The sequence below is a fragment of the Sphaerimonospora mesophila genome (genome assembly GCF_001417795.1).
GTDB classification, from domain to species: Bacteria; Actinomycetota; Actinomycetes; order Streptosporangiales; family Streptosporangiaceae; genus Sphaerimonospora; species Sphaerimonospora mesophila.
The window spans coordinates 55644-146755 of record NZ_BCBX01000048.1 but is presented as its reverse complement, the minus strand read 5'-3'; the positions used below and the strand labels follow the sequence as shown (position 1 = coordinate 146755).

Here is a 91112-nt window from a genome sequence, read left to right as displayed (position 1 = left end):
TGGGCTTGTCCGCCATGGGATTTCCTCCGCTTATCTTCTCCCGAAGTCTACCCGTGAGCAGACAAATCGCCCATGACTGGTCCAGACCAGCGACAAGAATGATTCTGCTCCTCGTAAAGGAGATTCCCCACCGCCACGGGTGGGTAAGCCGGACGTGTAGCGAAAGTAACGGCGGGCTACCTGGGGAGGAACTGCCGTGGAGGGGCCGTTCATTCGGATCGAGGACAGCGGCGAGATCATACCGCTGCGCCCCGACATCACCACGGTCGGTCGTGGGCGAGGCGTGGACATCCGGCTGACCGATCCGAGCGTGTCGCGGCTGCACGCCGAATTCGTCCGTCGCGGACCCTATCTGTACGTCGTGGATCTGGGTCTGTCCCGCAACGGCACCCGTGTGAACGGCAGGCCGATCGCCCGGAGGGTGCTCGACGACGGCGACGTCGTCTCGTTCGGGGCCGCCCGCGCCCGCGTCGGCGGGATTCCCAGAGAGGACCTCGCCCCCGAGGTCGAGCTGCGGCGGGCCGCCGCACCCGAGCTGACCCGCCGCGAGGTCGACGTGCTCACGTCGCTGTGCCGGCCCGCCCTGTCGGACGAGGCCTTCGTGGCCCCGGCGACGGCCAGGGAGATCGCCGACGACCTGGTCGTGACGGAGGCGGCCGTCAAGCAGCACCTGCTGCGGCTTTACCAGAAGTTCCGCATCCCGGAGGGGAGCAACCGGCGGACCCGGCTGGCCAACGAGGTCGTGGCCCTGGGCCTGGTGCGGCCCACCCCCGTCGTGCCGCCACAGCGGGCCACCGGGCCGGTCGACCCGGAGCACCAGCGAGCCGCCGCCGGCCGACGCGCCAGCTGACTGGAACGTGCCCTGAGCGCACCCGTGATCTCGGGGTCAGCCGCGCTCGGCGGCCTCGACCACGTTGGCGAGCAGCATCGCCCGGGTCATCGGTCCGACCCCGCCCGGGTTCGGAGCGACGAATCCCGCCACATCGGCCACGTCCGGCGCCACGTCGCCGGCGAGCTTCCCGTCGACCCGGGAGACGCCCACGTCGAGCACGGCCGCGCCCGGCTTGACCATCTCCGCGGTCACCAGGCCGGGCACACCGGCGGCCGCCACGACGATGTCGGCCTTCCTGACGTGGTCCGCCAGGTCACGGGTCCCGGTGTGGCAGAGGGTCACCGTCGCGTTCTCGGTACGCCGGGTGAGCAGCAGCCCGAGCGGACGGCCCACCGTGATCCCCCGGCCGATCACCGCGACCTCGGCCCCCTTGATCGGCACGCCGTACTCCTGCAGGAGCGCCACGATGCCGCGCGGCGTACACGGCAGCGGCGCGTCGACCATGTGCACGAGGCGGCCGAGGTTGACCGGGTGCAGGCCGTCGGCATCCTTGCCGGGGTCCATCCGCTCGATGAGCGCCTGCGTGTCCAGTTGCCGGGGCAGCGGGAGTTGGATGATGTAACCGGTGCAGGCCGGGTCGGCGTTGAGCTCGTCGACGGCGGCCATCACGTCCGCCTGGCTCGCGTCGGCCGGCAGGTCCTTACGGATGGAGGCGATGCCGACCTCGGCGCAGTCACGGTGCTTGCCCGCCACATATATCTGACTGCCCGGATCCTCGCCCACCAGGATCGTGCCGAGGCCCGGGACGATGCCCCTGGCCGCCAGCGCCTTGACCCGATCCGCGAGATCGGCCTTGATCTTGGCCGCCGTCGCCTTGCCGTCCAGAATCCGCGCGCTCATGCCGCCATCCTCCCACGGCCCTCGTTCCGCCTCGCATCCATCTGTGTCAGCCTCAGTCAGCGCTGTTCACGCCTCTCGATGATGCGGCGGGTGAAGGGGATGAACTCCACGACCCGCCAGCCGAAGTAGCCGGCGGCGATGGCGACGAAGATCAGGACGATCGGGCTGCTCCCCAGCTCGTTCATCAGGATCAGAGAGTTCGCCACGACGTCGAGCAGAGGCATGAGGACTCCAGGGCAGAGGAAGGGGCAGGAAAACCGCGCCCAAGAGTATCCGACCCCTTGACCCGTTTATCCCTTTTTCCCCAAAAACTGCCCACGGTTCGGTACGGCGAGAGCCGTACCGAACCGAACCGAGCCGAGCCGGTCAGTGGAAGAAGTGGCGGGTGCCGGTGAAGTAGAGCGTGATGCCCGCCTCGGCGGCGGCCGCGACGACCTCCTCGTCCCGGATCGAGCCGCCGGGCTCGACGATCGCCTTCACCCCGGCCTCGGCCAGCACCTGGAGACCGTCGGGGAAGGGGAAGTAGGCGTCGGAGGCCCCGACGGAGCCCGCAGCGCGCTCTCCCGCGCGCGCCACCGCGAGACGCGCCGAGTCGACCCGGTTGACCTGGCCCATGCCGACGCCCACGGTGGCGCCGCCCGACGCCAGCAGGATGGCGTTCGACTTCACGGAACGGCAGGCCCGCCACGCGAACGCCAGGTCGGCCAGCACCTCGGGCGAGGCCGCCTCGCCCGTCTTGAGCTCCCAGGTGGCCGGGTCGTCGCCCGGCGCGTCCACCCGGTCGGCCGTCTGCACGAGCAGCCCGCCGTCGATCCGGCGGAACTCCGACGGGTTGTCCGGGCCGGTCGGGCAGGCGAGCAGCCGGATGTTCTTCTTCCCGCGCAGCACCTCGAGCGCGTCGGCCGCGAACGACGGCGCGACGACCACCTCCGTGAAGATCTGCGCGATCTGCTCGGCGAGCTCGCGGGTGACCTCGCGGTTGACCGCGATCACGCCGCCGTACGCCGACACGGGGTCGCACTCGTGGGCCTTGCGGTGGGCCTCGGCCACGTCGGCGCCCACCGCGATGCCGCAGGGGTTGGCATGCTTGATGATCGCCACGCACGGGCGGTCGAAGTCCCACGCCGCGCGCCACGCCGCGTCGGCGTCCACGTAGTTGTTGTAGGACATCTCCTTGCCGTGCAGCTGTTCGGCGTTGGCCAGGCCGTCCTGCTGTCCGGAGTAAAGCGCGGCGCCCTGGTGGGGGTTCTCGCCGTAGCGCAGGACCGCCCGGCGCCGCCAGGCCGCGCCCATGAACGCCGGCCACTCCCCGACGCCGTCGGGGGCGTACACGCCGGCGAACCACGACGCCACCGCGACGTCGTAGGCGGCCGTGTGCGCGTAGGCCGTCGCGGCCAGCCGCCGCCGCTCGGTCAGCGTGAACCCGCCCTCGGCCACCGCCGCGAGCGCCTCGCCGTACGCCGAGGGATCCACGACGACGGCGACCGTGCCGTGGTTCTTCGCCGCCGCGCGGATCATCGCCGGGCCGCCGATGTCGATCTGCTCGACGCACTCCGCGTCGGACGCGCCCGAGGCGACCGTCTCCGCGAACGGATAGAGGTTGATCACCGCGAGCTGGAACGGCTCGATCTCCAGCTCCTCCAGCTGCTTGACGTGCGAGGCCTTCGCCCCGTCGGCGAGCAGACCGGCGTGCACCCGGGGATGCAGGGTCTTGACCCGCCCGTCCAGGCACTCGGGGAAGCCGGTGAGCGACTCCACCTTGGTCACCGGGACGCCGAAGGACGCGATCGCGGCGGCGGTGCCACCGGTCGAGACGATCTCTACGCCCGCGGCGTCGAGCCCCCGGGCCAGTTCCTCCAGCCCTGTCTTGTCGTATACCGCGATCAGCGCGCGCCTAATGGCGATGCGGGTCACCTCGTCGTCCCTCCTGGTTCCTGACATTGCTGGAAGCTCTCCTCCGGGCCCGTACGGCCCGCGCCGCCTGACTCGTCCGTACGGCCGATGCGCACGGTGCGGCCGGTCACGGCCCAGCCCTCCCGGGCCATCCGGCCCACGACCTCGACGAGCAGCCCGCGCTCGACGGTCTTGATCCGCTCGTGCAGGGTCTGTTCGTCGTCACCCTCCCGTACGGCCACCGCCTCCTGGGCGATCACCGGGCCGGTGTCCACGCCCGCGTCGACGAGGTGGACCGTACAGCCGGTGAGCCGGACGCCGTAGGCGAGGGCGTCGCGGACCGCGTGCGCGCCCGGAAACGCGGGCAGCAGCGCGGGATGGGTGTTGACCACGGGAAACGCCGCCAGCACGCGCGGGCCGAGGATCTTCATGAACCCGGCCGAGACCACCAGATCCGGCCTGTGCTCGGCGATGCGGGCGGCGAGGGCGGCGTCCCATTCATCGCGGTTCGCGTAGTCGCTCACCTGCTCCACGAAGGTCTGCACACCCGCGCGTTCGGCCCGGGCCAGGCCTTCGATGCCGTGGCGGTCCGCGCCGACGGCGACCACACGCGCGCCGAACGCGGCACTGGCCGTGGCATCCAGCAGGGCTTGTAGATTGGTCCCCGAACCGGAGACGAGGACCACGAGCCGGAAGGACAGGGCGGAACTCCTTCGTGAGCAGGCTTCGTTTTGCAGGTGACCATCGTGAGATGGTTCCTTGGAAGACGATCGGTGAGACCGTCCCCGCGCGGCGAACGGGATGGCCCCGGCACGAAAAGCGTATCGGGCGCCGACCACCACGATCCACGACGGTCCACCCCCAGACGACGCGAGGCGAGGCGAGGAGAACGTGACAGCACCCCTCCAGATGTCGGCCCCCGAGACGGGCGGCCGAAGGGCGCTCGCGCTGGCGATCATGGCGCTGGTGTTCACGGTGATGCTGCCCGCCGCCGGGCTAGCGCTGTCGATCTTCGGCGTCATACTGGCCATCCGCGACCTGCGCGCGCTTCAGGCGGCGAAGCAGCGGATCGGGATGGCGACCGGCGCCATCGTGATCTCGTCCATCGCATTCATGCTGGGCCTGATGATGACCGTGTTCCAGTTCTACTTCTCCGCCGAGCTCGCCGCCTACACCGAGTGCCGCAAGGGCGCGGGAACGGTCGAGGCCCAGCAGCACTGCTCCGACCAGCTCATGCGGTCGCTGGAAAAGAAGCTCGGCGTCACCCTCCCGGCCGACTTCCCCGCCCCCGCCTGAACGAGTCCCGTGGCCTGGTCGGCGGTCATCCGCCCAGGCCACGCAGCAGTACGGCCAGCCCCTCGTAGAACTCCCGCTCGACATCGACGTTCCGTGCCGCGCGGTCTCGGCCAGGTGGGGCGGTCGATCTCCCGTTCGCCGTCGTCGCCGGCCGTCGACGAGCTGCTGGAACTGGCCGCTCGCAGGCGAGAGCACGCACCGACCGTCGTCTCAGGGGAACCCGATGGATTTCCACACGGTGTCCACGGGGGAGGGGTCAGTCGCGGTCCCAGGCGTAGGGATCCATGTAGATCACGTGGCCGCCGCGGTCGTCGGACTCGTCGACGATGCCCTTCCTGTCGTGCTCGCGGTCGTCCTCGCGATCTGCTCGGGGGTCGTCCTTGCGACCATCCCTACGGCCATCTCTGCGGTCGTCCCTCCTGTCGTCCTTCCTGTCGTTCTTCCTTCCGTCCTTGCGGCCGTCCCTCTGGCTGTCCTTCCGGCCGTCCTTCCGGTTGTCCCTCCGGCGGCCGAACGTCGCCGCCGCTGCGGCCGCGTGCTCGTCGGGCCAGTCATCCTTGATCACGGGGATCGGCTGGGTGTCCGCCTCGGTGGCGTCCAGCCAGTGACCCGGAAGAACCCGGGCGCCGCGGTCGTGCGGCCGGACGCGGCGGGCCGCCTTGGTGATCACCGCCCCGGCCTTCCGTACCGGCTCCGGCGCGGCGACCGGACGGCGCGAGATCAGCCACCAGTTGGCGAGCCCGGCCGAGATGCCCGCGGCGACGCCGACCTCCAGCGTGACCGACAGCGCCACCTCCCAGGGGGAGGGACCGACGGCCGACAGCCGCCCCCCGCCCAGCGGGCCGCCCGACAGCGCCGCGAGCACCCCCGCCATCGCGCCGGTCGACAGACCGCAGACGAAACCCCACAGCGGCGCGGCCTCGATCATCGGTGTCGGCGCGACACGGGCCATCACGACGCCCGCGACCGCACCCGCCGCGAACGGCACCGCGATCACGGCCATCACCCAGGCGGGAGCCGTACCCGGCGTGGGCAGCGCCCCGAGCAGCGGCAGCGTGGGGACGACGCTCAGCTTCACCCCGGTCGGTGCGATCAGTGTCCCGGTGCCGATGGCGAAACCCGGCCCGGCGATGTACGCCAGACCCCAGATCACGGCGTTGAACAGGTAGAGGCCCTCGAGAAGAAGCAGCAGCAGGCCGCCGACGAACCCCGGACTGAGCATTTCGGAGCGGGCGTGGATCTCCCCGAAGTTCATCACGATCGCCACGACCACCAGCACGGCGGCGGCGGCGAGCTGCAACGTCAGCGCGACGGCCGTACCGGCCACGAGCGAGCGTGGCCGCTCGGGCAGCAGGCGCAGCATCGACCGCCACGGGCCGATCGTGCGCGCGGTGGCCACCGATCCGGTGAGGAACGCCAGCGCGAAGTGGCTGACGAGTGCCTCCCCCAGGAACGGCTGGGTCACCTCGTTGCGCGCGACCAGGGCGATGACGCCCGCCAGCAGGGCGTACGGCGCGGCCAGCGAGATGCCGGCCTGCGCGACGAGCACGAGCTGCGCGCGCCTGCGGGCGTTCTCGACATCGCGGGGCGTGCCCTTGGGCAGCCGGGCGGGCATGCGCAGCCGCAGGTCGGCGTCCCGGGCCATCCACAGACCGGCGCGGTAGAGCAGCGCGCCGGGCAGGATCATCAGTCCGAGCGGCAGCAGGCCGATCCGGCCGCCGGGAATGGCGAACCCCGCGTGGTGGGCGGCGAGCCAGAGCTGGCAGGCCGCACGGAACACCCCGGGCAGTCCCTCGCCGAAGGCGCCGCGCGGTGCGGCCATCCAGCCGATGAGCGTGAGCGTGGTCAGTACGGCAAGGCCGACGCCGAGCGTCCAGACGGCGGCGAGCATACCGGAGACCGGCAGCGGGCGACGGGTCTCCTCATCGTCCCCGAGGCGGTTGAGGACGGCGCGGGGGGCGGTCCGAAGCTGGTCGAAAAGGGCCGTCACGCTACCCCATGATCCCAGCAGAACCCCGCGAATCCGCGGAGCCACGCCGCCCGGCTGTCCCCGACACCGTCGCTCTCCGCCGACCGGCTCAGCTCGACCGCATGACCTCGCGCATGAGGCGGGCGGTCTCGCTGGGAGTCCGGCCGACACGGACGCCGACCTTCTCCAGCGCCTCCTTCTTGGCCTGGGCCGTACCACTGGAGCCCGAGACGATCGCGCCCGCGTGCCCCATGGTCTTGCCCTCCGGGGCGGTGAACCCGGCGACGTAGGCCACGACCGGCTTGGTCACGTGCTCCTCGATGTAGGCGGCGGCCCGCTCCTCGGCGTCGCCGCCGATCTCGCCGATCATCACGATCGCGTCGGTGTTCGGGTCGTCCTGGAACGCCTGGAGGGCGTCGATGTGCGTGGTGCCGATGACGGGGTCGCCGCCGATGCCGACGCAGGTGGAGAAGCCGATGTCCCGCAGCTCGTACATGAGCTGGTAGGTCAGCGTGCCGGACTTCGAGACCAGGCCGACGCGACCGGGCGTGGTGATGTCGGCCGGGATGATGCCCGCGTTGGACGCGCCGGGCGAGGCGATGCCGGGGCAGTTGGGCCCGATGATGCGGGTCTTGCCGCCCTTGGCGACCGCGTACGCCCAGAACTCGGTCGTGTCGTGGACCGGCACGCCCTCGGTGATGACCACGCAGAGCGGAATCTCGGCGTCGATGGCCTCCTTGACGGCGGCCTTGGTGGCGGCCGGCGGCACGAAGACGACGGACACGTCGGCGCCGGTCTGCTCCACGGCCTCCTTGACCGTGCCGAAGACGGGCAGGCCCTCGTGCACGATGCCGGCCTTGCGGGCGTTCACGCCTCCGACGACCCTGGCGCCGGCGGCGAGCATGCGGCGGGTGTGCTTGGTGCCCTCCGAGCCGGTCATGCCCTGAACGATGATCTTGCTGTTCTCCGTGAGCCAGATGGCCATTACGCACCTACCGTGGCAAGCTCGGCGGCACGCTTGGCCGCTTCGTCCATCGTGTCGACCAGCTCGACGCGCGGGAGCGCGGCGTCGGCCAGGATCTGCCGCCCGAGTTCGGCGTTGTTTCCGTCCAGCCGGACGACCAGCGGGTGCGTCACCGCCTCGCCTCGGCTCTCGAGCAGGTTGAAGGCCGCGACGATGCCGTTGGCGACCGCGTCGCAGGCGGTGATGCCGCCGAAGACGTTGACGAAGACCGACTTCACCGACGGGTCGGACAGGATGATCTCCAGGCCGTTCGCCATGACCTCGGCCGAGGCGCCGCCGCCGATGTCGAGGAAGTTGGCCGGCCTCGGCCGGCCGGGGAACGCCTCACCCGCGTAGGCGACCACGTCGAGCGTGGACATGACCAGGCCGGCGCCGTTGCCGATGATGCCGACCGTGCCGTCGAGCTTGACGTAGTTGAGGTGCTTCTCCTTGGCCCGCGCCTCGAGCGGGTCCTCGGCCGCCTTGTCGACGTACTGCACGTGCTCGGGCTGGCGGAAGCTCGCGTTGTCGTCGAGGGTGACCTTGCCGTCGAGGGCCTTCACCTGGCCGTCGGCCGCGAGGATCATCGGGTTGACCTCGACGAGCGAGGCGTCCTCGTCGAGGAACACGGCCCAGAGTTTCTCGATGAGGTCGGCTGCGCCGTCCAGCGCCTTCTCGGGCAGGCCGCCGGCCTGGGCGATCTCCCGGGCCGTGGCCCGGTCGACGCCGGTGAGCGGGCTGACCGGCACCTTGGCGACCTTCTCCGGCGCGGTGTGCGCCACCTCTTCGATGTCCATTCCGCCGGACGCCGAGCAGATGGCGAGGAACGTGCGGTTGGCCCGGTCGAGAAGGAAGGAAAAGTAGTATTCCTCCGCGATCTGGCTGGCCTCCTCGACCAGAACCTTGTGGACCGTGTGGCCCTTGATGTCCATGCCGAGGATCTGAGTCGCCTTCGCATGCGCGTCGGCCGCGTCGTCGGCCACCTTCACACCGCCGGCCTTACCGCGTCCACCGGTCTTGACCTGCGCCTTGACCACAACGCGGCCGGTCAGCTGCTCAGCGGCCGCACGCGCCTCCGCCGCGGTCTGCGCGACGATTCCGCGCGGCACCGGGATGCCGTATTCCGCGAAGAGTTCCTTCGCTTGATGTTCGAACAGGTCCACGAGGGTCCGTCCCCTTTGACGTCGATGGCCGGGCACCGTCGTTCCGCCCGGCATTTTCCGCCCATGAAGCCTAGCCTCCGTCCGGCGGTGGCTTCGTCATCGGGTCCATGCGAAACCGCGCCGTTGATCTGCACAATGTTGGGACATGTCCGATGATGCTGGCACTAGTGCCCCTCCCGCCAACCTTTGCCCCGTCGCGTCGCCCAGGGCAGCACCTCGCCGCGTTGTCGTCGTCGCTCTTAGCTCCGCTACTCAGCTCCTCCTCCGCCTTGCGATGCACCGCCCTGGACACCGCGCCGTCCGGGCAAACCTTGGCAGTCGCGGCACTAGACGGTCGCGGGCACTGCGGCGCGGACCCACTCGACGATCTCCCGCGTCGAGGCGCCGGGTGTGAAGATCCTGGCCACCCCCAAACGTCGCAGTTCGGGGATGTCGGCCTCCGGAATGATCCCGCCGCCGAACACCACGATGTCGCCGGCATCCTGCTCGCGGAGGATCTCGAGCACCCGGGCGAAGAGCGTCATGTGGGCCCCGGACAGAATCGACAGCCCGATGGCCGCCGCGTCCTCCTGGATCGCGGTCCGCACGATCTGCTCGGGCGTCTGGTGCAGCCCGGTGTAGACGACCTCCATGCCCGCGTCGCGCAGCGCCCTCGCCACGATCTTCACGCCGCGATCGTGCCCGTCCAGTCCGGGCTTGGCGACGACGACCCGGATTCTGCCCGCCATGGGGACCCCTCCCCCGCCTCGTCCATCCTCCGCTGCCCGCAGGCTGATTCCCGCCCGCGCCCCCTTCACGCCCCCCCGCGGCACCGTCACGTCCCGCGGATCGGCGACGTGCGCGCCACCTCCTCCTCGACCCGTCGGCCGGACCCGCCACCCCTCCGGCGACATATTCCGTACGGCCCGCGCGAACAGAGCGTCCTCTCCAACCGGCCGGTACGGCGCGCGGCGACCGCGCATCCTCCACCCGTCGGGTGGACGAACACCCGGCGGCGGTCACGCGTCGCTCAAAATTTCCTTTCAAGCAAAAATATTCGTGCGCGAAATGATAACCAAAAGGCATCAGATAATCCACGGTAAATCCACAGCAAATCCCAACCTTTGTGACTTTACTGTGATCATTACCCGCCAGAATGTCCCGGTCACCCCCGATAGATGGGGTGTATTACGGGAGGAATGACTCATGAGGCGATTAATCGCCACTTTGGCATGTACGGCTACCGTCGGCGTGGTGACTCCCGCGCTGGCCGCGCCCGCATATGCGCAAGCTCCCGCCGCCAAGCCGGTCACCGCGCTGAAGAAGCAGTTCGTCACCGGCCGCGGCGTGCATTTCACGTCGGTCAGCAAAATCGATGTGGGCGGCCTGACCTCGGTCAAGCTGCGGAGCAAGGGCACCGTCGGATTCGGCCGCACCGGTGTCACCGCGTCCGACATCACCCTCAAGGCCGACTGGGGCGATCTCTTCGGCGACGAGGAGGAGATGGAGGGCCTGAACAAGCCGATCCACACGATCACGGTCAACAAGACGACCTACTCGTCCGGCCACCTGTTCGACTCCCTCCTGCCCGAGGGGAAGACCTGGCTGCGCTCACCGGGCGGCGACCCGGCCCGTGAGCTCTCCGGCAGCTTCCTCATCAACCCCCTCGACCCGAACACGCTCCAGACGGTCCTCTCGACCACGAAGGCGAGGGGCAGGGGCGGCGTCATCGGCGGCGCCAAGACCACGCTCTACCGTGGCACGATCACGGTGAAGCAGCTCCTGTCGGCATCGCCGGCGACGAGAAAGCAGCTGAACGGCATGAGCGCCAAGGAGAAGGCGTCGCGGATCAGCTGGAAGGTCTGGCTGGGCACGGACAACCTCGTCCGCCGCGTCACCACCTCGACCCGCGAGACGGTGAAGATCAAGAAGACGAGCATCCAGATGGCGCTCACCAGCGACGCCAGGTTCACCGGCTGGGGCAAGAAGATCAAGGTCACCCCGCCGCCGGCAGACCAGGTGGCCGACCTTTCCGACATCGACGGCGAGGTCCCGCAGACGCCGCAGCTCCTCGACCTGAACCGGGGACTCGGCCGCTGAGAGGCAGAGAGCGATCCGGTCTCAACGCGTCCGGCGGACGGCCACGCCGCCGCCGGACGCCGCTTCCATGCTCTAGAGCTTCTCGATCGGGGCGTAGGCGAGGAGCAGCGTCTTCTCACCCGAGCCACCGAAATCGATCTTCGCCTGGGCGCGGGGGCCCACGCCGTCGACGCTGATCACCGTGCCCAGGCCGAACGCGTCGTGGGTGACCCGATCCCCCGGGGCCAGGTTCGGTACGTTGCCCGCGCCCTTCTTCCCCGGAGCGGGAGCCGTACGAGACGCGCGTGATCCCACGCCGTCCCGGGACACCGCCGCCGACCTGGCGTCCTTGGCCGGGTCCGTACGCCACTCGACGAGATCGCCGGGGACCTCCGTCAGGAACCGCGAAGCGGGGTTGAACGAGGGCGCGCCCCAGGAGGACCGGACCGCGGCCCGGGACAGGTAGAGCCGCTGCTCCGCCCGGGTGATGCCGACATAGGCCAGGCGACGCTCCTCCTCCAGCTCCTTCAGGTCGCCCATCGAGCGCATGTGGGGGAAGACCCCGTCCTCCATCCCGGTGAGGAACACCACGGGGAACTCCAGGCCCTTCGCGGTGTGCAGGGTCATCAGGGTCACGACACCGCCGTGGTCGTCCCGGTCCGGGCCTTGCTCGCTCGGGGGGACGACTCCCCCGGACCCCTCCGGACCGCCCGGAATCTGGTCGGCGTCGGAGACCAGCGCGACCTGCTCCAGGAAGTCGACCAGCGTGCCGTCCGGGTTCGCCTCCCCGAACTCTGCCGCCACCGAGATCAGCTCGTTGAGGTTCTCCAGGCGGCTCTCGTCCTGCGGATCGCGGGAGCCCTCCAGTTCGGCGCGGTAGCCGGTGGCGTTCAGCACCTCCTCGGCCAGCTCGGCCGGCGACAGCTCCCGGCTGCGCAGGTGATCGAGCAGCGCCGTGAACTCCTTGATCGCGTTGATCGACCGGGTGGCCAGGCCGGGTGCCTCGTCCACCCGCTGCAGCCCCGCCCAGAAGCTGATCCGCTCCCGGTTCGCGAACGCCTCGACCATCGCCTCGGCCCGCTCCCCGATGCCGCGCTTGGGCACGTTGAGAATGCGCCGCAGCGACACCGTGTCGTTCGGGTTGGCCAGGACCCGCAGATAGGCCAGCAGGTCCTTGACCTCCTTGCGCTCATAGAACCGCACCCCGCCGACGACCTTGTACGGCAGGCCGGTGCGGATGAAGATCTCCTCGAACACCCGGGAGGCGGCGTTCGTCCGGTAGAAGATCGCGACCTGGCCGGGCGTGATCCCATGCTCGTCGGTGAGCCTGTCGACCTCCTGGGCGACGAACATCGCCTCGTCGTGCTCGTTGTCCGCCACATAACCGATGATCTTCGGTCCGGCGCCCTGGTCGGACCACAGGTTCTTGGGCTTGCGGCTCTCGTTGCGTGAGATCACCGCGTTCGCCGCGTTGAGGATCGTCTGCGTGGACCGGTAGTTCTGCTCCAGCAGGATCGTCCGCGCGGCCGGATAGTCACGCTCGAACTCGAGGATGTTGCGAATCGTCGCCCCGCGGAAGGCGTAGATCGACTGGTCGGCGTCGCCGACCACCACCAGCTCGGCCGGCTCGACGCCGGTGCCCTCCCGGACCACGTCGCCGTCGGCCGTCTTCAGCTCCGGCCGCCCCACCAGCTCGCGGACCAGCTCGTACTGCGCGTGGTTGGTGTCCTGGTACTCGTCGACCAGCACGTGCCGGAACCGCCGCCGGTAGTGCTCCGCCACCTCGGGGAAGAGCTGGAACAGGGTGACCGTCAGCATGATCAGGTCGTCGAAGTCCATCGCGCCGGCCTCGGTCAGCCGCCGCTGGTAGGTCCGGTACGCCTCGGCCAGCGTGCGCTCCAGATGCGTCCCGGCGCGCTCGGCCGCCGTCTCGTAGTCGATCAGCTCGTTCTTGAAGTTGCTGACCTGGGCGGAGAACGAACGCGGCGGGTAACGCTTGGGATCGAGGTCGAGCTCGCGGCAGACCATCGCCATGAGCCGCTGGGAGTCGGCCTGATCGTAGATCGAGAAGCTCGAGGCGAACCCCAGCCGCTTGGCCTCACGCCGCAGGATGCGCACGCAGGCGCTGTGGAAGGTCATCACCCACATGGCCCGCGAGCGCGGCCCCACCAGCCGCTCGACCCGGTCCTTCATCTCCCGGGCCGCCTTGTTCGTGAAGGTGATCGCGAGGATCTCCCCCGGCCGGACGTCTCGCTCGGCCAGCAAATACGCGATGCGGTGGGTCAGCACCCGCGTCTTGCCGGATCCGGCTCCGGCGACGATCAACAGGGGACTGCCCCGATGGAGGACGGCCTCGCGCTGCTGCTCGTTGAGGCCGTCGAGCAAGGGGTGGGTGGTGGCATCGGCTCCGGTGGACACGTCAACAGCGTAAGGCGGTTCACCGACATCCGGTGCCCGCCGGTCCGCCCGATCCCTTTGTTTCCCGTTTAAGGTGAATGGCCGAGACGAGGAGGACGGCAGATGCTGGACGAGGCTGGGCTCAAGCGGGTGCTCGTGGTCATGGCGCACCCCGACGACATCGATTTCGGCGGTGCCGGTACGGTCGCCAAGCTGATCGACGCCGGCAAGGAGGTCGTCTACTGCCTGGTCACCGATGGCGACGCGGGTGGTTTCGACCGGGAGTTCGACAACGGCGGCATGGCCGCGCTCCGCCGCGCCGAGCAGACGGCCGCGGCCAAATGCGTCGGCGTCACCGATCTCCGCTTCCTCGGCCACCGGGACGGGATGGTCGAGCAGACCCTCGGCCTGCGCCGCGACATCGCCCGGGTGATCCGGCAGGTGCGGCCCGACCTCGTCATCACCTCCACGCCCGAGCGCAACTACGTCCGCCTCGGCCCGAGCCACCCCGACCACCGGGCGGTCGGCGGCGCCACCCTCGACGCGGTCTACCCCGACGCACGCAATCCGTACGCCTTCCCCGAACTGCTGGCGGACGAGGGCCTGGCGGCGTGGACCGTGCGGGAGGTGTGGCTGTCCGGCACGATGACCCCAGATCACTTCGTGGACGTCACAGCGACGGTCGACCGCAAGATCGCCGCACTGCGCGCGCACGAGAGCCAGACGGGGCACATGGACGACCTGGAGGGCATGGTGAAGGGATGGCTCGCCGAGAACGCGGCCGCCGCCGGCCTCCCCGAGGGCACCTACGCCGAGGCGTTCCACCGCGTGGTCACCGCCTGATCTCGTACGGATCCGACCGCACCGTAATCGTGGTTCCACGTGAACCGGTGCCTGCCGACGAGGTGATGATCGTCACTTCGCTGCGGCTGCCGAAGGCGGTCATGGATCAGGTACGGGAGCGGGCAAAGGATCGCGGGGTCAAGCCCACTGCGCTCATCCGTGAATGGGTGGAGGCGGCTCTGGCTCGAGAGGACGCCGTGGTGCCCATCAGTGTGATCATGGCTGCGGTCGGCGAATATCAGCACAGGCGCGCCTCGTAGCAACGGCGCCGCATCTTCGTCGCCTAGCCGTCACGGGAGCTCGGATGCTCCGTGCCGAGCCTTCTGGCCAGCCGGGCGGCGAGGTAGCCGAGCGAGTTCGTGGCGAGGTGGAGCAGCGACGGCGCGAGCAGCCCGCCACGGCGGCGCAGTTCGTGGAGGAGCGATCCGGCGGCCCCCGTCGACAGGACCGTCCCTGCGACCAGCCGTACCGTCCCCTGCGCCGATCCCGGCTCGGCCGGCGGCTCCGCCGAGGCGACGCGGCCCAGCGCCGGGTTGGCGCGAGCCATGTCCATCGCGGGCAGCACGTGCCACAGCCCGAAGAGCGCGGCCGAGGCGGCGGCGGCCGTACGCGACGGCAGCGGGCGGCAGAACGGCCCGCGCGACGCCAGCAGCGCGGGCAGGACGCCGCGGAAGGCGACCTCTTCGAGCAGGACCGTTCCCACGGGCACCTGGAGCAGGATCTCCTCGGCCAGGCGCCCGCGCGAGAGCGCGAGTGCCCTCTCGTCGAGGAACAGCGGCCGGGTCCGGGGCAGGGCGACGCCGGCCGCGTAGACCGCCGCCACCGCCGCGGCGAGCGCGCCGCCGAGGCGGGCACCACGCCCCCATGAACCGAGATCCCCGGCTCCGAGACCCCCAGTCTCGAGATCCCCGGCCCCGATGCCCAGTTCCCGGAGGCTCAGGCCCTCGCGCCGGGCCAGGCCGATCAGCGCGGCGGTCGTGACGGCCGACGTCAGCGGCGCCCAGCGTCTGGCGATCCGGTTGTTCAGCACGTTGGCGGCCGCGAGCAGCCCCACGGAGCACACGACCGGGTCCGTACGTCCCACGTGTCCTCCTCCGCGGCCCCGCCGCCGTTCCCTCGCCAGTGTTCCCTCGCCGCCGGGACCCCGGCCGGGAGTCAGACGAGACGCCGCGCCGTGGCCCAGCGTGACAGCTCGTGCCGGTTGGAGAGCTGCAACTTGCGCAGCACGCTCGACACGTGGGTCTCGACCGTCTTCACCGAGATGAACAGCTCCTTGGCGATCTCCTTGTACGCGTAGCCGCGCGCGATGAGCCGCAGCACCTCGCGTTCCCGCTGGGTGAGCGAGTCGAGCTCGGGATCGATGGGCGGCGCCTCGGTCGAGGCGAACGCGTCGAGCACGAAGCCGGCCAGCCGCGGGGAGAAGACCGCGTCGCCCTCGGAGACCCGGATGATCGCGTCGGTCAGCTCGGCGCCGCTGATGGTCTTCGTGACATAACCCCTGGCCCCGCCCCGGATGACCCCGATCACGTCCTCGGCGGCGTCCGAGACCGACAGCGCGAGGAAGCGTACCTGGGAGCCGGAGCCGAGCACCCGCCGCAGCACCTCCTGGCCGCCACCGCCCGGCATGTGCACGTCCAGCAGCACCACGTCGGGCGCCAACTCGGCGATCGCCGGCACCGCCGAATCCACGTCCTCCGCCTCGCCGACCACCTGGATCGACGGCCCCAACTCGGCGCGCACCCCGGACCGGAACAGCCGGTGATCGTCGACGATCAGCACTCGAATGGTCTTCATTACTCCCTCATCGTCACCGCGACTCGTCACCGTGACGCCGAGGTCACGGGTTCCTCTTCATGGTCAGCATGACCTCGGTCCCGTCGCCGGGCTCGGTCCTGATCCGGGCGCTGCCGCCGTTCCGCTCCATCCTGCCGATGATCGACTGCCGGATGCCCATCCGGTCCTCCGGCACGTCGTCGAGCACGAAGCCCTTGCCGCGGTCCCTGATGAACACCGTCACCTCCTCGGGCTCTACTTCGGCGTAGACGGATATGACCGAAGCCTCACTGTATTTCGCCGCGTTCACCATCGCCTGCCGCGCCGCGTGGAGCAAGGCCACCAGGCCCTCGGTCAGCTCGCAGTCGCCCACGCAGACCACCTCGATGTGCACGCCGTGTGCGTCCTCCTCCTCCGCCGCGACTCTCCGTACGGCGGCGGCGAGCGTGGCGTCGGCGTCCTGCTTGGGCTGGTAGAGCCAGTTGCGCAGCTCACGCTCCTGCGACCGGGCGAGCCGCGTCACCTCGCGCGCGTCGTGCGCGTTGCGCTGGATCAGCGTCAGCGTGTGGAGGACGGAGTCGTGCACGTGGGCGGCCATCTCGGCCCGTTCCTCCTGTCTGATGCGCTCGGTGCGCTCCCGCTGGAGCTCCTGGATGAGGGAGGCGAGCCACGGTGCGGCGATCATCAGAATGCCGCCGACGACGACGGCGGTGAAGACGAGGCCGGTGCTGGCCTTGGCCAGCTCGCCGCTCGCGGCGAGGAAGCCGATCGCCCCCACGACGACCAGCAGCGCCCCGATGCCCGTACGGACCCAGGTCGCGTTGACCTGCTTGACCGCGCCGCTCATCCACCGCTGCCGTCGGTCCGGATCGGCCTGCTGCCACAGGATCAACGCGCCGACGCCGCCGATGGCCAGCGGCCAGGTGCCGTACCCCCCGCTGGGCGCGCCGGTCAGCCAGCCGAAGGCCGCCAGCACCAGCCACAGCACGGCGTACGCCGCGAGCTGCCCCCAGTCCCGGCCGGGCACGCGTCCCTTGAGCTGCTCCTTCGGCGTGAACATCCACAGCGCGGCGTAGGCCACGAAGCCGAGCCCGTCGACGATGGTGAGCAGCACGAAAGCCAGCCGCATGACCACCGGGTCGAGCCGGAGCTGGGCCGCGGCGCCCTGGGCCACCCCGGCGATCACCCGGCCCGTCATGGGCCGGACCAGCCGGGGGCGGTGCGCCTCCGGGGCGCTGGGCATCGTGTTAGGCATCTCAGACATCTCGGCAAGCATCGTCACACGTCACGGCCCCGCCTCGCATCAGGGGCCGCCCTGGTCCGCCCCCGGAGAGGTCGGGGATGAGTCAGGGGTTACCCCGATGGCACGCAGGTGGCGGACGCGGCCAGGATGGGAGCATGACCGAAGCGCCGACCACCCCTGCCCCCGATCCCCGGCCGGATCCAGCCGCCGGGCCGGAGCCGGAGCAGGTGCTGAGCCGTGACGGCTCCGGCCGCATGCTCACCGGGGTGTGCGCGGGCCTCGGCAGGTTCACCGGGATGGACCCGGTGCTGTTCCGAGTCGGGTTCGCCGTGCTGGTCCTCGCCTCCGGCACCGGCATCCTGCTGTACGTCGCCGCGTTCCTGCTGATGCGACGGCCCGGCGGGCAGCCCGGCCATCTGGAGCAGTGGACCCACCGGCTGTTCGACGCCGAGACCGTGCTCGCGCTGATGGCGGCGGTCTTCGCGCTCGGCCTGATCATCAACGTCGGGTCCGGCGGGGTCAACAGGGGCACCATCGTGATCGGCACGCTGCTGGCCATCGTGCTGCTGGCCGCGCACGCACGCGGCGTCGACCTGCGAACCCTGGTCAAGTCGATGCCGGAGCGGGCGACCGGGCGGCGCGGCATGCGGCCCTCCGGGGCCCCGGCCCCCGCGATGCCGGCGACCGCGACGTTCCCCCGGCCGTTCCAGGAGCAGCCGTACGGCACGGTGCCTCCCGAGCAGCCGTACGACGCGGTGCCCCGACACCAACCGGACGGAACGGCCCGCTTCCAGGCCCCCGGCATCCACGTCCCGGGGAGCCCGCACGTCTCCGAAGGGGTTTCCGGCGGCACCGGGTCCGACGACACGAGGACCGAAGGAACCGGGGCCGACGCACCCCCGACCGACGCAACCCTGACCGACGCACCCCCGACCGGCGCAACCCCGACCGGCGCAACCCCGACCGGCCGAACCGGCGCCGACGACGCGGGCGTCTCGCCACTACGGGAAGCGGCATCCGCCGACGCGGTCTCGGCCTCCGTCGGCGAGCCGACCACCCGGACTCCGCCGACCCCCGGCGGCCCCGCACCGAATCACCCCGCCCCGGATCACCCTGTGTCCCTTGGGCCTGGTCGTGCCGGGCCGAGGCACCCCGGCGCAGGTCCCCAGAGCACGGCGCCTCCCGGCTACCGGCGGCTGTCGGATCTGGCGCGGGAGGCACGCGCCGGCACGTACGGCTACGCCTCCGGGGAACCGTACGCCCCGCACGGCCCCTACGCCCCGCGACGGCCGCACCCGCCGGTGACGCCCGGGCCGTACCGGCCGGTCACGCCGCCCCCCGCCCGGGTGAAGGTCAAGCGGCCCAAGTCTTTCATCGGCGGACTCACCATCTGCCTCGCCCTGGTCATTGGAGGGATCATGGTTACGGTGCAGCAGTCGGGCACCGGTTCGGTCAGTCTGCCGGTGATCGGCGGGGCGGTCCTCGTCACGATCGGCGCGGGCCTGCTCATCGCGACATGGTTCGGCCGGGGCGCGGCGCTCGTCACCGCCGGCACGATCGTGGCCCTCGTCCTCATCGCGGGATCGACGATGAACGGGGTCCCCAAGAAGGTCGGCAGCTTCGCCTGGCACCCCGTGAAGGTCACCCAGGCCACGACGGACTACACGATCGGGATCGGCGAGGGCCGTCTCGACCTGAGCGACCTCGCTCTCCGATCCGGCACCCGGGTCAGGTTCAACGCGTCGGTGTCGATCGGGCAGCTCACCGTGATCGTGCCCCCGGCCGCGCGAGTGGAGGTGCACGGATACACCCGGGTGGGCGAGGTGAAGATCGACCACAAGGTGGAGGACGGTACGGACGTCCGGTTCGAGCAGGTCCTGGAGCCCGAGGCGACCGGCAGGTCGGACGCGCCCACGATCGAACTCCACGTGAAGGCCGGGGTCGGGGATGTGGAGGTGCGCCGTGCCGCCTGACCTGCCCATGACGCATGACCGGTCCGCGCTGCCCGACCGGAAGGCCGAGCGCCCCCGCCGGGTCCACCGGACCGACTGGATGGCGCTGCTCAGCGGCCTGCTGTTCATCGGCATCGGCATCCGCTACCTGACCGGCCCCGCCCCCGATCCCGTCGTCATGGCACCCGTGCTCATCGGCGGGCTGGGGTTCGCCGCGTTCGTCGCCATCATCGTCAAGATAGTGCGGCACTGATCACCGACCACTGACCATGGGTCAGCGCCGCCGAACTCGTGTATCCGCCTCACAGGAAATCCCGCCTCACGGGAAACTCGCCCAGATCACGTTAGACTGACCCGGTGTCCGCCCTTCTGGCTCTGGAGTTCGTCAGCACGATCGGCATGCTGCGGACCGGACCGGTCGACAGGCTGGCGGACGTCGCGGAAACGACCACCTGGTGCCGGGAGCACGCCGCCGCACTGAGAGTCGATCCAGACTCGTTCACGGCCACGGAGACCCTGCGGGATGAGATCGTCGAGCTTCGGCAGGCCATCCGCGCGCTGTTCGCGCGAGCCGTCTCCCCGGGTCCCGCCAGCGCCGCGGACGCCGACCGACTGCCGCCGTTCCGCCCGTCACTCGACCTGGTGAACGCGACGGCGATGGCGGTTCCGGTGGCGCCGATGCTGGACTGGCCGGACGATGACGTTCCCGTCGCCCATGTCGTCCCCGCGGTGCCGGCCGGGGAGTCCGAGCGGATCAGAGCCGTGCTCGCCGCTTCGGCGGTGGAACTGCTCGCCGGGCCGTACCGCGAGAAGCTGCGGACCTGCCCCGCACCCCGCTGCGTGCTCTATTTCGTCAAGGAGCATCCGCGACAGGAGTGGTGCTCGGTGGCCTGCGGCAATCGTGCTCGCGCGGCCCGGCACTACCGCCAGCACAGTGCCGACCGCTGAATCCTCGGCCTGGCTTCTCCGCATTCCCGCCCGAGCCGTAAGACCACCTTCGGCGGTACGGCTCGACGCGGCCGAACCCACCGCACCGGCACGTCGCATCCGTGCCCCGGCTCACCGCAACCCTCTTCTAATGGACTTTTTGCCTTCCATCCGTTAGATTGCTCCTCGTGTCTAACGGATGGTTCCGTTAGAACTGTGCGAACAGGAGTTGCTGTGAGCTTGAGAACCGGACACGTAGGGCTCAACGTCACCGACCTCAGCAGGTCGGTGGACTTCTACCGGAAGGTCCTCGACTTCGAGGTGCTCGGCGAGTCACACGAGGAGGGCCGCCGGTACGCGTTCCTCGGCCGCGAAGGGAAACTGATGCTGACGCTCTGGCAGCAGAGCGAGGGCGCTTTCTCCCCCGCCCGGCCCGGTCTGCACCACCTGGCCTTCGAGGTACCGGACATCGAGACCGTCCGCCGGGCGGAGGCCGTGATCCGCGAGAGTGGGGCCAGGCTCCACCATGACGGGATCGTGCCGCACGGCGAGGGCGCCTCCTCCGGTGGCGTGTTCTTCGAGGACCCCGACGGCATTCGCTTGGAGATCTACGCGCCGAGCGGGGCCGACGTCCGCCCTGCCCCGACCGCCGCCGCCCCCACCTGCGGTTTCTTCTGATCGAGTCCGGTACGGCAGAGCCGTAAGAGAAAGGAGGACCCGTGCGGCATCCCGGCGAGGTCGCGATCCAGCGCGGGGCCGGCGTGCGACTGGCGGAGCACGGCTCGGCCCGCGTACGCGCGGAGATCCCCGCCAGGGCGGCGGAGTTCCTGCGCGACCAGCGCATGATCGTCATCGGCGCCCCCGACGGGGACGGTCGCGTCTGGGCGGCGGCGCTGACCGGCCCGCCGGGCTTCGTCACGGCCGTCGGCGAGCGCGCCATCGTGATCGACGCACTGCCCGACGCGCCGCTGGCCGGGCTCTTCGACACCGAGCACGATCTCGGGACACTGGCGATCGAGCCGATGACCCGGCGGCGGATGCGGGCCAACGGCCGAGCCCGCAGAGACGGTCACCGGCTGCTGCTGCGGACCGATCAGGTGTACGCGAACTGCCCGAAGTATCTGCAGCGCCGCGAGCTGACCGAGGAGGCGCCGACCACGGCACGGACGGCGTACGACGGCACCGCCCTGACCGTGGGGCAGCAGGCGATGATCCGCGACGCCGACACGTTCTTCATCGCCACCCACGCCGACGGGTTCGGCTCGGACGTGTCGCACCGGGGTGGCAACCCCGGATTCGTCCAGGTCGTGGATGAACGACGGCTGCTCTTCCCGGACTACGCGGGAAACCTGATGTACATGACCCTCGGCAACCTGGAGCTCAATCCGGCGGCAGGACTGCTCTTCCTCGACTGGACGACCGGGGACGCACTCCATTTGACCGGCCGGGCACGGGTGGAGTGGGATCCCGGACGCGTGCCGGATGCCCAGCGGTTCGTCGAGTTCGAGGTGGACTCGGTCCTGCAGGTGATCGGCGCGACCCCGTTCCGATGGACATTCGTGGATCACTCCAGGTTCAACCCGCCCGTACCGGTTCCGCGCTCCACTCCATCCGTTTTCCGGCCAGAACTTCCCGTTTGACGTTTCCCGCCTATACCTTTCCGCCCAGAACTCGAAAAGAGGTATGTCGATATGAAGCCACCCGTGCCTCCCTTCACCGAGGAGACCGCCCGCGTCAAGGTCCAGGCGGCCGAGGACGCCTGGAACACCCGCGATCCCGAACGGGTCGCCCTCGCCTACACACCCGACTCCGTCTGGCGCAACCGGGACGAGTTCCTCTCCGGGCGTGCGGAGATCCGGCGATTCCTCACCCGCAAGTGGGCCAGGGAACTGGACTACGCGCTACGCAAGGAGCTCTGGGCCTTCACCGGTGATCGCATCGCCGTACGCTTCCAGTACGAATGGCACGACGCCGACGGTCAGTGGTGGCGCAGTTACGGCAACGAACTGTGGGAGTTCGACGAGAACGGGCTGATGCGCAGGCGGGAGGCGAGCATCAACGACGTGCGGATCGACGAACGGGACCGCCGCGTCTTCGGCCCCCGCCCCGCCGACCAGCACGGCGTTCCCTTCCCGCTGCGGTGACGGTCGGCGCGGAAACGCATCACCCCGACATGGGCAGGACCGGTGTGAGTCCTGACGGGCCCGCTGACGAGTGAGACCGATCGTCGTCCAAGTGATGAGGGGGGCTTGACCAAACGGATACGGAGCGTACGTTCGCTGATATCCGGTCTCACCGCTTTTGGGGAGGACGTCATGCCCCGGATCACCGTCAAGGTCGACGACATCACCTACGAAGAAGACGTGGAACCGCGAACGCTCCTGGTCCACTTCCTGAGAGATCGATTGGGAAAGACCGGCACCCCGATCGGCTGCGACACCAGCAACTGCGGGTCGTGCACGGTGCTCATGGACGGCAGGAGCGTGAAGAGCTGCTCGGTGCTCGCCGTACAGGCGGATGAGAGCGAGATCGTCACCATCGAGAGCCTGGCGAGCGACGGGAACTGGCACCCCATGCAGCGGGCCTTCCACGAGGAACACGCCCTCCAGTGCGGCTACTGCACGCCCGGCATGATCCTGGCCGCGATCGACCTGCTCAACGACGACCCCGACCCCTCGGACGAGGCCATCCGCCAGGGCCTGGAGGGGAACCTGTGCCGGTGCACCGGTTACTGCAACATCGTCCGTGCCGTACGGCGAGGCGCCGAGGAGATGGGGGTGACCTCGCGGTGACCGAAACGGACACGGCGCCGGCCGGCACGATGGGCGAGGTGGGCAGGGCCCGCCGGCGCAAGGAGGACGCGCGGCTGGTCACCGGCCGCACCCAGTGGACCGACAACATCCAGCTTCCCGGCATGCTCCATGTGGCGTTCCTGCGCAGTCCGCTGGCGCATGCGCGGATCACCCGCGTCGACGTCTCGGCCGCGCGCGGCCGGCCCGGCGTGGTGGCGGTGTTCAGCGGCCGGGACTTCGCCGCCGAGCAGGGCAGCCTGCCGTGCGCCTGGCCGGTGACCGAGGACATCGTCATCCCCGATCACCCGCCGATGGCCGTGGACGAGGTCCGCTACGTGGGCGAGGCGGTGGCCTGCGTAATCGCCACCGACCGCTACCGGGCGGCGGACGCGCTGGACGCCATCGAGATCGACTACGAGCCGCTGGACCCCGTGCTCGACATGACCGAGGCGCTGACCGAGGGCTCCGCGACCGTCCACGAGGCCGGGAACAGGGCGTTCACCTGGAAGTTCGCCCAGGGAGACGTCGAGGGCGCGTTCCGCGACGCGCCCGTCGTGATCGACAGGACCTTCGTCCAGCAGCGGCTCATCCCCTCGGCGATGGAACCGCGCGCCGTCGTGGCGCAGACCGACGGCGACGGGTTCACCCTGCATTCGGCGACGCAGATCCCGCACATCCTGCGGGTCATGCTCGCGCTGACCACGGGGATCCCCGAGCACAAGCTCCGCGTGATCGCCCCGGACGTGGGCGGCGGGTTCGGCTCCAAGCTGCAGGTGACGGCAGAGGAGGTGCTCTGCCTGCTGATCACCCGCCGTCTCGGCCGCCCGGTCAAGTGGACCGAGTCGCGATCAGAGGGCAACCTGACCGTGCACCACGGCCGCGACCAGCTCCAGCGGATCAGTGTGGCCGCCGAAAGCGACGGCAGGATCCGCGGCGTCAAGGTCGACCTGCTCGCGGACATGGGCGCCTACCTGATGCTGGTCACGCCCGGCGTCCCGCTGCTCGGCGCGTTCATGTACGGCGGCATCTACAAGATGGACGCCTACGACTTCACCTGCACCGGCGTCTTCACCACGAAGATGCCGACCGACGCCTATCGGGGCGCGGGCCGACCGGAGGCCACCTTCGCGATCGAACGCGCGATGGACGAGCTGGCGGCCGAGCTCGGGCTCGATCCGATGGAGGTCAGACGCCGCAACTGGATCCGGCACGCGGAGTTTCCGTACACGACGATCTGCGGCCTGACCTACGACTCGGGCAACTACGAGGCGGCCACCGACCGGGCGCTCGCGCTGTTCGGCTACGACGAGCTGCGGGCGGAACAGGCCGATCGGCGCAACCGCCGCGACCCCGTCCAGCTCGGCATCGGCATCTCGACGTACACCGAAATGTGCGGCCTGGCGCCGAGCCGGGTCCTCGGCAGCCTGTCGTACGGCGCGGGCGGCTGGGAGCACGCCGAGGTCCGGATGCTCCCGACCGGCAAGGTCGAGGTGGTCACCGGCTCCAGCCCGCACGGCCAGGGTCACGTGACCGCGTGGAGCCAGATCGTCGCAGACGCGCTCGGCGTCCCGTTCGAGGACGTCTCGGTACTGCACGGCGACACGGCCTCGTCGCACAAGGGCATGGACACCTACGGCTCCCGCTCGCTCTCCGTCGGCGGCATCGCCCTGGTGCAGGCGTGCGAGAAGGTGCGGGAGAAGGCCCGGCAGGTCGCGGCCCACATGATGGAGGCCTCCCCCGACGACGTCGAGTTCACCGACGGTCGGTTCCGGGTGCGCGGCACCACGACGGAGCGGACGATCCAGGAGATCGCCCTCGCCACGTTCGCCGCGCACGACCTCCCCGAGGGGTTCGAGCCGCGGCTCGACGCCCAGGCGACGTTCGACCCCGACAACTTCTCCTTCCCGCACGGGACGCACCTGTGCGCGGTCGAGGTGGACACCGAGACCGGCGCGACGACGATCCGGTCCTATGTGGCCGTCGACGACGTGGGCAAGGTGGTCAACCCGCTCATCGTCGAGGGACAGGTGCACGGCGGCATCGCCCAGGGGATCGCCCAGGCGCTGTTCGAGGAGGCGGTGTACGACGCCGACGGCAACCTGCTGACCACGACCATGGCCGACTACCTGCTGCCGTCCGCCACCGACCTGCCCGTGTTCGTCACCGACCGCACCGAGACCCCGGCGACCTCGAACCCGCTCGGGGTCAAGGGCGTCGGCGAGGCCGGCACGATCGCCTCCACCCCGGCCGTGGTCAACGCGATCGTGGACGCGCTGCGCCCGTACGGCGTACGCGACGTGCGGATGCCGTGCACCCCGGAACGGGTGTGGCGGGCCCTCCACGACCGGGCGCCCAGCGCAGAGGAAGGAGCATCGGTTTGATTCCCGCGTCGTTCGACTACTCCAGGCCGTCGTCGCTGGAGGAGGCCCTGGCCGTGCTCGGCGACGCCGGGGAGGAGGCCAAGGTGCTCGCCGGCGGCCAGTCGCTGCTGCCGCTGCTCCGGCTGCGGCTCGCCTACCCCACCACGCTGATCGACATCGGGCGCGTGGCCGAGCTCCGCGGCATCGCCGACCACGGCGACCACGTGTTCATCGGCGCGATGACCACGCACCACGAGGTGGTCCGGTCGCCGGTCGTCAACGAGCACTGCCCGCTGGTCGCGCTGGCGACCGCGACCGTCGCCGACCGGGCCGTACGGCACCGCGGCACGTTCGGCGGATCGCTGGCGCACGCCGACCCGGCAGGCGACCTGCCCTCGGTGGCCCTCGCCCTCGACATGGACCTCGTGGTCCGGTCGTCCTCCGGGGAGCGGATCGTCCCGGCGGCCGATTTCTTCGTCGACTATCTCGAACCGGCCCTGGAACCCGGGGAGATCCTCGTCGGAGCCCGCGTGCCCAAACTCGGCCCGGGGTGGGGCTTCCACTACGAGAAGTTCCACCGTACGGCCCAGGCGTGGGCGACGGTCGGGGTGGCGGCGGCCGTACGGCGGTCGAACGGGACCGTCGCGGAGGCGCGGATCGCGCTGACCAACATGGGCCCGACCCCGATCCGGGCGGTCGCCGTGGAGGCCGCGGTGCGCGGCGCGGCGGCAGACCGGAACGGCGCGCTGCGGGAGGCGGCGGAACAGGCGGCCGAGGGCACCGATCCCCCCGGTGACCTGCACGCCCGGCCCGACTATCGGGCGCATCTGTCCCGGGTGCTCACGCATCGGGCCCTCCTGGCCGCCTGCGCGGTCTAGGAACCCGGGAACCAGCTCCCAGGAAACACCGTCCGGTCACCGGAACCGGTTCGGAACCTCAGAAAGGAGTCCGGTCGTGGCGCTGCGGTTCGAGCACGAGTTCATGGTTCCCGTCCCGGTCGAGCGGGCCTGGCCGGTCTTCCTTGACGCGGAACGGGTCGCGCCGTGCCTGCCCGGCGCGACCCTGGAGTCGGTCGACGGCGATGCCTTCACCGGCCGATTGCGGGTGAAGGTCGGCCCGATCACCATCGTCTACCGGGGCAGCGCGGCGTTCGAACACGTCGATCCGGACGCGCGTACGCTGACGCTCCGGGCCGCGGGCCGGGAGACCCGCGGCCCGGGCACCGCGAACGCTGAGGTGACCGCCCGGCTCTCCGCCGAGGACGGGCGAACCCGGGTGCTCGTGGAGACCTCGTTCAACGTCACCGGGCGGCCGGCCCAGTTCGGCCGGGGCATGCTGGCCGATGTCGGTGGCAAGCTCATCGACCGCTTCGCCGCGAACCTCGCGGGGCTCTTCGAGGAGGAGCGGCCCGAGACGGAGCCGGAGTCCCCGGCGCCGAAGGAGGCGCCCTCTCCTCCGGCGGCCCCCGCGCCGGCGGCCGCCGAGCCGAGAAATACGGGCTCTCCGCTGAGTCACCGCACGGCCGAGGAACAGGAGCTCGACCTGCTGGAGCTCGCGGGCGGGCCGCTGGCGCGGCGGATCGCCGTCCCGGCGGCCGTGCTCACCGCGCTGGCCGCGCTCGCGGCCGTGATCCACCTGCTCCGCCGTTTCCGTCGCCGGGCGTGATCTCGTGGGGTGGGGGTGGAGGGGGTTGGGGAACGGCGTCGTTCAGCGGGGCAGCAGTTCGCCCGACCGCTGCCTGGGGAGGCCGGCGAGCATGCGCTGACCATCGGTGAGCAGGGCGGCGATCGGACCGGGCTCGCGCAGCCGGGTCAGCCGGTCCCGGTTGTACTTGCGCGCCCGTGCCGTACGGCGCTTGCTCACCGCCGACTTGAAGGCGGCGACGTGGTCGCGGTCGGCCCGCGGCGCGCCGGTCAGTTCGTATCCGAGCGAGCTCAGCCGCTCGCCCAGCACCTCCTCGCACAGCGAGATCTCCCACGGCTCCAGCTTGTCGACCCACTTGCCGGCGTGGGCCGTGGTGACCTCGCCGTGGGTGTTGCTGTGCCAGACCTTGTGCTTGGGCACCGCCATCTCGGCGATGTGGCGCGGCTCGCACATCGCCGGGTCGTACTCCTCGCCGATGAAGGCGCACAGCTTCTTCAGCTCGGTCTCCGGATCTGCGGTCAGGTCCTCGTACCGGAGCTGGTAGAAGCTGTCCTCCGGCAGCTTGCGCGCGTGGCGGCGGCCGAAGTCGATCGCCTCGGCCCAGTTGGCCGCCGCGTGGAAGGTGTCCGGCTTGTACCAGGGCATCTCCTTGAGCGAGGCGACGCAGTCGCGGCCGTCCCTGACCAGGTGGACGAACTGGGCGTCGGGGAACATGCGCATCAGCATCTCGACGTGCCGGTAGTAGCTCGGCCGCTTGTCCCCCCAGCGCGGCTTGCCGAACCGCTCCGCGTAGCACTTGAAGACCATCCCGATGACCGAGCCGAAGCTGCCCGGCCCGAGCATGGCGGCGTGAACGAACTCCCCCGAGTCCAGCCCCAGCTCGCGGAACTTGGTGTTGCGCCCCTCGGCGATCCAGGTGGCGAGCCTGCGGCGGTTGTCCGCGAGCCGCATGTCGCCGTACGCGCGTCGCGAGAAGTAGGCCGGGACCAGGAACCGGGTCTCCGGCGGTACGGCGATGCGCGGGTGTGAGTGCAGCATGAGCTGCAGCATGGTGGTCCCGGAACGCGGGCAACCGACGACGAAGATCGGTCTGTCGGACTGCATGATGATCTATCCCCCCGTGATGAGTGCCAACTCAGTAAGGCCCGGTCGAATCAGACAAGGATCTTCTCCCTCTCCGGCGCGCCCTGCGGGATCTGCCGGGCCGCCAGCCATACGCGGTAGACGAGGAACATCTCGAAGGCCAGCAGCAGCGCGCCGGCTCCGATCGAGACCGGCACCAGCGCCCATGATCCGAGCACCGGGGCCACCACGAACACCGCGGCATGGAACTCGATCCCGCTGACGATGTGCGTACGCACCCGCCGCCGGACCAGGAACACGCGGAACCGGTCGTACCAGGGGAACCGCGCGTGGAACTCCTTCTGCAGGTCGATGAGCGTGCGGCCGTCCTCGACCTCGTCCGCCAGCCGCCCGACCTCGGTGCGCGGCCGGCTGCCCAGCACGCTCTCCACGAAGACGCAGTCCCCGTCGACTCGCGCCTGGGCCAGGTTGCGCGTGGCGTCCTTGACCCGCTTGAGCTGCGGACCGTTGATGTAACGGAACAGGTCGAGCAGTACGACGCCGACGGCGGCCAGCAGGTAGTCGCTGTCCCCCGATCTGGAGTACTCCCCGAACCCCAGGCCGAAGGCGCAGCAGACCACCCTGATGCGGTCTCCGACGTAATCGAGCCAGAGGCCGAACGGTGTGCCGGTGCCCTTGAGCCTGGCGATCTTCCCGTCCATGCAGTCGACCATGAAGCTCAGGTAGAACAGCGCCGCCCCCAGGATCAGCGCGCCCTCCAGGAACGCCACCGCCGAGGCGAGGCCGCCCAGCATCGACAGCCGGGTCAGTGTGTTAGGCGTGATCTTGGTGTGGTTCGCCACGAACAACGCCAGCCGACAGGCGAGCGGATCGACCATGAAGACGGTCCACCACGAGTCTCTCGGCTTGCGTGCCGCCATGATGTCGTCGAGCGTGAAACCTCCCATGCAGTAAGGATGACTACAGTCGGTAGCTGATCACATGCAAATCGGAAACAGACGGGCCATCTCGTTGCAAGTTCTTGACCGTTGCGGGGAACTAGGTAAATCATCCTCCAAACTGGTAGCCGATCGATTACATTCCGTGTGCATAGGGGGGACCATGCCGGTTGTCACGTTGTATCGGCGGCTGCAGAGACGGCTGCCCTTGTGGGAGGCCACGCCGCGAGCCGCACTGGTCCGCGCGGACGCGAGCCCGTTGCAGGCCCGGCGCGAGACGCTCGACCTGGTCTGCTCGCTGCTTTCCGGGGCCGGGGTGGGCTTCTTCTGCGTCCGGCCGGCGCCCGGCCGCCCCCCGGTCGTCGCGGTCGAGGTCGGCGAGCGCGCCCGTGCGCTCGCCGCGCTCGCCCACTGCGGCGCCATTCCACTGCTCGCGGCGCCGCAGCCGTACGGCAAGCAGGGCTCGCGGGGCGCCGAGCAGCTGCGCCCCATCCGGCGCGCGGCCGCCACCCTGCAGAACGCACCGATCGTACGGCTGGCGATGCACTTCACCAGTCCGTCGCGCACGCTGAAGCTCGGTGCCGAGCAGGGCTGCGACCTGGAGTTCTGGTCACGCGAGGGCGACACGCTGGTGGCGCCGCGGCCGAACGGCGCCTGTGACGTCGTCCCGGCGGACGGCGAGATCGTGGAGGGCGGCGAGGAGCTGTTCAACACGCTCGTGTCGGCCGCCCGGCGCGAGCGCGTCTATCCGACCCGGCCCGAGTTCACCCGGCGCCTGCTCGACGACATCGACTTCCCGATCGACGCCGTCTACACCTGGGTCGACGGCGCGGACCCGGCCTGGCGCGCCCGCCGCGACCAGGCGCTCGGCGGAATGCGGGCGGTCCGCGACGGGATCAGCGAGATGGCCACGACCGAGGCGCGGTTCACCAGCAGGGACGAGCTGCGCTACTCGCTGCGCTCGCTGTGGACGTACGCCCCCTGGATCAACCGGGTGTGGATCGTGACCGACGGGCAGACGCCCCCGTGGCTGGACGGCTCGCACCCGATGGTGACCGTGGTCGACCACAAGGAGATCTTCACCGACCCCTCGGTGCTGCCGGTGTTCAACTCCCACGCGATCGAGACGCAGCTCCATCACATCGAGGGACTGTCGGAGCACTTCCTCTACCTGAACGACGACTTCTTCCTCGGCCGGCCGCTGTCACCGCGGATGTTCTTCGAGGCGAACGGGGTGACCCGTTTCTTTCCCAGTTCTGTGCACGTCCCGTTCGGCGCACCCGAGCACGAGGAGTCGCCGGTCCACGCCGCGGGCATGAACAACCGCCGCGTCCTGGAGGACCTGTCCGGCCGGACGCTGACCCAGAAGCTCAAGCATGTGCCGTACGCGCTGCGCAGGTCGCTCATGTACGAACTGGAGGAGCGGTTCGCGGCCGACTTCGAGGCGACGGCGCGCAGCACGTTCCGTACGACCTCCGATATCTCGGCGGTCTCCTCGCTGGCGCACTACTACGCCTATCTCAACGGGCGTGCGGTGCCCGGGACCGTGGACTACACGTATGTGGATCTGGCGGTGCCCAAGACACCGGCCAAGCTGCGCCGGATGCTGGCGCGCCGCAGGCATGACGCGTTCTGCCTCAACGACACCGCCCCGACCACGGGCGAGCAGGACGCCCTGCTGGCCGAGTTCCTGGAGGCCTACTTCCCCACCGCGGCGCCCTTCGAGCTGTCCGGCCACTCCTGACCCGCACCCCGGCCGGGGGTGCCGTTGTAACGGGCGACGAACATGCCGCGGAAGGTCCATCGGCCGGTCGGGACGAACGATCGGTGCAGCAGGTCGAGCCGTTTACTCGAAAGCGCGGCCTTCCCGGTGTGACCGACCACCCAGAGGGTGCGCAGTCCGGCGAGGCGGGCGGCGAGCACCCGGCGACCGACCTCCCGGCCGTGGAAGCTGCCATCGCGCTCGGGTGACCGGGCCAGCGCCACGTCGTCGAGGCGTTCGAAGATCCCCGGATACACCACAGCGAACTTCCTGACCTTGGCGGGGGCGAACAGCACCCCGTCGCCCGGCCGGGCGGCTGAAGCGAGCAGCGCCATCGCGGGGCGCGGGTCGTCCTGCCTGCCGTCGGGGCCGCGGGTGGCGAGGTGGCCGGGGATCGCCAGGCCGAGCCAGACCACCGCCGGCACGGCGACCGCGGCCCGCCGAAGCGGCGCGGCCGGCGGCATGGCACGCGACGCGGCGAGCAGCGCCGCGAGCCCCGCCCCGGCCAGCAGTGCGGCGGCGGGAAGGCAGCAGAACACATAGCGGAACACGTAGACGGGCCGGAACGTCCACGAGACGATCAGCAGCACCAGCGGCGGCACGAGCAGCCACGGCAGCGTCAGCGCGAGGAGATCACGCCGGTCGCCACCGCGCCGCAGGCAGTGCGCGCCGCCGAGCAGGGCGAGCACCCAGGTCAGCGGGGCGATCCCGAGCCAGGCCGGATGCGCGGCGCCGACATCGCCGAAGAGCCGTACGGCGAGCAGGCCCGCCTCCGCGGGACCGGGCCGGGGAATCCAGCCGATCTGGGCGGTCTGCCGCGACGCCAACCAGGCCAGCGGTCCGACGACGGCCAGGGCCCCCGCAGCGGCCGCGCACCAGCGCCACACCGGCCCCTTCGACAGCGCCACATAGCCGCCGTGGGCCCCCGCCACCAGGAACGCGAACAGGCTGAGGTAACCCAGCCCGGCCAGCGCGACGCCGTACAACGCGAAGGCTCCGGCGGACGGCCTGCGCACCGCACGCAGCAGCAACAGGGTCACGCCGATGGCCGCGGCCATCGTCAGCGGGTACGGCCTGGCCTCCTGGACGTAGCGGGAGAAGATCGGCATCGTGGCCATCATCACGCCGCCGTACAGGCCGGCCCGGGGATGGCCGAGCGCCCGGCCGAGGGCGCCGACTCCGGCGGCGGCCAGCACTCCGGCCGCGACCGAGGGCAGCCGCATCACCACCTCTCCGGTCCCGAACAGCGTGACGACGACGTGCATGAGCCCGTAGTAGAGGGCGTGGACCGCGTCGACCGTCTGGAGCAGGTGGAGCAGCTGATGCGGCGTCCGGACGGCCGCGCTCAGCGTCGCGGCCTCGTCGCGCCAGATCGGTGGCGACCCCAGGTCCCACAGGCCGGCGACGAGCGCGAGGGCCGCCGGCAGCACGATCTCGTACGGTCGCCCGCTCCGCCGCCTCATGACAGCATGCGCGCCACCACTCGCGCGGAAGCGTGCCCGTCATCCCATGGGCAGAACTTTTCGCTGAACTCCTGATATTTGGCTTTGTACGACGTGAAATCGTCGTATTTCAGGATCTGGAGGAGATCGTCGGCTGTCCTGACCATGGGGCCCGGCGCCTCGGCCTCGAAGTCGAAGTAGAAACCTCGCACCTCGTCCCGATAGCGTTCCAGGTCCGGGGTGAGGAAGGCCATCGGTCTGCCCGTACAGGCGAAATCGAACATCGCCGACGAGTAGTCGGTCACCAGCACGTCGGCTGCGGCCAGCAGATCCGCCATATCAGGAAATCTCGACACATCGAGGGCGTCGGCGGGCAGTGTGACACGGTCGGCCACCAGGTAGTGCGCCCGGACCAGCAGCATGTCGGTCGCGCCCAGCCCCCCGGTCAGCGGCCCGACCACGTCACCGAGATCGAACCCCGGCGGCCCGGCGGCCCTGGGCTCCTTGTCGGCATGGGACACCTTGGCGGCGCCGCCCATCTCGTCGTCCCGCCAGGTCGGCGCGTAGAGGATCACCCGCCGGTCCTCGGGAACGCCCAGGCGCTCCCTGGCCTGCCGCCGGCACTCCGGCCGGAGCAGCAGGTCGTTGCGGGGATATCCGGACTCCAGCATCTCGCCCGTGTAACCGAAGGCCCGGCGCAGGATCGGCGTCGAGAACGGATTGGGCGCGAGCATCACATCCCATGTCGCGACATAGCGCCCCAGGTCCTCCTCGCGCACCCGCTGGGCGTACCGCATGCCCGCGAGGTCGCGGCCCAGCCGCTTGAGCGGGGTGCCGTGCCAGGTCTGCACGAACAGTTGGCCGGGCCGCTTGACGTACCAGCCGGGTTGGGTGCGCCGGTTGGCTACGATGAAGCGGCAGGTGTGCAGGGCCTCCTCGTGCTCGCGTGAGCCGTACAGGACCGTGCGCACCCCGGCGGGCACGGTGAACTGTCCATCGCGGGTCACCCAGATCAGCTCCATATCGGGGCGGCGCCGCGCCAGCTCCTCGGAGATCGCGCGGGGATTGCACGAGTACTGCCCGCCGCCGTAGCTGTCGAAGAGAGCCGCGTCGACGAGCCGGGTGGTGCGCCGCCGGGCCGCCTCCCGGCGTCTGCGCGTGGCGTACGGCCCGCGTTCGTGCGGGCCGAGGCCGGGCCGTACGGCGAGGCGGAGCTCGGCGGACCGGTTGGTCCGCAGGGAGATCTCGTGGACCGCGGTGAGGTGCGGCTCCGGCAGGTCGGCGACCAGGGCGTGGTCCAGCCGCACCGGCTCCCCACCGGTCAGCACCCGCCAGACGCCGCTGCGCAGCGGCAGTCCTGGTGCGAAGCCATCGCACGCGGGCAGCCCCCGGGTCGTCTTACCGATGATCGCCGTCCAGCGGCCGCCCTCGCGGTGGACCGGCCACGTGTGCCGCTCGTGTCCGCGCACCAACGTGATCACGTTGCCCTCGCCGTGGGCATCGCCGTCGCCTGTTCCGGTCAGCACCAGTTCGTGGGCATCGGTCCACTGGACGCCGGTGACCCTGTCTCCCCTCGAGGCGTCGGCGTCCCCGGCGTGGTCCGCGGGGTCGGTGCGGTGCAGTGCGAGCCCACGGTCCCGGGTCAGCGCCACGGTGAAACCGTCCGCTTCGAAGGTCCGCTCTCCCGCCCGCCGTGCGCCGGTCATCCGGCCCGCCCGCGTCACTCCGCGAGCCGTGACCCGGGCACGCAGCGTCCAGCGTCCCGTACGGCCACCGGCCGGCACGGGCGACTCGATCTCGGCCAGAAAGCCGGAGTCGTCGTGGCTCACGGCCGACTGCCGGGAGTCGGCGGTCACGTCCGGCCTCGAGACCCGCAGGATCGGCAGCTCGATGCGGCCGTCCCCGCGCTGGAGCCATACCTCGATGCGGCTGCGGCGGCTGTCCAGGTGAGTGATGTAGGCATGGCCGGCGACGATCAGCCTGCCATCGCGGCGCCGTACGTCGTCGACGCACGCGCGCAGCTCGAAGTCGTTGCGCGCGTCGAAGAGATCGGCGGGGATCCGGTCGTCCCCGAGGAGCGGGTAGTCGAGACACCAGCGCCGCCGCAGCAGCCCGCGCCGGACCACGCCGCGGTCGGCGATGTCCGACGCGGCGAACCGCAGCACCTGCGACAGCTCGTCCCACATGCCGTGCGCCGCCAGATGAAGCTGGAGCCGCCCGAGTGACGGCAGTCCGCCCACCACCTCCGGATCCAGGCCGGCCAGGGCCGGCGCGAGGCCGGAGAGCCGCTCCGGCCCGGCCTCCGCGTGCTCACGGAGGGCGCCGAGACAGGCCTCGACGTGCTCCTCCGCATCCCGGGAGGAGCCGATGGCGGAGCGTCCTGGCGGCACGGTCATGCGTGACAGGATGCCTACCCGTCGTGATCAGGCGCCCTGCCGATTCGGACTACATTGCCGCCGCTTGACACTTCCTTGACTCAGCCCGGCATCGGCCCCCATGCCGGCGCACCTCGACGAGCCTGACCGAGACCGAAGCGACTCGCGCGGACGGTCCGTCTGCCCGCGATGGTCGGGCATGTGCGCGGCCAGGAAATGCCGCTGCCGGCCACCTCCACGCAATGCTCGCGTCAGCCGAGCAGGAGGTCGACCACGCGGCGCGACGCGGCGCCGTCGGCCAGCGGGCGGAACCTCGCCACGAACGCCTCCAGCGCGCTCGCGTACTTCTCGGCGATCTCGTCGATCTCGTGGATCGCCTCGATCACCTCATCCGGGGTGCGCAGGACCGGTCCGGGCACCTCCGGGCGCAGATCCTCGATGCCGTTGCCGCTCGCGTTCGCCTCGACGTGGAACAGCATCGGCCGGCCCGTCACGGCGAAGTCGAACATCGCCCCGGCGTGACCGGTCACCAGGAGGTCGGCGGCCAGATAGAGCTCGTGCGGATCGGGGTGGGTCGAGACGCACAGGTCCAGCAGCAGGTGGCCGTCGCCCAGCGCGGCCCGGACACGCTCCAGATCGAGCGGCACGCCGCCCCGGTCCCCCCGTCCGTCCCGATCATGGAGGCTGCTTCGATCCGGGGGGACGTACAGAATGAGCCGGGTGTCCTCGGGCGTGCCCAACCGCCCGAACAATCGCCGTCTGGCCAACTGTCTGGCCAACTGCCTGGCGAACCGCTTCGCCTCGGCCACCGCCGCCGCTCCCCTGTCCGCGCCGGCCGGCCCCTCGGGGTCGGTCAGGACGTCGGCGCCGATCAGAACGTCGGGGCCGACCAGGACGTCATCGCAGGGCAGGCCTGTCTCCAGCACCTGGCCGGCGAAACCGGTGAAGCCGAAGGTCTCCCGCAGCCGGGGCGTCCACCACGGGCCCGGCGACAGCACGTGGGTCCACTGCCCGGCGCCGTGCACCGGCCGCCGACCCTCCTCCGGTGCGGCCAGGGCGGCGGGCGGGCCATGCCAGGTCTGCACGACCGTCTGATCCGTCCGCCGCTCGAACCAGCGCGGCAGGTCGTGATCGGTGATCACATAGCGGCAGCGGGCGAGCGCCTCGTAGTGCTCCCGCCCGCGCGACCGCACCGGCTCGACCGAGTCGGGCAGCGCCACCTGGCCGTCGCGCACCTCGCACAGGAACGACAGCTCCACCCCGCGCCGCCGCAGCTCCTCGTAGATCGCCCTGGGGCTGCCGGCGAACCGCCTCCCCCCGTGGCCGCTGAACAGCACGGCCGGCCGCAGCGGCCTGGCGCGCATCGCCGGGTACGCCTTGGTGCGCAGCTCGCGCTGGGCCTTCTTGCCGCGCTCGTTCGCCGACAGGTCGCTGCCCACGGTCAGCACGGCATGACCCTCGCCGTCGGCGGCCAGTTCGAACGTACGGCGGGCCGTCTCGTGCACCAGGGGTTCGTCGGCGTCGAGCTCGATCGGCAGGTCACGCGAGAGACCGCCGTCGCCTTCGCCGTCGCGGACCCGGATCGCCAGGCCGTACCGACCGCGCGGCAGAGGCAGCCATCCGGCCGCCGAGTCGACCTCCTCGGGGACCAGTCGCGCCCGGAACCGGCTGCCCGCGCCTTCGATCCGCGCGAGCCGTACGTCGTCCCGATCGAGCGAGCGCACCACCAGCGCCGCGGGGCCGCACGGTACGGCGAACCCGCCCTCGATGAGCAGCTCACCCCCGGGCAGCCACTCACTGAGGTCGGCGAACGCGGCGACGGGCTGATCCCGCAGGATCAGGCGGCCCGAGGGGTCGGGCAGCACGACGATCTCCCGCCCCGCCGTGCCGTACCGGCCGATCGAAAGATCGTCGGCGGCGGTGACCGGCGTGACGATCCCGTCCGCCGTCAGCACCTCGACGCGCCACACGGCCGGCTCCTCGCCCGGCGTCTCGACGCCGGGACGGGCGTTCCCGAGGCCACCGGCGAGGCCGCCCGCGTTCCCGAGGCGACCACGGCCGATGACGTCGCGCAGGTCGACCTCGGTTTCGAAGGTGCACCCGTCGACCTCGATCGGGCAGGAGAGCGGAACGCCGCCCGGCTGCCGGGTGACCAGGAGCGAGGGCGCCGGGCCGAGACCGCGGACGGCGCGGCCGACCAGGCGGAGCCTGCCGTCCCGGACGCTCTGGGTGACGATCCTGGCGATCTCCCGTTCGGCGCGCAGCGCGAGGTCACCGGTCTCGGTGAGCAGCGGTGCCACGTAGAGATCAGGGCCGACGCTCCGCTGCCCGACCCGGTCCGCCCAGACGGCACGAGGGTCGGCCAGCCGCACGCGCCGCAGCGGCAGACCCCGGTGGATCATCCGCAACTCGACGTGCCACAGCCCGGGTCGTCGGCCCAGCGCTCCCGGGTCGATCACCAGCCGGAAGCCGCCCCAGTCGCGCCGAGAGCCGGATTTGGCCGAGACGCGGGTGCGGACGACCGTGGCCGGGACGCGGATCCGCCGCCTGGTCCGCTCGTGCACGAGCGACGCGAAGATCTGCTGGTGATAGCGCCTGACCGGCCGGGGGCAGTCGGGAGCGGCCCGGCCTTCGACGACCAGCCTGCCGTCCTGCCATCTGATCGCGTCGACGCGGGTGCGCGGGGCGAGTTCGTCGCGCACCCGCGAGACCGCGGCGGGCACCTTCGGCTCGCGTTCGCGCAGCAGCGGGATGTCGAGGTGGTACGCCCACATGCGGCGGGTGAACCGCTCGTCCGGCGGCACCCGCCGGTCCCATGCCAGGACGTCGAGCAGGTCGGCCAGCCGCCGCTGCCTGATCAGGTGCCACTGCAGCCGGCGCAGCGCGGGCAGCCCGTCGAGCACGGGCGCTGCCACGTCGTCGAGGTAGTCGTTGGCGAGTTCGAGGAACCGGTCGTGGAAGGCCCCGCCGGCCTGGTCGAGCACGTCCACGAAGTTCGTCAGGTCGGTCTCGAGGACCGTCCGATCCCAGGCGTGGATCTGTGCCCGCATGCCGTGTTCGCTCAGGAACGTACGGACCGTGCGCACCGCGGCGAACCGGTCCTCCAGATGACCGAGCCGGGTCTTGTCCTGGGTGATCGACCGGCTCCCGCCGTCGCGCACCCGCCACAGATAGACGGGCGCCGGCATCACGTCGACGCTTCTGGCGAGGAAGTGGCCGCGCAGCGCCACCGCGATGTCCTCGTACAGCACGCCCTCGGGAAAGCCGAATCCGCCCGCCTCCCAGAACGTCCTGCGCCACAGTTTGTTGGTCACCAGCCGGTCGCGCAGGAGCGCGTTCTCCCTGGTGACATGCGTGGCCGTGGCCGGCCGGGCGAACACCGCCCGGTGCAGCGCCGACGGCCGGGCCCGCCGCCCGTCGAAGCGCAGCACGTTGCCGGTGGCCAGGTCGGAGCCGGTGTCCGACAGGGCGGCGAGGAGATATTCGAGCGCGTGGACCGGCAGCAGGTCGTCGCTGTCGAGGAACGCCAGGAACTCGCCGGTGGCGTGCCGCACACCCGTGTTGCGCGCCGCCCCCAGCCCGGCGTTCTCCTGGCTGATCAGCCGGAACCGCGGGTCACGCTCGGCGAAGGCGGCGGCGATCAGCGCGCTGGAGTCACGCGACCCGTCGTCGACCATGACGGCCTCGAGGTCCCGCCAGGTCTGGGCGGCCACCGACTCCAGGCAGGCGGCGAGGTAGGGCTCCACCTCGTAGATCGGGATGATGACGCTGAGACGAGGCACAGACGGGTCCTTCCAACTCGGCGGAACTTCCGCGGCGACCGTTACGGGCTTTCTCGCCCACTCACCCCGGGTTGACCATGGCGCGCAGCCGGCGCCGCAGCAGTCGTGCCGTACGGCTCAGCCTGGCGACCCCGCACAGCCTGGCGATCCTGCGCAGCCTGGCGATCCTGCGCAGCCTGGCGGCACCGCGGGACGGATGCTTCCCGGGCTGCCGCCGTACCTTGCGCGGCGCCTGTCCCGCCGTGGCGGCGGCCTCGGCGCTGACGAGGCCCCAGGTGTCTCCGGCGACCCAGACCGTGCCGAACATCTCGTGCACGAGATCGTCCAGGTCGGCGGGATCGCCGGCGGCGGATCCGCGGGCGCACCAGCGGGCGCGGTTCAGCGCCGCCGTGCGCTCCAGCCGGGCGTGCACGATCTCGGCGCGCGGGTCCGGCCCGGTCAGCCCCGAGTGCCCGCTCGACCCCGAGTGCCCGCTCGACCCCGAGTGCCCGCTCGACCCCCGTGGCCCGGTCGGTCCCGGCGGCTCGCGCTCCTCGAGCGCGACGGAGACGACGCCGAGGCAGTGCTGGTCGGCGAACTTGACGAGAGAGCCCAGCGTGCCCCGGGAGGGCACCCATCCCGGCGGACAGTGGAGCCGGAAGGGCACGGGCGCGCAGTCTTCCGGCAGGCTCTCGCAGTAGGCGACCCGGGTCTCCCCCTCGTAGCACCCGCGGACGAGCCGCAGGTCGAGCCACGGGTCGTCGAGCGGACTGCGACGGCCGTCGTCGAGACGCCCCCACGGGCCGATGATCTTAACGGCGACGTCGGGCAGCTTGCCGGCGAGCAGACCGTCGACCGTGGCGCGTACCTCTTCGAACGAGGCGTCTCCCACCCGCACGACGGCCTCGACGTACGGCACGAGGTAACGCCGGTGGGGATGCCCGCGCAGCCAGCGGAAGGCGGGCACCCGCTCGGCCAGGTAGGGCCAGTTGTGCCGCTTCACGTCCTGCTCGCGCCGCATCACGGTGGAGTCGCCGATGTGACGACCGCGAGCGGCGCGGTCGGCGACGAAGACGGCGCCGGCCTGGGCCAGCCGATAGCCCAGCTCGGTGTCCTCGCCGAGCACCAGCGTGCGGTCCATCCCGCCCGCCGCCCGCAGCAGCTCGGCCCGGATGGAGACCGTGGCGCCGACCGTGACGGAGAAGGCCTGCAGGTCCGCCTCTCGCAGGTCAGCGGTCTCGTCCCAGCGCCGCTGCGTCCACTGCGGCGTGCCGTCGCCGAAGAGCCGATCCAGCGTGCCGGCCTCGATCGCCGCCAGCACCTCACCGGCGGGCACCTGGTCGAGCCCCGGTACGAACCGCAGATGTCCGAGCACGACCAGGTAGTCGGCGAGGTGGTGCCAGCGCATCTGCGCCTCTATGTGCTCGGGGGACAGCACGAGGTCGGCGTCGAGGAAGTGGATGACGTCGCCGTCGGCCGCCTCTTCTCCCTCTGCGCAGTCTCTCGGCTTGCCCCAGACGCCGGGGCCCGGGCGGATCACCCGGGTCCGCTGCGGCACGAGATCGGGCAGGGAACCCATGGGCTCCTCGCCGTCGTCCACGACGACGACCTCGATCAGGTGGCCGGGGTAGGTCTGCCGGGCCAGGGCGGCCAGCGTCAACGGCAGCGTACGCTCCGCCCGATAGGCGGGGATCACCACGCTCACCGACAGTTCCGGGGTCCACTCGCCCAGCGCGGGTGGCGCGCCGAGCACACCGTAGTCGTTGCGTGGAATCCGCGGCGTGGCAGGAGCCGGAGGGACCTGGGAGATCCACGACATGTGGGGCGTCGGCGTCCATGACATGGTCATTCAGTTCATCTCCGCACCATCAGCTCGTTGAAGACCAGGCCGCGCCACTGCTCCCGATAGGAGCCGAGGAAAGACGGCAGCGGCTGCTGCCAGGTGTGCCCCCGTGCGGCACGGCGGCGCAGGACGTAGTTGAATCCGTGCGTGCGGTAGATCCGCCCGCCCGCCGCCTGCACTGCCTCCAGTAACTGACCGTCCACCGTGCGCGGCAGCGGCCGGAAACCGCCCACCGCCTCGAACGCGGCCCGCGCGATCAGCATGGTCCCCCCGGCGACCTGCGGGACGAACCTCTCGGTCCCGATGGGACGTCTGATCGTCACGTCGATCGGCTCCAGGTAGACGAACTCGGCCGCCGCGCCGACGAGGTCGGCGCCGGAGTAGAGCTGCGCGAGCAGCAGGTCGGCGAGATGGTCGGGGCCGTACCAGTCGTCGTCGTCCACCTTCGCCAGGAACGATCCGGACGCGACCGCCGCCATCCGGTTCAGCACCTCGCCGAACGGACGGGCGGACGGAGCCGTGACGACGGTGACGGGGAACGGCCCGCCGTCGATCTTCGTCTCCCGCACCGCCGCGCTTTCGAGCCGGTCACCGTGCAGGCCGACGATCAGCTCGGCCCGCACTCCGCGCTGCCGCCTCAGCTGCTCCAGGGCGAACGGAAGCATCTCCGGGCGGCGCGTGCACAGCAGGATCGAGACCGACGGCTCGGGCGGCACGGGCAGTCCGGCGGACGAGGCGATGCCGCGCCAGCGGGCCGCCGCCCCGTGGACGCGCAGCGCCCGGCGGCGCAGCATGATGCTGATCTCCTCGCGGTGGAGGTCGGAGTCGAGCCTGCCCGGTTCGACCGCCACCAGCGCGGTGGCGAGCTCGGGCCCGAGGGCGGCGTCGCGCGCGGGGTCGGCTTCGGCGACGACCGGGATCCCGGCCGCGGCCAGGGCCGCGACGATCCCCGCCGCGATCATGGGCCTTCCCTCCAGCGCGGGCACGACCACGCCGCGCACGTCGCGCAGCCGGGCGATGTCGGCGTCGGTGAGGTCGCCGTTTCGCGGGAGCCGTACGAGCACGTCGGGGCCGCAGGTCACGGCGAGGCCCGGACCATGCTCGACGAGCGCGGCCAGCGGCATCGACGGGTTCGGCCGGAACCCGATGGGGTTGATCACGGCCTCGTCCACCGGGGGCAGCAGGTCGGGATGCGGGTCCGGATGCCGGGCGCCGACGGGACGCCGGGTCACGAGCGGGACGGGGTCGCGCCGCTGCTCCGCGTTCCAGGGCCCCGCATCCCAGGGCCCCCCGTTTCCCGGCACCGCATGCCAGGACCCTGCGTTCCGACCGTCGTTCCAGGGCATCGCGCCGTCTTCTGCGACGCGCAGCAGGAGATCGCATCCGGGGGCGTCGCGCCGTTCCGGGACCGGGCCTCCCGGCTGCGACGGCGTCGCGTTGGGATCGCCGGGCCGCCACCGGGCGGCGTCCGCGCCGGATAGACCGATCACCGGCTGGGTCAGGTGACGGCGTGCCCCGAAGAGCCCGTGCGCGACGTGGGCGAGCACCTCGCCCGCTGCCACCGGCTCGGCGAACCTGGCGTCGATCTGCCAGCCCCGCGATCTGCGCCTGATCCGCAGATCCACCAGGTGCCGCCAGGCCGTGCCGTCGCCCGCCGTCGGCAGTGGCTGGACCGCCCACGGCGGGACCTCCGCCACCGCGATCCGCACGCGCGGGGCCGACGGCAGCAGGTCGCGCATCGGTACGGCCCTGCGCACGTCGGCCGGGGACCGCGCCGCGATGACGACCGAGTCGTACGGCTCGGCCTCCGCGGAGGCGCCGACCACGCCGGTCTCGGTCAGGCGGATCCACCGGCCGGGGAAGCCCTCGGTGAGGCGGTCGAGCAGCTCGGGGCAGGATTCGAACCCCAGACAGGCCCCCCACGTCCGCACGGCCGGTGCCCTGCCCCGCGTCTTGCGCGGTGTCGTGCCCCGTGCCCTGCCTCGGGCGGCGGCCCGCGTGGTGATCCTCGTGGTGATCCGGGCGGCGGCCCGGATGGTGGCCTGGGTGGCGGCTCGGGTCACCCGCCCTCCTCTGGTCCTCGGCCGGTGGCCCCGGCGGTCCCGCATCACATCGACCGGGACAGCATCGCGAAAGGCACGGCTGAAGTGGCCGTCATACACCCGTTCTTGGCTGAAGGTTTACGGGGGTTCCCAGGCGAACACGTTACGATGCCGATCCAAAGATCCCCCGAGGAGCATCCCCACCATGGCATTCCGTCGATTGATCCCCATCGCCATCGCGTGCGCGCTGACGACGACGATGGCCACACCCGCGCAAGCGAGCCGGACCGCGGCAGAGCCGTACTGCGTGGTGCACAAGTGCATCGCGCTCACCTTTGACGACGGCCCGGCGGAGAACAGCGAGACCCTGCTGAAGGTCCTGAAGAAATACAAGGCGAAGGCCACGTTCTTCATGATCGGAAATCGGGTCAAGAAGAACCTCAAGCTGGTCGGCAAGGTCGCCAAGGACGGCCACGAGATCGGCAACCACACCTGGGACCACAAATACTTCACCGACCTCACCTCCCAGCAGATCTACGCGGAGGTGAGGGACGCCCAGCGGATCATCAAGACGGCCACGGGCAAGAACCCCGTGCTGTTCCGCGCCCCCGGCGGGCTTTACCCGGAGGACGCCAAGGAGATCGTGGCGAAGTTCGGGATGGTGCAGATCCCGGGCACGGTCGCCACGAAGGACTACATCAAGGACTACCGCAATGTGAAGTTGCTCACCTCGAAGGCCCTGGAGATCGCCCAGCCGGGCGCCGTGGTCCTGATGCACGAGACCGTCAAGGAGACGGTCTCGTCACTGCCCACCGTGCTGCGGGAGCTGACCAAGCAGGGCTACCACTTCGTCACGGTCTCCAAGCTGCTCGAGGGCCAGAAGCTCACCCCGGGTGAGGTGTATCCCGAAATGCTGCTCGACGACTCGGACGAGATGGAGTTCCCTGACGGGACCGAGGGCTAGGGAGCCGCGGCGTTCCTGCCGCGGCCGATCCACGACCTGCCGAGGCGCCGTGCCGGTGACTCCACGAAACGGTACGTCAACCAGCTCACGCACAGCAGCACCGTGAGGTAGCCGAGCATGAGGGCCATCTGGACGACGGCCGGCATGGCGCGCAGGTCGCCCACCACGCCACTGAGGTACGTCATCAGTGGAACGTGCAGCAGATAGACCGAGTAGCTGATCAGGCCCAGCCAGGTCAGCGTGGTGGGCACGGTCCGTCCACGCAGGGCCATGCCGATCGCGAAGGTGCCGCCCGCGAGGACGACCGTGGTGATCCAGACGTCGGGCTGCACCCACCACCAGCCCGCCTGGATCGACCACACCGGCGCCACCGCCACGAGCACGGCCGAGACGGCGACCGGGACGAGGCCGCCGGTGCCCTGCTCCCAGCGGTAGATCGCGGTCCCGGTGAACATCACCGCGAGGATCATCGCGCCGAACCACGGGACGTAGCTGCCGGACATGAGCAGCGTGAGCGCCATCAGCCCCAGGACGTAGGCCGCGATCGTGCGGAACCGGCCGGAGATGAGGCAGACCATGCCGGCGACGAAGAGCACGCCCGCGATGATCGCGGGCCAGTGGTCGGGCAGCAGCGGACCGGACAGCACCAGCCCGGCGCAGATCGCCGCCACGCCGAAGACGACGGCGATCACCCCGCTGCGCCGGTGCGCGCCGCGCACGAACAGAGCCGTCACGATCAGGTAGAACACCATCTCGTACGACAGCGTCCACATCGTATTGACCATGCCGCCCTGGTGTGACACGTCGAACAGCATCGTCACGTGCGCGGCCACAGCGGAGGGGTGACGCGGCACCGAATGGCGTACCGGAACCCAGAACGCCATGACGAGCACGATCCCGACCACCAGCAGGTAGAGCGGGTAGAGGCGGAACAGGCGGCTGATCCAGAAGGCCCGTACGTCGCCCCGGCGCTCCAGCGACGCCGGAATGATGTAACCGCTGACCAGGAAGAACACCAGGACGCCGTAGATGCCGATATTGAACCAGTACGGCCGCAGCGACGGCATCGCCCATGGAAGCACGTGCTCGGCGACCACCGCCAGGGCGCCGAGCCCGCGTAACGCGTCGAGCCAGGCGAGCCGTGCGCCGTGATCGACGGAGATGGTCTGCGGGGCGGTGTCGGGCTGAGCGGCAATCACCGCGATACCATACCCGCCCTACACAAACCACACGGAAAGATTCCTAACTGGGGATCACTCCCACTCGATGGTGCCGGGCGGCTTGCTCGTGATGTCGAGGACGACGCGGTTGATCTCGCTGACCTCGTTGGTGATCCTGGTCGAGATCCGCGACAGCACGTCGTACGGCACGCGGGCCCAGTCGGCGGTCATCGCGTCCTCGGAGGTCACCGGCCTGAGCACGACCGGATGGCCGTACGTGCGGCTGTCGCCCTGCACGCCGACCGACCGCACGTCGGCCAGCAGCACGACCGGGCACTGCCAGATGTCCTGGTCGAGACCGGCGCGCGACAGCTCCTCACGGGCGATGGCGTCCGCCTCACGCAGCAGGTCGAGACGCTCGCGGGTGACCTCGCCGACGATCCGGATGCCGAGGCCGGGGCCGGGGAACGGCTGCCGCCAGACCATCGCCGGAGGCAGGCCGAGCTCCTCGCCGGCCCGCCGCACCTCGTCCTTGAAGAGCGTGCGCAGCGGCTCGACCAGCTCGAACTTCAGGTCCTCCGGCAGGCCGCCCACGTTGTGGTGGGACTTGATGTTGGCGGTGCCGGTGCCGCCGCCGGACTCGACGACGTCGGGATAGAGCGTGCCCTGGACGAGGAAGTCCACCGGGCCGTCGGCGAGGATCGCGCGCTGCTCGTCTTCGAACACCCGGATGAACTCCCGGCCGATGATCTTGCGCTTCTCCTCGGGGTCGGTCACGCCGGACAGCGCCTTGAGGAATCGCTCGGCCGCGTCGACGACGCGGAGCTTGACCCCGGTCGCCGCCACGAAGTCGCGCTCGACCTGCTCTGCCTCACCCTTGCGCAGCAGCCCATGGTCGACGAACACGCAGGTCAGCCGGTCGCCGATGGCCCGCTGGACGATCGCGGCTGCCACGGCGGAGTCGACGCCGCCCGACAGGGCGCAGATGGCGCGGCCGTCGCCGATCTGTGCCCGCACCGCCTCGATCGCGTCCTCGACGATGTTGAGCATCGTCCACGACGGGCGGCAGCCGGCCGCCTCGAGGAAGTGCCTGAGCACCGCCTGCCCGTGCTCGGAGTGGAGCACCTCGGGGTGGAACTGCACACCGTACAGGCCGCGACCGGCGTCCTCCATCGCCGCGACCGGCGTCGCCTCGGTCGAGGCCGTGACGACGAACCCGGCCGGGGCCTCCACCACGGTGTCGCCGTGGGACATCCAGACCGACTGGGTGGCCGGCAGTCCGGCGAACAGCGCCCCCTCCCGGAGCACGCTCAGCGAGGTGCCGCCGTATTCGGCGATCCCCGTCTTGGCCACCTTGCCGCCCAGCTCCAGGGCCATCGCCTGATAGCCGTAGCAGATGCCGAACGTCGGCACCCCGGTCTCGAACAGACCGGCGGGGACGGCCGGCGCGCCCTCGGCGTACACCGAGGACGGGCCACCGGACAGGATGATCGCCTTGGGCTTCCTGGCCAGCATCTCGGCCACCGGCATCGTCGAAGGGACGATCTCGGAGTAGACGTGGCATTCACGCACCCGGCGGGCGATCAGCTGCGCGTACTGCGCGCCGAAATCCACGACAAGGACCGTGTCGAACTCAGACACCGGAAGGGACCCCCAAAGGCAGCGAGCGGCAACGCCAGTTTATCGGCGGCCCACCACCACACCGCCCGCCCGATGGCGGCCGATCAGACGGCTGCTGGGTGCAGGGCGAGCGTCGGGTAGTCCGTGTAGCCCCGATGGTCGCCGGCGTAGTAGGTGTCGACGTCGCCCTCGTTGAGCGGCGCGCCCAGGCGCAGGCGCAGCGGCAGGTCGGGGTTGGCCAGGAATGCCTGGCCCAGCGCGACCAGGTCGGCGCCCCACTCCAGCCACTTTGCGGCGGTGACGGCCGGGTCCGTGCCCATCGGGTCGTTGACGACGAGGGCGCCCGGCCACAGGTCGCGGATCCGCCGGCCGAGCTCGTCGCCACCGGTCGCCATCATGTGCAGGTAGACGAGGTCGAGCTTCGCGAGCTCGGACACCAGGGCCGGATAGAGCTCGTGCGCGTCGTCCTCGACCAGGTCCTGAGCACCGCTGGCCGGCGACAGCCGGATGCCCACCCGGGACCCGCCGATCTCGGCGGCGACGGCCTCGGCGGTCTCGACGGCGAACCTGATCCGCCCGGCGACCGAACGTCCGTAGCGGTCGTCACGCAGGTTGGCGTTCCGCGACAGGAACTGGTGGATGAGATAGCCGTTGGCGCCGTGCAGCTCGACCCCGTCGAACCCGGCGTCGATCGCCAGGCGGGCGGCCCGTACGAAGTCCCGGATGGTCTCCTCGACCTCGGCCGTGGACAGCTCGACCGGGACGGGGAGATCCTGCGGCCCGTCCGGGGTGAAGATCTGCCCGGCGGCCCGTACGGCCGAAGGCGCGACGGGGAGCGCGCCGGTGTTGTCGGGATGTCCGATCCGGCCCGCGTGCATGATCTGGGCGAAGATCCGGCCCCCCGCCGCGTGCACGGCACCGGTCACCTCATGCCACCCGGCCACCTGTTCGTCGGTGTACAGCCCCGGGGTGTTCATGTAGCCCTTGCCCGCGGCGCTGGGATAGATCCCCTCGGAGATGATCAGCCCGGCCGAGGCGCGCTGGGCGTAGTAGAGGGCCATCAGGGACGAGGGGATTCCCGCCACATATGAGCGCGAGCGGGTCATGGGCGCCATGGCGAGGCGGTTGGGCAGGTGCAGCGAGCCCAGGTCGAAGGACGTGAACATCATGGTCCGGCCTCTCTGAAGATCCGATTTGGTCGACCAATTTGGTCGACCAACTTGGCCAACCAATGTTTTACAACTTGGCCGGCCAACATGCAAGCGGTACGCTGGTGATCGCAAGAGAGGGTGAGGCCGCCATGATGGAGCCGCTGGTTCACGACACGACGGCATGTTCGAGCCCGCGGGGAGAGGACGCCGACAGTCTCAGCTGTCTGATGGCCGCGACTTCGCGCGGACACCGGGTGCTGCACGCGGCCCTGCTGGCCGAGATCGACCTCTACCCCGGGCAGGACCGCGTGCTGAGCGCGCTCTGGGACAACGGCCCGCAGGTCCAGAACAGGCTCGCCGCCATGCTGGGCATCGACATGTCGACGATGACCAAGAGCCTCCAGCGCCTGGAGCGCAGCGGCCTGGTCAGCCGCTCCCCCTGCACCACGAATCGGCGCCTCAGCATCGTGAGCACCACCCCGAAGGGCGACGCGCTGCGGTCGGAGGTCCGCCGGATCGGCGAGGAGACCCAGCGGCGGATGACCCGCGGTCTCACCCCGGAGCAGGTGGAGACGCTCCGCTCACTGCTCGCCGTGGTCAGGGCCAACGTGTGTCCCGAGGCCGACACGCCCGGATCCGAGGCCCCCGCGGCTCACGGCTGTTAGCGGGGGTCGCCGACCCGCCGGGGCGGACCCGGTGGAGAAAGACCCGGTAGAGAGGGACCCGGTGGAGAGGGACCCGGTGGAGAGACCCGTCTCACAGGGCGTAGCCGCTCGCGCCGTGCCGTAACAGGGCGAACGCGGTCTCGGCGGAAGCCGCGGCCTCGGGGTGGACCTCGTCGGCGGTCCGGCCGGCGGCCAGCTCGGCCCAGTTGTCCCTGGCCAGGATCTGCCGCACCGCGACGTACTGCGCGGCGACCAGGCGTGCCGCCGGAGACGTCGCCGGCTCCCGCTCGGGTCCGTTCCCCGGCCCGGCCGCCTCGCCCATGGCCTCGGCCAGCGCCTCCGTCTCCGCCGTGCCGTACTCGACGAGGCGGGCCGCCACGCTGGGGGTGTCGAAGACCAGGCGGTGGTAGGCGAGCACCTCGGGCCGGTCGCACAGGCCCGTCGTCGGCTCACGCTCGTCCAGTCCGGTGACGAAGGCGCGGTGCAGCGCGTCCAGGGGCGTCTCCCCCGGGCGACGCCCGCGCACCACCGCGGCGGCCTCGCCCCTGTGGTCGGCGACACGGTGGAGGACCAGGTCCTCCTTGCTGGAGAAGTATCGGAACAGGGTCGGCTTGGACACCTCGGCCGCCGCTGCGACGTCGGCCACCGCCACCCGGTCGAAGCCGTGCGCCAGGAACAGCGCGATCGCGACATCGGAGATCGTCCGGCGGGTGCGCTCCTTCTTCCGGGTCCGCAGCCCTGCCTGTTCGAGCATGTCCCGAGGCTAGCATGATCATCGCGATTATTTAACCGAGTTGCATTTGTAACTCGGTTGCGGTTCGATTTCGCGGACAGTGCTGTCCGGGTCGGCCGAGCAGGAGGCGTGAGATGACCCCGTTGGCGGAGGAACAGGCGTACGTCGAACGCTGCAGGGCGGGCCTTCACCGGATGCTGGACGACGCCCGGCACAACGTGATCATCGGTGAGACCGTCGCCGGTGACCGCTACAGCGCCGAACGGCTCGGCCGGCACCTGAAGAGCCTGGCCAAGGAGCTCGGCGAAGACGACGGAGCCCCGCCGTTCTTCGGCCGCCTCGACTTCGGCACGCTCGAATCCGGTGCGGGAGAGCACGCCGGGGAGCGCTACCACATCGGCCGCCGCCACATCTCGGGGGACGCCGGCGAGCAACCGCTGGTGATCGATTGGCGGGCCCCGGTGTCCCGTACCTTCTATCAGGCGAGCGCGCGGGACCCCCACGGCGTCGCGGTCCGGCGGCGCTTCGGATGGGCCGCCGGAGAGCTGACCGGCTTCGAGGACGAGCGGCTCGATCTCGGCCAGGACCTCGGCGCGGCGAGCCGGATCCTCACAGCCGAGATCGAGCGGCCCAGGGTCGGTCCGATGCGCGACATCGTCGCCACCATCCAGCCGGAACAGGACGATCTGGTCCGCGCCGAACTGGACGAGTCACTGTGCGTGCAGGGCGCACCGGGCACCGGCAAGACGGCCGTCGGCCTGCACCGGGCCGCGTACCTGCTGTACGCCCACCGCCGGCGGCTCTCCCGCGGCGGCGTGCTCGTGCTCGGCCCCAACCGGGCCTTCCTCGGCTACATCTCGGCCGTGCTGCCGGCTCTGGGCGAGATCGACGTCGAGCAGACCACGATCGAGGCGCTGCTCGCCGGAGTCCCGATCAACGGGGCCGACAGCACGGCGGCCGCGGCCGTCAAACACGACGTGCGCATGGCCGAGGTGCTGCACCGGGCGCTCTACCGGCGCATCCGCCGCCCCGACGGGCCGATCGGCGTGCCCGACGGCTCCTACCGATGGCGGGTGCGTGAGGAGGAACTGCGCCGCGTGGTCGACGACACCCGGCGTGAGGCGTTGCCGTACGGCGTGGGCCGCGAGCGCGTCCTGTCCCGGGTGGCCTCGCTGCTGCGGCGCCAGGCCGAGACCCGCGGGCAGACGATCAACGCGGCGTGGACGCGCCGGATGATCAGAGCCGTCACCCCCGCCGTGGACGTCCTGTGGCCGTCCGTGACACCGCAGGAGGTGCTGTTCGAGGTGCTCAGCGATCCGTCGGAGGTCGCGGACGACGTCCTCACCCCGGCGGAACAGACGGCGATCACCTGGCCGAGGCCACCGCGCACCCACAAGAGCGCCCGCTGGACGGCCGCCGATCTGGTCCTGCTGGACGAGCTGGCCGGTCTGATCGAACGCCCGCCGGGTTGGGGCCACGTGATCGTCGACGAGGCGCAGGACCTCTCCCCGATGCAGTGCCGTGCCGTCGCGCGGCGCAGCGGACACGGCTCACTCACCGTGCTCGGCGACCTGGCCCAGGGCACGACGCCGTGGGCCGCGCGCGACTGGGGCGAGCAACTGACGCACCTGGGCAGGCCGGAGGCCCGGGTGGTCGCGCTGACCACCGGTTTCCGTGTGCCCACCGCCGTCGTCGAACTCGCCAACCGCCTGCTGCCGGAGCTGGACGTGACCGTTCCGCACACCCGCTCGTTCCGGCATGACGGCCGCCTGCGCGTACGGCACGTGCCCGACCTGGCGCGCGGGGTCGTGGCGGCCGTGCGCGAGGCCATGGAGCACGAGGGGTCGATAGGGGTGATCGCCGCCGACGCCGCGGCCGACCGGCTGAGCGACGCGCTGGCCGACGCCGAAGTGGCGAGCGCGGGACCGGCCGCCGACGGAGCCGGCGTCCGGGTGGGCGTCGTTCCCGCCACCCTCGCCAAGGGGCTGGAGTACGACCACGTCGTGCTGGTCGAGCCCGCCGCCATCGTGGCGGCGGAGGAGCGCGGGCTGAACCGGCTCTATGTGGCGCTCACCCGTGCGGTGTCCCGTCTGGACGTGGTGCACTCCCGTCCGCTTCCGCCGCCTTTCCGGCCGAGTGCGTGATCTCCACGATGGGCAGGCGGAGCGCGCCCGGCGCGGAGGCGGGGACGACGGGCCGGACGGGCGCGATCGGCGCGAGCCGTACGTAACGGGAGCCGAGGGCGGGACGCGGATCGGGCTCCCCCCTGTTGGGCCAGAACGCCATGGCCCGCTCCGCCTGCGCGGTGATGGTGAGCGAGGGGTTCACCCCCAGGTTGGCGGAGATCGCCGAGCCGTCCACGATGTGCAGGCCCTCGTAGCCGTACACCCGGTGATAGGGGTCGATCACACCGGTCTCCGGCGAGTCGCCGATGGCGCAGCCGCCGAGGAAGTGCGCGGTCGCGGGAATGTCGAACAGGTCGAGCCAGCTTCCCGCCGCCACGCCGCCGATCTCCTGCGCGGCGAGCCGTACGGCCTCGTGACCGGCCGGGATCCAGGTGGGGTTCGGCTCGCCGTGTCCCGGCCCGGCCCGCAGCCTGCCGCGCCGCGACGTGACGGTGATCGAGTTGTCCTCGGCCTGCATGACGAGGGCGACGATCGCGCGCTCCGACCACCGCCGGAGATCGGCCAGCCGGGGCAGCAGATGCGGCCGCCGGAGGACCGCACCGAGGAACTTCAGCCAGCGCGGCGCCCGGCCGCCCCCGTCGATCAGCAGCGTGCGCAGCGCGGCCATCGCGTTGGAGCCGTCGCCGTACCTGACGGGTTCGATGTGCGTGCGCGGGTCGGGGTGGATGGACGAGGTGATCGCCACGCCGCGGTTGAGCTTCTCGCCCTCGACCGTGAAGCGTTCGAAGCCGAGCAGCGCCTCGGAGTTCGTCCGGGTGAGCACGCCCAGGCGGGGCGACAGCCGGGGCAGCGTGGTCGCCCTGAGCCGGTGGAGCAGGTGCTGGGTGCCGTACGTTCCGGCCGCGAAGACCACCTGGCGTGCGGTGAGCGTGCGGGCGCGGCCGAACGGGCCGGTACGGCGGACCGCGATCTCGTAGCCCTCCGCCAGCGGGCGGACGCCGACGACCGTGGTCTCGGGATGGATCTTCGCCCCGGCCTTCTCCGCCAGGTAGAGATAGTTCTTGATCAGCATGTTCTTGGCGCCGTGCCGGCAGCCGGTCATGCACTCGCCGCACTCTGTGCAGCCGCGGCGGCGCGGTCCCGCCCCGCCGAAGTACGGATCGTCGGCCTCGACGCCGGGCTCACCGAAGAAGACGCCGACCGGGGCGAGATGGAAGGTCTCGCCCACGCCCATCCGCTCTGCGACCCGGCGCATCACCTCGTCCGCCGGGGTCATCGTGGGGTTGAGCACCGCGCCGAGCATGCGTTTGGCCTGGTCGTAGTAGGGGGCGAGCTCGGCCTTCCAGTCGGTGATGTGGCTCCACTGGGGGTCGGCGAAGAACGGGTCGAGCGGCTCGTAGAGGGTGTTGGCGTAGACGAGGGAGCCGCCGCCGACCCCGGCTCCGGCCAGGACCATGACGCCGCCGGCGCCGCGCAGGACATGGATGCGCTGGATGCCCTTCAGGCCGAGCGCCGGGGCCCACAGGAAGTCCCTGGCCCGCCAGGAGTTCTTCGGCAATGTCCTTTCGTCGAAGCGGCGGCCGGCCTCGACGACGCCCACCGCGTACCCCTTCTCGGTCAGCCGCAGCGCCGCGACGCTCCCGCCGAACCCCGACCCGATGACGACGACGTCGTACTCCATCCCCCCACCCCTCCCCGTGATCTTGTAGTTCCTCGCAGACATCCCACCTGACCTCGCGTTCCCCCCTTCGTGATCTTGTAATTTCTCGCAGGCGACTTCTCTGACCAGGCATTCGTCTCTCCGTGATCTTGCAATTGCAAGATCACGGAGGGTCGCACCCCGGGTCAAGCGTGCTGCGTGCGAGTTTCTGCAAGATCACGACACCTGTTCTCCCAGCTCACGCCACCTGTCTGCGAGCAACTACAAGATCACGGGGGGAGTAGGGGGTGGGGGTGAGGGCTATTTGAGGTGGAGGCGCTTCATCGTTTTGAGGACGGTGGCCAGGGTGTCGGCGTACTTCTCGTAGGTCATGCCGAGGATCGGCTCGAAACCGAGCCAGGTCGCCTGGCCGGCGACGGTCTGGCCCTCGGTGTACTTGAGCAGCCCCTCCGCCCCGTGGCGGCGGCCGAGACCCGATGCCTTCATCCCGCCCATCGGGGCGTCGTACGAGGCCCAGGCAGAGGCGTACCCCTCGTTGATGTTGACCGTGCCGGCCTTGACGCGGGCGGCGAGCGCACGCCCCCTGGCGAGGTCACGGGTCCAGATGGAGGCGTTCAGGCCGTACGGCGTGTCGTTGGCCCTCTCGACGACCTCGTCCTCGTCGGCGAAGCGGTGGATCGAGACGACGGGGCCGAACGTCTCGTCCCGGCAGACGGCCATGTCCTCGGTGACCCCGTCCAGAATCGTCGGCTCGTAGAACAGCGGGCCGAGGTCGGGCCGCGGCCTGCCCCCCGCCAGCACCCTGGCCCCCTTGTCCACGGCGTCGGCCACGTGCGCCGACACCGCGTCGAGCTGCCGCCGATAGGTGAGCGAGCCCATCTGCGTGTCCCAGTCGAGGCTCGGGCCGATGTTCATGTTCCGCACCGTGCGCGCCAGCCTGTCGCAGTACACATCGGCGATCGACTCGTGCACGTAGAGCCGTTCGATCGAGATGCAGAGCTGGCCGGCGTTGGTGAAGCAGGCCCTGATCGCGCCTTGTACGGCCACGTCCAGGTCCGCGTCGTCGAGCACGATCATCGGGTTCTTGCCGCCGAGCTCAAGCGAGCAGCCGATGAGCCGCCTGGCGGCCCCCTCGGCGATCTTCCGGCCGGCCCGGGTCGACCCGGTGAACGCGACGTAGTCGGCGCCGTCCAGCAGCGGGTCGCCGATGTCCGCCGGGTCTCCGATCACGACCTGCCAGAGGTCGCGGGGCATGCCCAGCTCGACGAGCAGGTCGATCGTCCACAGCACGGACAGCGGCGTCTGCGTGTCCGGTTTGTGCACCACCGCGTTGCCCGCGATCAGCGCCGGAGTCACGTCGCTCACGCCCAGTGCCAGCGGATAGTTCCACGGCGTGATCACGGCGACCGCGCCCTTGGGGTGGCGCAGCTCCATGGCCTTGGTGGCGATGGGGAAGATGCCCTGCCGCCGGTGCGGCGTCAGCAACCCGGGCGCGCGACGGGCGAAGTAGAGCGTGCAGCCGGCCGCGTCGAGCAGCTCCTCGTACGCGTGCCGCCGGGCCTTGCCGGTCTCCCACTGCACGATGTCGAGCAGCTCGGCGCGGCGGTCGAGCATCGCGTCGTGCAGGCGCAGGAACGGCTCGATCCGCCTGCGGATCGGCAGCGCCGCCCACGCCTCCTGCGCCGCTCTCGCCCTGGCATAGGCCGTACGGACGTCCTCGGCGGTGGAGATCGGGACCTCGGCCAGCGGCTTCCCGGTGAAGGGTGCCGTGATCTCCTTGGTTTTGCCCTCGGAGGCGACATGCTTGAGGACCCGATCGACCATCGCGGTGTCGAGTTCCCGAATCTTGGCAGCCATGCCGGAAGAATATTCCGGTGACGGGAGCCTGGCTACCGGTCGGTAAGACCCGATGTCTGGGCGTCCCCGGCGGATACGCCGGCCGTCGGCAAGAGAACCACACCCCCTGGGGCTCCTTGACAGCGATCCTCCCAAAAGGTTCGTTCCCGTGTAATCATCGGATCGTGGGACACGAGGTGCAGCCCGACCCGGCGATAAACTCGCTTTCGTCCTACCTCTATCGAAGGATCCGCCTGGCCACGTCGGCTTTTCTGCTGCTCATCCTCATGCTGTGGCCCGACTTCGTCAGCCGGCGACCGGACCTGCCGCAATCGCTGATCGCCGTCGGCGGCCTGGTCGTGTTCTGCGTCTCGTACGTGCGGGTGGTGTTCCGCTCCATACCCCCATCCGGACGGCTGAGCACGCCGTGGGCGCTGGCGGGCGTCGCGGTCAGCGGGCTGGCGCTCATCCCCGAACTTCCGGACGTCTGGATCTATTATTTCCCTTTTTATCTCACGACCTGTCTCGTCATCACCCGACGTTCCTACGCCACGCTGCTGTCCGGCACGGGCGTTCTCCTGCTCGTCGTCACGGCCATCGGGATCGCGCGCGGGCTGACCCCGCTCCGCCTCGGCGTGCTGGCGACGCAGCTGGCCGTCTTCTCCCTCACCCTGACCGGCATCCACCGGGTGCTGGAGTTCATCATCACCCAATGGAGAACCCAGAAGGCGGCGGAACGACTCGCCACGGAACGCGAACGCCGGCGGCTCGCCCGCGACCTGCACGATGTCGTCGGACGCAACCTGGTCGCCCTCGCCATGCGAACCGAGGTGGTGGCGCAGCGTGAGCCCCACGACGGCATGAAGGAGGAGCTCCACCACCTCGCGGCGCTGGCGCGCACCACGTTGAACAGCACGCTGGCGGTGGTGGAGGAGATGCGGGCGCCGGACATCGCCGCCGAGCTGGGAGAGGCTCGGGAACTGCTGGGATGGGCCGGGATCGACCTGACCGTGTCCGGCGACCGGGCGGAGGCGCACCGGCGGGCGCCGTTCGCCTGGTTCCTCCGGGAGGCCGTCACCAACGTGGTCAAGCACAGCCAGGCGCGGACGTGCCGGGTGATCTTCGGTCCCGGCCGGCTGACCGTGGAGGACGACGGACGGCCCGCGTGGCCGATCGTGCCGGGCGCCGGGCTCACCGGGATGCGGGAACGGCTGGAGCAGGCCGGCGGCGAACTGCGCATCGAGCGTTCGGAGGAAGGTGGCATCCGGGTGATCGCGAGTCTCGTGGAAGAGGGATGGTCACATGCCTGATTCACCGCTGAGCATCCTCATCGTGGAGGATCAGATCCTGATCCGGGACGCGCTCGAGCAACTGCTGTCGGGCTATTCGGGGCTGGAGGTCGTCGGCACGGCGGGGAGCGTGCGAGACGCGGTGTCGATGGGGTCGGCGGTCCGGCCGCACGTCGCGCTGGTGGATCTGCACCTGCCGGAGGCGCCGGGGGCGGACGAGTCGTCGGCCAGCGGAGTGGAGGTGGTCGCCGCGATGAAGCGCTGCTCTCCCCTGACGCATTGCCTGATCCTCTCCGCGTACCGCGAGCCCGGCTCACTGCGTGCGGCGCTCTCCGCGGGCGCCTGCGGCTACCTGGTCAAGGACGCCTCACCGATCGAGTTGGTGACCGCGATCAGGCAGGCGGCCCACGGCGAGGTCGTGATCGACGACAGGCTCGCCGCGCGGATCGCCCTGGCCAAGCCCTGCCCGCTCACGCCGCAGGAGCTGGCGGTGCTGCGGCACGCGCGCGAGGTGCTCACGATCGCGGAGATCGCGAAAATCATGCGTCTCAGCGCCGGGACCGTGCGCAACTACATCACCCGGGCCATCCACAAGACCGGTGCGCGCAACCGGCACGAGGCGGTGCGGATCGCCGCGGACAACGACTGGCTCTGAGCGCGATATCGCCGGCGTGCGCGGGCGCGGTGTCGTCTGTCATCGCCGTACGGGCCTCCCTCGCCGGGCGTGGACTCGTCCGTCTCCGGACTTTACGGCGGATATCCGCGAAACGGACAGGTCGTTCCGACACCATTTTTCGGTGATATTTGTCACCAATGCTGTGGCCGAATCATCACTATTGACAGCCGTTTACCCCATGTAATGATCGATTCGTCAGTCACGAACGGAGCCTTTCCGAAGCGATCGGGACTCGCCCAGCGGTCGCGAATTGTTCGGAAGGCCCGGGACGGAGGGAGGTGAAAACGGCATGAAGCTTGAAAGCACAGCCACGATCGACCACCGCAGCATGACTGCGCAGCCGCTCGGCGCCGGCCTGTCCGGCGCTGGATTCGGCGTGGTCGTTCCGGGCGCCTCGTCGTGCTGCGCGGGCTGCACCTCCAGCTCGTGTGGCACCATCGTGCGGCCGTAGCTCGAAGCGGAGCCCGGAAGCCAGGAGCCTTCGGGCTCCGCCCCGGCAGAAACCGACCACCGGCAGGAAGTGCGGTTCCAGCTAATGGAAAACACCACGGAAATCGACGTCTCCGCCATTCCGAAGCCCGTTCTCATCAACATTCCGGTCGACGACATGGAGCGCGGTCTCGAGTTCTACCGGACTTTTCTCGGAATGCCGCTCGCACGTTCCCTCTCCTACGAGATCTCCTATCACGCGCCGGTGTCGAGCGACGGAATACTGCTCACGGTGAACAAACGCAGGTTCCCCGGCGAGTCCGTCACGATCTATTTCCATGTGACCGACCTGGACGTGACGCTCAAGAAGATCGCCGAGTTCGGCGGCGAGGTGACCGCCGGGCCGTACGACCTTCCGCTGCCCAAGCAGATCAAGCCGGAGTTCCAGGAGCAGTTCCGCGACAGCCCGTTCTACCGCGGCGACGCCGGCGACTCGATGGGCCGGGGCGCCAGCGTGGCCGACGCCGACGGGAACCGATTCGGGCTCGTCGAGTTCAGTGCATGGGCGCACGCGACCTTCCGGCTGGGCGAGTACGCGAGCCCGGTCACGGCCGAGCAGCTCGTCGACCAGTCGATCGCGCTGAACCGGCAGGTGCCCCCGCCCACCGAGATCTTCCAGGAGTGAGCGCGGCGATGGACCACACCGATCCCGAGCTGGCCCAGTCGAGCGCGGGGGTCAGCGCGTACCGGCTGCTCAGCCCGGGCCTGTCGGCCGTGGGCCTGCGCACCCACCAGGCCCGCTACGACAACCTGGGCGAACCCGCGTTCCCGCGGCCCGCCGAGGAGTTCATCGTCGCGAGCCGCTTCGCGCCCTGGGAGCGCGAGGCCCAGCTCTCCGGAGCCGACTACTTCGGCGACGTGATGGCCACCGCGCTGTCCGTCATCGATCACGAGTCGGTCCCCGACGCCGACCGGGTCGAGCTGCCGCCGCCGCTGTCGGTGTCGATCGCCCTGGACGAGGCGATCGTCCGGCGGCGCAGCGTGCGCAGATACACCGGCGATCCGGTGTCCCTCGCCGAGATCGGCACGCTGCTGCGCTTCGCCGCCGGCGTCACGGGCGAGGCCGACGCCGAGCTGATGCGGGGCGGCGGCGCCACGTTCCGGTTCCGTGCGGTGCCGAGCGGCGGCGGGCTCTACCCCGTGGAGGTCCACCTCGCCGCGCTGGACGTGCCCGAGCTCGACGTCGGCACCTACCGCTACAGCCCGGTGGAGGACGTGCTGGTCCGCACCGGAGACCGGGCCGTGGTGGACCGGCTGCGCGACTCGTTCGCCATCCCCGGCGAGATCATCTCCATCGACAGCGCCGCCGCCGTCGTCCTGCTCATCGCCAGACCGTGGCGGTCGATGCGCAAGTACGGCCCGCGCGGGATGCGCTTCGTGCTGCACGAGTGCGGCGGCATCGCCCAGAACGTCCATCTGACCGCCACCGGGTTCGGCCTCGGCACGACCGACTGCTCCAGCTATGTGGACGACCACGCGAACGAGGCGCTCGGCCTGGACGGCGTGCTGTCCTTCCTCGCTCACACGATCTTCGTCGGATGGCCGGGATGACCGGGACGACGACCGGGACACGACCGCTGTTGATCTACGTGCACGTGCCGTTCTGCAGCTCCAAGTGTCACTTCTGCGACTGGGTGACCGAGATTCCCACGTCAGAGCTGCTGCTCCGGCCGGCCGACGTCCCCCGGCGGGCGTACATCGACGCGCTCTGCCGGGAGATCAGGGAGCGGGGCGCCGAGCTGTCCGACCTCGGCTACCGCCCGGCCATCATGTACTGGGGCGGCGGCACGGCCAGCATCCTCGCCGAGCACGAGATCGCGCGGATCGGCGAGGCGCTGCACGAGGTGTTCGACATGTCGCGGCCGCTCGACGAGGCGACCATCGAGTGCAGCCCGGAGAGCCTGACCCTCGCCAAACTGGCCGCCTTCCGCGACGTCGGCTTCCGCCGGTGGAGCAGCGGCGTGCAGTCCTTCGACGAACGGAGACTGCGCCGGCTGGGCCGCAGCCATGACGCGACGCAGGCGCGACACGCGGTCCACCTCGCGGCGGAGGCGGGATTCGAGGACCGGTCCATCGACCTGATCTGCGGCCTGCCGGGCGAGGACCTCGACGAGGTCGAGGCGTCCGTACGCGCCGCCCTCGAACTGCCGGTGACGCACGTCGCGTTGTACCCGTACCGGCCCGCGCACGGGACGGTGCTGCGGCGGCAGGTGACCCGCGGCACCACCGCCATGCTGCGCGCCGAGCAGAAGAAGGCGTACGCCCGGGCGGCCGGGCTGCTGACGGAAGCGGGACTCCCCGAGTACGCGATGAGCCATTTCGGCCACCACCGCTGCCTCAGCGACCTGGCCTACTTCCAGCTCAGGATGGACTGGGTGGGCTTCGGCTCCGGCGCCACCTCCCTGATCGGCGGCGAGTACCTCGCCCATCGACGCGGTTTCCTGACCGCCTACAACCGGGACCCGCTGCGCTTCGACGAGCGCTACCCCGCCGCCTCCCCGGCCATCGCGGCCCGGTTCCTGTACCAGTCGCTCACCACGTTCGAGGGCGCCTCGCGGTCCCTGTGGCGGGAGCGGACCGGCACCGAGCTGGACGAGGTCCTGGCCCTCGGCCCCTGCCGACACCTGCTCGGCTTCCTGGAACGGGTGGCCGACGTGCACTCGGACGAGGAGGGCGTACGGCTCGGCCGCGACCAGATCCCGGACGCCTTCATCGACCTGCAGTTCGCCGGGATCGCCGGAACCGGCGGAGCCGAGCCCCAGGCCGCGGCGCTGCTGGGCTGACCGCGCGCGACCGGCGGAACGCCGCGATGCGGCCCTTGAGGAAGGAATGTCAGCGTGCAACAGAGCAAGAACGTGCGGATCAAACCGTCCTTCAGCGTCATCGCCCATGACGCGGACACGGTGGAGCTACGCCACGGGGTGTGGAACGTCCGCTCCTACACCCTGATCGACCACGCCCGCACCGGCCGCCTGTTCAACCTGCTGAGCGGGCTCGACGGCACCACGAGCCGGGCCGACGTGGCGAAGGCCAACGGGGTCACCCGGGCCGAGGTGGAGGCGCTGGTGGACCACCTCGACCAACTCGGGGTGATCTCCCACGCGCCGGAGACCGCGCTGGACGGCTATCTGGAGAGCACCGGCGCCTACCCCGCCGAGGCCCCCGCGATGCCGATGGTGGTCCTGGGCTCCGACCCGCTGGCCGCCGCGACCGTCCGGGTGCTCGCGACCAGCGCGCCCGGCGGCGTCGAAGCGGCCGGGGAGGACGACCCGCTGCATCGGGGGCTCCTGGAGGCCGACCTGGTGGCGCTGGAGGACGGGCTGGAGTTCGAGCGGTTCGTCGAGCGGTTCGAGCCGTGGCGCGGCAAGCTCCTGGTCCACGTCGCCGAGGCGCCGCATCCGCTCCGCCTGTCGGTGCTCAACCGGGTCGCCCTGGCGCTGCGCACCCCCTGGATCCAGGCCGCGATCGACGGCCCGATGGTGCTCATCGGCCCCTCGTTCTCCCCGCCGACCTCGGCGTGCTTCGCCTGCTTCGAGACCCGGGTGCTGATGAATCTCCGCGAGACGGCCGCCTACCAGCGGTACAAGGACGCGCTGGTCCGCCAGACGATCAGGGTGGGCGAGCCGCCCACCCTCGACGCCCTGCGCGCCCTGGTCGCCGGCCATGTGGGTCTGGAGGCGCTCAACCTCGCCACGACCGGATCGACCACCACTCTCGGCAAGGTGCTCGGCATCTACGTGCCGACGATGGAGATCGCCTACTCCGAGGTGCTGCGGATGCCGGGCTGCCGGGCCTGCGGACCGGTGGTCCAGCGGGAGGCCACCGAGCTGTACTTCGACGTACGGCGGTGGATCGATGCCTGACCGGCCGGCCCTCCGGGTGGTGGAGGCCCCCGACCAGTTCACCGGACGGCTCAGGGCCCGGATGCATTCGCCGCTGTGCGGCCTGATGCCGTCGATGGGGTTCCTGCAACGCCAGCGGGGCGGACCACGGCTGATGGTGGCCGGCGGCGAGCTGACCGGCGTGCACGTGCTGCGCGGCCTGCCCACCCCGAAGATCGGCGCCTACCACATCGGCGGGTACGGGCTGCGCCCGTTCGAGTCGCACATCAGGACCCTCGGCGAGGTGGTCGAGCGGTACGGCGGCTACCTCGCCCCGGTGAGCGGGCGCTTCCCCATCCGGTACTCCTCGGTCGAGGAGCTGACCTCGGCCGGCGAGCCGTACGACGCCGGGCCGGCCGAGCCGTACAGCACGGAGCAGTACCGGCGTGCCGGGTTTCCGTTCCGGCCGCGCCGGGACGGCGACCCGATCGGCTGGGTCCGCGCCACCCGGCTGCGAGACGGCCTGGACTGCTGGGTGCCGGCCCAGTTGCTGCTGGTCGGCTACGTCGTCCAGGACACGCTGGGCGAACCGTGGCTCGCCCCCGCCGTCTCCACCGGCACCGCCTCGCACACCGATCCGGACCGGGCCGCGCTCAACGCGCTGGAGGAGATGGTCCAGCTCGACGCGGCGATCAGCCACTGGTACGGCGGAAGCAGGTCCGTCCGGATCACCCCCGGGCCCAGGACGGCGGCGCTGCAGCGGGTGATCGAGTCCGCCTTCGACCGGCGCGGCGACCGGCCGGAGTTCCATCTGCTGCCCAGCGCCGATCTGCCGGGCTTCACCATCGCCTGCCTGATCCGCAGCCCGGACGGCCGGCTGCCCGCCGTGGCCGTGGGCCTCGGCATCGACGGGGTGCTGGAGCGGGCCATGTACCGGGCGCTGCTGGAGGCCGCCGGGGTGCGCGGGCTGGCCGTGTGGTCGGCCCTGCAGCAGCGGTTCGAGCAGGGGTCCGCCAGGCCGGAGGACATCTTCGACCTGGAGTCGAACGTCTCCCTGGCGGCCAGGCCCGAGGGAGCACGGGTGGTGAACGCCAGGTTCGGCGACTGCGACGACGCCTCGGCCGACGACCTGCCGCCCGACGACGACCGGCCGGCCGGAGTCCGCGCGCGTGCCCTGGTCCACGCCTTCCACGCCACCGGAAAACGCCTTTACGCGGCCGATTTCACCACCGTGGACGTGGCCGACCTGGGGTTCGTCGTGGCCCGGTTCTGGTCTCCGGACCTGATGACGCTCCCCCTGCCCAGCGCCCCGATGGCGGCACACGAGCGGTTCGCCGCCTATGGAGGATTCCGCCGCCATGACCCCCACCCCTATCCCTGACACCCGGGCGTACGCCCTCACCGCGCTCGGGCTGCTGTGCCTGTCCTGCCTGACGCTCGCGGCTCACCTGCACACCCGGTGGGCCTGGGTGCGGCGTGCCCCGCTGCTCGGCGTGCACGTGCTGCTCATGGGGCTGCTGATCGTCTCGGCCGGGATGCTGCTGGGTCCGGCGGCCGTGGTCCTGCCGGTGCCCGGGCATCCCGCAGGCTGGTGGGGGCTGCCCGCCGGTCTGGCCGTGGGGTTCGCGCTCGGCCTGGCGATCATCCGGACGGACCGGGCGATCACCACCTCCTGGCGCGGACCGAGTCCCCGGCCCACCGCGCCGCGGCCGCCCCGGATGACCGCACCCCGGCCGGCGGGGTTCGCCGCGTCCGGCACCGGGGTGTCCGAGCGACGCCGCACCGGGCTGGTCCGGGCACGCAACGACTACGCGCCGACCGACGGCGACCTGCGGGTCCGGCTGGAGCTGCTGGTCGCCGTGGCCATCGGGGAGGAACTGGTGTTCCGCGGGCTGCTGACCCGGCTCGCGCTGCTCTTCTCGAACGGCTGGCTCGTGGCCGGCGCCCTCGCCGTGGTCGCCGGCGTCTTCTCCTGTTCGCACGTCTTCTTCGGCTGGGTCCAGGTGCTGGCCAAGACCCCCCTGGCGGTGGCCGCCTGCGCGGCGACACTGCTCACCGGCAACGTGCTCGCCGCGGTCATCGCCCATGTCGTGTTCAACGTCTGGGTGTGGCGCTACCGGCGCGGCGAGCCCCGGCGGGCCCCGGGCCCGAGAGCGCGGAGGACGCCGGTATGAGCACCCTGCCCTGGCCGGTCCGCGCCGTCGTACTGGCCGTACTGGTCGTCCTCTACTACAGGTACGCCAAGGCGGCGCTGTTCGCCGCGTGCCGCCGGGCGGCTCACCTGCTTCCCTTCGCCCGCCGATGGGACGCGAGCGAGCGCGGCAGCGTGCTCGAACTGATGGCGGCGGGCGCGAGCCACGTCCTGGTCGTGCTGCTCCTCGTCCTGGTCACGGGCGTCGACCTGACGAAGCTCACGCTCGGCTGGGACCGGCCCGACCTGATCGTGCTCGGCGCGGCCATCGGCGTCGGCGAGGTGGCCCTCGGCTCGCTGCTGTGCCGGGTGCTGATCGAGGGGATCCAGACGATCGGCATGCGGCGGGCGGCGGCGGAAAGTTCCGGATCACGGGTGCGGCCGGCGTCGGCGGCGGGCGCCGTGGCGGGCGAGGAGCGGATGCGGCAGTGGCTCGGCCGGTCGCGGGGCGGCTGGATCAGGCACCACCTGAAGACGATGGAGGTGGTCTCCCTCCCCCTCGCCCTCACGCTGACCGCGGTGCAGGTGGGCAGCGAGGAGGTCGTCTTCCGCGGGCTGGTGCTGACCTGGCTGCGCGACGCCGGGCCGCTCCCGGCGATCGGGGTCTCCTGCCTGCTGTTCACCGTCATGCAGATCTTCCTGATGTCCTCCTGGCGGGCCGCGATGTTCCCCGTCGTCGGCGCGATCGTGATGGGACTCACGCACAGCGTCCTGTTCTGGCACTACCCCGCGCTGCTCCCGCTGATGGTGGCGCACGTCACGTTCTTCCTGTTCGCGGTGGCCTAGGGGGTCACACGCGGAGAAAGGAACCCGCATGTTCCACGGCCTGTCCCTGCTCCCGGACTGCGTGCCCGAGACGAAGGCACCCGACGACTACTTCCGCGACGTACTGCTGCTGAGCCGTCTCGCCGACCAGGGCGGGATGAGCCACGTGAAGATGACCGAGCACTATCTCGGCGGCTACGGCGGCTACTGTCCGAGCCCGCTGGCCTTCCTGTCCGCCGTGGCCGCCGCGACCAGCCGGATCCGGCTGATGACGGGATGCGTGCTGCCGGTCTTCCACCACCCCATCCGGCTCGCCTCCGAGGCCGCGATGGTGGACGCGATCAGCGGGGGGCGACTCGACGTCGGCTTCGCACGCGCGTACCTGCCGCAGGAGTTCGAGGCGTTCCAGGTGCAGATGGACGGCAGCAGGGAGCGCTTCACCACGACCGTCGACACCGTGCTGCGGCTGTGGACCGAGGAGCGGGTCAGCGTGCGCACCCCGTTCTTCGAGTTCCGGGACGTGACGATCCTGCCGCGCCCGACACAGCGGCCGCATCCTCCCGTGTGGGTCGCGGCGGTCCGCTCCCGCTCCAGCTTCGCCTGGATCGGGGAGCGGGGGTTCAACCTGCTCGTCACCCCCGCGCTCACCCCGCTCAGCGAGATGAGCGACCACATCGCCGTCTACCGGGAGGCCTTCGCCGAATCCGGCCACCGGCACCCGTCACGGGTGGTGGCCAGCCTCCCGCTGTACGTGGGCGACACCGACGAGGACGCCCGGCGGATCGCCGACCCCCTGCTGCGTACGTACCTCGACGTCTGGGCCGAGGCCACCGACACGTGGGTGGCGACCGCCTCCGACGACTATCGCGGTTACACCGGCATGAGCCGGGCGATCCGCGCACTCGACCCCGTGTCGTTCCGGAGCATGGGCAGCGCGGTCGTCGGCTCGCCGACCACGGTGAGCGAACGCGTCCAGGAGATCGCCGGGATGCTCGGAGTGGACGGGTTCCTGTGGCAGATGGACTTCGGGGCGGTCCCCGGGGACCTCGCCGTGGCGAGCCTCGAAAGGTTCCTGGACAAGGTGCTGCCGAGCCTGTCCGCCGTACCGGCCTGAAGGAGGTCCAGATGTCCGAGAACCGGCCGCCGCGCTTCTCGTTGGCCCGGCTCACCGCCCTCGCGGGGCTTGTGCTGCTCACCGTCGCGCCCGCCGCCCTCCCCGCGCCGGCCGCCGCCGCCACCGCGCCCAGGTGCCGGTTGGTCTCCGTGCCGGCGCCCGTGGCGGAGCAGACCGCCACGCTCCGGGGCACCCTGTGCCTGCCGTCCGGCCAGGCGCCGGACACCGTCCAGCTACTGCTCGCCGGCGCCACCTTCGACCAGGCGTACTGGCTCACTCCGGCCGACGCCCGCACCCCGTCGTACGTGCGGTACATGGCCGACGCGGGGTACGCCGTGCTCGCGCTCGACCGGCCGGGCACCGGCCTGAGCGACCGCACGCCGGCGGCGGCCACCGACCTCGGCAGCGAGGTCGGCGCGATCCACGAGGTCGTGGGCCGGTTGCGCACCGGCGCCGTGGACGGCCACGCCTATCGGCGGGTGATCGGGGTGGGACACTCCTTCGGCTCCAGCGTTCTGCTCACCGAGGCGGCCCGGCACGCTGACCTGGACGCGCTGGCGGTCACCGGCTTCGTCCACTCGGTCGGGCCCAAGCTGGAGGAGCTCAACCAGGCCATCGTCCCCGCCGCCGACGACCCACTGCTCGGGCTGACCCGCCCGCCGTCCGGGTACCTCACCACCAAGGCGGGCAGCCGGGCCGACCTGTTCCTCGACCGGGCCGGCGCCTCGCCGCCGATGCCGTCGGTGATCGAGCTGACGAAGACGACGATGACCACCGGTGAGCAGGCCACCCTGGCCGAGGCCGGGGACCCCGCGATCTCCGGTGCGGTGCGGGTCCCGGTGTTCCTCGCGGTCGGGCGGCACGACGACCTGTTCTGCAACGGGCCCTATCTCCAGTGCACCGACGCGGCGGCGGTGAAGACATGGGAGAGCTGGTTCTTCCCGGCGGAGGCCCGCCTGGAGACCTTCGTGCTCGACGGGGCCGGGCACGCGCTCAACCTGCACCGCAACGCCACGGCGTGGTTCGCCGCGGCACGGGAATGGCTGGACGGCCTGCCCCGGTGACGGAGGCGGCGGCCGATCCGGCACGGCGTCAGGGCCGCTCGCAGGCGACCATCAGAGTCCGCGCGTGCGGCCCGCCGTACCAGAACCGCCGGCCGAGGTCGTAGACGCGCACGTCCGCCGCCGCGCACTCGCGCAGGATCTCGGCGTAGTCGCGGGCGTGGCGGAAGTCCGCCAGCCGCAGCCTGCCGCCCGGCGCGAGCACCCGGAACGCCTCGCGCACCGCCGCCGCCCGCCCCTCGCGGTCCGGGATGTTGTGCACGGCCAGGCTGGACACGACCAGGTCGAACGACCCGTCCTCGAACGGCAGATCGCGCATGTCGCCGGTGACCAGTTCGACCCGGTCGCCCACCCCCTCGGCCCGCGCGTTGGCCAGGGTCGCCTCCCGGCTGTTGCCCGACTGGTCCCTGGTCCACAGGTCGAGCCCGGTGGCCGAGCCGTCGCGGAGCCGGCCCGCCGCCTTGATCAGGACGAGACCGCGGCCGCAGCCGAGGTCGAGGACCCGCTCGCTCCCGGTCAGGCCCAGCCGATCCAGCTCCTCGTCCCAGACCTGGAACTTGCCGCGCAGGGTGGTGTGCGCGAACACCGCCGCCGCGACCACCATGGTCATCCCGCCGACCAGCAGCACCAGGGCCGGGATCGGCCAGCCGACCGCGAACAACACCACGGCGAGGACCAGCTCGGCGACTCCGCCCACTGCGAGTCCGGCAGGCACTCCCGGGGCGTCCACCCCGTACTTCCCACGTGGCTTCGGCACGTTTTGTTCTTACCAGTGGTAAGCCTGCCCTGTATAGGTTTTTTCCCCGCATACGAGGCCCTGTGATCTCCGTCGAACCGGCGAACATCCGGATCCGTGGTAGGGGACATGACGATATCGATGCGTACGGCGGGCGTTCTCGCCCTCGCCGGGCTGCTGACCACGGCATGCTCCGGAGGCCGTACGGCACAGCCCTCGGGCCCGGCCCCGGCGGACCTGAGCGGCGCGATCAGGCTGGTCTCCTACACCGACTGCGACGAGATGCTCACCGGGCTGCGGGCGGCGACGGCGGAACACGTGACGCCCTGGGGCCTCGACGGGATGGTCATGACGTTCGCGGCGGAGGACGCGGCGGCGGGTGAGCAGGCCCCGGTCGCCGCCCGCTCCGACACCGCCGGCCGGCCGCACTCGACCACGAACGTGCACGAGGCCGGGGTGGACGAGCCCGATCTGGTGAAGACCGACGGAAAGCGGGTGATCACCGTCAACCGGGGTGTGCTGCGAGTGATCGACGCCGAGACCCGGCGGGTCACCGGCACGCTGCGGCTCGTCCCGCAGGACCAGGCCTGGGCCCCGGGTGAGCTGCTCGTCTCCGGGGACCGCGCGCTCGTGCTGTTCCAGGGCGCGGAGATCCTGCCGTTCCGGGCGATGGCGAAGGTCCGCCCGGGGCAGGGCGAGTCGAGGTACGTCCTGGTGGACCTGTCCGGGGAGCGGCCCAGGGAACTCGGCGCGCTGACCGCCCGGGGCACGCACATCGACGCCCGCCAGGTCGGCTCGACCGTACGGATCGTCCTCCGGTCCCAGCCGGCGATCGCCTTTCCCCGGCAGGAACCGGACACGCCCGAGCCCAGGCTGCTCCAGCGCAACCGGGAGACGGTGCTGGCCGCGCCCATCGAGGCGTGGCTGCCGACGTACGAGATCGAGTCGGGCGGCGCGAGCCGTACCGCCCGGGTGGGCTGCGACCGGGTGAGCCATCCGGCCGAGTTCACCGGGACCTCGATGCTGACCATCCACACCATCGACCTGAACGGCGACCTCTCCAGTGACCTCTCCGGTGCCGCGCCGATCAGCGTGGCCGCCGACGGGGACACCGTGTACGGCACCCGGAGCAGCCTCTACGTCACCAGCAATCCCCGCTGGTGGTTCCACGGCGACCCGGCCGCCGTCTCCGGACGGCCCGGCGGATCCGCCGCCCCTCCGGAGCGGACGGAGGTGCACCGCTTCGACGTCACCGGGCCCGGCGCGCCGCGGTACGTCACCTCGGGGAGCGTGCCGGGACGGCTGCTCAACCAGTATTCGCTGTCGGAGCACGCGGGCCACCTGCGGGTGGCGACGACCAGTGACGCCGAGGTGTCCGGCGCGACCCCCGGCACGAGCGAGAGCGGCGTCCACGTGCTGAGCGCCGACACTCTGGCCGAGCGGGGCGAGGTGACCGGCCTGGGCCGGGGCGAGCGGATCTACTCGGTCCGCTTCATCGGCGATCTCGGATATGTGGTGACGTTCCGGCAGACCGACCCGCTGTACGCGCTGGACCTGCGCGACCCGGCCGCCCCGAAGGTCACCGGAGAACTGAAGATCAGCGGCTACTCGGCCTATCTCCATCCCGGCGGACCGGACCGGCTGATCGGCATCGGCCAGGAGGCGGACGGGCAGGGCCGCGTGCGAGGCACGCAGATCTCGCTGTTCGACGTGGCCGATCCGGCCGCTCCCCGGCTGCTGTCCCGCTTCCACCAGCGGAAGTCGGGTTCCGAGGCCGAGTGGGACCCGCACGCCTTCCTCTACTGGCCGCCGCAGGAGGCCGGAAGCCGTACGGGCCTGGCCATGGTGCCGCTCATGACCTGGGGCGAAGGCGCCCCGAAGGGGAGCGTCGCGCTGGCGTTACGTGTCGGCGACGGCGGCATCACCAGGGCCGGCACGATCGAACACCCCACCCCGCGGCGGCTCAACGACGAGTTCGTCCCGGCCGACCAGGGCATCCGGCGCAGTGTCGTGATCGGTGACGACGTCTGGACCATCTCCGACCTCGGGGTCAAGGTCAGCGACATCGAGACCCTCACCGACCGGGCGTGGATCCCGTTCGGCTGACCAGGTCCGTACGGCTCGGCTCGCCGTAGCCCCCGGGCCACCCCACCGAATCCGGACCTGCCCATGACGCACGGCCAGGCCTGATGCCGAACGTCAGATCATGGGGACGATCTCGGGGGCGCCGAGGCGGATCGCGTCGGCCTCCCGGTCGGAGTCCTGCTCCTGGGAGGCCCGCTCGGCCTCGACGCGCTTGGTGTAGTGCTCGACCTCGCGCTTGATCTGCTCGGCGTCCCAGCCGAGCGGGCCCGCCATGAGCTCGGCGGCCTCCTGGGCGACGGCCGCGCCCCGGTGGAAGGTCTCGATCGAGATCCGCGTGCGCCGGGCCAGCGTGTCGCTGAGGTGCCGGGCGCCCTCGTGCGTGGCGGCGTACACGATCTCGGCCCGGAGGTGGTCGTCGGCGCCGGCGAGCGGGCGCCCGAGCGAGGGATCCTCCTCGATGAGCGCCAGCACCTCGTCGATCATCGAGCCGTACCTCCTGAGCAGGTGCTCGATCCTGGCGACGTGCAGCCCGGACGAGCGGGCCAGGCGGTAGCGGGAGTTCCACAGCGCCTGGAAGCCCTCTGCCCCCACGAGCGGCACCAGGTGCGTGCACGACCGGGGCACCCGCTGGTCGAGACCGTGGGCGACCGCGTCCACCGCGTCGGCGGCCATCACGCGATAGGTGGTGAACTTTCCGCCGGCCACCATGACCAGTCCGGGCACCGGATGCGCGACCACGTGCTTGCGCGACAGCTTGGAGGTCTCCTCCGACTCCCCGGCGAGCAGCGGCCGCAGCCCGGCGTAGACGCCCTCGACGTCGTCCCTGGTCAGCGGCACCGCCAGCACGGAGTTGACGTGATCGAGCAGGTAGTCGATGTCGGCCCGGGAGGCGGCGGGACGCCCCTTGTCGAGCGTCCACTCGGTGTCGGTCGTCCCGATGATCCAGTGGCGGCCCCACGGGATGACGAACAGCACCGACTTCTCGGTGCGCATGACGATGCCGGTGAGGGAGTGGATCCGATCGCGGGGCACCACCAGGTGGATGCCCTTGGACGCCCGGACGTGGATCTGCCCGCGCCCGCCGACGAGCTGCTGGATCTCGTCGGTCCACACCCCGGTCGCGTTGACGACCTGGCCGGCGCGTACGTCCAGCTCGGCGCCGGTCTCCAGGTCGCGTACCCGCACCCCGGTGACCCGCTCGCCCTCTCGCAGGAAGCCGATCGCCTGTGCGCGTGCGGCGATGTTCGCGCCGTACGTCGCGGCCGTCCTGAGCATGGTCATGACATAACGCGCGTCGTCGACCTGGGCGTCCCAGTACTGCACGGCCCCGCTGAACGCGGACCGCTTCAGCGCGGGGGCCACCCGGAGGGCGGCCTTCCTGGTCAGGTGCCGATGCCCCGGAACCCCGCGTCCGGCGCCGAAGGAGAAGCCGAGCGTGTCGTAGAGGATCATCCCGGCCCCGATGTACGGGCGCTCCCAGACGGGGTGGGCCAGCGGGAACAGGAACGGCACCGGCCGCACCAGATGGGGCGCGATCCGCTGGAGGAGCATCGAACGCTCCCGCAGGGCCTCCCTGACCAGGTCGAAGTCGAACTGCTCCAGGTAACGCAGCCCGCCGTGGATCAGCTTGGACGATCGCGACGACGTCCCGGAGGCGAAGTCCCTCGCCTCGACGAGCCCCACGGACAGGCCGCGGGTCGCGGCGTCCAGGGCCACCCCGGCCCCGACGACGCCGCCGCCGATCACCACCAGGTCGAGTTCCTGCGACTCCATCCGCGCCAACGCGGAGGCGCGTTCAGCCGGGCCGAGCCGCGCCGCACCCATCCTCACCGACATAGGGCTCCCTCTGTACGGCTTCTCGCCTCTGCCCTGGTAAATCTACCCACGGGTAGCCCAGCGGGAATCCTGTTTAACCTCCCCTTTCCCAAGGATCTCCCGAAATGTCGGTTCCGTGCGGCCCCCGCCCGGACGACCGCTCAGCCCATCAGTTCACGCAGTCCTGGGTCTTGAGCGTGAGGGCCATCTCGTAGATCCGGCCGCGGGACAGCAGGAAGAGGTAGGAAGCCTTACTGTTGCCAGGAACCGTGACGTACGGGTAGCCGCTCGCCGACCGCTTCAGGCCGGGGTAGGCCTTCTTCAACTCCCTCTCCGTGGAGCCGAGCCCGATCCGCTGCGGGGTCCTGACCCCCTTGGGAGCGAAGATCACGGCCACGCCGCGGCGCTTGGAGATGAACAGGCCCACCCGGTCACGACCGGTCGGATGCGCCTTCAGGTCCCAGGCGGTGCACTGGCTCCAGCCGGTCTTGGGCACGATCTTCCTGGTCGCCCGAGCCTGCTTGGCGCTCATCCCGAGCTTCACCCCGCCATATCCGAACGGCCCGAACGTGCCGGGCGCGTAAGCGGTGGCCGAGGTGGCGGATGCGGCGGTGGTGGCAAGGGCGGCAGTGCTGGCCGCGGCGGGCGCGACGCCGCCCGGCAGCATCCCGACGGCCAGCGCCGCCACCAGCGCCGGACGGCCCATCCGCCGGACAACCGCATGCGTCATCATGCTTCCCCCATCATGGTCGTGAGCCGAACTCCGGTCCCGCCGGAGAGCCTACCGATCTTCACTTGGAAGCCGCTGACATCTCGCTCGCGGTGCCGTACGTCCGGGCCCGGCCGCCGAGCACGGTCGTGACCATCAGGACACGGGTTCGGCGACGACCTCGTGCACGGGTGTCCCGTCACGTTCGAAGGCGGTGATGTTGGAGATCGTGGTGGCGGCGATGTTGTGCAGCGCCTCGGCCGTGAAGAACGCCTGGTGCCCGGTGATCAGCACGTTCGGGAACGTGAGCAACCGGGAGAACACCTCGTCCCTCGGGAGTTGGTCGGACAGGTCCTCGAAGAACAGATCGGCCTCCTCCTCGTACACGTCGAGGCCCAGATAGCCGATCTTGCCGCTCTTCAGCCCCTGGATGACCGCGGCCGTGTCCACCAGCGCGCCGCGACTGGTGTTGATGAGCATGACCCCGTCCCGCATCCGGGCGATCCGCTCCCGGTCGATCAGATGATGGGTGTCCGGTCCGAGCGGGCAGTGCAGGGTGACGATGTGCGACTCGGCGAGCAGCGTGTCCAGCGGCACGTACTCCGCGCCGGCGCGCCGGGCCTCCTCACTCGGGTACGGATCGGTCGCGAGGACCCGGCAGCCGAACCCGGCCATGATCCGGACGAAGCAAACACCGATCTTGCCGGTGCCGATCACTCCGACCGTCTTGTCGTGCAGGTCGAATCCCAGCAGGCCGGTCAGGTTGAAATTGTTCTCCCGCACCCGGTTGAAGGCGCGATGGATCTTCCGGTTGAGCGTGAGGATGAGCCCGGCGCAGTGTTCCGCGACCGCATGGGGCGAGTATCCGGGCACCCGCGCCACGGTCAGCCCCAGCCGGGCCGCCGCCGCCAGGTCGACATGGTTGAACCCGGCCGAGCGCAGCGCGATCAGCCGCACCCCGTGACCGGCGAGCGCGGTGAGGGTCTCGGCACCGAGGTCGTCGTTGACGAACGCGCACACCGCCTCGCATCCGGCCGCCAGCGCCGCGGTCTTCGCCGACAGCCGCGACTCCAGGAACACCATCTCGTGCCCCGCCTCGTCGTTCGCCGCTCGGAGCGACTGCTCGTCGTACGGCTTGGCACTGAACACCGCGACACGCATGATCCGACCTCCCGAGCCCAAGCTACCGATCACGCCGCGCGACGAAGCAGGGCAATCGGGCCCCTGTCCCGGGGACCAACGACCCTGCGGGGGCGAACGCCTGCCTCGCTTCGCGAACGATCTCTCCGACCAGACCGGCGGTGCGATCCACCACCCCTCCCATCAGGAAGAACGCGTGGACCATCCCGCCATACCTGGTCAGCGTGACCGGCACGCCCGCGCTCCGCAGCCGGGCCGCGTACCGTTCGCCGTCGTCACGCAGGGGGTCGTACTCCGCGGTCATCACCGCGGTGGGCGGCAGACCGGTGAGGTCCGCCGCCCTGAGCGGGGAGGCGAGCGCGTTCCCGGCATCGGCCGGGTCCGCCAGATAACGTTCCCAGTACCACCGCATCATCCGGCTCTCCAGTCCGTACCCCACCGCATACGTCTCATAGGACGGTGTGGCGCAGGCGGCGTCGGTGGCAGGGTAGACGAGGACCTGCAACCGGATGTCCGGACCACCCTCGTCGCGGGCGCGTAGAGACACCGCCGCCGCGAGGTTCCCGCCCGCGCTGTCCCCCATCACGCCGATGCGCTGCGGATCCACGCCGATCCGCCATGCGTTGTCCGCCGTCCACCGGACGGCCGCCAGACAATCGTCGAGCGGCGCGGGAAAGGGATGCTCGGGCGCCCTCCGGTAGTCGACCGTTATGATCACGCAACCGGACGCGTCGGCGAGCCATCGTGCCGGGATGTCGTACAGATCGAGATCTCCGGCCACCCAGCCGCCGCCGTGAAACTGGACCAGGCAGGCGAAAGGCGGCGCTCCGAACGGGTGGTAGATCCGCAGTGGCAGTCTGCCGCCCGGCCCGGGAACCGTCACCCGCGTCACGCGGGCGACCGCCCGAGGCCCCCCCTGGAGCTTCAGGTACGCCCCGGTGCCCGCACGCACCGCAGCGACCGTCGGTTCTCCGGCCTGCCACGGGTCCAGATCCCTCCTGGCCTCGAGCACGGCGGCGATCTGCGGGTCCAGCGCCACGGCCGGGTTCTCCTCTCCCCTCGGCGTATCTCGTCTCACTTCGCCCGTTGGCCCGTCCGGCTGCGCAGCATCAGGCCGCCGACCGTGGTGGCGAGTCCGGACAGGCCCATCATCACCATCATGGGGACCGATGATCCGCCGGATGCGCCGACCATCGCGAGTGCCCCGAGGGGCAGCAGAGCACCGCCTACGAGCGCGCTGGCCGCGATGGCGATCGCCACCCCGATGTAGCGGACATCGACGGGGAACATCCGCGACATGATCGACGGTGCGACCCCGCCGAAGACCCCGTAGGAAACGGCCCCCACAAGCATCGCCGTCCACAACGTACCCGGCGTGGCCGCGTCGACGAGCAGATAGGACGGCACGGCCCAGGCGACCATCAGCACTCCCGAGCCGATCACCAGGCGTTCCCGGCCCCATCTGTCGCCGTTGAGGCCGCTGACCATCACCAGCAGGACAAGGGCCGCCGCCGTCAGCACCAGGCCGACCTGGACGTGCACCGGTGACAACTCCGCCCGGTAGTTCTTGACGTAGGCCAGGAGGCTGGTCAGGAACGCGTAGCCGTAGGTCACCGGGCCGAGCCACATGAGCACGCAGATCACCAGCGGCATCGGCGCCTCGCGCAGCAACGTCCCGATCCCGCCCGGTACGCGACGCTGCCCGTCGACACGTGCGGACGCCTCGACGAACTCCGGCGTCTCTGCCAGGCGGGTACGCAGGAACAGGCCGAACAGGACGAGCACCGCGCTGAACAGGAACGGGAGGCGCCACCCCCAGCTCTGCCAGGCCTCGCCCGACACCAGGTTCGCCAGCAACAGGGAAATGCCCGCGAGGAGAATTCCGATCATGTTCCCCATCTGCGGGAAGGCACCGTACAACGTGGCGAACCTCGGGGGCGCGTGCTCGACGGCCACCACCACGGCGCCGGGATACTCGCCGCCCACGGCCAGACCTTGCAGCAGCCTCAGGACCACCAGCACGACCGGCGCGGCGACGCCGATCGCCGTATAGGTCGGGAGCAGGCCGATCCCGAGGGTGGCCACGCCCATCATCGCGAGCGAGAGCAGCAGGGCGGGGCGCCTGCCCAGGCGGTCGCCCACCCGTCCGAACACGACGGCGCCGAGCGGGCGGACCAGGAATGCCACGGCGTGTCCGGACAGCGCGGCCAGGGTGCCGAGCCACGGTTCGAAGCTGGGAAAGAACAGCGGACCGAAGACCGTCGCCGCGATGAACGAATACAGGATGAAGTCGTACAGCTCGATGGCGTTCCCCGCCATGGCCGCGAACGCGACCTGGCGAGGAGTGAGGGGTTTGCGTGATCGGAGTGCGGTGGGCTCGGGGTCGGTGGTCAGCATATGGGGGGTGTCCTTCGCTGTCAGATGAGCGGCAGGGGAGGGTTCGCGCTCTGCAGGAACTCGACGGTGATGAAGGCCAGCTCTCCGCCACCGATGTTCTCGAGATCGTGCAGTAGGTACTCACCGTGGGCGAAGCCGTACTCTCGGGTCTCGCCCTGCCGGTAGGTCACCTCGCGCGTGGTCCCATCGTGCGTGTGCTGCCGGCTGTGGCCGGCGGTCAGCGCGGTCCAGGAGTAGTCGAGGACGTGACAGTGTGCGGGCACCCGTTCGCCCGGCGCCAGCCGGATCTCCCACACGCGCAGCCGGCTGGTCTCGCTGAGCAGATGCTGTCCGACTTTTCCGTTGGCGCCGCCCCGCGCGAACTCCTCGCGCAGCGACGGCGGCCAGCCTGCGAAGTTCTCGGAGACGAGCCTTCCGGCGATCGGGAGCCGGTCCAGGTAGGCGTCTCTCATCGCGCCCGCCTCACGGGATGATCTTTCGTCGGCGGAAGTCGGCGAAGATGTTCATGAACATCTCCTCGGTGTCGACGAAGTCGTGGAAGCCGAACCGTCGCGCCTTCGAGCCGTCGGCCAGGAAGTCGTAGTCCCAGGAGAAGACCGCGTCGCCGAAGCGCCAGGACGACACCTCCTGATAGGAGTTCTTCGCCAGGCCGTGCCGTTCGACCATGTCGTTCCACAGCGGTTCCTTGTCCGCCATGACGACATCGAGCGACATGGGCAGCGGAGGCGCCACCTCGAGGTCGAAGAACCGGGCGATCTTGGGCCACATCTCGTTCCAGCGGAAAAGATCACCGTTGTTGATGTTGAACGCCTGGTTGGCGCACCGCTCCTCGGTCGCGGCCCAGACCGTCGCCTTCGCGAGCAGGCCGGCATCGGTCATCTCCAGGAGCGTGTGGTAGGCACCCGGTTTGCCGGGAAACCGCAGCGGCAGCCCGAGTTCCTTGGAGATCGCGGCGTACACCGCGATCACCATCGCCAGGTTCATCGGGTTGCCGAGGGCGAAGCCGCACACCACCGAGGGACGCAGCGCCGACCAGGTCCAGGGCTTCCCCTTCTGCCGCGCCTCGAGGAAGTTCTGCTGGTCCACGTTGAACTCGGGTGGCATGTGGTGCGGGTCGTCCTCGCGGGCCGGTGTCTTGAACGGGCCGAGATGAGCGCCGTACACCTTGTAGCCCTGCATGAGGCTGACGTGGCGCAGGCCGGGTGCGACGGCCTCGACCGCCTCGACGACGTTGACGAGCATGGCGAGGTTGGGCGGCACGAGCTCGGCCCAGGTCGGACGGTCCTGGAAGGCGGCGTAGAAGATGTGGGTGACGTGTTCGAGACCGCGCAGCCGCTCCCGGCCGTCTTCCTCGTCCAGCAGGTCGACCGCGATGTGGCGGACCCGGCCGGCGTCGGTCCCACCCCTTCGTGACAGGCCGATTATGTCCCAGTCGCCGAGTTGCACGAGGTGGTCGATCAGATTGCGGCCGATCACCCCGTTCGATCCGACGACGAGGGCGACCTTGTTCTCTTCGGGCATGCCGCCATGCTGCCCGCACCGCACACATTAGTCCAAGACATAATATTCACCGAAGGCATAAGATTTCTTCATGGCATCGCTGCGTCAGCTCGAATATCTGGTCACGATCGTGGACGAGGGTTCGTTCACCCGGGCCGCCGAGTTGCTCCACGTCTCGCAACCGGCGCTGTCCCACCAGGTGCGCGCGCTGGAGCGCGACTACGGCGGCGCGCTCCTGGAACGTCTGCCCCGCTCGGTGCGGCTCACCGCGATGGGCCGCGCGATGCTGCCGCACGCCCGTGCCGCGCTCGCCGACGCCGAACGGGCACGGTGCGCAGCGCGGCAGGCATCCGGGTTGGAAGTGGGCGAACTACAGGTCGCGACCCTCTACTCGATGAGCCTCGGCGTGCTCCCGCCGGCCCTGCGCGCCTGGCACCGATCCCATCCCGGCGTCCAGATCAGGCTGTTCGAACATCGGCACGCCGACGAACTGGCCGACGCGATGCTCGCCGGCCAGGCCGATCTCGGGATCGGACCACCTCCGCCGGACTGGCGCGGCCCGACCCGGTCCCTCGGCATCGAACCGTTCGTCGTGGTGCTGTCCGCCGACGACCCCGCGGGGTGCGCCGCGGCCGGCCGGATCGACCTGGCCACCCTCGCCGACCGCGACTGGGTGCACTTCGCACCGGGCAACGGACTCGCCGACGTCCTCGACCAGGCGTGTGCGGCGGCCGGATTCCAGCCGCGTGCCGCCGTACGCACCGAGCAGACCGCCGCCGCGCCGGTGCTCGCCGCCGCCGGGCTGGGTCCCGCGCTCGTGCCGGCCAACATCATCCCGTCGCACTTCGACGGACTGGTGCTCCAGCCCCGGCCGTCGGTCAGCCGTCCCGTCGCGGCCTACACCCGTGCCGCGCCCGACCCCCTGGCTACCGCGTTCATCGCGACGCTCGCCGAAGAGGCCGCCCTGCTGCCCGCGCACGTACGCGCGCGGATCCTCTCCACCGAGCCGGTGCGCTGATTCTCGGTGCCCACCCCGTACGGCGAACGCCGCGCGGAAGCGGAAAGATGGGGCACATGAGCATGACTCTCTCGGATCTGCGCGTAGTGACCCCGGACGAGGTGCACGACGGCTGGCTCACCATCGAGGACGGGCGCATCACGCACATCGGGCGTGGGACAGGCCCCCGGAACGGCAACGGGCAGAGCCTGGGCGGACGGGTGATCGTGCCCGGGTTCGTCGACATCCACAACCACGGCGGCGCGGGTGGCTCCTATCCCGACGGCGATCCGGAGACGGCCGCCGCCGGCGCGGCCTTCCACCTCCGGCACGGCACGACGACCTCGGTCGCCAGCCTGGTCACGGCGGCGCCGGAGGCGCTGACCCGGGCGACCTCGGCACTCGCCGACCTGTGCGAGCAGAGGGTCATCGCCGGCATCCACTTCGAAGGGCCGTACCTCGCGAAATCCCGGTGCGGCGCGCACGACCCCACGCAGCTGCGCGAGCCGGACCGGGCGGAGTTCCGGGCGCTGCTCAAGGCCGGCCGGGGCCACGTCCGCATGATCACGATCGCCCCCGAGCTGCCGAACGCGCTCGACCTCATCAGGGACGCCGCCGCCGAGGGAGTGATCGCGGCCATCGGCCACTGCGACGCCGACTACGAGCGGACGACCGCGGGCATCGACGCGGGGGCCACGGTCGCGACCCACCTCTACAACGCGATGCCGCAGCTGGGGCATCGCGCCCCCGGCCCGATCGCCGCCCTGCTGGAGGACGAGCGGGTCACGGTCGAGCTCATCAACGACGGCGTGCACGTCCACCCGGCCATGCTGCGGCTCGCCGCGCGCCAGGCCGGCCCGGGCCGTACGGCGCTCATCACGGACGCGATGGGCGCGGCCGGTCTGGGGGACGGAAGCTACCGGCTCGGCGCGATGGCGGTCGATGTCACCGACGGCGTGGCCAGGCTCGCCCCCGGTGGTCCGGGCGCCGGCTCGATCGCGGGAAGCACCCTGACCATGGACACGGCGTTCCGCCGGACCGTCCGGGAAATGGGGGCCTCACTCGTCGACGCCGCGCTGATGGCGTCGCTCACCCCCGCCCGCGTCCTCGGACTGGACCAGCGGGTCGGCTCGATCTCGGTCGGCAAGGAGGCCGATCTCGTGGTGCTCGGCGACGATCTCCAGGTCGAGAGCGTCATGAAGCGCGGCACGTGGATCATCGACCCCCCGAACCCCTCCCCCGTGATCTTGTAGTTTCTCGCACACTACCCCCCTGACCTGCGCCTTTCAGTTCGTTGATCTTGCAGTTTCTCGCAGGCGAGCCACCTGACCTGCGCCCACACGTTAGGTGATCTTGCAGTTGTGGGCGCAAGATCACGAACAGTGTTCCGGCTGTCCAGCGGGTATGTGTGCGAGAAATTGCAAGATCATGAACGTGAAATCCCTGCTCCCGGCTCGATGTGCGAGTATTCGCAAGATCACGGATTAGCTCGGCCAGTCCCAGCGGATGCCCACCAGGCCGGGTCGGAGGGACTCGGCCATCTGGTGGACCGAGCGGTACGCGTTGAGCGTCAGCTCTCTGCGCTCGTGCTCGTCCGCCGCCGGCCCACGCCGGGTGTAGCCGTGGATGCGGACCGGGAGGGTGAGCGGGGCGAAGCACACGCGTAACGTGTACTGGCCCGCCGGAAAGCGAAAACCGCGTTCATACCGTGTGCTCTCGATGCCGTTGGAGTCGACCAGGTCGTACCGGATGACCTGGGTGTCGCCGGCCCGCAGCTCTCGATCGAACAGCAGCTCGGCCGCCACCAGGCGGGACGGCCCATGACAGCGCACCCGGCCGAGCCGGCAGTCCTCCAGCGCCCGGATGCGGATCCGCTCCACATCGCAGCCCGGATCACACTGGTAGATCGTGATGTGCCGGTCGGCCGAGTCCTCGTGCGCGCGCAGCACCTGAAGCGTCTCGCGCCGGATGATGCTCCGATCGGCCCCGATCCGCACCGTCTCGTACATGGCCGCGATGTGCAGCCGCCGGTCATCGGCCACCCAGTCCAACTCCCGCAGCAGAGCGGACAGATCGGGAGCCGCGTCCAGGATCGTGGCATAGCCCACCGCACCCGGCGGCGCCCCCATGCCACGTCCCCCGCCGCGTCCGCGGGGCCGGGGCGGGCCGAGCAGGTCCGTCAGGGAGCGCGGAGGCAGGGCGAGGATCTGTTCCAGTGCGCGTACGGCACGCAACGATTCGGGACGTTCCGGACGGCGCAGCCCCTGCTGCCAGTAGCTCAGGCTCGTCGTGCCGATCCGCAGGCCGCGTTCCCGCAGACGGTGCCGCAGCCGGTCCAGCGTCAGGCCGCGTGCCTCCACCGCCGTACGCAGCGCGACGTGGAAGGGACCGTCCCGGAGCGCGGCCTGTAACTCCCGCTCACCCGACATATGTGAATTTTCACAAACTCTTCCCCTTCCGTCACTCGTGTCGGCCCATGTCATGCCGGGCTTCACATCCCCGTTCACAGTCGCCCACGACGGCCGCGACCCCCGCTTGTACGGCACCGCGCCGAGCCGGACCATCGTGCCCAACCCCCCTCACTCGAAGGAGTGCGACATGCGTTCCCCTGTCCGCAAGCTCCTACGGACGACCGGCGCGCTCGCGCTGGCGGCCGGGACCTGGATGGCGGCGACCGGCACCGCCCACGCCTACACCTGGTATCGGCTCGACATCGACATGCAGGCCCAGCAGAACACCAACTGGTGCTGGGCGGCCGCCGGCAACACGGTCGCCGCCTACTACGGCCACTCCTACAGCCAGAACCAGTTCTGCAACCTGGCCTTCAACCGGGCGCTCAACAGCGGCTGCCCGAACAACCAGGCCACCCTCGCCAACGACCAGAACGCCTTCCGGACGATCGGGATCTCACCGGGCAACTACCTCAACGGCTACCTGTCCTACAGCACCATCATCAGGAACATCGACGCCCACCACCCGGTCATGGCCCGCATCCAGTGGACCTCGGGCGGCGGCCACATGCAGACGATCTACGGCTACGACCAGAGCCGGTCCTGGGTCTACTGGGGCGATCCGTGGCCGTCGACCACCCGCTACAACTGGGCGACCTACAACTGGTACGTCGGCAACTCGAACTTCTTCTGGACCCATTCCCTCCACAACATCGGTGCATGAGGAGGCCCGCATGAAGCGCGTCATCACAATCGCCACACTGGCGGGCTCCGTCGTGTTCGCCCCGCTCGCCGCACACGCGGCGCCGAGCGGCCCCGACCCCGCCGCGCGGACAGAGGCCGTGGCGGCCGCACCCGGCCCAGCCGAGATGGCCGCGGCCCACGCGGCGATCGACAGCGCGGAGATCCGCCAGATCCTCGGCCGGTTCTTCGCCACCAAGGGCGCGCCGCCCGAGCCGGGTGCCCGGCCATCGACGGTCGCGGCCCAGGTGGGCGAGCAGATGGTGGTGGTCAACTACCTCAACCCCGCCTTCGTCGCCGGCCGCTCCAGCCAGGTCGCCCAGTTCGCGTTCCTCGCCACCCCGGCCACCTCGGCCGACGGCCAGACCGCCTCTCTCTGGACGACCCGTACGCCCACCGGCCGCTGGCAGGTGAGCAACATCGCCAGTGGTGACGACGAGCGGCGCTACGCGACGCAGCCGGGCACGGTCTTCCGCGAACCGCAGATCAACGCCTGGTACGCCCTCAGGAGCGGCCGGATCGTCCCGCTCAACGAGGAGGCACGGAACTCCGTCGGGGAGGGCATGCCACTCGCGGACTACCAGCGCCTGGTGGCCGGTCGGTACGCGGACAAGTTGCCGGGCTCGGCGTACGCGAACGACGGCGCGGCCGGCGGCTACGGCATGCCGCCGGTGATCTCGGCGAAGGCGGATCCCGGCGACGCCGTACCGCCGTGGGGTGTGACGACGGCGCTGCTGCTCGGCGGGGGGATCGCCATCTGGGCCGCGGCCCGGCGCGGCGGATCGAAGGGACGCAGAGACCCGGCCTGACCCGGCCGGCGATCGCGCCGGCCCGCAGCGGACGGCGGACGCGAAAGACGGCGGGCGCCCGGTCCACGAGACCGGGCGCCCGCCCACGCGTTTCAGTGCGTCATGTCAGGGCTGGATCGGCGCGACGACGACCTCGACGCGCTGGAACTCCTTGAGGTCGGAGTATCCGGCGGTGGCCATCGTGCGCTTGAGCGCGCCCATCAGGTTCATGGAGCCGTCGGCCACGACGGACGGCCCGTGCAGGATCTGCTCCAGCGTGCCGATCGTGCCGAACTCGACCCGCCTGCCGCGCGGCAGCTCGGGGTGGTGCGCCTCGGAGCCCCAGTGGAACCCGCGGCCGGGGGCGTCGGTCGCCCTCGCGAGCGGCGACCCCACCATCACGGCGTCGGCGCCGCAGGCGACGGCCTTGGCGATGTCGCCGGACCCGCCCATGCTGCCGTCCGCGATCACGTGGACGTACCGCCCGCCCGACTCGTCGAGGTAGTCACGGCGCGCGGCCGCGACATCGGAGATCGCCGTGGCCATCGGCACGGCCACGCCGAGCACGGTGCGCGTGGTGTGCGAGGCGCCGCCGCCGAACCCGACGAGCACGCCCGCCGCGCCGGTCCGCATGAGGTGCAGCGCCGCCGTGTACGTCGCACAGCCGCCGACGATGACGGGGACGTCGAGCTCGTAGATGAACCGCTTCAGGTTCAGCGGCTCGGCCCGGCCGGACACGTGCTCCGCGGAGACCGTGGTGCCGCGGATCACGAAGATGTCCACGCCGGCGTCGATCACGGCCTTGTGGTGCTGCACGGTCCGCTGCGGCGACAGCCGTACCGCCGTCGTCACGCCTCCGGCGCGTATCTCCTCGATCCGCCGCCCGATCAGCTCGTCCTGGATCGGCGCGGCGTAGATCTCCTGCAGCCGCCTGGTCGCGGCCTCCTGATCGAGGGCGGCGACCTCCTCCAGCAGCGGCTGCGGGTCGTCATAGCGCGTCCACAGGCCCTCCAGGTCGAGCACGGCCAAACCGCCCAGCCGGCCGATCTCGATGGCCGTCGCCGGGGAGACCACGCTGTCCATCGGGCTCGCCACGAGCGGCGACTCGAACCGGTAGGCGTCGATCTGCCAGGAGATCGAGACCTCCTCGGGGTCACGGGTACGCCGGGACGGCACGATGCCGATCTCGTCCAGCGCGTACGCCCGCCGCCCGCTCTTACCGCGCCCGATCTCCACCTGAGTCATCCCGCCTGTTCTTCTCTTCCTGGCTCTTGCGCTCTTGAACGTGAATGGCTAGCGCCGGTGGTAGTTCGGCGCCTCGACCGTCATCTGGATGTCGTGCGGGTGGCTCTCCTTGAGGCCCGCCACCGTGATGGGCATGAGCTGCGCCTTCTCGTGCATCTCGGCGATCGTCCGGGAGCCGGTGTACCACATGCCCTGGCGCAGCCCGCCGACGAGTTGATGGGCCACCGCCGCGACGGGACCACGGTAGGGCACCTGGCCTTCGATGCCCTCGGGGATGTACTTGTCCTCCCCGGACACCTCGGCCTGGGCGTACCGGTCCTTGCTGAAGGACTCGCCGCCGCGCTCGCGGTTCCGTACCGCACCGAGCGAGCCCATGCCCCGGTAGGACTTGAACTGCTTGCCGTTGATGAAGATCAGCTCGCCGGGCGACTCCTCGCAGCCGGCCAGCAGCGAGCCCAGCATGACCGTGTCGGCGCCGGCGGCCAGCGCCTTGGCGATGTCCCCCGAGTACTGCAGGCCGCCGTCGCCGATGACCGGCACGCCCGCCGGCGCACAGGCCTGGGCCGCCTCGTAGATCGCGGTCAGTTGCGGCGCCCCCACGCCGGCGACGACCCTGGTCGTGCAGATGGAGCCGGGGCCCACGCCGACCTTGACCGCGTCGGCCCCCGCGTCGACCAGGGCCCGCGCCCCGGCCCTGGTGGCCACGTTGCCCCCTATCACGTCCACCCGGCCGTTGGCCTTGATCTTGGCGATCATGTCGCAGACGCCCCGGGAATGACCGTGCGCGGTGTCCACGATGATGACGTCGACGCCGGCCTCGATGAGGGCCGCCGCGCGCTGCTCGGCGTCGCCGGCGACGCCGATGGCCGCGCCGACCATGAGCCGCCCGTTGACGTCCTTGGTGGCGAGGGGATACTGCTCGCTCTTGGTGAAGTCCTTGACCGTGATGAGGCCCTGCAGCCGCCCGGCGGCGTCGACCAGCGGGAGTTTCTCCACCTTGTTCTGCCTGAGCAGCCCGAAGGCCTCGTCGCGGGAGACGCCGACGAGGGCGGTCACCAGCGGCATGCGGGTCATGACCTCGCGGACCGGCCTGCTGTGATCGGTCTCGAACCGCATGTCACGGTTGGTCACGATGCCCACCAGCACGCCGTCGGCGTCGGTCACCGGGACGCCGGAGATCCGGTAGGTGGCGCACAGCCGCTCGACGTCGGCCAGCGTGTCGTCCGGAGAGCAGGTCACGGGGTTGGTCACCATCCCCGCCTCGGAGCGCTTGACCAGGTCGACCTGCTGGGCCTGGTCCTCGATCGAGAGGTTGCGGTGCAGTATGCCGATGCCACCCTGACGGGCCATCGCGACGGCCATCCGGGCCTCGGTGACCGTGTCCATGGCCGCCGACACCAGCGGGACGCGCAGCGTGATGCCCCGCGACAGGCGGGTCGTGGTGTCGGCCTCGCCCGGCTGAAGATCCGAGTAGGCGGGAACGAGCAGCACGTCGTCGAACGTGAGCCCCGGTTCTGTGAACTTGGCCATGTCTCCGACCCTCCTGCGCCGGCCGTTCCCCGCGTTGGCGGGTGTCGCGGGATCCGACGTCAGTCTATGGGTCACACGCAAACCAAAAGTGGGGGGACCACGAGTGATCCCCCCACTTTCACGGGCATCGCACCGGCCGCGCCATCGAACCCCCCTCCGCGCCCGAGTGACACGGCCACCGTGCTAACGCAAAGTCAATAATGCGTCACGGAACGTCAATGCGCAATGCCTGTACGGAAATCCGCCGAACCCGAGTCGCGGCCACGCTCAGCAGCACCACGGCGGCGAGGGCGAAGACCACGTCGCCCGCGAGATCCACCGCGGCGGAGGCCTCGACGGCGGGCGGCTGAACGAAGCCGTGCCAGGCGTAGGTGAGCAGCGCACCGCCCGCGAGCGCGAGCCGATGCGGCTCCCCCCAGCCCTCACGCCTGGACCAGTGCGCGACCCCGGCGGCCACGGCCGCCACCAGGGCCAGGTACGCCGCCACGAGAGCCGGGGCGGGCACCGCGAGATCGGCATCGACGAACAGGCCTCCGAGCCAGAAGGCCGACCCGGAGAGCAGGCCGACCAGGCCCACGGCCCAGGGCGACGGCGCGGCCGCACCGGACCGGCGGTCGCGGGCGTGCCCAAGGTCACGGGCGGGCCGGCGCAGCGCCACGCCGATCGCGAGCAGCACCGCCGACGCGGCGACGCCGATCTGTACGGGCGACAGCGCAGGCGGCGCCTCCACGGTCGAGGCGCTGAGCGCGAGGCCCGCGACGAACAGCACGGTCGTGACCACAAGGCCGGGGCGCCCGAGCCAGGGGGTCTCCCGCCGGGAGACCGTCAGGCTCTCCGCGAGGGCGACGGGTACGGCGATGCTCCACACGGCGTGCAGGACGAGCACGAGGACCGTCCACCACGCGCCGATGCCGAGCCCCGGCACGTAGCCGTAGTCGAGCAGCCGCAGCCCGGCGTAGTCGGGGTCGAACAGCGATCGGGTGACGAAGGCCTCCTGGATCACCGCGAAGGCCAGGCCGAGCAGGAGTACGGCCGGCCGGCCGAGACCACGTCGCCGGACGATCTCACGGATGAGCAGAGCGGCCCCGCCGTACATCGGCGCGAGGGCCACCAGGGCGGGCAGCATGGTGATCGGCAGGTTGCCGAGCAGGAACTCCCCCACCAGCGGGGCGAGGAAGAACAGGCCGGCGGCGGGCGCGAGTCGTTTCCACATACCTGGGAGGATCTCGTCGGGCACGTCCCGTCTGTAGTGATGAACGTCAGTGATGAACGCTGTACTGATGAACGCCAGTGATGAACGCTGTACTGATGAACGTCAGTGATGAACGCCCTACAGCCAGCCGTTGTTCTCGGCGACGCGCACGGCCTCGGCCCGGGTCCTGGCGCCCACCTTGCCCATGGCCGAGGACAGGTAGTTGCGCACGGTGCCCTCGGACAGGAACAGTTCGCGGGCGATGTCGGCGATCGTGCCGCCGTCGGTCGCGACCCGCAGCACGTCGCGTTCGCGCGCCGTGAACGGGCTGGCCCCGCGGGTACGGCTGGACGCGGCGAGGGCGCGGTCCACGACCCGCTGCCCCGCGTGCACCCGGCGGATCGCGTCGGCCAGTTCCTCCGCCCGCGCGTCCTTCACGACGAAACCGGAGGCGCCCGACGCCAGGGCACGGTGCAGGTAGCCGGGACGGCCGAACGTCGTCAGGATGACGACCTTCACCGCGAGACCCGCCGCGTGCAGGTCCTCGGCGACCGTCAGGCCGTCCCGGCCCGGCATCTCGATGTCGAGCAGCACGACGTCCGGGGAGCACTCCGCGACGGCGGCGAGCACCTCGTCGCCCCGCGCCGCCTCGCCGACCACCTCGATGTCCGCCTCAAAGCTCAGCAGCGCCGCCATCGCCTGCCGGACGAGATGCTGATCGTCGGCGAGCAGCACCCGGATCATGCTGACTCCTCGGCCACCGGCAGCCCGGCCAGCAGCCGGAAGCCGCCACCGGGCATGCGGTGCGCACGCAGGAACCCGTCCGCGGCCTGGAGCCGCTCGGCCAACCCCCGCAGGCCGCTGCCCTCGGTCTCCGCGTCCGGCCCGCCGCCGTCATCGGTGATCTCGACGTAGGCCAGGCCGTTCTCCGTCCCGCAGCGGATCCGGCACCGCCGCGCCCGGCTGTGCCGTACGACATTGGTGGCGCCCTCGCGCACCACCCAGGCGAGCAGCGAGGCGGCGTCGTCGGGAATCGGCCGGGCGGCGATCTCCGCGCCGATTCCGGCGGCCGCCAGCGCGTTGCGTGCGACGTCGATCTCGTCGGGGAGGTGGAGCGCCCGATATCCGGCGACCGCATGCCTGACCTCGGCGAGCGCCTGCCTGGACAGCTCCTCGACCTCGGCCATCTCGGCCCTGGCCCGCTCGGCGTCCACCGTGGTCAGCCGACCGGCGAGCTGGCTTTTGAGCGTCATCACCGACAGGCTGTGGCCGAGTATGTCGTGCATGTCCCGGGCGAAGCGCAGCCGTTCGTTGTCGACCGCGAGCCGCTCGGCGCGGGTCCTGGCCCGGCGTAGCTCCGCGTTGCTGCGACGCGCCTCCAGGAAGCCGTGCAGCGCCCCGGCGAACAGGACGGCCTGGACCGGGATCCACCAGTCATCCGCGAGCGAGCCGCCGACGAGCACGATTCCCGCGATGAGCCCGCCCACGGTGAGCGCGACTCCGACCGGCATGGCCCGGGGCGGCAGGGCGACCGCGAGCGCGGTGATCAGGAAGAACACGGCGACGAAGAGCCACTCCTGCCCGAGCGGCGCGGCCGGCCCGGCGGCCAGGGCGTACAGCAGGACGAGCAGGCCGGGTGCGTGGTCGCGGTGCGGTCTGGGCAGCGCGGTCCAGACGATCCGCAGATAGAGACCGCAGAACGCGAGCACGCACGCGACCGTGGCCGCGGCCGTGACCGGATCGACGTCGCTTCCGATCAGGCCGCTGAGGGGCCAGGCCACGAAGATCAAATAAATGCTGGTCCAGAAACGGCCGCCCATACGCCGGATTATCACCGCAATTATTTGGACATGGTGGGGGTACGGCGGTGAATCTGACAGATGTCATGGGCCGCCGCGAACGCCGTCGGCAACGCCCCTGGCGACGGGTATCCGATCACTCCGACTCGGGTCGGCGGGGAGCTCACTTTCCCCCACTGAGTCGGTCGTAGCCATAGGGTGGGATGCGTGCTGGAAGACGTCCCCCGCGATCCTTTCGCGGACGACCCCAACGACCCCGCAGGGGAGCTCGGAGCGCCGGACGACCCCGAGCCACTGACCCTTGCCGAGCGCGATGAGGCGCTGACCGACCTGGCCGACGTGGAGGTCTTCCGATCCCTGCTGGAACCTCAGGGTGTGCTCGGCCTGGTTCTCGATTGTCCGGAGTGCGGCGACCAGCATTACTTCGACTGGGATCTGCTCCGCGGCAACCTGCGACAGATGATCGACAACGGCCGGCCCCAGGTGCACGAACCGGCCTACCAGCCCGATCCGACCGACTATGTGAGCTGGGAGTACGCGAGGGGCTACGTGGACGGCGTGATCGACACGGAGGAGAGCCGGTAGTCGTTCACGTCACCCACGTCGTCGACGTCGGCCACGAGCGCGGCGAGCAGCCGGACGGCCGGGTCGGCCGCCCACTCCACGATCTCACGGCGGGCTAGCGCGTCGAGGACGACGTCGGCCGCGTCGTCCTCCACGTGGGCGGTCACGCAATCGACTCCAGCTCGGCGAGCTGCCGCAATCTGGCGAGAGCGCGATGCTGGGCAACCCGGACGGCACCTGCTGACATGCCGAGTACATTACCCGTCTCCTCGGCCGAGAGCCCCGACACCACCCGCAGGATCAGCAGCTCCCGCTGGTTCGCCGGAAGCCGCGACAGCAGGGCCCGCGCGTGCTGCGCCTCGATGTAGCGCACCACGGTCTCCTCCGGCCCCGGCCTCTCGTCGGGCCCGTCCGGCAGATCCTGGGTCGGTACGGCCGAGCGGACCGAGCTGCGCAGCGCGTCCGCGACCTTGTGCGAGGCGATCCCGAACACGAACGACGCGAACGGACGCCCCATGTCGCGGTAGCGGGGCAGCGCCGACAGCACGGCGATGCACACCTCCTGGGCGACGTCGTCCGCGATGTGGTAATGCCCCGAGACCCTGCCGAGCCTGGCCCGGCAGTAACGAACAACCATCGGGCGCAGATGTCCCAGCAAAGACTCGATCGCGGCGCGATCTCCCTGTACGGCGAGGCTCGTCAGTTCCCTGAGGTCGGACTCATCCGATCTCGTCGCAAGCCTTACCCCAGTTGCGGCGTCGGCGACGCGTCCCTCGGTCACGTTAGGCATGATGCCCGCCACGATCGTCGATGTCGTCATGGTTAACGGCTACGGATTGGTCACATTGACGCGTCGATAACCAGGGGTAATCAGCCGGTCACCGAACATTGGAACATTCCAACACTTTGCCCCTAATCACTGGATATTCCGACGGGGCGGAGCATGGAAAAAGCACGGCTCCCGCCTCGGAAGGCGGGAGCCGTACTCGATTCACGTCGACAGACCGCGAATTCGGTGGTCAAAGGAGCACTTCGGCCCCGGATTCGGTTGTGCGACGCACGACCCGGAACGGGTCTAGTGGCCGTGACCGTGGCCGTGGCCGTGCCCACCGGCGGCGGCGGGGGCCTCCTCCTCGGGCTTGTCCACGACGAGCGCCTCGGTCGTCAGCAGCATGCCGGCGATGGACGCGGCGTTCTGCACGGCCGACCGGGTCACCTTGACGGGGTCGATGACGCCCTGGGCCACCAGGTCGCCGTACTCACCCGTCGCGGCGTTGAGACCCTCACCGGCGTTGAGCGCGGAGATCTTGGAGACGACGACGTACCCCTCCATGCCCGCGTTCTCGGCGATCCAGCGGGCGGGCTCGAGCAGCGCCTTGCGCACGATGCCGACACCCGTCGCCTCGTCGCCGGACAGGCCCAGGTCGTCCAGCTCCTTGGACACGTGCACCAGCGCGGAGCCACCGCCGGAGACGATGCCCTCCTCGATCGCGGCGCGGGTCGCGGAGATCGCGTCCTCGAGGCGGTGCTTCTTCTCCTTCAGCTCCACCTCGGTGGCGGCGCCGACCCGCAGCACGCAGACGCCGCCGGCGAGCTTCGCCAGCCGCTCCTGCAGCTTCTCGCGGTCCCAGTCGGAGTCCGACTGCTCGATCGCCAGCTTGATCTCGCGGACCCGGTCCTCGATCGCCTGGGCCTCACCGGCGCCGTCGACGATCGTGGTGTTGTCCTTGTTGACGACGATGCGGCGGGCCGTGCCGAGCACCTCGAGGCCGACGTGCTCCAGCTTGAGGCCGACCTCCTCGCTGACGACCTGGCCGCCGGTGAGGATCGCGATGTCCTGCAGCATGGCCTTGCGCCGGTCACCGAAGCCGGGCGCCTTGACCGCGACCGAGGTGAAGGTGCCGCGGATCTTGTTGGTCACCAGGACCGCGAGGGCCTCGCCCTCGACGTCCTCGGCGATGACCAGCAGCTGCCGCTTGGTCTGGGCGACCTTCTCCAGCAGCGGCAGGAAGTCGGCGATCGAGGAGATCTTGCCCTGGTGGATCAGGACGTACGGCTCCTCGAGCACCGCCTCCATGCGCTCGGGGTCGGTCACCATGTAGTGCGACAGGTAGCCCTTGTCGAACTGGAGGCCCTCGGTGAACTCCAGCTCGAGGCCCATCGCGTTGGACTCCTCGACGGTGATGACACCGTCCTTGCCCACCTTGTCGAACGCCTCGGCGATCAGCTCACCGATCTTGGCGTCCTGAGCGGAGATCGTCGCCACATTCGCGATCTCCTTCTTGTCCTCGACGTGGCGGGCGCTGTCGAGCAGCCGCTCGCTCACGGTCTTGGCCGCGACCTCGATGCCGCGCTTGAGCGCCAGCGGTGCGGCGCCGGCCGCGACGTTGCGCAGCCCCTCGCGGACCATCGCCTGGGCGAGCACGGTCGCCGTGGTGGTGCCGTCGCCGGCGATGTCGTTGGTCTTGGTCGCGACTTCCTTGGCGAGCTGCGCGCCGAGGTTCTCGTACGGCTTGTCGAGCTCGACCTCACGGGCGATCGTCACACCGTCGTTGGTGATGGTGGGAGCGCCGAACTTCTTGTCGATGACCACGTTGCGGCCGCGCGGGCCGAGCGTCACCTTGACCGCGTCGGCGAGGGCGTTCACGCCTCGCTCGAGAGCGCGCCGCGCGTCCTCTTCGAACTCCAGGATCTTGGGCATTCACGTCTCCTTCTGAGCAGCGAGCCCCGGGCACGAGTCCCGGGGCTCCGCATGCCGTACGCGGCTTACTTCTCGATGATGGCGAGCACGTCGCGAGCGGAAAGCACCAGGTACTCCTCGCCGCCGTACTTGACCTCGGTGCCGCCGTACTTGCTGTAGAGGACGACGTCGCCCTCCTTGACGTCGAGCGGGATCCGCTTCTCGCCGTCCTCGTCCCAGTTGCCCGGGCCCACCGCGAGGACCTTGCCCTCCTGCGGCTTCTCCTTGGCGGTGTCCGGGATGACCAGGCCGGAGGCGGTGGTCTGCTCGGCCTCAAGCGGCTGGACCACGATGCGGTCGCCAAGCGGCTTAACGGGAACCTTGGTGGCGGTCGTCACGATCGGACCTCCCCTTCAGATTGCGATGAATGAGCTGAAGAGGCGACCAGCGGCCTGCCGTCGCGGGTGTCAGACCAGTCTCGTCGCTATTGGCACTCTCCATAGGCGAGTGCCAACACGAAACAGTATGCAAGTGCGACGTGACAGTCAACACGAACCCGCTTCGCAGGTCAGGTGGGGGGCGTGCCCGGCAAGCCGCCATCGGCGGTAGCGTCGGGAGGCGTGGACCTCGACGCGTTTCGCGAGCTGCTGGCGCCGGACGGGCGCAGAGCCCTGGCCGAGGCCGTGGACCTCGTGGCCGCAGGCGCCGAGCCGGTCGCCGCGGTCACCACCCTCCGCAAAGCGTATTCACCCGCGCTGACCTCGGCCGCGCTCACCCAGGCGACGCTGCGCCGCCGGGCCGAGGCCAAGTTCGGCGCGGACGCGGCCGTCATGTACTTCACCCCGCACGGTCTCGAACAGGCCACCCGCGCCGAGGTGGCCGCGCACCGCGCTGGCCGGGTCACCGGGTCCGGCCCGGCGTTCGGCGCCGCGCCGAGGGTGCTCGACGTGTGCTGCGGCATCGGCGGCGACCTCGTGGCGCTCGCCCGCGCCGGCTGCCCGGTGGACGCGGTGGACCTCGACCCGCTCACCGCCGAGGTCGCCCGCGCCAACGCGGCCGCGCTCGGCCTGCCCGCTCCGGTCCGGGTCCGTACGGCCGATGCCGCCGAGTGCGATCCCTCCGGATATGACCT

Annotated in this window: 81 protein-coding genes (1 of these 81 only partly in view); 38 read left to right on the top strand and 43 right to left on the bottom strand. The window is 70.7% G+C overall.

The genetic code is table 11. The features are described 5' to 3' along the window. The first annotated feature begins 196 nt into the window (after positions 1 to 196). Positions 197 to 850, top strand: coding sequence for an FHA domain-containing protein (locus AP234_RS28795; RefSeq protein WP_055482886.1), 654 nt, complete (start codon positions 197 to 199; stop codon positions 848 to 850). Between the two features lie 36 nt (positions 851 to 886). Here AP234_RS28795 and AP234_RS28790 read toward each other — a convergent pair whose 3' ends face one another. From AP234_RS28790 to purN, 4 genes are all read right to left on the bottom strand, one after another. Then, on the bottom strand, positions 887 to 1732 hold the full coding sequence (locus tag AP234_RS28790; RefSeq protein ID WP_055482885.1) for a bifunctional methylenetetrahydrofolate dehydrogenase/methenyltetrahydrofolate cyclohydrolase: 846 nt from the start codon (positions 1730 to 1732) through the stop codon (positions 887 to 889). A 56-nt stretch (positions 1733 to 1788) separates the two neighbouring features. Next, the gene (locus tag AP234_RS37700) at positions 1789 to 1956 is read right to left on the bottom strand and encodes a hypothetical protein (protein WP_162842221.1); all 168 of its coding nucleotides are present in this window, start codon (positions 1954 to 1956) and stop codon (positions 1789 to 1791) included. A 142-nt stretch (positions 1957 to 2098) separates the two neighbouring features. Continuing rightward, positions 2099 to 3646, bottom strand: a complete 1548-nt coding sequence (gene purH / locus AP234_RS28785) for a bifunctional phosphoribosylaminoimidazolecarboxamide formyltransferase/IMP cyclohydrolase (protein ID WP_152990664.1) — start codon at positions 3644 to 3646, stop codon at positions 2099 to 2101. Then, positions 3643 to 4326 carry a phosphoribosylglycinamide formyltransferase gene (gene purN / locus AP234_RS28780; protein WP_055482903.1) on the bottom strand — a complete coding sequence of 228 codons (684 nt, stop codon included), beginning with the start codon at positions 4324 to 4326 and terminating at the stop codon, positions 3643 to 3645. The genes purH and purN overlap by 4 nt, the downstream gene beginning before the upstream one ends. 190 nt (positions 4327 to 4516) lie before the next feature. On the opposite strand from purN, the gene AP234_RS28775 reads away from it, so the two are divergent. Next, positions 4517 to 4921, top strand: a complete 405-nt coding sequence (locus AP234_RS28775) for a hypothetical protein (RefSeq protein WP_063843120.1) — start codon at positions 4517 to 4519, stop codon at positions 4919 to 4921. Between the two features lie 256 nt (positions 4922 to 5177). Here the strand turns inward: AP234_RS28775 and AP234_RS28770 are convergent, their stop codons facing one another. The 4 genes from AP234_RS28770 to AP234_RS28755 form a co-directional block, all read right to left on the bottom strand. Beyond that, the gene (locus tag AP234_RS28770) at positions 5178 to 6911 is read right to left on the bottom strand and encodes a cell division protein PerM (protein WP_055482882.1); all 1734 of its coding nucleotides are present in this window, start codon (positions 6909 to 6911) and stop codon (positions 5178 to 5180) included. Positions 6912 to 6999: 88 nt separating this feature from the next. After that, the gene (sucD, locus tag AP234_RS28765; RefSeq protein WP_055482881.1) at positions 7000 to 7875 is read right to left on the bottom strand and encodes a succinate--CoA ligase subunit alpha; all 876 of its coding nucleotides are present in this window, start codon (positions 7873 to 7875) and stop codon (positions 7000 to 7002) included. After that, complete coding sequence (sucC, locus tag AP234_RS28760; protein ID WP_055482880.1) at positions 7875 to 9056, bottom strand: ADP-forming succinate--CoA ligase subunit beta; 1182 nt, start codon at positions 9054 to 9056, stop codon at positions 7875 to 7877. The genes sucD and sucC overlap by 1 nt, the downstream gene beginning before the upstream one ends. A 326-nt stretch (positions 9057 to 9382) precedes the next feature. Next, positions 9383 to 9784: a cobalamin B12-binding domain-containing protein gene (locus AP234_RS28755; protein ID WP_055482879.1), complete on the bottom strand. Its 402-nt coding sequence runs from the start codon at positions 9782 to 9784 to the stop codon at positions 9383 to 9385. A gap of 505 nt (positions 9785 to 10289) precedes the next feature. Between AP234_RS28755 and AP234_RS28750 the strand changes: the two genes are divergently transcribed. After that, positions 10290 to 11135, top strand: a complete 846-nt coding sequence (locus tag AP234_RS28750) for a hypothetical protein (protein ID WP_160330505.1) — start codon at positions 10290 to 10292, stop codon at positions 11133 to 11135. 72 nt (positions 11136 to 11207) lie between these two features. On the opposite strand, the gene pcrA is transcribed toward AP234_RS28750, so the two are convergent. Further along, entirely contained in the window at positions 11208 to 13499 is a 2292-nt protein-coding gene (gene pcrA / locus AP234_RS28745; RefSeq protein WP_152990663.1) for a DNA helicase PcrA, read from the bottom strand. A gap of 135 nt (positions 13500 to 13634) precedes the next feature. Here pcrA and AP234_RS28740 point away from each other — a divergent pair, with 135 nt between their 5' ends. Beyond that, entirely contained in the window at positions 13635 to 14354 is a 720-nt protein-coding gene (locus tag AP234_RS28740; RefSeq protein WP_055482876.1) for a PIG-L deacetylase family protein, read from the top strand. A gap of 47 nt (positions 14355 to 14401) precedes the next feature. Further along, positions 14402 to 14614, top strand: coding sequence for a CopG family transcriptional regulator (locus tag AP234_RS28735; protein ID WP_055482875.1), 213 nt, complete (start codon positions 14402 to 14404; stop codon positions 14612 to 14614). Positions 14615 to 14637: 23 nt separating this feature from the next. On the opposite strand, the gene AP234_RS28730 is transcribed toward AP234_RS28735, so the two are convergent. The 3 genes from AP234_RS28730 to AP234_RS28720 form a co-directional block, all read right to left on the bottom strand. Then, positions 14638 to 15438, bottom strand: coding sequence for a CPBP family glutamic-type intramembrane protease (locus AP234_RS28730; RefSeq protein ID WP_055482874.1), 801 nt, complete (start codon positions 15436 to 15438; stop codon positions 14638 to 14640). Between the two features lie 71 nt (positions 15439 to 15509). Then, the gene (locus tag AP234_RS28725) at positions 15510 to 16148 is read right to left on the bottom strand and encodes a response regulator (protein ID WP_055482873.1); all 639 of its coding nucleotides are present in this window, start codon (positions 16146 to 16148) and stop codon (positions 15510 to 15512) included. A 43-nt stretch (positions 16149 to 16191) separates the two neighbouring features. Next, the gene (locus AP234_RS28720; RefSeq protein WP_235558424.1) at positions 16192 to 17391 is read right to left on the bottom strand and encodes a PspC domain-containing protein; all 1200 of its coding nucleotides are present in this window, start codon (positions 17389 to 17391) and stop codon (positions 16192 to 16194) included. Between the two features lie 134 nt (positions 17392 to 17525). Here AP234_RS28720 and AP234_RS28715 point away from each other — a divergent pair, with 134 nt between their 5' ends. The 10 genes from AP234_RS28715 (at position 17526) to AP234_RS28670 (ending at position 27066) form a co-directional block, all read left to right on the top strand. Next, the gene (locus AP234_RS28715) at positions 17526 to 19343 is read left to right on the top strand and encodes a PspC domain-containing protein (protein ID WP_055482871.1); all 1818 of its coding nucleotides are present in this window, start codon (positions 17526 to 17528) and stop codon (positions 19341 to 19343) included. Further along, on the top strand, positions 19333 to 19575 hold the full coding sequence (locus AP234_RS28710; protein ID WP_235558423.1) for a hypothetical protein: 243 nt from the start codon (positions 19333 to 19335) through the stop codon (positions 19573 to 19575). Before AP234_RS28715 ends, AP234_RS28710 begins: the two co-directional genes overlap by 11 nt. Positions 19576 to 19679: 104 nt before the next feature. Next, positions 19680 to 20270: an ABATE domain-containing protein gene (locus AP234_RS28705; protein WP_235558422.1), complete on the top strand. Its 591-nt coding sequence runs from the start codon at positions 19680 to 19682 to the stop codon at positions 20268 to 20270. Between the two features lie 213 nt (positions 20271 to 20483). After that, positions 20484 to 20927, top strand: a complete 444-nt coding sequence (locus AP234_RS28700; RefSeq protein WP_083502521.1) for a VOC family protein — start codon at positions 20484 to 20486, stop codon at positions 20925 to 20927. 41 nt (positions 20928 to 20968) lie between these two features. After that, positions 20969 to 21889, top strand: a complete 921-nt coding sequence (locus AP234_RS28695; RefSeq protein ID WP_055482869.1) for a pyridoxamine 5'-phosphate oxidase family protein — start codon at positions 20969 to 20971, stop codon at positions 21887 to 21889. Positions 21890 to 21940: 51 nt separating this feature from the next. Further along, a complete protein-coding gene (locus AP234_RS28690) occupies positions 21941 to 22393 on the top strand; it encodes a nuclear transport factor 2 family protein (protein WP_055482868.1) in 453 nt (150 codons plus the stop codon). A 171-nt stretch (positions 22394 to 22564) separates the two neighbouring features. Next, positions 22565 to 23041, top strand: a complete 477-nt coding sequence (locus tag AP234_RS28685) for a (2Fe-2S)-binding protein (protein WP_055482867.1) — start codon at positions 22565 to 22567, stop codon at positions 23039 to 23041. Positions 23042 to 23070: 29 nt separating this feature from the next. Then, a complete protein-coding gene (locus tag AP234_RS28680; protein WP_055482900.1) occupies positions 23071 to 25422 on the top strand; it encodes a xanthine dehydrogenase family protein molybdopterin-binding subunit in 2352 nt (783 codons plus the stop codon). Continuing rightward, positions 25419 to 26279: an FAD binding domain-containing protein gene (locus AP234_RS28675; RefSeq protein ID WP_055482866.1), complete on the top strand. Its 861-nt coding sequence runs from the start codon at positions 25419 to 25421 to the stop codon at positions 26277 to 26279. Before AP234_RS28680 ends, AP234_RS28675 begins: the two co-directional genes overlap by 4 nt. Before the next feature lie 76 nt (positions 26280 to 26355). Continuing rightward, a complete protein-coding gene (locus AP234_RS28670; protein ID WP_055482865.1) occupies positions 26356 to 27066 on the top strand; it encodes an SRPBCC family protein in 711 nt (236 codons plus the stop codon). Between the two features lie 42 nt (positions 27067 to 27108). On the opposite strand, the gene AP234_RS28665 is transcribed toward AP234_RS28670, so the two are convergent. Both AP234_RS28665 and AP234_RS28660 read right to left on the bottom strand, forming a co-directional pair. Next, positions 27109 to 28149 carry a sulfotransferase family protein gene (locus tag AP234_RS28665; protein ID WP_055482864.1) on the bottom strand — a complete coding sequence of 347 codons (1041 nt, stop codon included), beginning with the start codon at positions 28147 to 28149 and terminating at the stop codon, positions 27109 to 27111. A gap of 50 nt (positions 28150 to 28199) precedes the next feature. Then, positions 28200 to 29075: a CDP-alcohol phosphatidyltransferase family protein gene (locus AP234_RS28660; RefSeq protein WP_055482863.1), complete on the bottom strand. Its 876-nt coding sequence runs from the start codon at positions 29073 to 29075 to the stop codon at positions 28200 to 28202. A 154-nt stretch (positions 29076 to 29229) separates the two neighbouring features. Here AP234_RS28660 and AP234_RS28655 point away from each other — a divergent pair, with 154 nt between their 5' ends. Continuing rightward, positions 29230 to 30810 carry a stealth family protein gene (locus tag AP234_RS28655; protein WP_160330504.1) on the top strand — a complete coding sequence of 527 codons (1581 nt, stop codon included), beginning with the start codon at positions 29230 to 29232 and terminating at the stop codon, positions 30808 to 30810. Here the strand turns inward: AP234_RS28655 and AP234_RS28650 are convergent. The 5 genes from AP234_RS28650 to AP234_RS36700 all read right to left on the bottom strand — a co-directional run bounded on the left by AP234_RS28650 (position 30765) and on the right by AP234_RS36700 (position 42312). Then, the gene (locus AP234_RS28650) at positions 30765 to 32291 is read right to left on the bottom strand and encodes a glycosyltransferase family 39 protein (RefSeq protein WP_055482861.1); all 1527 of its coding nucleotides are present in this window, start codon (positions 32289 to 32291) and stop codon (positions 30765 to 30767) included. The two genes, AP234_RS28655 and AP234_RS28650, sit on opposite strands and share 46 nt — an antisense overlap. After that, positions 32288 to 34666 carry a CDP-glycerol glycerophosphotransferase family protein gene (locus AP234_RS28645; RefSeq protein ID WP_055482860.1) on the bottom strand — a complete coding sequence of 793 codons (2379 nt, stop codon included), beginning with the start codon at positions 34664 to 34666 and terminating at the stop codon, positions 32288 to 32290. Before AP234_RS28645 ends, AP234_RS28650 begins: the two co-directional genes overlap by 4 nt. Before the next feature lie 230 nt (positions 34667 to 34896). Continuing rightward, positions 34897 to 38427, bottom strand: a complete 3531-nt coding sequence (locus AP234_RS28640; protein ID WP_055482859.1) for a CDP-glycerol glycerophosphotransferase family protein — start codon at positions 38425 to 38427, stop codon at positions 34897 to 34899. A gap of 61 nt (positions 38428 to 38488) precedes the next feature. Next, the gene (locus AP234_RS28635) at positions 38489 to 40255 is read right to left on the bottom strand and encodes a glycosyltransferase family 2 protein (RefSeq protein WP_083502520.1); all 1767 of its coding nucleotides are present in this window, start codon (positions 40253 to 40255) and stop codon (positions 38489 to 38491) included. A 5-nt stretch (positions 40256 to 40260) separates the two neighbouring features. Next, entirely contained in the window at positions 40261 to 42312 is a 2052-nt protein-coding gene (locus AP234_RS36700) for a glycosyltransferase (RefSeq protein WP_055482857.1), read from the bottom strand. A 184-nt stretch (positions 42313 to 42496) separates the two neighbouring features. Between AP234_RS36700 and AP234_RS37425 the strand changes: the two genes are divergently transcribed. Further along, positions 42497 to 43255, top strand: a complete 759-nt coding sequence (locus AP234_RS37425) for a polysaccharide deacetylase family protein (RefSeq protein WP_063843119.1) — start codon at positions 42497 to 42499, stop codon at positions 43253 to 43255. Here AP234_RS37425 and AP234_RS28620 read toward each other — a convergent pair. The 3 genes from AP234_RS28620 to AP234_RS28610 form a co-directional block, all read right to left on the bottom strand. Beyond that, on the bottom strand, positions 43252 to 44454 hold the full coding sequence (locus AP234_RS28620; RefSeq protein ID WP_235558421.1) for an acyltransferase family protein: 1203 nt from the start codon (positions 44452 to 44454) through the stop codon (positions 43252 to 43254). The genes AP234_RS37425 and AP234_RS28620 overlap by 4 nt on opposite strands. Before the next feature lie 54 nt (positions 44455 to 44508). Then, positions 44509 to 46056, bottom strand: coding sequence for a glutamine-hydrolyzing GMP synthase (gene guaA / locus AP234_RS28615; RefSeq protein ID WP_055482855.1), 1548 nt, complete (start codon positions 46054 to 46056; stop codon positions 44509 to 44511). 83 nt (positions 46057 to 46139) lie between these two features. Continuing rightward, on the bottom strand, positions 46140 to 47204 hold the full coding sequence (locus AP234_RS28610; protein ID WP_055482854.1) for an alkene reductase: 1065 nt from the start codon (positions 47202 to 47204) through the stop codon (positions 46140 to 46142). A gap of 209 nt (positions 47205 to 47413) precedes the next feature. On the opposite strand from AP234_RS28610, the gene AP234_RS28605 reads away from it, so the two are divergent. Then, positions 47414 to 47851, top strand: a complete 438-nt coding sequence (locus AP234_RS28605) for a MarR family winged helix-turn-helix transcriptional regulator (protein WP_063843123.1) — start codon at positions 47414 to 47416, stop codon at positions 47849 to 47851. Between the two features lie 91 nt (positions 47852 to 47942). On the opposite strand, the gene AP234_RS28600 is transcribed toward AP234_RS28605, so the two are convergent. Further along, positions 47943 to 48605: a TetR family transcriptional regulator gene (locus tag AP234_RS28600; protein WP_055482852.1), complete on the bottom strand. Its 663-nt coding sequence runs from the start codon at positions 48603 to 48605 to the stop codon at positions 47943 to 47945. Between the two features lie 113 nt (positions 48606 to 48718). On the opposite strand from AP234_RS28600, the gene AP234_RS28595 reads away from it, so the two are divergent. Next, positions 48719 to 50728, top strand: a complete 2010-nt coding sequence (locus AP234_RS28595; RefSeq protein WP_055482851.1) for an ATP-binding domain-containing protein — start codon at positions 48719 to 48721, stop codon at positions 50726 to 50728. Here AP234_RS28595 and AP234_RS28590 read toward each other — a convergent pair. Beyond that, on the bottom strand, positions 50655 to 52391 hold the full coding sequence (locus AP234_RS28590) for a GMC oxidoreductase (RefSeq protein ID WP_083502517.1): 1737 nt from the start codon (positions 52389 to 52391) through the stop codon (positions 50655 to 50657). The two genes, AP234_RS28595 and AP234_RS28590, sit on opposite strands and share 74 nt — an antisense overlap. Positions 52392 to 52670: 279 nt before the next feature. After that, a complete protein-coding gene (locus tag AP234_RS28585) occupies positions 52671 to 54227 on the bottom strand; it encodes a succinic semialdehyde dehydrogenase (RefSeq protein ID WP_055482850.1) in 1557 nt (518 codons plus the stop codon). Positions 54228 to 54391: 164 nt separating this feature from the next. Between AP234_RS28585 and AP234_RS28580 the strand changes: the two genes are divergently transcribed. The 12 genes from AP234_RS28580 (at position 54392) to AP234_RS28530 (ending at position 65615) form a co-directional block, all read left to right on the top strand. Continuing rightward, the gene (locus tag AP234_RS28580) at positions 54392 to 55516 is read left to right on the top strand and encodes a histidine kinase (RefSeq protein WP_055482849.1); all 1125 of its coding nucleotides are present in this window, start codon (positions 54392 to 54394) and stop codon (positions 55514 to 55516) included. After that, complete coding sequence (locus AP234_RS28575; protein ID WP_055482848.1) at positions 55509 to 56150, top strand: response regulator transcription factor; 642 nt, start codon at positions 55509 to 55511, stop codon at positions 56148 to 56150. The genes AP234_RS28580 and AP234_RS28575 overlap by 8 nt, the downstream gene beginning before the upstream one ends. 310 nt (positions 56151 to 56460) lie before the next feature. Then, positions 56461 to 56622: a hypothetical protein gene (locus AP234_RS37420; RefSeq protein ID WP_160330503.1), complete on the top strand. Its 162-nt coding sequence runs from the start codon at positions 56461 to 56463 to the stop codon at positions 56620 to 56622. An 84-nt stretch (positions 56623 to 56706) separates the two neighbouring features. Continuing rightward, positions 56707 to 57285 (top strand): VOC family protein, encoded by a 579-nt coding sequence (locus tag AP234_RS28570; protein WP_055482847.1) that lies wholly within the window; start codon positions 56707 to 56709, stop codon positions 57283 to 57285. Positions 57286 to 57293: 8 nt separating this feature from the next. Then, the gene (locus AP234_RS28565; protein WP_055482846.1) at positions 57294 to 58211 is read left to right on the top strand and encodes a SagB/ThcOx family dehydrogenase; all 918 of its coding nucleotides are present in this window, start codon (positions 57294 to 57296) and stop codon (positions 58209 to 58211) included. Then, the gene (locus AP234_RS28560) at positions 58208 to 59443 is read left to right on the top strand and encodes a coproporphyrinogen-III oxidase family protein (RefSeq protein WP_160330502.1); all 1236 of its coding nucleotides are present in this window, start codon (positions 58208 to 58210) and stop codon (positions 59441 to 59443) included. Before AP234_RS28565 ends, AP234_RS28560 begins: the two co-directional genes overlap by 4 nt. Before the next feature lie 54 nt (positions 59444 to 59497). Further along, positions 59498 to 60523, top strand: coding sequence for a TOMM precursor leader peptide-binding protein (locus tag AP234_RS28555; RefSeq protein ID WP_055482844.1), 1026 nt, complete (start codon positions 59498 to 59500; stop codon positions 60521 to 60523). Beyond that, positions 60516 to 61862: a YcaO-like family protein gene (locus AP234_RS28550; protein ID WP_055482843.1), complete on the top strand. Its 1347-nt coding sequence runs from the start codon at positions 60516 to 60518 to the stop codon at positions 61860 to 61862. Before AP234_RS28555 ends, AP234_RS28550 begins: the two co-directional genes overlap by 8 nt. Continuing rightward, a complete protein-coding gene (locus AP234_RS28545) occupies positions 61840 to 62655 on the top strand; it encodes a CPBP family intramembrane glutamic endopeptidase (RefSeq protein ID WP_055482842.1) in 816 nt (271 codons plus the stop codon). The genes AP234_RS28550 and AP234_RS28545 overlap by 23 nt, the downstream gene beginning before the upstream one ends. Then, positions 62652 to 63458 (top strand): CPBP family intramembrane glutamic endopeptidase, encoded by an 807-nt coding sequence (locus AP234_RS28540; RefSeq protein ID WP_055482841.1) that lies wholly within the window; start codon positions 62652 to 62654, stop codon positions 63456 to 63458. The genes AP234_RS28545 and AP234_RS28540 overlap by 4 nt, the downstream gene beginning before the upstream one ends. A 28-nt stretch (positions 63459 to 63486) precedes the next feature. Continuing rightward, positions 63487 to 64551, top strand: a complete 1065-nt coding sequence (locus tag AP234_RS28535) for an LLM class flavin-dependent oxidoreductase (RefSeq protein WP_055482840.1) — start codon at positions 63487 to 63489, stop codon at positions 64549 to 64551. An 11-nt stretch (positions 64552 to 64562) separates the two neighbouring features. After that, positions 64563 to 65615: an alpha/beta hydrolase gene (locus tag AP234_RS28530; RefSeq protein WP_055482839.1), complete on the top strand. Its 1053-nt coding sequence runs from the start codon at positions 64563 to 64565 to the stop codon at positions 65613 to 65615. 28 nt (positions 65616 to 65643) lie between these two features. Here AP234_RS28530 and AP234_RS28525 read toward each other — a convergent pair whose 3' ends face one another. Then, positions 65644 to 66369: a class I SAM-dependent methyltransferase gene (locus AP234_RS28525; protein WP_055482838.1), complete on the bottom strand. Its 726-nt coding sequence runs from the start codon at positions 66367 to 66369 to the stop codon at positions 65644 to 65646. A 108-nt stretch (positions 66370 to 66477) separates the two neighbouring features. Between AP234_RS28525 and AP234_RS28520 the strand changes: the two genes are divergently transcribed. Further along, the gene (locus tag AP234_RS28520; RefSeq protein WP_063843118.1) at positions 66478 to 68454 is read left to right on the top strand and encodes a beta-propeller domain-containing protein; all 1977 of its coding nucleotides are present in this window, start codon (positions 66478 to 66480) and stop codon (positions 68452 to 68454) included. A gap of 93 nt (positions 68455 to 68547) precedes the next feature. Here the strand turns inward: AP234_RS28520 and AP234_RS28515 are convergent, their stop codons facing one another. The 7 genes from AP234_RS28515 to AP234_RS28485 form a co-directional block, all read right to left on the bottom strand. Further along, the gene (locus AP234_RS28515; RefSeq protein ID WP_235558420.1) at positions 68548 to 70269 is read right to left on the bottom strand and encodes a glycerol-3-phosphate dehydrogenase/oxidase; all 1722 of its coding nucleotides are present in this window, start codon (positions 70267 to 70269) and stop codon (positions 68548 to 68550) included. 148 nt (positions 70270 to 70417) lie between these two features. Beyond that, complete coding sequence (locus AP234_RS28510; protein WP_200926764.1) at positions 70418 to 70981, bottom strand: hypothetical protein; 564 nt, start codon at positions 70979 to 70981, stop codon at positions 70418 to 70420. A 132-nt stretch (positions 70982 to 71113) separates the two neighbouring features. Next, positions 71114 to 72118 carry a 2-hydroxyacid dehydrogenase gene (locus AP234_RS28505; RefSeq protein WP_055482836.1) on the bottom strand — a complete coding sequence of 335 codons (1005 nt, stop codon included), beginning with the start codon at positions 72116 to 72118 and terminating at the stop codon, positions 71114 to 71116. Positions 72119 to 72140: 22 nt separating this feature from the next. Continuing rightward, a complete protein-coding gene (locus AP234_RS28500) occupies positions 72141 to 73136 on the bottom strand; it encodes an alpha/beta hydrolase (RefSeq protein WP_055482835.1) in 996 nt (331 codons plus the stop codon). 35 nt (positions 73137 to 73171) lie between these two features. Continuing rightward, positions 73172 to 74494 carry an MFS transporter gene (locus AP234_RS28495; protein ID WP_055482834.1) on the bottom strand — a complete coding sequence of 441 codons (1323 nt, stop codon included), beginning with the start codon at positions 74492 to 74494 and terminating at the stop codon, positions 73172 to 73174. A gap of 20 nt (positions 74495 to 74514) precedes the next feature. Continuing rightward, positions 74515 to 74946 (bottom strand): hypothetical protein, encoded by a 432-nt coding sequence (locus AP234_RS28490; RefSeq protein ID WP_055482833.1) that lies wholly within the window; start codon positions 74944 to 74946, stop codon positions 74515 to 74517. Between the two features lie 10 nt (positions 74947 to 74956). Then, positions 74957 to 76015, bottom strand: a complete 1059-nt coding sequence (locus AP234_RS28485; RefSeq protein ID WP_055482832.1) for an SDR family oxidoreductase — start codon at positions 76013 to 76015, stop codon at positions 74957 to 74959. A 70-nt stretch (positions 76016 to 76085) separates the two neighbouring features. Here AP234_RS28485 and AP234_RS28480 point away from each other — a divergent pair, with 70 nt between their 5' ends. Next, positions 76086 to 77012 carry a LysR family transcriptional regulator gene (locus AP234_RS28480; protein WP_055482831.1) on the top strand — a complete coding sequence of 309 codons (927 nt, stop codon included), beginning with the start codon at positions 76086 to 76088 and terminating at the stop codon, positions 77010 to 77012. A 56-nt stretch (positions 77013 to 77068) separates the two neighbouring features. Then, positions 77069 to 78244 carry an N-acetylglucosamine-6-phosphate deacetylase gene (gene nagA / locus AP234_RS28475; protein ID WP_055482830.1) on the top strand — a complete coding sequence of 392 codons (1176 nt, stop codon included), beginning with the start codon at positions 77069 to 77071 and terminating at the stop codon, positions 78242 to 78244. Positions 78245 to 78475: 231 nt separating this feature from the next. Here the strand turns inward: nagA and AP234_RS28470 are convergent, their stop codons facing one another. Beyond that, positions 78476 to 79420, bottom strand: a complete 945-nt coding sequence (locus AP234_RS28470; RefSeq protein ID WP_055482829.1) for a hypothetical protein — start codon at positions 79418 to 79420, stop codon at positions 78476 to 78478. A gap of 169 nt (positions 79421 to 79589) precedes the next feature. On the opposite strand from AP234_RS28470, the gene AP234_RS28465 reads away from it, so the two are divergent. Both AP234_RS28465 and AP234_RS28460 read left to right on the top strand, forming a co-directional pair. After that, entirely contained in the window at positions 79590 to 80165 is a 576-nt protein-coding gene (locus AP234_RS28465) for a papain-like cysteine protease family protein (RefSeq protein ID WP_055482896.1), read from the top strand. A 10-nt stretch (positions 80166 to 80175) separates the two neighbouring features. Beyond that, on the top strand, positions 80176 to 80991 hold the full coding sequence (locus AP234_RS28460; protein ID WP_055482828.1) for a hypothetical protein: 816 nt from the start codon (positions 80176 to 80178) through the stop codon (positions 80989 to 80991). Positions 80992 to 81096: 105 nt separating this feature from the next. On the opposite strand, the gene AP234_RS28455 is transcribed toward AP234_RS28460, so the two are convergent. From AP234_RS28455 to AP234_RS28435, 5 genes are all read right to left on the bottom strand, one after another. Continuing rightward, complete coding sequence (locus AP234_RS28455; protein ID WP_200926762.1) at positions 81097 to 82215, bottom strand: GuaB3 family IMP dehydrogenase-related protein; 1119 nt, start codon at positions 82213 to 82215, stop codon at positions 81097 to 81099. 48 nt (positions 82216 to 82263) lie between these two features. Continuing rightward, positions 82264 to 83745, bottom strand: coding sequence for an IMP dehydrogenase (gene guaB / locus AP234_RS28450; protein ID WP_055482827.1), 1482 nt, complete (start codon positions 83743 to 83745; stop codon positions 82264 to 82266). 205 nt (positions 83746 to 83950) lie between these two features. Then, entirely contained in the window at positions 83951 to 84958 is a 1008-nt protein-coding gene (locus tag AP234_RS28445) for a hypothetical protein (protein WP_055482826.1), read from the bottom strand. Positions 84959 to 85075: 117 nt separating this feature from the next. Continuing rightward, positions 85076 to 85681: a response regulator transcription factor gene (locus AP234_RS28440; RefSeq protein WP_055482825.1), complete on the bottom strand. Its 606-nt coding sequence runs from the start codon at positions 85679 to 85681 to the stop codon at positions 85076 to 85078. Then, positions 85678 to 86757, bottom strand: a complete 1080-nt coding sequence (locus AP234_RS28435; protein ID WP_055482824.1) for a sensor histidine kinase — start codon at positions 86755 to 86757, stop codon at positions 85678 to 85680. Before AP234_RS28435 ends, AP234_RS28440 begins: the two co-directional genes overlap by 4 nt. A gap of 186 nt (positions 86758 to 86943) precedes the next feature. Between AP234_RS28435 and AP234_RS28430 the strand changes: the two genes are divergently transcribed. Next, positions 86944 to 87321 carry a DUF5319 domain-containing protein gene (locus AP234_RS28430; protein ID WP_055482823.1) on the top strand — a complete coding sequence of 126 codons (378 nt, stop codon included), beginning with the start codon at positions 86944 to 86946 and terminating at the stop codon, positions 87319 to 87321. Here the strand turns inward: AP234_RS28430 and AP234_RS28425 are convergent. The 4 genes from AP234_RS28425 to groES all read right to left on the bottom strand — a co-directional run bounded on the left by AP234_RS28425 (position 87282) and on the right by groES (position 90378). After that, the gene (locus AP234_RS28425; protein WP_055482822.1) at positions 87282 to 87467 is read right to left on the bottom strand and encodes a hypothetical protein; all 186 of its coding nucleotides are present in this window, start codon (positions 87465 to 87467) and stop codon (positions 87282 to 87284) included. The two genes, AP234_RS28430 and AP234_RS28425, sit on opposite strands and share 40 nt — an antisense overlap. Beyond that, positions 87464 to 88090 carry a sigma-70 family RNA polymerase sigma factor gene (locus tag AP234_RS28420; RefSeq protein ID WP_152990660.1) on the bottom strand — a complete coding sequence of 209 codons (627 nt, stop codon included), beginning with the start codon at positions 88088 to 88090 and terminating at the stop codon, positions 87464 to 87466. Before AP234_RS28420 ends, AP234_RS28425 begins: the two co-directional genes overlap by 4 nt. Positions 88091 to 88375: 285 nt before the next feature. Further along, positions 88376 to 90001, bottom strand: a complete 1626-nt coding sequence (gene groL / locus AP234_RS28415; RefSeq protein WP_055482821.1) for a chaperonin GroEL — start codon at positions 89999 to 90001, stop codon at positions 88376 to 88378. 65 nt (positions 90002 to 90066) lie between these two features. Then, entirely contained in the window at positions 90067 to 90378 is a 312-nt protein-coding gene (gene groES / locus AP234_RS28410) for a co-chaperone GroES (protein ID WP_055482820.1), read from the bottom strand. Positions 90379 to 90600: 222 nt separating this feature from the next. Here groES and AP234_RS28405 point away from each other — a divergent pair, with 222 nt between their 5' ends. Continuing rightward, positions 90601 to 91112, top strand: the start of a protein-coding gene (locus AP234_RS28405; RefSeq protein ID WP_055482819.1) for a THUMP-like domain-containing protein. It continues 694 nt past the right edge of the window; 512 of the gene's 1206 nt are visible here — the first part of the coding sequence; its start codon is at positions 90601 to 90603; its stop codon lies off the right edge, out of view.

Bases quoted from the DNA above. Each gene is read 5' to 3' on its own strand.
- AP234_RS28790 (WP_055482885.1), bottom strand. From the start codon at position 1,732: ATGAGCGCGCGGATTCTGGACGGCAAGGCGACGGCGGCCAAGATCAAG.
- AP234_RS37700 (WP_162842221.1), bottom strand. From the start codon at position 1,956: ATGCCTCTGCTCGACGTCGTGGCGAACTCTCTGATCCTGATGAACGAG.
- sucD (WP_055482881.1), bottom strand. From the start codon at position 7,875: ATGGCCATCTGGCTCACGGAGAACAGCAAGATCATCGTTCAGGGCATG.
- AP234_RS28755 (WP_055482879.1), bottom strand. From the start codon at position 9,784: ATGGCGGGCAGAATCCGGGTCGTCGTCGCCAAGCCCGGACTGGACGGG.
- AP234_RS28740 (WP_055482876.1), top strand. From the start codon at position 13,635: ATGCTGGACGAGGCTGGGCTCAAGCGGGTGCTCGTGGTCATGGCGCAC.
- AP234_RS28725 (WP_055482873.1), bottom strand. From the start codon at position 16,148: ATGAAGACCATTCGAGTGCTGATCGTCGACGATCACCGGCTGTTCCGG.
- AP234_RS28720 (WP_235558424.1), bottom strand. From the start codon at position 17,391: ATGTCTGAGATGCCTAACACGATGCCCAGCGCCCCGGAGGCGCACCGC.
- AP234_RS28715 (WP_055482871.1), top strand. From the start codon at position 17,526: ATGACCGAAGCGCCGACCACCCCTGCCCCCGATCCCCGGCCGGATCCA.
- AP234_RS28690 (WP_055482868.1), top strand. From the start codon at position 21,941: ATGAAGCCACCCGTGCCTCCCTTCACCGAGGAGACCGCCCGCGTCAAG.
- AP234_RS28685 (WP_055482867.1), top strand. From the start codon at position 22,565: ATGCCCCGGATCACCGTCAAGGTCGACGACATCACCTACGAAGAAGAC.
- AP234_RS28680 (WP_055482900.1), top strand. From the start codon at position 23,071: ATGGGCGAGGTGGGCAGGGCCCGCCGGCGCAAGGAGGACGCGCGGCTG.
- AP234_RS28665 (WP_055482864.1), bottom strand. From the start codon at position 28,149: ATGCAGTCCGACAGACCGATCTTCGTCGTCGGTTGCCCGCGTTCCGGG.
- AP234_RS28660 (WP_055482863.1), bottom strand. From the start codon at position 29,075: ATGGGAGGTTTCACGCTCGACGACATCATGGCGGCACGCAAGCCGAGA.
- AP234_RS28655 (WP_160330504.1), top strand. From the start codon at position 29,230: ATGCCGGTTGTCACGTTGTATCGGCGGCTGCAGAGACGGCTGCCCTTG.
- AP234_RS28650 (WP_055482861.1), bottom strand. From the start codon at position 32,291: ATGAGGCGGCGGAGCGGGCGACCGTACGAGATCGTGCTGCCGGCGGCC.
- AP234_RS28645 (WP_055482860.1), bottom strand. From the start codon at position 34,666: ATGACCGTGCCGCCAGGACGCTCCGCCATCGGCTCCTCCCGGGATGCG.
- AP234_RS28635 (WP_083502520.1), bottom strand. From the start codon at position 40,255: ATGACCATGTCATGGACGCCGACGCCCCACATGTCGTGGATCTCCCAG.
- AP234_RS37425 (WP_063843119.1), top strand. From the start codon at position 42,497: ATGGCATTCCGTCGATTGATCCCCATCGCCATCGCGTGCGCGCTGACG.
- AP234_RS28610 (WP_055482854.1), bottom strand. From the start codon at position 47,204: ATGATGTTCACGTCCTTCGACCTGGGCTCGCTGCACCTGCCCAACCGC.
- AP234_RS28605 (WP_063843123.1), top strand. From the start codon at position 47,414: ATGGCCGCGACTTCGCGCGGACACCGGGTGCTGCACGCGGCCCTGCTG.
- AP234_RS28600 (WP_055482852.1), bottom strand. From the start codon at position 48,605: ATGCTCGAACAGGCAGGGCTGCGGACCCGGAAGAAGGAGCGCACCCGC.
- AP234_RS28595 (WP_055482851.1), top strand. From the start codon at position 48,719: ATGACCCCGTTGGCGGAGGAACAGGCGTACGTCGAACGCTGCAGGGCG.
- AP234_RS28590 (WP_083502517.1), bottom strand. From the start codon at position 52,391: ATGGAGTACGACGTCGTCGTCATCGGGTCGGGGTTCGGCGGGAGCGTC.
- AP234_RS28585 (WP_055482850.1), bottom strand. From the start codon at position 54,227: ATGGCTGCCAAGATTCGGGAACTCGACACCGCGATGGTCGATCGGGTC.
- AP234_RS28575 (WP_055482848.1), top strand. From the start codon at position 55,509: ATGCCTGATTCACCGCTGAGCATCCTCATCGTGGAGGATCAGATCCTG.
- AP234_RS37420 (WP_160330503.1), top strand. From the start codon at position 56,461: ATGAAGCTTGAAAGCACAGCCACGATCGACCACCGCAGCATGACTGCG.
- AP234_RS28570 (WP_055482847.1), top strand. From the start codon at position 56,707: ATGGAAAACACCACGGAAATCGACGTCTCCGCCATTCCGAAGCCCGTT.
- AP234_RS28565 (WP_055482846.1), top strand. From the start codon at position 57,294: ATGGACCACACCGATCCCGAGCTGGCCCAGTCGAGCGCGGGGGTCAGC.
- AP234_RS28560 (WP_160330502.1), top strand. From the start codon at position 58,208: ATGACCGGGACGACGACCGGGACACGACCGCTGTTGATCTACGTGCAC.
- AP234_RS28550 (WP_055482843.1), top strand. From the start codon at position 60,516: ATGCCTGACCGGCCGGCCCTCCGGGTGGTGGAGGCCCCCGACCAGTTC.
- AP234_RS28545 (WP_055482842.1), top strand. From the start codon at position 61,840: ATGACCCCCACCCCTATCCCTGACACCCGGGCGTACGCCCTCACCGCG.
- AP234_RS28540 (WP_055482841.1), top strand. From the start codon at position 62,652: ATGAGCACCCTGCCCTGGCCGGTCCGCGCCGTCGTACTGGCCGTACTG.
- AP234_RS28535 (WP_055482840.1), top strand. From the start codon at position 63,487: ATGTTCCACGGCCTGTCCCTGCTCCCGGACTGCGTGCCCGAGACGAAG.
- AP234_RS28530 (WP_055482839.1), top strand. From the start codon at position 64,563: ATGTCCGAGAACCGGCCGCCGCGCTTCTCGTTGGCCCGGCTCACCGCC.
- AP234_RS28520 (WP_063843118.1), top strand. From the start codon at position 66,478: ATGACGATATCGATGCGTACGGCGGGCGTTCTCGCCCTCGCCGGGCTG.
- AP234_RS28515 (WP_235558420.1), bottom strand. From the start codon at position 70,269: ATGTCGGTGAGGATGGGTGCGGCGCGGCTCGGCCCGGCTGAACGCGCC.
- AP234_RS28510 (WP_200926764.1), bottom strand. From the start codon at position 70,981: ATGATGACGCATGCGGTTGTCCGGCGGATGGGCCGTCCGGCGCTGGTG.
- AP234_RS28505 (WP_055482836.1), bottom strand. From the start codon at position 72,118: ATGCGTGTCGCGGTGTTCAGTGCCAAGCCGTACGACGAGCAGTCGCTC.
- AP234_RS28495 (WP_055482834.1), bottom strand. From the start codon at position 74,494: ATGCTGACCACCGACCCCGAGCCCACCGCACTCCGATCACGCAAACCC.
- AP234_RS28490 (WP_055482833.1), bottom strand. From the start codon at position 74,946: ATGAGAGACGCCTACCTGGACCGGCTCCCGATCGCCGGAAGGCTCGTC.
- AP234_RS28485 (WP_055482832.1), bottom strand. From the start codon at position 76,015: ATGCCCGAAGAGAACAAGGTCGCCCTCGTCGTCGGATCGAACGGGGTG.
- AP234_RS28480 (WP_055482831.1), top strand. From the start codon at position 76,086: ATGGCATCGCTGCGTCAGCTCGAATATCTGGTCACGATCGTGGACGAG.
- nagA (WP_055482830.1), top strand. From the start codon at position 77,069: ATGAGCATGACTCTCTCGGATCTGCGCGTAGTGACCCCGGACGAGGTG.
- AP234_RS28470 (WP_055482829.1), bottom strand. From the start codon at position 79,420: ATGTCGGGTGAGCGGGAGTTACAGGCCGCGCTCCGGGACGGTCCCTTC.
- AP234_RS28465 (WP_055482896.1), top strand. From the start codon at position 79,590: ATGCGTTCCCCTGTCCGCAAGCTCCTACGGACGACCGGCGCGCTCGCG.
- AP234_RS28460 (WP_055482828.1), top strand. From the start codon at position 80,176: ATGAAGCGCGTCATCACAATCGCCACACTGGCGGGCTCCGTCGTGTTC.
- AP234_RS28455 (WP_200926762.1), bottom strand. From the start codon at position 82,215: ATGACTCAGGTGGAGATCGGGCGCGGTAAGAGCGGGCGGCGGGCGTAC.
- guaB (WP_055482827.1), bottom strand. From the start codon at position 83,745: ATGGCCAAGTTCACAGAACCGGGGCTCACGTTCGACGACGTGCTGCTC.
- AP234_RS28445 (WP_055482826.1), bottom strand. From the start codon at position 84,958: ATGTGGAAACGACTCGCGCCCGCCGCCGGCCTGTTCTTCCTCGCCCCG.
- AP234_RS28440 (WP_055482825.1), bottom strand. From the start codon at position 85,681: ATGATCCGGGTGCTGCTCGCCGACGATCAGCATCTCGTCCGGCAGGCG.
- AP234_RS28435 (WP_055482824.1), bottom strand. From the start codon at position 86,757: ATGGGCGGCCGTTTCTGGACCAGCATTTATTTGATCTTCGTGGCCTGG.
- AP234_RS28420 (WP_152990660.1), bottom strand. From the start codon at position 88,090: ATGCCTAACGTGACCGAGGGACGCGTCGCCGACGCCGCAACTGGGGTA.
- groL (WP_055482821.1), bottom strand. From the start codon at position 90,001: ATGCCCAAGATCCTGGAGTTCGAAGAGGACGCGCGGCGCGCTCTCGAG.